This is a genomic window from Luteibacter aegosomaticola, from assembly GCF_023078475.1.
Lineage (GTDB): Bacteria > Pseudomonadota > Gammaproteobacteria > Xanthomonadales > Rhodanobacteraceae > Luteibacter > Luteibacter aegosomaticola.
This window is the reverse complement of record NZ_CP095741.1, coordinates 1,432,801-1,548,143: the sequence shown is the minus strand read 5'-3', so window position 1 is coordinate 1,548,143 and position 115,343 is coordinate 1,432,801. Positions and strand designations below refer to the sequence as shown.

Annotated in this window: 94 protein-coding genes (2 of these 94 only partly in view); 53 read left to right on the top strand and 41 right to left on the bottom strand. The window is 63.6% G+C overall.

The window, feature by feature from the left end; all coding sequences use genetic code 11:
• The 4 genes from olsF to grxD form a co-directional block, all read right to left on the bottom strand.
• A protein-coding gene (olsF, locus tag L2Y96_RS06835; RefSeq protein WP_247334449.1) for a bifunctional ornithine lipid synthase OlsF crosses the window boundary here: on the bottom strand, positions 1 to 1,531 show its 5' portion. 176 nt of this gene lie to the left of the window's left edge; the window shows 1,531 of its 1,707 coding nt (coding positions 1–1,531); it begins with the start codon at positions 1,529 to 1,531; its stop codon lies beyond the left edge, outside the window.
• A gap of 190 nt (positions 1,532 to 1,721) precedes the next feature.
• The gene (locus L2Y96_RS06830; RefSeq protein ID WP_283248873.1) at positions 1,722 to 2,330 is read right to left on the bottom strand and encodes a YhgN family NAAT transporter; all 609 of its coding nucleotides are present in this window, start codon (positions 2,328 to 2,330) and stop codon (positions 1,722 to 1,724) included.
• Between the two features lie 31 nt (positions 2,331 to 2,361).
• Positions 2,362 to 3,129 carry an SDR family NAD(P)-dependent oxidoreductase gene (locus tag L2Y96_RS06825; protein ID WP_247336951.1) on the bottom strand — a complete coding sequence of 256 codons (768 nt, stop codon included), beginning with the start codon at positions 3,127 to 3,129 and terminating at the stop codon, positions 2,362 to 2,364.
• A 2-nt stretch (positions 3,130 to 3,131) separates the two neighbouring features.
• Entirely contained in the window at positions 3,132 to 3,455 is a 324-nt protein-coding gene (gene grxD / locus L2Y96_RS06820) for a Grx4 family monothiol glutaredoxin (RefSeq protein ID WP_045830321.1), read from the bottom strand.
• 107 nt (positions 3,456 to 3,562) lie between these two features.
• Between grxD and L2Y96_RS06815 the strand changes: the two genes are divergently transcribed.
• Positions 3,563 to 4,144 (top strand): Fe-Mn family superoxide dismutase, encoded by a 582-nt coding sequence (locus L2Y96_RS06815; protein WP_247334447.1) that lies wholly within the window; start codon positions 3,563 to 3,565, stop codon positions 4,142 to 4,144.
• A 149-nt stretch (positions 4,145 to 4,293) separates the two neighbouring features.
• On the opposite strand, the gene L2Y96_RS06810 is transcribed toward L2Y96_RS06815, so the two are convergent.
• Both L2Y96_RS06810 and purE read right to left on the bottom strand, forming a co-directional pair.
• Complete coding sequence (locus tag L2Y96_RS06810; RefSeq protein WP_247336948.1) at positions 4,294 to 5,394, bottom strand: 5-(carboxyamino)imidazole ribonucleotide synthase; 1,101 nt, start codon at positions 5,392 to 5,394, stop codon at positions 4,294 to 4,296.
• Positions 5,395 to 5,444: 50 nt separating this feature from the next.
• Positions 5,445 to 5,960 carry a 5-(carboxyamino)imidazole ribonucleotide mutase gene (gene purE / locus L2Y96_RS06805; RefSeq protein ID WP_247334445.1) on the bottom strand — a complete coding sequence of 172 codons (516 nt, stop codon included), beginning with the start codon at positions 5,958 to 5,960 and terminating at the stop codon, positions 5,445 to 5,447.
• 72 nt (positions 5,961 to 6,032) lie between these two features.
• Between purE and L2Y96_RS06800 the strand changes: the two genes are divergently transcribed.
• From L2Y96_RS06800 to L2Y96_RS06785, 4 genes are all read left to right on the top strand, one after another.
• Positions 6,033 to 6,299, top strand: a complete 267-nt coding sequence (locus L2Y96_RS06800) for a Trm112 family protein (RefSeq protein ID WP_247334443.1) — start codon at positions 6,033 to 6,035, stop codon at positions 6,297 to 6,299.
• Positions 6,300 to 6,401: 102 nt separating this feature from the next.
• Positions 6,402 to 8,693 carry a DUF1631 domain-containing protein gene (locus L2Y96_RS06795; protein WP_247334441.1) on the top strand — a complete coding sequence of 764 codons (2,292 nt, stop codon included), beginning with the start codon at positions 6,402 to 6,404 and terminating at the stop codon, positions 8,691 to 8,693.
• Positions 8,694 to 8,754: 61 nt separating this feature from the next.
• Positions 8,755 to 9,621: a carboxylating nicotinate-nucleotide diphosphorylase gene (gene nadC, locus L2Y96_RS06790; protein WP_247334439.1), complete on the top strand. Its 867-nt coding sequence runs from the start codon at positions 8,755 to 8,757 to the stop codon at positions 9,619 to 9,621.
• A gap of 243 nt (positions 9,622 to 9,864) precedes the next feature.
• The gene (locus tag L2Y96_RS06785; protein WP_247334437.1) at positions 9,865 to 10,257 is read left to right on the top strand and encodes a DUF3301 domain-containing protein; all 393 of its coding nucleotides are present in this window, start codon (positions 9,865 to 9,867) and stop codon (positions 10,255 to 10,257) included.
• A 161-nt stretch (positions 10,258 to 10,418) separates the two neighbouring features.
• On the opposite strand, the gene L2Y96_RS06780 is transcribed toward L2Y96_RS06785, so the two are convergent.
• From L2Y96_RS06780 to petA, 5 genes are all read right to left on the bottom strand, one after another.
• Positions 10,419 to 10,844 carry a ClpXP protease specificity-enhancing factor gene (locus L2Y96_RS06780; RefSeq protein WP_247336945.1) on the bottom strand — a complete coding sequence of 142 codons (426 nt, stop codon included), beginning with the start codon at positions 10,842 to 10,844 and terminating at the stop codon, positions 10,419 to 10,421.
• Positions 10,845 to 10,966: 122 nt separating this feature from the next.
• Positions 10,967 to 11,614, bottom strand: a complete 648-nt coding sequence (locus L2Y96_RS06775; protein WP_247334435.1) for a glutathione S-transferase N-terminal domain-containing protein — start codon at positions 11,612 to 11,614, stop codon at positions 10,967 to 10,969.
• Between the two features lie 71 nt (positions 11,615 to 11,685).
• The gene (locus L2Y96_RS06770) at positions 11,686 to 12,438 is read right to left on the bottom strand and encodes a cytochrome c1 (RefSeq protein ID WP_247334433.1); all 753 of its coding nucleotides are present in this window, start codon (positions 12,436 to 12,438) and stop codon (positions 11,686 to 11,688) included.
• Entirely contained in the window at positions 12,431 to 13,732 is a 1,302-nt protein-coding gene (locus L2Y96_RS06765) for a cytochrome b (RefSeq protein WP_247334432.1), read from the bottom strand. The genes L2Y96_RS06770 and L2Y96_RS06765 overlap by 8 nt, the downstream gene beginning before the upstream one ends.
• A complete protein-coding gene (gene petA, locus L2Y96_RS06760) occupies positions 13,732 to 14,334 on the bottom strand; it encodes a ubiquinol-cytochrome c reductase iron-sulfur subunit (RefSeq protein WP_247334430.1) in 603 nt (200 codons plus the stop codon). Before petA ends, L2Y96_RS06765 begins: the two co-directional genes overlap by 1 nt.
• A 188-nt stretch (positions 14,335 to 14,522) precedes the next feature.
• Here petA and L2Y96_RS06755 point away from each other — a divergent pair, with 188 nt between their 5' ends.
• On the top strand, positions 14,523 to 15,683 hold the full coding sequence (locus L2Y96_RS06755) for a S1C family serine protease (protein ID WP_247334429.1): 1,161 nt from the start codon (positions 14,523 to 14,525) through the stop codon (positions 15,681 to 15,683).
• 97 nt (positions 15,684 to 15,780) lie between these two features.
• Here the strand turns inward: L2Y96_RS06755 and L2Y96_RS06750 are convergent, their stop codons facing one another.
• On the bottom strand, positions 15,781 to 17,052 hold the full coding sequence (locus L2Y96_RS06750) for a lytic transglycosylase domain-containing protein (RefSeq protein ID WP_247334428.1): 1,272 nt from the start codon (positions 17,050 to 17,052) through the stop codon (positions 15,781 to 15,783).
• Between the two features lie 160 nt (positions 17,053 to 17,212).
• Between L2Y96_RS06750 and miaB the strand changes: the two genes are divergently transcribed.
• The 5 genes from miaB (at position 17,213) to L2Y96_RS06725 (ending at position 22,489) form a co-directional block, all read left to right on the top strand.
• Positions 17,213 to 18,562 carry a tRNA (N6-isopentenyl adenosine(37)-C2)-methylthiotransferase MiaB gene (gene miaB, locus L2Y96_RS06745; protein WP_247334426.1) on the top strand — a complete coding sequence of 450 codons (1,350 nt, stop codon included), beginning with the start codon at positions 17,213 to 17,215 and terminating at the stop codon, positions 18,560 to 18,562.
• A 139-nt stretch (positions 18,563 to 18,701) separates the two neighbouring features.
• Positions 18,702 to 19,685 carry a PhoH family protein gene (locus L2Y96_RS06740; protein WP_247334424.1) on the top strand — a complete coding sequence of 328 codons (984 nt, stop codon included), beginning with the start codon at positions 18,702 to 18,704 and terminating at the stop codon, positions 19,683 to 19,685.
• Complete coding sequence (gene ybeY, locus L2Y96_RS06735) at positions 19,682 to 20,149, top strand: rRNA maturation RNase YbeY (RefSeq protein ID WP_247334422.1); 468 nt, start codon at positions 19,682 to 19,684, stop codon at positions 20,147 to 20,149. Before L2Y96_RS06740 ends, ybeY begins: the two co-directional genes overlap by 4 nt.
• Before the next feature lie 162 nt (positions 20,150 to 20,311).
• On the top strand, positions 20,312 to 21,163 hold the full coding sequence (locus L2Y96_RS06730) for a CorC family transporter (protein ID WP_247334413.1): 852 nt from the start codon (positions 20,312 to 20,314) through the stop codon (positions 21,161 to 21,163).
• A gap of 126 nt (positions 21,164 to 21,289) precedes the next feature.
• Positions 21,290 to 22,489 (top strand): lipoprotein N-acyltransferase Lnb domain-containing protein, encoded by a 1,200-nt coding sequence (locus L2Y96_RS06725; RefSeq protein ID WP_247334411.1) that lies wholly within the window; start codon positions 21,290 to 21,292, stop codon positions 22,487 to 22,489.
• On the opposite strand, the gene L2Y96_RS06720 is transcribed toward L2Y96_RS06725, so the two are convergent.
• Positions 22,490 to 23,881, bottom strand: a complete 1,392-nt coding sequence (locus L2Y96_RS06720; RefSeq protein ID WP_247334409.1) for a hypothetical protein — start codon at positions 23,879 to 23,881, stop codon at positions 22,490 to 22,492.
• A gap of 214 nt (positions 23,882 to 24,095) precedes the next feature.
• On the opposite strand from L2Y96_RS06720, the gene L2Y96_RS06715 reads away from it, so the two are divergent.
• Positions 24,096 to 25,118, top strand: coding sequence for a magnesium and cobalt transport protein CorA (locus tag L2Y96_RS06715; protein WP_247334407.1), 1,023 nt, complete (start codon positions 24,096 to 24,098; stop codon positions 25,116 to 25,118).
• 114 nt (positions 25,119 to 25,232) lie between these two features.
• On the opposite strand, the gene L2Y96_RS06710 is transcribed toward L2Y96_RS06715, so the two are convergent.
• Positions 25,233 to 25,643 (bottom strand): DUF6869 domain-containing protein, encoded by a 411-nt coding sequence (locus L2Y96_RS06710; RefSeq protein WP_247334405.1) that lies wholly within the window; start codon positions 25,641 to 25,643, stop codon positions 25,233 to 25,235.
• Between the two features lie 126 nt (positions 25,644 to 25,769).
• Between L2Y96_RS06710 and L2Y96_RS06705 the strand changes: the two genes are divergently transcribed.
• Positions 25,770 to 27,446, top strand: coding sequence for a dihydroxyacetone kinase family protein (locus L2Y96_RS06705; protein ID WP_247334403.1), 1,677 nt, complete (start codon positions 25,770 to 25,772; stop codon positions 27,444 to 27,446).
• Positions 27,447 to 27,715: 269 nt separating this feature from the next.
• Here L2Y96_RS06705 and L2Y96_RS06700 read toward each other — a convergent pair whose 3' ends face one another.
• Genes L2Y96_RS06700 through L2Y96_RS06690 form a run of 3 tightly spaced genes read right to left on the bottom strand, consistent with a single transcriptional unit; the run spans position 27,716 to position 41,308 of the window.
• A complete protein-coding gene (locus L2Y96_RS06700; protein WP_247334401.1) occupies positions 27,716 to 28,093 on the bottom strand; it encodes a hypothetical protein in 378 nt (125 codons plus the stop codon).
• Position 28,094: 1 nt separating this feature from the next.
• Entirely contained in the window at positions 28,095 to 33,278 is a 5,184-nt protein-coding gene (locus L2Y96_RS06695; RefSeq protein ID WP_247334393.1) for an RHS repeat domain-containing protein, read from the bottom strand.
• Positions 33,275 to 41,308, bottom strand: a complete 8,034-nt coding sequence (locus L2Y96_RS06690) for an IPT/TIG domain-containing protein (protein WP_247334391.1) — start codon at positions 41,306 to 41,308, stop codon at positions 33,275 to 33,277. The genes L2Y96_RS06695 and L2Y96_RS06690 overlap by 4 nt, the downstream gene beginning before the upstream one ends.
• Before the next feature lie 281 nt (positions 41,309 to 41,589).
• On the opposite strand from L2Y96_RS06690, the gene L2Y96_RS06685 reads away from it, so the two are divergent.
• Complete coding sequence (locus L2Y96_RS06685; RefSeq protein WP_247334389.1) at positions 41,590 to 42,105, top strand: hypothetical protein; 516 nt, start codon at positions 41,590 to 41,592, stop codon at positions 42,103 to 42,105.
• 27 nt (positions 42,106 to 42,132) lie between these two features.
• On the top strand, positions 42,133 to 43,158 hold the full coding sequence (locus L2Y96_RS06680; RefSeq protein WP_247334387.1) for a cytochrome-c peroxidase: 1,026 nt from the start codon (positions 42,133 to 42,135) through the stop codon (positions 43,156 to 43,158).
• Between the two features lie 123 nt (positions 43,159 to 43,281).
• On the opposite strand, the gene L2Y96_RS06675 is transcribed toward L2Y96_RS06680, so the two are convergent.
• The 5 genes from L2Y96_RS06675 to L2Y96_RS06655 all read right to left on the bottom strand — a co-directional run bounded on the left by L2Y96_RS06675 (position 43,282) and on the right by L2Y96_RS06655 (position 58,957).
• Positions 43,282 to 43,689: a hypothetical protein gene (locus tag L2Y96_RS06675; protein ID WP_247334385.1), complete on the bottom strand. Its 408-nt coding sequence runs from the start codon at positions 43,687 to 43,689 to the stop codon at positions 43,282 to 43,284.
• Between the two features lie 203 nt (positions 43,690 to 43,892).
• A complete protein-coding gene (locus L2Y96_RS06670; RefSeq protein WP_247334383.1) occupies positions 43,893 to 49,112 on the bottom strand; it encodes an RHS repeat domain-containing protein in 5,220 nt (1,739 codons plus the stop codon).
• Positions 49,109 to 55,807, bottom strand: a complete 6,699-nt coding sequence (locus tag L2Y96_RS06665) for an IPT/TIG domain-containing protein (RefSeq protein ID WP_247334381.1) — start codon at positions 55,805 to 55,807, stop codon at positions 49,109 to 49,111. Before L2Y96_RS06665 ends, L2Y96_RS06670 begins: the two co-directional genes overlap by 4 nt.
• Before the next feature lie 340 nt (positions 55,808 to 56,147).
• Complete coding sequence (locus L2Y96_RS06660) at positions 56,148 to 56,621, bottom strand: hypothetical protein (protein WP_247334379.1); 474 nt, start codon at positions 56,619 to 56,621, stop codon at positions 56,148 to 56,150.
• Positions 56,622 to 56,860: 239 nt separating this feature from the next.
• The gene (locus L2Y96_RS06655; protein WP_247334377.1) at positions 56,861 to 58,957 is read right to left on the bottom strand and encodes a S9 family peptidase; all 2,097 of its coding nucleotides are present in this window, start codon (positions 58,955 to 58,957) and stop codon (positions 56,861 to 56,863) included.
• A gap of 216 nt (positions 58,958 to 59,173) precedes the next feature.
• Between L2Y96_RS06655 and L2Y96_RS06650 the strand changes: the two genes are divergently transcribed.
• The 10 genes from L2Y96_RS06650 to L2Y96_RS06605 all read left to right on the top strand — a co-directional run bounded on the left by L2Y96_RS06650 (position 59,174) and on the right by L2Y96_RS06605 (position 70,819).
• The gene (locus L2Y96_RS06650) at positions 59,174 to 59,620 is read left to right on the top strand and encodes a pilin (protein WP_247334366.1); all 447 of its coding nucleotides are present in this window, start codon (positions 59,174 to 59,176) and stop codon (positions 59,618 to 59,620) included.
• Between the two features lie 309 nt (positions 59,621 to 59,929).
• A complete protein-coding gene (locus tag L2Y96_RS06645; protein WP_247334364.1) occupies positions 59,930 to 60,382 on the top strand; it encodes a pilin in 453 nt (150 codons plus the stop codon).
• 63 nt (positions 60,383 to 60,445) lie between these two features.
• Complete coding sequence (locus L2Y96_RS06640) at positions 60,446 to 62,404, top strand: tetratricopeptide repeat protein (RefSeq protein ID WP_247334362.1); 1,959 nt, start codon at positions 60,446 to 60,448, stop codon at positions 62,402 to 62,404.
• A gap of 63 nt (positions 62,405 to 62,467) precedes the next feature.
• On the top strand, positions 62,468 to 64,438 hold the full coding sequence (locus L2Y96_RS06635; protein ID WP_247334360.1) for a tetratricopeptide repeat protein: 1,971 nt from the start codon (positions 62,468 to 62,470) through the stop codon (positions 64,436 to 64,438).
• Complete coding sequence (locus L2Y96_RS06630; protein ID WP_247334358.1) at positions 64,435 to 65,652, top strand: DegT/DnrJ/EryC1/StrS family aminotransferase; 1,218 nt, start codon at positions 64,435 to 64,437, stop codon at positions 65,650 to 65,652. Before L2Y96_RS06635 ends, L2Y96_RS06630 begins: the two co-directional genes overlap by 4 nt.
• On the top strand, positions 65,642 to 66,295 hold the full coding sequence (locus L2Y96_RS06625; protein WP_247334356.1) for a NeuD/PglB/VioB family sugar acetyltransferase: 654 nt from the start codon (positions 65,642 to 65,644) through the stop codon (positions 66,293 to 66,295). The genes L2Y96_RS06630 and L2Y96_RS06625 overlap by 11 nt, the downstream gene beginning before the upstream one ends.
• A 20-nt stretch (positions 66,296 to 66,315) precedes the next feature.
• The gene (locus L2Y96_RS06620; RefSeq protein ID WP_247334354.1) at positions 66,316 to 67,788 is read left to right on the top strand and encodes a lipopolysaccharide biosynthesis protein; all 1,473 of its coding nucleotides are present in this window, start codon (positions 66,316 to 66,318) and stop codon (positions 67,786 to 67,788) included.
• Positions 67,775 to 68,914, top strand: coding sequence for a glycosyltransferase family 4 protein (locus L2Y96_RS06615; RefSeq protein WP_247334336.1), 1,140 nt, complete (start codon positions 67,775 to 67,777; stop codon positions 68,912 to 68,914). The genes L2Y96_RS06620 and L2Y96_RS06615 overlap by 14 nt, the downstream gene beginning before the upstream one ends.
• Positions 68,907 to 69,812: an NAD-dependent epimerase/dehydratase family protein gene (locus L2Y96_RS06610; RefSeq protein WP_247334312.1), complete on the top strand. Its 906-nt coding sequence runs from the start codon at positions 68,907 to 68,909 to the stop codon at positions 69,810 to 69,812. The genes L2Y96_RS06615 and L2Y96_RS06610 overlap by 8 nt, the downstream gene beginning before the upstream one ends.
• A complete protein-coding gene (locus L2Y96_RS06605; protein WP_247334310.1) occupies positions 69,809 to 70,819 on the top strand; it encodes a glycosyltransferase family 2 protein in 1,011 nt (336 codons plus the stop codon). Before L2Y96_RS06610 ends, L2Y96_RS06605 begins: the two co-directional genes overlap by 4 nt.
• Here the strand turns inward: L2Y96_RS06605 and L2Y96_RS06600 are convergent.
• The 3 genes from L2Y96_RS06600 to L2Y96_RS06590 all read right to left on the bottom strand — a co-directional run bounded on the left by L2Y96_RS06600 (position 70,812) and on the right by L2Y96_RS06590 (position 73,411).
• Positions 70,812 to 71,435, bottom strand: coding sequence for a class I SAM-dependent methyltransferase (locus tag L2Y96_RS06600; protein ID WP_247334308.1), 624 nt, complete (start codon positions 71,433 to 71,435; stop codon positions 70,812 to 70,814). The two genes, L2Y96_RS06605 and L2Y96_RS06600, sit on opposite strands and share 8 nt — an antisense overlap.
• A gap of 159 nt (positions 71,436 to 71,594) precedes the next feature.
• Complete coding sequence (locus L2Y96_RS06595) at positions 71,595 to 72,560, bottom strand: glycosyltransferase family 2 protein (protein WP_247334306.1); 966 nt, start codon at positions 72,558 to 72,560, stop codon at positions 71,595 to 71,597.
• A complete protein-coding gene (locus tag L2Y96_RS06590; protein WP_247334304.1) occupies positions 72,557 to 73,411 on the bottom strand; it encodes a glycosyltransferase family 2 protein in 855 nt (284 codons plus the stop codon). Before L2Y96_RS06590 ends, L2Y96_RS06595 begins: the two co-directional genes overlap by 4 nt.
• Before the next feature lie 149 nt (positions 73,412 to 73,560).
• Here L2Y96_RS06590 and pilB point away from each other — a divergent pair, with 149 nt between their 5' ends.
• The 4 genes from pilB to coaE all read left to right on the top strand — a co-directional run bounded on the left by pilB (position 73,561) and on the right by coaE (position 78,245).
• On the top strand, positions 73,561 to 75,288 hold the full coding sequence (gene pilB, locus L2Y96_RS06585) for a type IV-A pilus assembly ATPase PilB (protein WP_247334303.1): 1,728 nt from the start codon (positions 73,561 to 73,563) through the stop codon (positions 75,286 to 75,288).
• A 143-nt stretch (positions 75,289 to 75,431) separates the two neighbouring features.
• Positions 75,432 to 76,697, top strand: a complete 1,266-nt coding sequence (locus tag L2Y96_RS06580) for a type II secretion system F family protein (RefSeq protein ID WP_247334293.1) — start codon at positions 75,432 to 75,434, stop codon at positions 76,695 to 76,697.
• 79 nt (positions 76,698 to 76,776) lie between these two features.
• A complete protein-coding gene (locus L2Y96_RS06575) occupies positions 76,777 to 77,646 on the top strand; it encodes a prepilin peptidase (protein ID WP_247334291.1) in 870 nt (289 codons plus the stop codon).
• A complete protein-coding gene (coaE, locus tag L2Y96_RS06570) occupies positions 77,643 to 78,245 on the top strand; it encodes a dephospho-CoA kinase (protein WP_247334289.1) in 603 nt (200 codons plus the stop codon). Before L2Y96_RS06575 ends, coaE begins: the two co-directional genes overlap by 4 nt.
• 33 nt (positions 78,246 to 78,278) lie before the next feature.
• Here the strand turns inward: coaE and L2Y96_RS06565 are convergent, their stop codons facing one another.
• Positions 78,279 to 79,526, bottom strand: a complete 1,248-nt coding sequence (locus tag L2Y96_RS06565) for a putative bifunctional diguanylate cyclase/phosphodiesterase (protein WP_247334287.1) — start codon at positions 79,524 to 79,526, stop codon at positions 78,279 to 78,281.
• Complete coding sequence (locus tag L2Y96_RS06560; RefSeq protein WP_247334285.1) at positions 79,523 to 80,770, bottom strand: HD-GYP domain-containing protein; 1,248 nt, start codon at positions 80,768 to 80,770, stop codon at positions 79,523 to 79,525. The genes L2Y96_RS06565 and L2Y96_RS06560 overlap by 4 nt, the downstream gene beginning before the upstream one ends.
• A gap of 140 nt (positions 80,771 to 80,910) precedes the next feature.
• Between L2Y96_RS06560 and msrA the strand changes: the two genes are divergently transcribed.
• Entirely contained in the window at positions 80,911 to 81,585 is a 675-nt protein-coding gene (gene msrA, locus L2Y96_RS06555) for a peptide-methionine (S)-S-oxide reductase MsrA (protein WP_247334283.1), read from the top strand.
• 124 nt (positions 81,586 to 81,709) lie between these two features.
• On the opposite strand, the gene hutU is transcribed toward msrA, so the two are convergent.
• Together hutU and L2Y96_RS06545 are read right to left on the bottom strand one after the other, a co-directional pair.
• Entirely contained in the window at positions 81,710 to 83,383 is a 1,674-nt protein-coding gene (gene hutU / locus L2Y96_RS06550) for a urocanate hydratase (protein ID WP_247334273.1), read from the bottom strand.
• Between the two features lie 149 nt (positions 83,384 to 83,532).
• Complete coding sequence (locus L2Y96_RS06545) at positions 83,533 to 83,931, bottom strand: hypothetical protein (protein ID WP_247334271.1); 399 nt, start codon at positions 83,929 to 83,931, stop codon at positions 83,533 to 83,535.
• Positions 83,932 to 83,986: 55 nt separating this feature from the next.
• Here L2Y96_RS06545 and L2Y96_RS06540 point away from each other — a divergent pair, with 55 nt between their 5' ends.
• From L2Y96_RS06540 to L2Y96_RS06500, 9 genes are all read left to right on the top strand, one after another.
• Positions 83,987 to 85,240 carry an alkaline phosphatase family protein gene (locus L2Y96_RS06540; protein WP_247334269.1) on the top strand — a complete coding sequence of 418 codons (1,254 nt, stop codon included), beginning with the start codon at positions 83,987 to 83,989 and terminating at the stop codon, positions 85,238 to 85,240.
• A 36-nt stretch (positions 85,241 to 85,276) separates the two neighbouring features.
• A complete protein-coding gene (locus tag L2Y96_RS06535; protein WP_247334268.1) occupies positions 85,277 to 85,669 on the top strand; it encodes a hypothetical protein in 393 nt (130 codons plus the stop codon).
• Positions 85,670 to 86,299: a biliverdin-producing heme oxygenase gene (locus L2Y96_RS06530; protein WP_247334267.1), complete on the top strand. Its 630-nt coding sequence runs from the start codon at positions 85,670 to 85,672 to the stop codon at positions 86,297 to 86,299.
• Complete coding sequence (locus L2Y96_RS06525) at positions 86,292 to 87,869, top strand: GAF domain-containing protein (RefSeq protein WP_247334265.1); 1,578 nt, start codon at positions 86,292 to 86,294, stop codon at positions 87,867 to 87,869. The genes L2Y96_RS06530 and L2Y96_RS06525 overlap by 8 nt, the downstream gene beginning before the upstream one ends.
• Before the next feature lie 41 nt (positions 87,870 to 87,910).
• The gene (locus L2Y96_RS06520; RefSeq protein ID WP_247334241.1) at positions 87,911 to 88,612 is read left to right on the top strand and encodes an arginyltransferase; all 702 of its coding nucleotides are present in this window, start codon (positions 87,911 to 87,913) and stop codon (positions 88,610 to 88,612) included.
• 41 nt (positions 88,613 to 88,653) lie between these two features.
• A complete protein-coding gene (locus L2Y96_RS06515; protein ID WP_247334239.1) occupies positions 88,654 to 89,448 on the top strand; it encodes a cobalamin-binding protein in 795 nt (264 codons plus the stop codon).
• 133 nt (positions 89,449 to 89,581) lie between these two features.
• Positions 89,582 to 90,436 carry a tetratricopeptide repeat protein gene (locus L2Y96_RS06510; protein WP_247334237.1) on the top strand — a complete coding sequence of 285 codons (855 nt, stop codon included), beginning with the start codon at positions 89,582 to 89,584 and terminating at the stop codon, positions 90,434 to 90,436.
• A gap of 250 nt (positions 90,437 to 90,686) precedes the next feature.
• Positions 90,687 to 92,261, top strand: a complete 1,575-nt coding sequence (locus L2Y96_RS06505) for a sensor histidine kinase (protein WP_247334235.1) — start codon at positions 90,687 to 90,689, stop codon at positions 92,259 to 92,261.
• Positions 92,258 to 92,884: a response regulator gene (locus L2Y96_RS06500; protein ID WP_247334233.1), complete on the top strand. Its 627-nt coding sequence runs from the start codon at positions 92,258 to 92,260 to the stop codon at positions 92,882 to 92,884. The genes L2Y96_RS06505 and L2Y96_RS06500 overlap by 4 nt, the downstream gene beginning before the upstream one ends.
• 137 nt (positions 92,885 to 93,021) lie before the next feature.
• Here L2Y96_RS06500 and L2Y96_RS06495 read toward each other — a convergent pair whose 3' ends face one another.
• Positions 93,022 to 93,462, bottom strand: coding sequence for a secondary thiamine-phosphate synthase enzyme YjbQ (locus tag L2Y96_RS06495; RefSeq protein WP_247334226.1), 441 nt, complete (start codon positions 93,460 to 93,462; stop codon positions 93,022 to 93,024).
• A gap of 7 nt (positions 93,463 to 93,469) precedes the next feature.
• The gene (pdxH, locus tag L2Y96_RS06490; protein ID WP_247334224.1) at positions 93,470 to 94,057 is read right to left on the bottom strand and encodes a pyridoxamine 5'-phosphate oxidase; all 588 of its coding nucleotides are present in this window, start codon (positions 94,055 to 94,057) and stop codon (positions 93,470 to 93,472) included.
• Positions 94,058 to 94,081: 24 nt separating this feature from the next.
• On the opposite strand from pdxH, the gene L2Y96_RS06485 reads away from it, so the two are divergent.
• Complete coding sequence (locus L2Y96_RS06485; RefSeq protein WP_247334223.1) at positions 94,082 to 94,897, top strand: kinase; 816 nt, start codon at positions 94,082 to 94,084, stop codon at positions 94,895 to 94,897.
• Between the two features lie 168 nt (positions 94,898 to 95,065).
• Here the strand turns inward: L2Y96_RS06485 and L2Y96_RS06480 are convergent, their stop codons facing one another.
• Positions 95,066 to 95,914, bottom strand: a complete 849-nt coding sequence (locus L2Y96_RS06480) for an NAD-dependent epimerase/dehydratase family protein (protein WP_343218440.1) — start codon at positions 95,912 to 95,914, stop codon at positions 95,066 to 95,068.
• A gap of 7 nt (positions 95,915 to 95,921) precedes the next feature.
• On the opposite strand from L2Y96_RS06480, the gene L2Y96_RS06475 reads away from it, so the two are divergent.
• The 4 genes from L2Y96_RS06475 to hemE all read left to right on the top strand — a co-directional run bounded on the left by L2Y96_RS06475 (position 95,922) and on the right by hemE (position 98,916).
• Positions 95,922 to 96,452 carry a shikimate kinase gene (locus L2Y96_RS06475; RefSeq protein ID WP_247334221.1) on the top strand — a complete coding sequence of 177 codons (531 nt, stop codon included), beginning with the start codon at positions 95,922 to 95,924 and terminating at the stop codon, positions 96,450 to 96,452.
• Positions 96,452 to 97,525 carry a 3-dehydroquinate synthase gene (gene aroB, locus L2Y96_RS06470; protein ID WP_247334219.1) on the top strand — a complete coding sequence of 358 codons (1,074 nt, stop codon included), beginning with the start codon at positions 96,452 to 96,454 and terminating at the stop codon, positions 97,523 to 97,525. Before L2Y96_RS06475 ends, aroB begins: the two co-directional genes overlap by 1 nt.
• Before the next feature lie 64 nt (positions 97,526 to 97,589).
• Complete coding sequence (locus L2Y96_RS06465; protein ID WP_247334218.1) at positions 97,590 to 97,853, top strand: WGR domain-containing protein; 264 nt, start codon at positions 97,590 to 97,592, stop codon at positions 97,851 to 97,853.
• Positions 97,843 to 98,916 carry a uroporphyrinogen decarboxylase gene (hemE, locus tag L2Y96_RS06460; protein WP_247334216.1) on the top strand — a complete coding sequence of 358 codons (1,074 nt, stop codon included), beginning with the start codon at positions 97,843 to 97,845 and terminating at the stop codon, positions 98,914 to 98,916. The genes L2Y96_RS06465 and hemE overlap by 11 nt, the downstream gene beginning before the upstream one ends.
• A gap of 49 nt (positions 98,917 to 98,965) precedes the next feature.
• Here the strand turns inward: hemE and L2Y96_RS06455 are convergent, their stop codons facing one another.
• The 5 genes from L2Y96_RS06455 to purT form a co-directional block, all read right to left on the bottom strand.
• Positions 98,966 to 99,478: a tetratricopeptide repeat protein gene (locus L2Y96_RS06455; protein WP_247334214.1), complete on the bottom strand. Its 513-nt coding sequence runs from the start codon at positions 99,476 to 99,478 to the stop codon at positions 98,966 to 98,968.
• 2 nt (positions 99,479 to 99,480) lie between these two features.
• A complete protein-coding gene (mrcB, locus tag L2Y96_RS06450; RefSeq protein ID WP_247334212.1) occupies positions 99,481 to 101,817 on the bottom strand; it encodes a penicillin-binding protein 1B in 2,337 nt (778 codons plus the stop codon).
• Between the two features lie 88 nt (positions 101,818 to 101,905).
• A complete protein-coding gene (locus L2Y96_RS06445) occupies positions 101,906 to 102,739 on the bottom strand; it encodes an NAD-dependent epimerase/dehydratase family protein (RefSeq protein WP_247334210.1) in 834 nt (277 codons plus the stop codon).
• Between the two features lie 6 nt (positions 102,740 to 102,745).
• On the bottom strand, positions 102,746 to 104,455 hold the full coding sequence (locus L2Y96_RS06440) for a hypothetical protein (RefSeq protein WP_247334208.1): 1,710 nt from the start codon (positions 104,453 to 104,455) through the stop codon (positions 102,746 to 102,748).
• Between the two features lie 65 nt (positions 104,456 to 104,520).
• The gene (gene purT / locus L2Y96_RS06435; protein WP_247334206.1) at positions 104,521 to 105,702 is read right to left on the bottom strand and encodes a formate-dependent phosphoribosylglycinamide formyltransferase; all 1,182 of its coding nucleotides are present in this window, start codon (positions 105,700 to 105,702) and stop codon (positions 104,521 to 104,523) included.
• Positions 105,703 to 105,827: 125 nt separating this feature from the next.
• On the opposite strand from purT, the gene L2Y96_RS06430 reads away from it, so the two are divergent.
• From L2Y96_RS06430 to L2Y96_RS06420, 3 genes are read left to right on the top strand one after another with little or no spacing between them, the layout of a single operon-like run.
• Complete coding sequence (locus L2Y96_RS06430; protein ID WP_247334204.1) at positions 105,828 to 107,333, top strand: transglutaminase-like domain-containing protein; 1,506 nt, start codon at positions 105,828 to 105,830, stop codon at positions 107,331 to 107,333.
• Between the two features lie 54 nt (positions 107,334 to 107,387).
• The gene (locus L2Y96_RS06425; protein ID WP_247334203.1) at positions 107,388 to 108,257 is read left to right on the top strand and encodes an SPFH domain-containing protein; all 870 of its coding nucleotides are present in this window, start codon (positions 107,388 to 107,390) and stop codon (positions 108,255 to 108,257) included.
• Between the two features lie 3 nt (positions 108,258 to 108,260).
• Entirely contained in the window at positions 108,261 to 108,449 is a 189-nt protein-coding gene (locus tag L2Y96_RS06420) for a type II toxin-antitoxin system antitoxin (protein ID WP_247334202.1), read from the top strand.
• A gap of 212 nt (positions 108,450 to 108,661) precedes the next feature.
• Here L2Y96_RS06420 and L2Y96_RS06415 read toward each other — a convergent pair whose 3' ends face one another.
• Positions 108,662 to 109,039: a DUF423 domain-containing protein gene (locus L2Y96_RS06415; protein WP_247334200.1), complete on the bottom strand. Its 378-nt coding sequence runs from the start codon at positions 109,037 to 109,039 to the stop codon at positions 108,662 to 108,664.
• 82 nt (positions 109,040 to 109,121) lie between these two features.
• Here L2Y96_RS06415 and L2Y96_RS06410 point away from each other — a divergent pair, with 82 nt between their 5' ends.
• The gene (locus tag L2Y96_RS06410; protein ID WP_247334198.1) at positions 109,122 to 109,733 is read left to right on the top strand and encodes an SCO family protein; all 612 of its coding nucleotides are present in this window, start codon (positions 109,122 to 109,124) and stop codon (positions 109,731 to 109,733) included.
• Positions 109,734 to 109,736: 3 nt separating this feature from the next.
• Positions 109,737 to 110,177, top strand: a complete 441-nt coding sequence (locus L2Y96_RS06405; RefSeq protein ID WP_247334196.1) for a copper chaperone PCu(A)C — start codon at positions 109,737 to 109,739, stop codon at positions 110,175 to 110,177.
• Between the two features lie 175 nt (positions 110,178 to 110,352).
• Here the strand turns inward: L2Y96_RS06405 and L2Y96_RS06400 are convergent, their stop codons facing one another.
• The 3 genes from L2Y96_RS06400 to L2Y96_RS06390 are packed head-to-tail and all read right to left on the bottom strand — an operon-like array spanning position 110,353 to position 112,347.
• Positions 110,353 to 110,622: an acylphosphatase gene (locus tag L2Y96_RS06400; protein ID WP_247334195.1), complete on the bottom strand. Its 270-nt coding sequence runs from the start codon at positions 110,620 to 110,622 to the stop codon at positions 110,353 to 110,355.
• A gap of 1 nt (position 110,623) precedes the next feature.
• Positions 110,624 to 111,088, bottom strand: a complete 465-nt coding sequence (locus L2Y96_RS06395; protein WP_425492559.1) for a TlpA family protein disulfide reductase — start codon at positions 111,086 to 111,088, stop codon at positions 110,624 to 110,626.
• On the bottom strand, positions 111,085 to 112,347 hold the full coding sequence (locus L2Y96_RS06390; RefSeq protein ID WP_247334193.1) for a YihY family inner membrane protein: 1,263 nt from the start codon (positions 112,345 to 112,347) through the stop codon (positions 111,085 to 111,087). Before L2Y96_RS06390 ends, L2Y96_RS06395 begins: the two co-directional genes overlap by 4 nt.
• Positions 112,348 to 112,428: 81 nt before the next feature.
• On the opposite strand from L2Y96_RS06390, the gene wrbA reads away from it, so the two are divergent.
• The 4 genes from wrbA to L2Y96_RS06370 form a co-directional block, all read left to right on the top strand.
• Positions 112,429 to 113,031: an NAD(P)H:quinone oxidoreductase gene (wrbA, locus tag L2Y96_RS06385; protein WP_247334190.1), complete on the top strand. Its 603-nt coding sequence runs from the start codon at positions 112,429 to 112,431 to the stop codon at positions 113,029 to 113,031.
• Entirely contained in the window at positions 113,028 to 113,363 is a 336-nt protein-coding gene (locus tag L2Y96_RS06380; RefSeq protein ID WP_247334188.1) for a DUF2069 domain-containing protein, read from the top strand. The genes wrbA and L2Y96_RS06380 overlap by 4 nt, the downstream gene beginning before the upstream one ends.
• A gap of 89 nt (positions 113,364 to 113,452) precedes the next feature.
• On the top strand, positions 113,453 to 115,102 hold the full coding sequence (locus tag L2Y96_RS06375) for an acyl-CoA dehydrogenase family protein (protein WP_247334186.1): 1,650 nt from the start codon (positions 113,453 to 113,455) through the stop codon (positions 115,100 to 115,102).
• Between the two features lie 56 nt (positions 115,103 to 115,158).
• Positions 115,159 to 115,343: the beginning of an asparaginase domain-containing protein gene (locus tag L2Y96_RS06370; RefSeq protein ID WP_247334184.1), read on the top strand. The gene runs 301 nt beyond the window's last position; 185 of the gene's 486 nt are visible here — the first part of the coding sequence; it begins with the start codon at positions 115,159 to 115,161; its stop codon lies beyond the right edge, outside the window.

The following is a 115,343-nucleotide window of genomic DNA, read 5'->3' as shown; positions in this document are numbered from 1 at the left end:
ACGCATCCAGGCGATTCTTCAGCTTACCCAGGCCACCCGCCGCATCCAGGCCTTCCAGCTCCGCACGCACCTGCGCCAGCGTCTCCTGAGGAATCACGAACGGCTGGCGAGCCGCTGCCAGACCCTGCACGCCAAAGAAATGCTGATGCGCCGCCGCGATCCACTCGCGACCCTCACGCGGAATCGCCGCCGACATGCTCACCGGGCCAAACAGATAACGCACATCCGGATGGCGCTGCAGATACAGGCCAATGCCCTGCCACAGCTGATCCAGCGCACGCGACCAACGCCAGTACGCCGGCGCGATAAAGCTACGCCCCAGCTCCAGCCCCTGCGCCAGGCGCGACTCCAGCGCCGGCGAATAGTCGAACAGGCTGGAGGTATAGAGCGACGACATGCCGCGCTCGTTGATCAGCTTGCCGCCATGGCCAAAGCGGTACGCACCCACGATGCGCAGCGCCTTCTCATCCCACAGCACCAGGTGTTCGTAATACGGATCGTACGCATCGAGGTCGCGGCGCTTGCCCGTACCCTCGCCCACGCGACGGAACGTCAGCTCGCGCAAGCGGCCAATCTCACGCAGTACGGCGCTATCGCTCGAACCCTGCACGAGCAACGCCTTCTTGCCGCCACCGAGCTCGGCCAGCACCTCAGCCTTGTCCAGCTCAGCCACCACGCGTTCGATCGGTTCGGGATGCGCCAGCGGCGTCTGCCCGCCAAAGATCAGGCCACGCTGCTGGCCCACGCGATACACATGGCGGCGCATCAGTTTGGCCGCGCGTTCGGACGAACCGCCGCTGACCTGCTTCAGCTCATCGGCATCGACAAGCTTGCCGATGCGGATGCCCAGGCGCTGCTTGCCCGACGTCGCTTCGCGAGGAAGCATCGCGGTGCTCAGCGGCTTGGCCAACATGGACAAACCGTAGAAAGCGACGGAGTTGCGCGCATTGATATGCACCGGCAACACGGGGATGCCCGCCTTGGCCGCGATGCGAGCGAAACCATCGGACCACTTGCCGTCGCGCACGCCGCCGGCGCCCAGGCGGGACACTTCGCCGGCCGGGAACATGATGAGGACTTCGCCCGCCTCGATGCTGCGGAAGATCGCGCGCATGCGTGACGAGGCGCCCTTTCCGAAGACATCAACGCGCAGCAGGATCGGCTCCATCTGCGGGACCGCCGCCAGGACCTCGTTGCCGAGGATGCGGATATCGCGGCGCACGGACCCGATGAGCTGGACCAGGGCCATGGCATCGACCATGCCCAGCGGATGGTTGGCGACGACGACCAGCGGGCCTTCGACGGGAATATTTTCGCGCTCGCGTTCGGTGACGCGGCAGCTTACGCCCAGGTGCTCAAGCACGCGCTCGGCGAACTCGATGCCCTGGGTATCGCGCAGCGCCTCGAGCACGCCGTTGAAGCGTTGCTCGTGGGCGAGCGTACCGAGCAACCCGGTCAGCGGCTTACGCAGCTTAGGGTGCTGGGCCAGCCATGGCATGCGTTCCTGGAGGGTGCGATCGATGCTCAGCATGATGTGGCTCCCTTAGACGTCAGACGGGCGGTACCGGCCGGGCGTGGTGCGGAGTCTGGGTTTGTCATAGCGCCTTTGAACATCCTTCAGGGCCCCTGCCTGGGGCTTGGACCATGCCCGGCGCCGGGTCAGTCCCGGCTCCGCACATGCTCGCGGGCAATTATGACAGTTACCCTACCGCTACGTATGTTCATACGGCAATGTGCATGTAGGACGCCAGGCCGCCCAGTGCCATCTGTACCGAAAGCGCGATGAGCAGCATGCCCATCAGGCGCTCCATGGCGGTCAGCACGCTTTCACCCAACCATTTGAACAGGAAGGTGGAACTGAGCAGGATCACCGAGGTGGAGAGCCATGCCAGGAACAGGGCGATACCCCACTCCGCCGTGCGACCCGGCTGCGAATTGGTGAGCAGCAGCAGCGCGGCCATGGCCGAAGGGCCGGCCACGCCAGGGATCGCCATGGGTACGATGAACGGCTCGCCCTCGCCGGGCTTGCCGAACACACCGCCTTCCACCGGCGGGAACACCATGCGGATGCCGATCAGGAACAGCACGATGCCGCCGCCGATGCTCACGGATTCCTGGCGCAGCTGGAGCAGCTTCAGGATGAACTGGCCGCCCAGCAGGAAGGCCACCAGCACGGCGAGCGCGATCAGCAGCTCGCGGATCATCACCTTGCGGCGGCGCTGGGGCGGCACATCCTTCAACAGGGCAAGGAACAACGGGATGTTGCCCAGCGGGTCCATGATCAGGAACAGCAGGATGCCCGCGGATAACGTCGTCATCTGCGTTTCCATGGGGAGGTACTCCTAAAAAAAGTGCGGTGAATCAGTGGGCGGGGCGGACATCCAGCACGGTGCCGCGCGCATCCGCGCCAGCGCCCGACAGCAGGTACACGATGGCTTCGGCCGATGCCGTGGGCAGCGGCCGGTCGAGGGTGTTTTCGCCGTAATAAGCCGCCCTGCGCAGCGCCGTGCGCATCGGCGGCGGCAACAGGGCATGCACACGCATGGCACCGCCCAGGTGCTCGGCGTGCAGCACGGCAGCCATGCGCTCGACGGCCGCCTTGGAGACGCCGTAGCCGCCCCAATGGGCACGCGAGACGCGCTCCGGGTCGTCGAAGACGAAGACCACGGCGCTGTCCTCGCCCTGGGCGAGCAACGGCATGCAGGCCTGGGTGAGCGCGAACGGGGCCGAAACATTCACCTGCATGGCACGCAGCCAGTCATCAGGCTTGTGCATGGCCATGGGCGTGAGTTCGTTGAAATGCGCGGCCGCGTGGACCACGCCATCGAGCCGGCCGAACTCCTTCTCCAGTCCATCGGCCAGCGCGATGAAATCGTTCGGGGTGGCGCTTTCCAGATCCAGCGGGTGGATGACCGGCTCGGCGCCGCCCATGGCGACCAGCTCGTCGAAGAGCTTTTCGAGCGGACGCACCTTGCGCCCGGTGATCACCACCGTGCCGCCGGCCCGGACAATAGCCCGTGCCGTCTCGCCACCCAGGCCACCCGTGGCGCCCGTGACGAGGAATACGCGGCCAGCCAGCGCACCGGGCGCCGGGGCCCAGCCCTCGGGCAGGCGCGCGGAGGGCAGCATGCTCACGATTCGGCCCCGGCCACGTCGGCGGCCATGCGTTTCAGTTCACCCGCCGCATGCAGGTCCTCGACGATGTCGCAACCGCCAATGAATTCCCCTAGCAGGAACAACTGTGGGAACGTGGGCCAGTTCGAATAGTGCGGCAGGCCGGCGCGGATGCGCGCATCGGCCAGCACGTTCACCGCATGGAACGTCGCACCCGCGGCTTCGAGCGCTTTTACCGCGCGATCGGAGAAGCCACAGGTGGGGTATTCGGGCGTACCTTTCATGAAAAGCACGATCGGATGTGCCGCCACGATGGCCTTGATCTCGTCTACGACGTCCATAGGTCGGGTTTCATCATTAGAATGCTGAATGTTTCATAGTGTAGCAGCCGCGCGGGCCGCGCCCTGCTTCAACCTTTTCCCCCAGCCACCGCTAAGGAGCCCAGACAATGGCGTTCGAACTTCCCCCGCTTCCCTATGAGAAGAATGCCCTGGAGCCGCACATCTCGGCCGAGACCCTCGAGTTCCATTACGGCAAGCACCACCAGACCTACGTCACCAACCTCAACAATCTGGTGAAGGGCACCCCGGACGAGAGCAAGAGCCTCGAAGAGATCGTCAAGACCTCGTCGGGCGGCATCTTCAACAATGCCGCGCAGATCTGGAACCACACGTTCTACTGGCACTCGATGCGCCCGGCTTCGCAGCAGTCCGAGCCGCCGGCCAAGCTGGCCGATGCCCTGACCAAGGCCTTCGGCTCGGTCGACAAGTTCAAGGAAGAGTTCAGCAAGAGCGCCGCCGGTAACTTCGGTTCGGGCTGGACCTGGCTCGTGCAGCGCCCGGATGGCTCGCTGGCCATCGTGAACACCTCCAACGCCGCCACCCCGATCACCGGCAGCGACAAGCCGCTGTTCACGGCTGACGTGTGGGAACACGCTTACTACATCGATTACCGCAATGCCCGCCCGAAGTACCTTGAGAACTTCTGGGCCATCGTGAACTGGGAGTTTGCGGCCAAGAACATGGCCTGATCCCCAGGTGTAAAACGAAAAGGCCGGGCTTCGCAGCCCGGCCTTTTTCTGTAGGAGCCCACCCTGTGGGCGACATCTTTCGCGATAACGCGGCAAGCCCTGTGGAGCTCCCGCGAACGGCGTCGCCCACAGGGTGGGCTCCTACGGTGTTATGCCAACGCCGCGATAGCCGGGGCCACCTGGTCTTCGCGACCTAACCCCTTCCCTACCTCGGCCAGCTTGCCGCGCAGGCTACCGGCATCCGGGGCGCACACCGTGGCGTGGCCCACCTTCCGGCCTGGGCGGGCTTCTTTCCCGTAATCGTGCCAGTGGCCGTCAGCCACGTTGAGCACCGGCGCCGGGTCCGGCATCTCGCCGATCCAGTTGAGCATGGCGCTGGGCCCACGCACGCCGGTATCGCCCAGCGGCAGGCCGAGCACGGCGCGCACGTGGTTCTCGAACTGGCTGGTGTGGGCGCCTTCGATGGTCCAGTGGCCCGAATTGTGGACGCGCGGGGCCATCTCGTTGCCGAGCAGGCGGCCGTTGCAGACGAACAGCTCGAGGGCGAACACGCCGACGTAGTCCAGCGCCTCGGCCACCTTGCGGGCGTGGGCGTTCGCCGCCCGCTCCAACTCATCGGTGGAGCCGGGAGCCGGCGCCAGGCTGAGCGACAGCACGCCATCGACATGCCAGTTGCGGGTCAGCGGGTAGCTGCGGAAGGCGCCATCGCGGCCGCGCACGGCCACCACCGACACCTCACGCTCGAACGGGACGAACGCCTCGAGGATCAGGCCCACCTGGCCCGCGGCCTCACCCAACGCCGCCCAGGCGGCATCGATATCGGCGACGGTCTTCAGGCGGAACTGGCCCTTGCCGTCATAGCCGAGGCGACGGGTCTTGAGCACGGCCGGAGCGCCAATGCGCTCGACGGCACGGACCAGGTCCTCGCGCGTGTCCACCGGTTCAAAATCCGGGGTGCCCAGGCCGCATTCGCGGAACAGGGTCTTTTCGCTCAGGCGGTCCTGGGCCACGGCCAGGGCGCGCGGGTTCGGGAACACCGCGACCTTGCTGGCCAGGCGTTCGGCCACCGCGGCCGGTACGTTCTCGAAATCGAAGGTGATGACATCGACCTGGCCGGCAAACGTGTCCAGCGCGGCATCATCGAACCAATCGGCGACGACCAGATCGGTGACCTGGCCGGCACAGGCATCGGCACTGCCATCGACCACGAGGGTTCGGATGCCCAGGGGCGACGCCGCCAGGGCGAGCATGCGGGCCAGCTGCCCGCCACCGAGGATGCCGACGGTGGGGAGCTTGCGGGTCACGAGCGGGGATCCGGGTTATCGAGGACGGTCTGGGTCTGCTCGGCGCGGAACGCGTCCAGGGCCTGGGCCACGTCGGCATCGTGCAGCGCCAGCACGGATGCCGCCAGGAGCGCCGCGTTGGTGGCACCGGCCCGGCCAATCGCCAGCGTGCCAACCGGGATACCGGCCGGCATCTGGGCGATCGACAGCAGGGAATCCATGCCATTCAAGGCCTTGGACTGCACCGGCACCCCGAAAACGGGAAGCGCGGTCTTGGCGGCGAGCATGCCCGGGAGATGGGCCGCGCCACCGGCGCCGGCGATGATCACCTGGATGCCGCGGGCGCGGGCGCCGTCGGCGTAATCGAACAGGAGGTCGGGCGTGCGGTGGGCCGAAACCACCCGGACTTCATGGACAATGCCCATGCGGGTCAGCATCGAGGAGGCGTGCTCCATCGTTTCCCAGTCCGAACGCGACCCCATGACCACGCCGACGCGCGGTGCGGAAGCTTCGATACCCTTGGTGGAAGTCATGGCCGGAGCACCCAAAAGTCGTTATTGTACGGACATTCGATTTAATAAGGTTGGCCCACCGGGGCCGCATCCATGGACAAGCGTCTCATCGATATCCTCTGCTGCCCTGTCAGCAAGCGCCCGCTGCGCCCCCTCACCGCCTCCGAACGCGACCAGCTGAACACCGCCGTGAAGGCGGGGTCGGTCGACACGGTGGCCGGTGAAAAGGTCACCGAGCTCCTCACCGAAGGCCTGATCACGACCGATGGCCAGCTGGTCTACCGGGTCGACGACGGCATCCCCGTGATGCTGCCCGAATCCGGCATCGGTACCACGCAGCTGGCAGGGTTTGCGGCTTAAGCGGCTCGCGCGCACAATCCGTGACGGACGTCACACTTTGCTAACCGGGTTCCCGCACAATGATTCCCTCAGGCGGGGGCCTCAGTTTTTCCAGGATGCGCGATGAGTAACGCGAGCGAACCGTCGAACGTGGTCGATCTTAGCCAGCGCCTGGATCCGCGCAGCGATCGCGTGGGCGCTCTTCTGGCAACGGTTCGTGGCCTGGCCACCAAGCGCCTGCACGCGCTGGCCAGCAATATGTTCGAGAACATCGACGACGCCTTGTTCGACCTGGCCGAGAAGGCCGAGAACAACGCGGCCCAGACCCAGTTCTTCGATGGCATGCGCGAAGTGCGCAAGAAGCGCGCGATCGTCGAACGCACCTTCCTCGGCCAGGTCGCGCGCGATCTGGCCGATTTTTCGGCGGGCCGCATGCGCGCGCCGGATGCCGAAACGCATACCCGCCCGCTCGCCAACATCGAGCTGAGCCTCGTCGGCGAAAACGAGCTGGAAGAATCCCTGGCCGTCACCTCCATGGTGGGCAAGAACGAGCAGCGTCTCGCGCGCGCCCTGTTCGCCGTGAACCAGCGGCTGTCGGTCATCTGCGGCGGCAACAAGATGGATGACGCCAGCAACCCGGTCGGTCCGGCGTCGCTGGCCAATGCGTTCCGCCAGGCACTGCGCGAGCTGCTGGTGGAAGTGCGCGTCAAGCTCATCATCTACAAGCTGTTCGATCGCTACGTCCTGGCGGGCATCGACGAGCTCTACGACGACATTAATAACGAACTGGCGGCGGCCGGTGTCCTGCCGCAGCTGCGCCACGAGATCGCCACGCGCCGCAGCGACGCGCCCGCGCCGATGGGCCCGGATTCCACGGCCACCCCGGTGGCACATGGCCCGGCTGCGCCGGTGACGGATGCAGCAGCGGCTGAATTCATGCAGTCGCTGCACGCGCTGTTCTCCGCACGCCGCGGCGTGATGCCCGAGGGCGCCCAAGGCGTCGCGGCAGGCGTTTCGAGCGCCGGTGTGCCGCTGCCGACGGGCCCGCTACCGAGCCCGGCCGAGCTGCTCGGCGCGCTCACCCTCCTGCAGAGCCAGATGACCGTGCTGCCAGCCAGTGCGGCGCAGCTTGCTTCGCAGGGCGAAATCGCACGCGACGTGGCCCAGCTGAAGGAGCAACTGCTCGTCCAGATCGGCCAGCTTCGCGGCCAGCAGACCGCGCATGTCTCGGGCGTCGATGAAGACACCATCGACCTCGTCGGCATGCTCTTCGAGTTCATCCTTGAAGATCGCAACCTGCCGGCTGAAATGCAGGTGATGCTCGCACGCCTGCAGATCCCGTATCTCAAGGTGGCCCTGCTCGATCGCCGCATGTTCGCGCACAAGTCGCATCCTGCGCGCCAGCTGCTCGACGCGCTGGCCGATGCGGCCAAGGGTTGGTCGCCCGAGGGCGATCGCGATGGCCGCCTGTTCGACAAGGTGAAGTCCATTGTCGAGCGCCTGCTGCACGACTTCGATGACGACGTCGCCATCTTTGATCGCCTCGCTGCCGAACTGCAGGAATTCCTCGATGTGGCTCGCAAGCGTGCCGAGCTGGCCGAGCAACGCGTCGCGGAATCGACCCGCGGCCGCGAGAAGCTCGAGCAGGCCCGCCGCCGCGCCGCGCAGGAAATCGTCAGCCGTACTGCTGGGGCGAACCTGCCCCCGCTGATCTACGGCGTGCTGACCCGCGCTTGGGCTAACTACATCGTCCTCACCCTGCTCCGCCAGGGCGAAGAATCCGCCGAGTTCAACGACTCGCTGCGCTTCATCGATCATTTCGTCGCCAGCGCGCGGCCGGCCCACGATACCAACAGCCGCCGCGATCTTCGCGCGCTGCTGCCGGGTATCGAGCGTTCGCTGCGTCGCGGGCTTGCATCGGTCGCGTTCCAGGAAGCCGATACGGAGCAGTTGCTCGGCCAGTTGCACGCGTTCTACCGGCAGCAGTTGGGCGAAGCTACCCCCGAATCCGATAGTGACACGCTGGCCGCCAGCGTCATGCCGCTGCCGGAAGCGATCCAGGCCATCGAAGAGCCCGTGGTCGAGCCCGAGCCGGAGGACGAGGCCGAGATCCTCGCCGACGAGGCCTTCGACGAGCGCTACCTGTCGCAGGCACGCGAGTTGAAGGTGGGCCAGTGGCTGGAATTCACCGCGGAAGATGGCACGACTGATCGCGCCAAGCTTTCGTGGGTGAGCCCGATCAGCGGCCGCTTCCTGTTCGTGAACCGCCGTGGCCTCAAGGTGGCGGACCACAGCCTCGCCGGCCTTGCCCAGGCGTTCGCGCAGGGCACGGCACGCGTACTGGATTCCACCCTGCTGTTCGATCGTGCGATGGATGCGATCGTCGAGCGCTTGCGCACACCGGAAACGGCGTAAGCCTGTTCGGCGCCCGTTCGCCGCGTTAAGGTAGCGGCATTTCCCAGCGTGCGCCGCCTCCATGATCGCTCCTGATTCCACGCACCTCGTCGATGCCCTGCCCTCGGCCATCGACATCCTCGCGGATGTCGAACGCGCCTTCGCCGAAGATGTTGGCCCGGGTGATGCCACCGCCGACCTGCTCGATCCCGATGCAACCGCCACGGCGGTGCTCACTTGCCGCGAGGATGCCGTGTTGTGCGGCACGGCCTGGTTCGAGACCGCCTTCCGCAAGCTTGACGCCAACGTGCAGATCGAATGGCTGGCGAAGGATGGCGCCCGCGTTGCCGCAGGCGCAGCTATCTGCCGACTGGCCGGCAAGGCACGCGCGCTGGTGACTGCCGAACGTACGGCATTGAACTTCCTCCAGCTACTTTCCGCGACGGCCACGGTGACCTCGCACTACGCCGACGCCATCGCTGGCACGAAGACGCGTGTACTGGATACTCGCAAGACCATCCCCGGGCTGCGCCGCGCGCAGAAATACGCTGTGCTCTGCGGCGGCGGTACCAACCACCGCATGGGCTTGTTCGACGCGATGATGCTGAAGGAAAACCACATCATCGCCGCGGGGGGCATACCGGCGGCCGTGCGCGCCGCTCGCGCTATCCACCCGTCCCTGCCCCTTATCGTCGAGGTGGAGACGCTGGAAGAGCTGGCCCAGGTGATCGAAGCCGGTGGCGATCGCGCGCTGCTCGATAACTTCACCCCAGCGATGCTGGAAGAAGCCGTAAGGCTCACCGCGGGCCGTATCCCGCTCGAGGTCTCCGGCAACGTCGAAATCGATACGATTCGTGCCATCGCCGAGACGGGCGTCGATTTCATCTCCAGCGGCGCCCTCACCAAGCACATCCGCGCGATCGACCTCTCGCTGCGCCTGAACCTGTAGGAGCCCACCCTGTGGGCTGTAGGAGCCCACCCTGTGGGCTGTAGGAGCCCACCCTGTGGGCGACAGCTTTCGCCTCACGGCTGGGGCTCTGTGGCGTTATCGCGAACGGCGTCGCCCACAGGGTGGGCTCCTACACCTGCGGCGTTATCGCGAACGGCGTCGCCCACAGGGTGGGCTCCTACAAAACCGTAAATCCGTAGGGTGCCACTTGTGGCGGCGCGTCATCGGCCACACACTGGGGCCATGTATTCGGTCTCCGATCTTTTCTGGCTTCTGGGTCTGGCCGCGGTCATCGCGAGCTGGTACCGGCTGACGCGTGCGCGCGAGGTCGCCGTACGGGCCGCCACTGCACTGTGCCGCCGTCACGGGCTGCAGCTCCTCGACCAGTCGGTGGGCCTGCGCGCCATCCGCCTGCAGGGCGTCGATGGCGGGCGCCGGCTCGAGCGCTGCTACGCCTTCGAAGTGAGCGAAGACGGCCAGAGCCGCCAGGCTGCAAAGATCTGGATGGCCGGTGACGAAGTCGCCAGCTACGCCCTGCCCCACGCGGATAATCCAGAGCTCGAGACCGTGGTCGCTACGGAAACCGGCCTGCCGGGCAACGTCATCTCCCTGGCCGATCGCCGCCGGGCGCACTAAACCTACGCCAGTAGGAGCGCGCTTTCGCGCGATGTACTTGCCTCACTCTGCCGTCTGCCGTCTGCGCCTGCCGTCTCCTGCGTGCCGCCTGCCGGAAGATCGCGCGCAAGCGCGCTCCTACAAGAGCTATAAAAAAACCCGCCGTTAGGCGGGTTTTTTGTTTACTTCACCACGCGGAGGTGCGGTGCGCCGCGCTTGGGGCGGTCGTCGTCGCCGCCTGTCGGCGGGACATCCTGGGAATCATCGGCTGCTTCCACCGGGTTGGCGGCATCGTCATTTTCATCGGCCGGAAACATCATGCCCTGGCCGTTTTCCTGCGCGTACAGCGCCAGCACAGCGGCAACGGGGATGACGATGTTCTGGCTGACGCCCGAGAAGCGCGCCTGGAAGGCGATCTTGTCATTGCCGAGATCGAGGTTGGCGACCGCGCGCATCGCGAGGTTCAGCACGACCTGGCCGTTTTTCACTACATGCGCGGGCACTTTCACGCCCGGCTGGCCGGCGTCCACCAGCACGTACGGGGTGAGCCCGTTGTCGCTGATCCAGTCGTAGATGGCGCGCAGCAGGTAGGGCCGATTGGAAGTCATGCCCTGCGTTTCGTTCGTATCCATAAAAACGTCCTCGTCGTACCCGCCGGTGGGTCGGGAATCACCCATGCCCCGGCAGGGCAAGGCCAAGGCATCAGTTTACGGGATACGGGCGCGTAGGGCTAACCGACCGGGCTGAAATCGAAATCCGGCCGCATCGCGCGCTCTTCCTGGGTGAGGCTGCGGGCAAAGCCCTGGCTGTGGAACAGCCGCTCGCCGTAATCGACGATGGGCTTGCCAGACGGCCCCAGATCGACGCCCAGCCACGGCAGGCGCCAGACGACCGGGGCCACGAGGCAATCGATCAGGCTCATTTCCGGGTTGAGAAAGAACCGCGACGCCTTGAACAACTCGACCGACACCAGTAAATGCTCACGGAGCCGCTTGCGTGCCGCCGCGGCCTCCTTCCCGCCCTCCTGGATGAGCTCAATCTCAGGCAGCCAGTCATTCTCGATACGCCACGTGGCGAGCCGCAGGCGGGCACGCGAGAGCGGGTCGATCGGCATGAGCGGGGGGTGCGGGTAACGCTCGTCGAGAAATTCCACGACGATGAGCGTGTCGTACACCGTAAGGTCGCGATCGACCAGGGTGGGCAGCGTGCCGTAGGGGTTCAGCTCGAGCAGATCGGGCGTGGGCTCATCCGGCCTGAGGATGATCCGATCGTATGCCACGCCCTTCGCCGCCAGCACCAGGCGCGTACGGTGGCTCTGGATATCGTCGGCGCTCGTGTAGAGCGTAAGCGCCGTGCGCGAACGTGCATTCTGGACCATGCTTCAGATCTCCCTCCCTGCTGCGCCGAAACGGAACGGGGCGACCCTGAGGCCGCCCCGGGGGACATCAATCAGTGACTCTCGTGGACGTCCTTCCAGTATTCATGCTTCAGAAGGTACAGCAGGAAGGTCAGGCCGGCCAAGAAGAGCAACACCCACACGCCGATCGACTGTCGTTCCAGGGCCGCCGGCTCAGCGGTGTATTCGAGGAACGCCGTGAGATCACGGGTGGCTGACTGGAATTCTTCCGGGGTCATCGTGCCCTTGGTGTGAAGCTCCAGCTTCTCCACCGCGGCATCCGCGCCCGCCTTGCCCTCGGCGTGCACCGCCACCTGCAGGCCCTGAAGCTCCCACAGGGGGTTGGGCATGGAGGCGTTCGGGAACACCGTGTTGTTCCAGCCCACCGGCCGGCTCGGGTCCAGGTAGAACGAGTTCAGGTAGTTGTAGATGAAATCCGAGCCCTTGGCCCGGGCTTCCAGGGTGAGATCCGGCGGCTCTTTGCCGAACCAGCCCTTGGCGTCGTCCGGCGGCATATGCGACACCACCGTCTCGCCGAACTTGGCACCCGTGAAGTTGAGGTTCTTCATCACCTCGTCTTCAGTGAGGCCCAGGTCGGTGGCCAGGCGCGAGTAACGCACGTACTTCAGCGAGTGGCAGCCAACGCAATAGTTGAAGAACAGCTTGGCGCCGCGCTGGAGCGAAGCCTGGTCGTGCACGTTGGCGCCCGACGGCGGAAGGTCTTCACCTTCGGCGGCGAGTGCGGGAACAGCGACAACGGCAAGGCCCAGCGCAAGGGCGAGGGAGGAGAGATAGCGCTTAATCATGCATCGTCACCCGTTCCGGAACCGGCTTGGTCTTCTCGAACCCAAAGTGCGTGTAGATCCCCACGAACACGAAGAAGCCGAAGTAGCCTGCCACCATGAGCCGGCCAAAGGCATTCTCCACCGTCGTGACGTCCGCGCCAGGGAACCACGCAGGGATGAGCTCGGCGGTGACGCCGGCACCCACGAGGCCCAGGGCAAGGAACGAAATGACCAGCACGGCGAGCGCAATGCGGAAGCCAAGGCCACGGTAGCGCACCGAGCGCACCTGGCCCTTGTCGATCCAGGGCAGCAGGCCCAGCAGCAGGATCGCGCCGAACATGCCGAGCACGCCCCAGATGGCCGTACCGAAGAACGACGGGATCATGCGCAGGATCGCGTAGAACGGCGTGAAGTACCACGACGGTTTGATGTGGCTCGGCGTCACCAGGTTGTTGGCCGGGGTGAAGTTATCGTGCTCGAGGAACCAGCCGCCAAACGTCGGTGCGAAGAAGATGATGAACGCCGCGATCATCAGGAAGAAGCCGACGCCAAACGAGTCCTTCACCGTGTAGTACGGATGGAACGGGATGGCATCCTTTGGCTTGTCCGCCGACCAGCGGTTGCCCTTCGGCCCGTGCTTCACATCGACGCCATCGGGGTTGTTCGAACCCACTTCGTGCAACGCGGCCAGGTGCAACACCACCAGCAGCAAGAGCACGAGCGGCAGCGCAATCACGTGCAGGGCAAAGAAGCGGTTGAGCGTGGAATCGGCCGGCAGGTAGTCGCCCATGATCCACTGGACCAGCGTGTCGCCCACCACCGGGATGGTGCCGAACAACGAAATGATGACCTTCGCGCCCCAGAACGACATGTTGCCCCAGGGCAGCACGTAACCCATGAAGGCCTCGGCCATGAGCACGAGGAAGATCAGCATGCCCAGGATCCACACGAGCTCACGGGGCTTCTTGAACGAGCCGTACATGATGCCGCGGAACATGTGCAGGAACACCACCACGAAGAACAGCGAGGCACCCGTGGAGTGCATGTAGCGGATGAGCCAGCCCCACTCCACGTCGCGCATGATGTACTCGACCGAGTTGAAGGCTTCCGCCGCACTCGTCTTGTAGTTCATGGTGAGGAAGATGCCGGTGACGATCTGGTTAACCAGCACCAGCAGGGCGAGTGAACCGAAGTAGTACCAAAGATTGAAGTTCTTCGGCGCGTAATACTCGGTCATGTGCTTCCGGTACATCGGCATGAAGCCCGGGGCACGCTCGTTGAACCAGTTTCCAAGACGCGACAGTGTGCTGGCCATCAGCTCTTCCCCTCCGGATCCACGCCGATCTGGATATGCGTGTCGTCAATGAAGTGGTATTTCGGCACCGCCAGGTTCTTCGGTGCCGGTACGCCACTGAACACGCGTCCGGAGAGGTCGTAGCGCGATTTGTGGCAGGGGCAGTAGAAGCCGCCTTTCCAGTTCGCGTCGAAGGGTTCTGGCTTGATATCCGGCACGAAGTCCGGCACGCAGCCCAGGTGGGTGCAAAGGCCAATGATGACCAGCCACTCGGGTTTGATGGAGCGGGTTTCGTTCTTGGCGAAATCCGGCTGCTGGCCGGTATCGGAAGAATCGGGATCGAGCAGGCGGGGCGCGAGGCCCTTGAGCTGCGCCAGCTGGTCCGGGGTGCGATTGACGACGAAGACAGGAAGGCTACGCCAGGCGAAGGTAACTTTTTGCCCTGCCTCGATCGCACTGATGTCGACCGTAACAGGGGCACCCGCCGCCTTGGCTCTTGCAGAGGGTTCCCACGACTTGATGAAGGGCACGATCGCCGCAACCACCCCCACGCCACCGACAACGGCCGTCGTCGTGGTAAGGAAGCGACGGCGCCCGTGATCGACGACTTCTTCGTTCGCCATCAGGCTCTCCGGAACTTATGCCATTGAGGTTTGCGGGCCCCATCGCCGGTTCTCAGGAAATCGGCTTCCGCAAAATTACGTCAGTGTAACGTCAGCACTAGCCACGTACAATAAAGTGAACAAACCCCTGCCACTTGTAAAGACAGGGCAGCTAACTCCCCGCCAGGACGCGGAAAATTCGGCCAACCATGAACCAAGCCGCCCGCACGTTTGCCTTCGTCGCCCGCTTTGTCGTGCTTGGCCTCGCCATCGCGTTCGTCATCGGCCTGGTCTTTCCAGGCAGCGGTGCACTATTGCGGCAGCGCATCGTGGGGCATGCCGAAACGGCCTCTCCGGTGGTGCCCGAAGGGCCGGTGTCGTATGCCGATGCAGTAGCCCTCGCGGCCCCGTCTGTCGTCAATATCTACGCGAACAAGCTCGTCACCGAACAGCCTCGCCAGCTCTATTCCGATCCCGTGTTGCAGCGCATCTTCAGCGTGCCTACCGGGCCGGTTCGCACGCGCCGCCAGCAGAACCTCGGCTCGGGCGTGATCGTCAGTGATGATGGTTATGTTTTGACCAACAACCATGTGATCGCCAACGCCGACGACATCCAGCTGCTGCTCTACGACGGCCGGGTGGCCAGCGCCAAGGTGGTGGGCTCCGATGACGAGACCGACCTGGCCGTCCTGAAGGTGGACGCGGGCAACCTGCCGGCCATCAAGATGACCGACGCCGAGAGCCGCCCCCGCGTGGGCGATGTGGTCCTGGCCATCGGCAACCCCTTTGGCATCGGCCAGACGGTGACCATGGGCATAGTCAGCGCCATCGGCCGGCAGCTGAACCTCTCGAGCCTGGAAAGCCTCATCCAGACCGATGCCGCCATCAACTTCGGTAACTCGGGCGGCGCGCTGGTCAACGCGCACGGTGAGCTGGTGGGCATCAATACCTCGCTCATCGGCCAGGCCGTGGGTGCCGAGGGCATCGGCTTCGCGATCCCGGTGCAGAGTGCGCGGGATGTCCTCGACCAGATCATCAAGACGGGCCATGTGGTGCGCGGCTGGATCGGCGCCGACTACGGCCCCGTGCCGGTTTCGGCCGAAAGCGGCCTGCCCTCGGCCGCCCGTGGCGTCGTGGTCAACGAAGTTTCACCGGGCGGCCCTGCCGCCCTCTCCGGCATCCAGCAGCGCGATGTGCTGTTGAAGATTGGCGATGAGGACATCCTCGACGCCTCCGACCTGCGTAAGCACGAGGCATCACTGAAGCCGGGCACCGCGGTGACCGTCTCCGGCCTGCGCAACGGCCAGCCATTCGCACTCTCAATCGTGCCGACCCAGCGCCCACCCACCTCACCCGTGCAAACCCAGTAGGAGCCCACCCTGTGGGCGACATCTGTCGCCTCAGCGCCACAGGTCCTGTTGCCTTGTCGCGAAAGATGTCGCCCACAGGGTGGGCTCCTACCGGGGGTTACGGGCCGCGGGCGGCTAGCGGGACGCCTGTGGCCGCTCGCTTCAGGATCTCGGTGTAGCGCTGGCGGAGGATGCCCACGCGCTCCACGTAAACCTGCGTTTCATCGTAGGGCGGTACGCCGTTATAGCGCTGCACGGCACCCGGGCCGGCGTTGTACGCCGCGGCGGCGAGGCGCTCATTGCCGTTGAAGGTCTGCAGCAGCAAGGCAAGGTAACGCGCGCCACCACGGATGTTCTGTTCCGGGTTGAACACATCCTGCACGCCCATGTCGCGGGCCGTACCCGGGATGAGCTGCATCAGGCCCTGCGCGCCGGCAATCGATAGCGCACGAGGATTGAAGCCGCTTTCGGCGTGGATCACCGCGCGCAAGAGCGCCTCATCGACGTGGTAATCGATGCTGGCCGTGCGGATCGCATCGCCAAAGGCCGCGATGTTCAGCGCGACGTTGCGGAAGTCGATCTTCGAATGGACGTCGCAAGCCACGCAGGTGGCGATATAGGTGAAGAGCATCTTCACGCTCTCGCCGTGCCCTGCCGCTGCCTGCGGAATATTCGTGTACTCCACGCCACCGTCGGCGCGGGTGATCCGGTACACCGCACCACGCAGCACGCGCGAACCCTTCGGCGCCTCCGGAGCTGGGGCCAGCGCAAGGTCGGACGAGGCCGATTCCTTGTAGTCCCAGCTGCCACGTTTGCCGACCACCGGCGGCAGCGCCGCCTTGGCCGCTTCCGCCCGAGCTTCCTCATCAGTCACCACGCCGCCGGTCACGCCGGCCAGCGAGGTCACGGGTTCGTCCGGACCCACCACCCCACCGGTCACGCCCTTGAAAGAAGCCGCCGGCACCACGGGCGGCAAAGCGCGCGCCTGTGCGGTGGCGGCGGTGGCAACGGACGTGGAGCCGGATGCGGGAGCGGGCGCGACGGCGGTAGCGGTGGCCGAGCCGGTGGCGGCGGGAGCTTCCGGCCGCGGAGCCGCGGCCAGCGGCAGATCGGCGCCGTTGCCCAGCGCAGGCCCAGCCCGGTGCGCCGGTCGTGCTGCCGGGGTACTGCCGATCCGCTTGCAGTCCTTGTAGCCCGCCGTGCTGCCGGAGAAGACCGTCTCGCCCGTGCTGCCGGTGCAGCGATACAGGCTTCCGGCCGCCGCCGGCCCGGACACCAGGCCCAGGGCCAGCGCGCAGAACACCGCGGCCCTTTGCAGGACCGGCCGGAAGGCAAGGAAACGGCGGGCGTGATGGCCGGCGCTTTCCCCTGGCGTCGCGTCGTCAACCATGGACGGGATTGTCCGCCACGGCCGCCCCGCCAGCAAGGGCGAACAACGTGACGTTCTTCACGCAAGTCATTGATCCATGGCGGCCATCTGGCGTCGACGCCGCCCCCGGCGTAAACTGCGCGGTTCGGTAATAGGCCATGCAACACGGTACCCAAGCCCCATGAGCGGCAAGCTTTTCATCAAGACCCACGGCTGCCAGATGAACGAGTACGACTCGACCAAGATGGCCGACGTGCTCCTCGCCTCCCATGGGCTGGAACTTACCCAGGACGAATCGGAAGCCGACGTCATCCTGGTCAACACCTGCTCCATCCGCGAGAAGGCGCAGGAAAAGGTCTTCAGCCAGCTCGGCAAGTGGAAGGCGCACAAGAACAACGGCAAGCCCGTGCTTATCGGCGTGGGTGGTTGTGTCGCGTCGCAGGAAGGCGATGCCATCCTGAAGCGCGCGCCCTACGTCGATCTGGTGTTCGGCCCGCAGACCCTGCATCGCCTGCCGGAAATGATCGAAGCGCAGCGCAGCAGCGGCAAGGCGCAGGTCGATATCAGCTTCCCGGAAATCGAGAAGTTCGACCGCCTGCCGGAACCGCGCGCCGAAGGCCCCACCGCCTTCGTCTCGATCATGGAAGGTTGCTCGAAGTACTGCTCGTACTGCGTCGTGCCCTACACCCGCGGCGAAGAGATCAGCCGCCCGTTCGACGACGTCATCGTCGAGGTGGCGCAGCTCGCCGAACAGGGCGTGCGCGAAGTGAACCTGCTCGGCCAGAACGTCAACGCTTACCGTGGCCCGATGCACGATGGCAGCGTGGCCGACCTGGCCGTGCTGATCCACGCCATCGCGCAGATCGAAGGCATCGGCCGCATCCGCTTCACCACCTCGCACCCGCTCGAGTTCTCCGATTCGCTGATCGAGGCCTATGCCAACGTGCCGCAGTTGTGCAATTACCTGCACCTGCCCGTCCAGGCCGGCTCCGATCGCATCCTGTCGGCCATGAAGCGCGGTTACACGGCGCTCGAATTCAAGCAGAAGATCCGCAAGCTCCGTGCGGTGCGCCCGGATATCTGCATCTCCTCCGACTTCATCGTGGGCTTCCCCGGCGAAACGGAAGACGACTTCCAGAAGACCATGAAGCTGATCGACGACATCGGCTTCGACCAGAGCTTCTCCTTCATCTTCTCCTCGCGCCCCGGCACCCCGGCCGCGAATCTCGCGGACGATACGCCCGCCGAGGAAAAGCACGCCCGCCTCACCCGCCTGCAGGCCGCGATCAACGAGAACGCGCGCAAGATCAACGAGGCCATGGTGGGTACGGTGCAGCGCGTGCTGGTGGAAAAGGTCAGCCGCAAAAACGCCAGCGAGATGACCGGCCGCACCGAGAACATGCGCTTCGTGAACTTCCCCGGCCACGTGCGGATGATCGGCCAGTTCGTCGACGTGGTGATCACCGAAGCCATGACCAACTCGCTGCGCGGCCGCGTGCGCCTCGATGACGAGGTCGCCCTCGCGTCGTAACGCCCCCGTAGGAGCCCACCCTGTGGGCGACGCCGTTCGCGATAACGCCCCAGGGCCTGTAGCGGTGAGGCCAAAGACGTCGCCCACAGGGTGGGCTCCTACAGAATGCAGCCAGCTAACCATCGTTTATCAGGGCACTATGAACTCAGGTCTTTCCCAGCGTGATTTCGCCCTCGATCCCGAGGACAACGCCCGCCTTGCCAACCTCTGCGGCCCGCTCGACGAGCATGTCCGCCAGATCGAGCTGCGCCTGGGCATCGAGATCGACCACCGCGGCAACATCTTCCGCGTGATCGGCGACGAAGCCTCCGCGAAAGCAGGCGAACAGGTGCTGCGCTCGCTCTACGAAGCTACCGCCAGCGAAACCCTCAACGGCCAGTCGATCAACACGCGTCTGGCCGAATCGGGCATCGATGCGCTGAACGCGGAAGCCGCCGAGTCCGCGCAGGAAGTGGTCATCAAGGTGAAGCGCGGCGTGATCAAGGGCCGCGGCCCCAACCAGGCCCGCTACCTGCACGCCATCAACACCCATGACATCAACTTCGGCGTCGGCCCTGCCGGCACCGGCAAGACCTACCTGGCCGTGGCCAGCGCGGTCGAAGCGCTCGAGGCCAGTCGCGTACAGCGCATCCTGCTGGTGCGCCCGGCGGTGGAAGCCGGCGAGAAGCTCGGCTTCCTGCCCGGCGACCTCAGCCAGAAGATCGACCCCTACCTGCGCCCGCTGTACGACGCGCTGTACGAGATGGTCGGCTTTGAAAAGGTCGCCAAGCTCATCGAACGCAACGTCATCGAGATCGCCCCGCTGGCGTATATGCGCGGCCGCACGCTCAACGATTCGTACGTGATCCTCGACGAAGCGCAGAACACCACCGTTGAGCAGATGAAGATGTTCCTGACCCGCATCGGCTTTGGCTCGGTCGCGGTCATCACCGGCGACGTCTCGCAGGTGGACCTGCCCCGGCACATCCGCTCGGGCCTGCGCCACGCCATCGAGGTGTTGCGCGGCGTGGACGGCATCAGCTTCACCTTCTTCACCTCCCGCGACGTGGTCCGCCACCCGCTGGTCGCCAAGATCGTGCGCGCGTACGAGGCGTTCGAACAGAAAGCGGACGAGACGCCGTGAGCCAGGTCGATGTCGCCGTCGGCTACGCCACCGCCTCGCGCAAGGGCATCCCCTCGGCCGCGAGCTTCCGCCGCTGGGTCGAGGTGGCGCTGAAGGGCGCCCGCCGGCGCAAGGCCACCGAGGTCGCCATCCGGATTGTCGATGCCGAGGAAGGCCAGGCCCTGAACCTGCAGTACCGGGGCCGCGATTACGCGACCAACGTGCTTTCGTTCGAGGCCGACCTGCCCCCGGGCGTGGACCTGCCGCTGATCGGCGACCTGGTCATCTGCGCCCCCGTCGTGGCCCGTGAGGCCGCCGAGCAGGGCAAGAAGCCCAACGACCACTGGGCCCACCTCACCATCCACGGCACCCTGCACCTGCTGGGCTTCGACCACATCGAGGACGCCGAGGCCGAGGAAATGGAGGCTCTGGAGACCAAGGTGCTGGCCGGCCTGGGCATCGCGGACCCGTACGTAGCCCCCTGACCCCGGTGCGCCATGCCGCCTCCCGGCGGATCGCGCGCAAGCGCGCTCCTACAGCGGCGGCGAGGGCAGGCATGCGGGGCATCGGGCCGCATCCCCTGAACCGTCATGGAAATTCCAGTAGACTGACCCTTCCGCCCGGTTTGGGCCGAACATCAAAGAGTAATGAACGAGGACCCTGGTAGTACCAACGGCCCGGCTCACCGATCGTGGTGGGACCGACTGGGCCATCTGTTTTCGAGCGAGCCGCGCAACCGCGGTGAGCTGATCGAGGAGCTGCGCACCGCACAGGTCAATGGCCTCCTCTCCAACGACACCCTGACCATGGTCGAGGGTGCGATCAAGGTGACCGAACTCAGCGTCGACGATGTCATGGTGCCCCGGGCCCAGATCGTCAGCCTCCCGGTCGAAGCTCCCCTCCCCGATATCCTGGCGGCGGTCGTCGAGTCTGGCCATTCGCGCTTCCCCGTGCACGGCGAAGACAAGGATGAGGTGCTTGGCATCCTCCTCGCGAAGGATTTGCTGAAGTACTTCGGCAAGGCTGAGTGCAACGATATCCGCGGCCTGCTGCGCCCTGCGGTGCTCATCCCCGAATCCATGCGCCTGAACGTGCTGCTGGCGGAGTTCCGCCTTACGCGCAACCACATGGCGCTGGTGGTGGATGAATACGGTGGTGTCGCCGGCCTCATCACGATCGAAGACGTGCTGGAACAGATCGTCGGCGAGATCGACGACGAGCACGATGACGAAGAAGATCCGATCCTGGTGCAGCCGCTCGATAATGGCGCGCTCACGGTGAGCGCGCTCACGCCCATCGCGGACTTCAACGAAGAAACCGGCGCGCATTACTCCGATGAAGAGTTCGACACCATCGGCGGCATGGTCACGTCCGAGTTCGGCCACCTGCCAAGCGTCGGCGAAGAAATCACCATCGGCGATTTCCAGTTCCGCGTCACGGAAGCCGATGACCGCCGCGTGCAACAGTTTCATGTAACCCGCGTGTCCGGCGAAAGCTGAACACCCCGTAGGAGCCCACCCTGTGGGCGACGCCTTTCGCCGAATCGCCACCGGCCCTGCGGCTGCGTCGCGAAAAATGTCGCCCACAGGGTGGGCTCCTACAAGATCAATGGAAACCGACGCGCCATGCGCCACGCTTTGCTTCTACTCCTCGCTCTTTGCCTCATGCCCTCGCTGGCCCGCGCCGGCATCGTCGATGCGCCGGCGTCGAACCTCGAGATCTCGCTGATGACCTACGGTCCCGGCGATATCTATTGGGAGCGCTTTGGCCACGACGCACTGGAAGTAAAAGACACCGTCAGCGGCGAAGCCATCGCGTTCAATTACGGCGTGTTCGATTTCGACCAGGATGGCTTCATCCTGAATTTCGCGCGCGGCATCATGGCGTACCGCATGGATGGGGAAACCACGGCATCGGACGTGGCGTTCTACAAGAGCGAAGGCCGTTATGTGCACCGCCAGGTGCTCGCTCTCACTGATGAGCAGAAGGCCAGCGTGCGCCAGTTCCTGCTTTGGAACATCCGCCCCGAGAACGCGGGCTACAACTACGACTACTACGTCGACAACTGCACCACCCGCGTACGCGACGTGCTCGATGCCGCACTGGGCGGCGCCCTCGATCGTCAGTGGCGCAGCCAGCCCGGCCGCATGACCTATCGCGAGCAGACGGCGCGCCTGATGAGCAACCAGGCGTGGCTTATGCTCGCCATGGATCTCGGCCTCGGCCCCTTCGCCGACCAGCCGATGAACGCGTGGCGCGAGGCCTTCCTGCCCATGGAACTGGAGGCACTCGTCCGCACTACCCAGATCGACGGCAAGCCGCTCGTAAGCCACGAGGACGACCTGGCCGATACCACCCTGGTGCCGCCGCCGGAAAAGGCACCCGACCTGCGTTGGCCGCTGCTGGCGGCCGGCATCGTGCTGGCCATCCCGCTCGCGCTGCCCGCGCTTACCCGCCGCCGCGTGGCCCGCGGCATTTTTGTCGCCGCCGGCACGCTCTTCGCTGTCTTCGCGGGGTTGGCAGGGCTGTTCATGCTCGGGCTGTGGACGCTGACCCTGCACCGTTCGGCGTGGGGCAACTTCAACCTGCTTGCCTACCAGCCGTTCGCGCTGCTGATCATCCCGGGCATCTGGCGCCTGCGCCGTGCCGGCCGCCCGCTGAGCCGGCTCGCTTCGCGAGTCACCGGCATCAGCTTTGCCGCCTGCGTTATCGGCCTGCTGTTGCACCTGTGGCCGGATTTCCCGCAACGGAACATGCCGTGGCTGCTGTTTGCCCTGCCCTGCTGGGCCGCGCTATTCGCAAGCCTCTGCCGCCGGCACGATTGATCACACCTTCGCTGGCTTGATCAGCTCGGCGACGAGTTTGTCTCCGCTCGTGAACGCATAAGGGCTATCCGCAAGATAGGCTGAGCCCCAGCCCTTGACCTTGTCGATATAGTCCACGCCCTTGTCGAAGTTCTGCTGGGTGATCACTTCACCTTCCTGCGTGAACATGCACAGCAGGCGCATCTTGTCGCCGCAGACGCCACTGTTGAGCGTAAGCACCGGGATCACCGGCACACGCATGGCCGCCTTCCGGTACCAACGGTTGAAGGCATACGGCTGGCGGTGGAGCGACGTGGGGCGATCGCGCTGTACCCACAGCGCCTTCGCATCATTCAGGAACAGGCGGATGCGGTAGAAATCGTGCGCCTTGCGGGCGAAGGCCACCAGCGTCTCGACCGCGGAGCACGCAATACCGGTGATTTCGCCTGCGATGCCCGCCGTCAAGCCATCGAGCGCCAGGTTGCCCCCACCCTTTAGCACCTCGTATACGTCCGTAAGAACGGCGTGATCCATCGCCCGCTTGATGCCGTCGAGCGTCGTGGTGGGCACGCCCGGCACCAGCGCCACCTTTCGCCCCTGCACGAACACGACGAAGCGATCGGAACCATCGTGCAAGGCCTTAAGCAGCCCGGTCGTCGCGGCGATACCGTTGGAGAGGAACGGCACCATCTCGTCCATCACCTTCTCGGCGATCAGCTCGCAAACCATCTCGAGACCACCCGGGATCGTCTCCCAGATATCGTTGAGTTTCGCATCCGCGTCATCCGGCTCATCGGCGGCGACCTGCGCGAACACCGCCTGGGTCACCGAGCTCGCGATACCCTGCAATGTCCTGGACACACGGGCACGCAAAGCCATCCGTTCGGCCGAACCCTTCGGTGGCGGCACGACGCAATCGTCAGCTTCGATGGAACGCCTTACGGCTTTGCTGACCGCGCCATCTCCCTTGCTGTTCAGATCAAGCAGGCCGTTGGTGATGATGCGGTACTTACCCTCGTCACACGACAGGTTTCCGAACAGGTAGAGGATGCCGAGACGAGCGTTGAGCATGCCCTCGCTCATGAAGTCGGGGATGCCAAAGCCGGCGTCGTTATCGCCCGTACCGATGATGGCGTTGTACAGCGCGGTGATCGTGAGCTTCTTGTTGCGATCGCTCTTCTTCCATGCGTCCTGCCCGCCGCTCTTGTCCTTGTACGTGGTCCAGTCGAGGAGTGCGTCGCGTACCGACGTCAACGCCGCTGGCGAGGGCACCTCCGCATAGGCCTCGACGGCTTTATCGAGCACGCCGAACTTCGCCTTGCCCGTCGGGTCGGTGAGCGACACCTTGAGGTCGGTGTCTTTTTTCCACTGTGCGTAGGTAAACGGGAGCGTCGGCAGGTCCGGGGTTGCCATGGGGTCTGTCCTTGAGTGGAGGTGTCTGGCGTGGTAGTTCATGGCATCGCAAGTTCTTGCCCGTCACAAAACCACCGCGTAGCCACGGTATATAAAGGCCGGTGCAAGCACATCGGGTGGCTCCCTAGCCGCCAGGTCAGCCCGTGCCGACGCCCATCAGGCCCTGCCTGAGCCGGCGTTGCCGCCCGCCCCTCGCCCACGGCATCATTCCCCCATGGCTACCGTCCCCCTGATTCCCGAACCCGCGCCCATCGACCATGCCGGCGGCATGATCGTTAACTGCGTGGCGTACCGCACCAATGGCAAACGCATTGGCGATATCTCCATCGATGCCATCAGCGATGTGCTGAAAGAGCCCGACACCTTTGTGTGGGTGGGCTTGCACGAGCCGGATGAAGCGCTCCTGCTGAAATTGCAGGAAGAGTTCGACCTGCACGACCTGGCCATCGAAGATGCCCAGCTGGCGCACCAGCGCACCAAGATCGAAACCTACGGGGATTCCCTGTTCATCGTGGCGCAGACCGCCCAGCTCGTCGGCGGCAATATCGCCTTTGGTGAAACCCAGATCTTCCTCGGCCGACGCTATTTCATGACCGTGCGTCACGGCGCATCGCTGTCGTATGCGCCCGCGCGCCGCAGTTGCGAGCAGACGCCCGAGTTGCTGGCGATGGGCCCGAGCTACGCGCTCTATGCGGTGCTCGATTTCATCGTGGATAACTTCCTGCCGATCGTGCGTGATTTCCGGGAAGAATTGCACGAGCTGGAAACCGACATCTTCGCGGAAACCTACAACCGCCAGACCATCAAGCGGCTGTACGACATGCAGCGTGAACTGATGACGCTGCGCCTGGCGGTCGTGCCGCTGCAGGATATCGTGGCCCAGCTCACCCGCCTTCACCCGCACCTCATCCACGACGAGCTGCGTGCCTATTTCCGCGATATCTACGATCACGTTTTCCGCGTCAATGAATCCATTTCCGCCATGCGCGAAATGCTCGGCGCCGCGATCGGGGTGAACCTGGCACTGGTCACCTTCGGCCAGAACGAGGTCATGAAAAAGCTGGCAGGCTGGGCCGCCATGCTCGCCGCGCCCACGCTCATCACCAGCTGGTACGGCATGAACTTCGCGCACATGCCCGAGCTGGATAAGCCGTGGGCTTACCCAGCCATCACCTGCCTGGTCGCGTGCATCGTAGGCGGCATCTTCATCGCCCTAAAACGCAACCGCTGGTTCTAACCCCTGTCGTAGGAGCCCACCCTGTGGGCGACATCTTTCGACTCACCGCTGCAGGCCCTGCGGCGGTGTCGCGAACGGCGTCGCCCACAGGGTGGGCTCCTACCGTCCACAGGGTTACCAGCGGCTGGCGCGGCGCTTCTTCGGTTCCTCTTCACGCGGTTGCACGATAACGCGCAGCCGCTCCCAGATCCCCTTATCCATGCTCGATGACGGCCAGATGCACGAGGCCGCTTCGCGAAAGCGCCGGTCCCGCCGCGCCTGCACGATAAAGCGCTCGATGAAGGCCGGCCCGAACCGGTGCAGCAGGTCTTCAAGCGGTCCCGCGCCGACATTGGCCAGCAACAGGCCATCGTCCTCGTTAATCCGCTCGAGGATGGCCAGGGTAATGGCCCAACACCGTTCAGGGTCGTGATACGACAGGTCGATGACGGCGAAAATGGCGCCGCGCGGCGCCTTCTTGTCCTGCGATTCGATAAGCCACTGTTCCGCGATGACCTCGTCGGACAGCCCATCCCAGTCACCCAAAACCCCCATACCCGCTCCTCGTCTCCTCGCCCCGGACCGGCCACGGACTCCCCCCTCGCAGCCCAACGGGCTTATGCTCGGGGAAGCCCTCCCAACGCGCCCCCCGCGCAAAGGCCTCGGTCCACCATGAAGAAGATCATTAACGATCCACGCCATGTCGTCCGTGAAATGCTTCAGGGTTCTGTAGCACGCTCGCCCGGGCAAGCCCTGCTATCGAACCAGAATGTCGTCGTGCGGAAGGCCCAGGATGGGAACGCCACGGTCGCCATTCTTTCCGGCGGCGGGAGCGGCCATGAGCCGGCCCATGCCGGGTATGTCGGCGAGGGGTTGCTCGCTGCGGCCATCGCGGGCGATGTGTTTACCTCGCCCAGTGTCGATGCCGTGCTGGCCGCGATTCGCACCGTCGGCGGCAGCGCCGGGGCCGTTCTGGTTGTGAAGAACTACACCGGCGACCGGCTGAATTTTGGGCTGGCTGCCGAGATCGCCCGTAGTGAAGGTATTCCGGTTGAGATCGTTACCGTGGCCGATGATGTGGCGCTGCGCGATACCGTCACGCCCGACCGTCGCCGCGGTATTGCTGGCACCGTGCTGATTCACAAGGTGGTTGGCGCGGCTGCGGCCGCGGGCAAGTCGGTCGGCGAGGTTGCCGAGCTCGGCCGCAGGGCAGCTACCGGCCTTGGCTCCATGGGCGTGGCGCTGGGTTCGTGCACCGTCCCCGCCGCTGGCCACCCCGGTTTTGAACTGGGGGAGGACGAGATTGAATACGGGCTGGGTATCCATGGCGAGCCTGGCGTGCGTAAGGGGTCGATCGCCCCGGCCGATGGGCTGGCGGCCACCGTGCTTTCCACCATCATCGAGGACCTCGCCCTGACTAGCGGGCAGCGTGTGGCCCTGCTGGTGAACGGCCTGGGTGCTACGCCACCCATGGAGCTCGACATCCTGCTACGCGGCGCGCTGGCGGTGCTGCGCGAACGTGGCATCGAGGTGGTGCGGGCGTGGTGTGGCAACTTCCTCACGGCTTTGGATATGCCCGGCGCTTCGCTCTCTGTGCTGAAGGTAGATGACGAGTTGCTCCGGTTGCTCGATGCCCCGGCCAGCGCTCCCGCGTGGCATGGCAGCGGTCTGTTGAACGATGCACCGATTCTTGAGGTGGCGGCGGCACCGGGTGAAGCGACCGTCACGGGGTCACCGACACCTGCTGGTGATGCGGTGCGTCGTGCGGCCCATGCTGCTGCTGAAGCCTTGATCAAAGCCGAACATGAGCTCACCGATCTCGATGCGAAGGCCGGTGATGGCGATCTTGGTGCCAGTCTGCGGCGCGGCGCCGAAGCGGTGCTCACCCTGCCCGATCATGCGTGGTATTCGCCGAAGAGTGCGCTGCGCTATATGGCCGATGCGATGCGCCAGGCGATTGGTGGTAGTTCGGGGCCGTTCTATGCGACGGGGTTAATGCGTGCAGCTCGCGAACTGAGTGGCGTGGCCGAGCCGACACCGTTGCAGTGGCATGCCGCCCTCGTCGCGGCCACCGATGCCATCGCGCATCTCGGCGGCGCAAAAGCCGGCGACCGCACGATGCTCGATGCGCTTTACCCCGCCGCCGATGCTTATAAGGCCGCGCTCGACGCCGGGATGAGCCCGTTCGAAGCGCTTGAGGCACTGCACCTCGCCGCCAGTCGCGGCGCCGAAGAAACCGCCACGCTCAAAGCCCGCGCCGGCCGAGCCGCCTATCTCGGCGACCGTGCCATCGGCATTCCCGATGGTGGTGCCGTGGCTGTCGCCCTCTGGATGGCAGCCCTCCGTTAGTGGGAGCGCGCAAGCGCGCGATCGCGCGCAAGCGCGCTCCTACAAGAGCGTCTCTGTGATCGTGGCTGTGGCGAAGCCGAATGCGAGGCGGCCTGCAGGCACGAAGGAAACGACTAGCTCGACCTCGCCTACATTAGCGCTCCTTGCTTTGATGTCTCACGGCATCACGACAGGCGATAGGCGCCGCAAGAACCTAAGTTATCGCGGCTAGCCCGTTCAACGGATCACACCATCCGCTGGCAGTCTCCCTGCCAGCCAAGGCCATTGATTTAGCGCGATTTCTGGTCCGTGAGCCTCTTATCTTCCGCAGATCGAGCCGCCTCATAGTCACGAATGAGCGAAAGCCCCGCCGTCGGTACAAGGACATCCGCGAGTGACAGATTTTCGCTGCCTGGAACGCTCGCTTGCTCCTTCAAAATGCCGGAAAGAGTCTGGAGGTGCGCACGGACTTCTTCGTTCTTTCCGGAATCGAGTTTTGCAGCCAGCACCTCAAACTCCTTCGCCCGTGAGAGCTCCTGCCCTCGATTGATGAATTGGCCAATTTGCAGCGCCTTGGTGAATCCGGCCCAGTATGCGCCCCAAGCAATGAGGGCGCAGGCGGCCAAGAGGAGCAAGCCGCCGCCCCACCGAAACAGCCTTCCTTTCATGTTATTCCCCCGCATGGTCCGCTACGCAGGCCGGCTCGCGAATGCGCCATTCTTCAATGCACGCAGTACGATCCAATACACCCGGACACTTCTTGCTGCATTTCACGATTTTTTCGAGCATCGCTGCATGGCAACCCATCATGCCACCTCCCGGGACTGGGATCGGCTTTAGCGGATCGTTCGGCATCGGCAAAGGACACTTTGGACCCTTCGTCGGATCAATTTCCCCGGTTGGCTCACTCTTCTTCTTTCCGAACGGCCACCAGTCACCACCTTCAGGACATAGTCCCGTCGGGTCAGAATACATGGTTGGTGCATTGCCAACATAACTAAAGAAATTAGGGCCACCACCATCGAAACGCATGGGGTCCTCGCTTATGAACCGCCCCATCTCTGCCGAATAGTAACGAGCCCGGAAGTAATAAAGTCCCTCCCCCTCCCATTCCCGACCGGTAAACTGAAAGCGATTCTGTTCGTCGGAGGTTGCGGGCAGCCCGAAAGCATCGTAGGCGTACCGACTTACGAGAGACTGACTTTCGTCAGTTGTGGCAACGACAGTGCCTAGTTCGTCTACCAAAAAATCCAACTCGCCGGTCGCCGCAAGCGCGGCGTAGCGATGATCAAGCCTATCGCCATTTAGGAACGTTTTTTCCTGCCCGTCCGTGGATTCGACCACAGGATTTTGTCCATCGTAAAGGTATGACGTAACAGAAGCAGCGCGTCGTTCCGTACGCCGGCCAAGGGCGTCGTATCTGTAGTCAATCCGTTCGCCGGTCGGGAGGCTTATAGAAGTAAGCTGGCCTCGGGCATTCCATTCGTACTTCGATTTACCATCATCAGTGAGCGAGCCATTCTCGTCACTTTTGACACCAAAACCACCAAACTCAACAGGGCGGTTAGCCTTGTCGAAAATGGAGCTTGCGTCATATGGCTTCGAGAGAAGGACTGATGGGACATCGTCCGTCTGCACGATCTTTCGGCCAGCCATATCGAAGCTATAACTCCTGGACTGAATAACCGTCCCATCTGTCTTCTTATAGACAATACCGACGGCATTTCCGTCTTGGTCATAGGTCGTAGATCCAGTAACTCCATTGGGAAACACCGTTTCGACTTTCCGCCCTGATGAGTCGTAGGAAAGTTTTACCACTCGCCCTTTTTGGGCTACACGCTGCAATCGATCGACTTCATCATAGCCAAACTCGATAGGCGCCTGCGAATTAACGGAGAGGGAAATACGTCGTCCACTGGCGTCGTACGAATAAGAAAGGTGCCCACGTACCGAATCTTCGCTGATAGGACGATCGAGTTCATCATACGCCCAAGATATCGAGCCCGATTCGCTATCCAAAAGCTCCGTCAAACGGCTGGCACCGTCATACGAGGCCTGGATTCCAGAGCCGTCAGAAAAGCCTTTCAGGCGCAACCGGCCGAGCTCATCGTAGGAGAAGGTGGTCTCACTGCCATCACGCAAACGATGAGATGCGACTCTGCCCATCTTATCGTATGCCCACTCCTCAACCTTCCCGACAGGATCAGTCATCGACGTCAGGCGATTCATCGGGTCGTACGCGTAGGTGATCTTCCCACCGTTTGGCAACGTAACTTCGGTCACATTACCGTTCCCGTCGTACGCGTAAGCAGTGGCTTCATTTTGCCGATCCACTGCACGAATGACCAAGTCATCACCACTGTACTCAAGCTGGGTGACGGAACCGTCCGGCAATGTTCGCGAGGTAACTCGACCGGCGTAGTCGTAGGTCATGGCGGTCACCCCTCCTTTAGCGGCGATCTCAGCAACGAGATCGCCGCCACGAAATTGGCGTTCACGCATATTACCCAACGGGTCGGTAACCGTGACGACGCGACCGCTTGTATCGCACTCTGATTTCCAGACTGCACCCTGCGCGTCCTCTTTTTTTACCTGGCAACCATCCGCGTAGGTGAATTTCGTTTGATGACCCATTGGGTCGCGCGTCAGCACAAGATCGTTGTCACCGTTGTATTCGAATTCTGTTACGTTCGGCGAGGCCGAACCAGAGAGTTTAATCTCACTGATCTTATTACCATTTCCGTCGTACTTGTAAGACGTCTTCCGACCGAGCGAATCGATCACTTCATTGACAAGTCCACTTCGGTCGCGCTGGTAGTTCGTGGTCTCCTCAGAACTACTACCGTAGCCAGTAATGACCTTCGATGTGTACCGGCTCGTCGGGTCGAATTCGTATCTGACACGCGACCCATCCCGTCGCTCAACGACCACCGAAGAGATGTGCCCGGTTGCGTCGTTCTCATACGCAAACGTCATCGTTGAGTCGTCAGCATACGTCTGCTTCGTCACCCGGTTTGACGACGGATCGTACGTGTTCCGCACCTTTAGATTTCCGCGGCGATCTCGGATGGATTCCACAAGCCAGGTTTCGGCCAGTGCGCCGCTCGAAGCATTCTTGACGTACGTGTAGTCTTCATGAGAGCCGTCCCAATACGTCACACGATCCAGGACCCAGCCGGCTGTCGTCCCGGAGGGAACATCAAGGGCATGATAGGCGTACTGAACTGACCGGCCAGTCTCATCCGCTGCATGTGAAATTAGGTTTTGACTGTTGTAGCCAATTTCGAGAGCTTTCCCGTTTGTCGAAATTATCCTAGTCAACAGGCCGCTTGTGTACTCGTATCGAGTCGTATTTCCGTTTCGATCTTTCTGGAGGTAGAGCTTGTTCGGTGCGTGACGATCAAACCAGTACTGATGGCCATCGGTCGTCGAAAGAACCCAATGTGCGCCTTCGGGCGTACTGTCATTAAGGAACTGCAGCGTTGCTCCGTAGAAGCTAGAGTCTGAACTGGTGTGCCGCCAGACAGTGCCGACCAGTGGCCATACCGCCGATCCAGCCGCGAGGTCAAACTTGATCGGTTCGCCACAGGAAAGGACCACCTTAGGATTACTGAGGTTGTCGCTCGAGATGGTCATTGTGAGCGAACTACCAGTTCCCAGACCAAATGGGGAGCTTGGGGAATAGAGTCCGTTAATGGATCGATCGACGCCAATAGGAACCGTGTCCTTCAAGGACAGGTCTAAGTTGTTCTCGTAGAAAATGCCCGTCTGCAGATCGACGGGATCGCCGTCCTTGGCGCCACATGTCGGCTTGTCATTGTCGGGTTGATCCGAGTTAGTCGAAGCACCCGCACCCAACGCCCAAACCAGCCGCGTGTCCTTATCCGCCACCAGCTGGCTGGCATCGCTGGACACATGCCCCGCCCCGTACATCTCCCAGCCCTTCTCGGCCGAGTACACCCAAAAATCCGCCTTGTCCGCCGGCTTCTGCTTGCCGTAGTTCGGATAGACGACCTGGATACCCTTCGCCGCCTCCGGTGTCATGCCCTGCACCACCGCATCGCCGGGCTGGATGGTGAAGTACATCGGGAAGTTGTCGGGTAGCGGGAACGGTGCGTGGTCCACCGGCGTGGGCACGATCGCGATCTCGTTGAGCACCTTGCCGTTGCGGTCCTTGAACACCGCGCCGGCCGGGATGCGCAGCTCCAGGCCCGGCATGTCCGGGTGGGTGAGCACCGTTTCGCGCGTGGTCGGCGACGGCAGCGGGATCTTGTCGCGCTCGAGCACGCGCGGCAGGTACATCACGAACGGCATGTGATTCACGGTCGCCGCAGTGACGTCGGCGCCCACGATGAAGCGGCCGTACTCGGTACCCGGCTTGCCGGCCGGACCACCGTCGACGAACAGCTCACGGCGGCCCGACTGGAGGTTCTGCAGCACGAACACACCATGGGCATCGGTCTGGACGGTCTGCTCACCGATGGTGATGGCGACGTTCGCGACGGGCGTCTCGTCGATCCGGCGCACCTGGCCGATCAGCGCCGTGGCGCCCTTGGGAAGGTTCGCTTCCAACTGCTTCGTATCAGGCAGGCTCTGGCGATCCTTGTACAAACGCCAGTGGCCGCCCGAGGCCGTCGCCACGTTGTCCTGGCCCGGGTAGAACGCACCGTCCTTCACCTCGCCCTTGTCACGGCACAGGTGAAACGCATCGCCCGGTTTGCAGGGCTTGGCTTTGCCTTCACCGGCCATGACATAGACGGCCGGCTCGGTGGGCTTCGCTGCGTCGGTGCCGGGGCGCTTGCCTTCACCGGCCAGCACCACGCCATTGCGTGCAGCGCGGGTCGTGAAGCCGATCGCTTCGTACGGGACCGGCTTGCCGCCCGCGGTATGCAGGCCCTGGACGAAGATGGTGTAACGCGCCGACGGGTACAGCTCGTCGGGCAGCTGGATGAAGGCAAGGCGGCCGTTCTCGGCACCCACCACGCGGGTCTTCACCACGCCATTGGGGCCAAGCAGGGAGACCGTACCGTTAAGCTGGGCGGCATCGATTGGCTCGTCGAACCGCAAGGCAAGCGGACCGATGGGCGAGGCGCTACGCGCATCCTTGAGCGGATAGGACGCGGCGATACCGGGCGTACCCGCATCATGGCGCTCGGGCGTACCGAACTGCCACGCGTCGTGGACCGGCCGGCCCACGTCGTCGATACCACCCGTGACCTTCAACGTGCCGTCGGCCAGCAACACCGCTTCACCACCAAGGCGCGCATGGGCCGTGTCGCCCGGCTCAACCGAAAGGCTGCGATCCAGCGGACGCCACACGGCCACTTCATGCGCCGGCACGTTACCCGGACCCCAGCCGCCAGTCATCGCGAGCGAGCCGTCCGACAACACGCTCAAGGTATGCGCGGCACGCACCGGCAGGCCTAGCCGGCCCGTCGTCACCAGCGCACCAGTCGATGGCTCGAACCACTCGCCCGTCTCGACCAGGCGACCCTCATTATCCACACCACCCCAGATCAGCACCTGACCCGTGGGCATGGCGGTAAGCGACGCAAAGTGACGAGGAGTCGTCAGCGCGATGTGCTTGTCGCCGAGCGTAAGCACGCCGCCACCCAAAGTGAGCGTCCGGCCATCCCCCAATGCGACCTGCGCCTCATCCGACAACCGGTCGGTGGCGAAGGGCCCGGGCACCGCCACGCGGACCGCGATGGGGTGGTGGTAGGCGACCGCCGCCGCCAGTGCACTCAGGGCGATGAGCGCACCCGAACCCGTAAGCTTCCATTTGTCCATGACCTTCCCCTGCGTCCTGTCGGTCGTGCTTTGCTGTTCGTTGGTGCCGGAACCACGCGTCATGGCGAGGTCCCCGTGGTGAGGGTGAGCGAGCCCTGGCCGCCCGACAATGCGTCGCTATTGACGATCACGGTGTATGTGCCATCCACCGGGAGGTTCGGCAGGTTCAGCGTGTCGTTGCCGTAGCTGCCGAGGATCGCGTAGCGGTTGTCCGGCGTGATCAGACCGCCATCGGGCCTGTAGACGCGCACATACGTTGCGCGACCTGCCGGGATCGTCGATGCCGCAGCGAGACGCAGTGCGAGGTTATCCTTGCGATGCGCAGTGAACGTGTAGCGGAGATCCTCGCCAAGGGCATGGGCGATATCCACCGGAACGTCCTTCGTTAGCGGACCACCTTCAACATTCCTGATGAAGCGGGCGTCGAAGCCGATCTGGTCGGTGGAATAACCCGGCGTCGCAACCACGCGGTAGTGCCCCGAAGCCAGGTTCCAATAATCCCTCGCGCAGTTGCTCGCCGTGTCGCAGTAATAGGCGTCGACTTGTGCACCAGCAGCATTCAGCAGCGCGACTGAGATGTAGTTGACTGACGGGTCCTGTGCAGTCGCCGAAAGCGTCAACTCGAAGTGACCTCCCGTCGCGACATCCAGATCCATGTAGATCGCCTGGCCTGGCGCATTGCCACGCGCATGCACGGCAGCACCGTCGCTGAGATCGATACCGGTAACTCCAGGAACCAGCGTGAGCTTGCCACCGCCGCCGACGCCATAGTCGGTGTGCACGATGACCGTATAGACACCGCTCTCTGGCAGGTCTGGCAGGTTCGCCAGCAGGTAGTCACGTGCACCTACCTGGCTATAGAAGCCATTCGGAAGGATACGACCGCCATTGGGCCGGTACACCCTGATGTAGGTACCCAGGCCAGGCGGTGACGTGGTGATGTCCGACAGCTTAAGCGCCAGTGTTTCACCGGCATTCGCGGTGAACGTGTAGCGCAGGAAGCCGCCATTCTCGTGGGCAACGTCGGCGGGCACGCCGCGGACGAGATCGCCCTTCACGGTATTGGCCCTCACCACGGCATCGAAGGTCATGCGCGACGATGCATAACCCGGTTGAATCAAGACGTGGTAGACGCCGCGCGGCATGTCCCACATATCACGAACACAACCAGGCGACGACGGGTAGCAATAGTAGTTATCGACCTGCACGCCGGCCGGGCTGAAAATGAACACTTGGTAGTAGTTGTCGCCGCCGTCATTCGACGATGCGCCGTAGAACATCAGCTCAGCATTGGTTACCGACGAAAGATCCAGGTCGAAATACACGTTTTGCCCTGCCGCATTCGCCTCGAGGTGCGTAACAACGCCATCGGTGAGCGTATGCCCGGTCGCGCCATCCACGAGCGTGAGCGTGCCTGTAGCGGCTATCAGGTAGTCCGTGTTGACGATCACGGTGTAAGTACCCGTGGACGGGAGGTTCGGCAGGTTTAGCGTCTGCGCGCCCGTACCGGACATCCAGCTGTACTTCGTGCCGTCAGTGATGACACCGCCATCGGGCCGGTACACGCGCACCACCGTGTTGAACCCACTCGGCGTCGAGGCGGGACTATCCACGCGTAGCGCCACGGTTTCACCCGTCGTACCCTGGAACGTATAGCGCAGCTCCTGGCCAAAAATACGGGTGATATCGGCCGGACTGTTCCGGGTGAGTACGCCCTTGCTGGCATGGGCACGGAGCGTCGCGTCGAAGGACATCGTCGATGACGAATAGCCCGGCTGGACGATCACGTGATACCTGCCCGCAGCCAGGTTCCACATATCGCGCGAGCAACTCGGATTGGATGGATAGCAATAGTAGCTATCGAGCTGCACGCCAACCGGGTTGTAGAGGAAGACCTGGTAGTAGTTGTCGGCGCCATCGCCGGTCGATGCGTTGGACAGGGCCAGCTCATAGGCACCACCGGACCCCACGTCGACGTCGAAATAGACGTTCTGTCCAGCCGATTTGGCCGCGGCATGAAGGGGAGATGCCTCGGTAAGCACAGCACCGGATGCGGCACCCACAAGGGTCAACTGTCCACTGCCCGGAAGGAGGTAGTCGCTGTGGACCAGGACCGTGTACGTACCCGTCGCCGGGAGATCCGTAAGGTTGAGGGTGGCCACATTTGACGTATACCCGGACGAATAGGCACCGTTGGGCACGATGATTCCGCCATCGGGGCGATAGACCCGGATCGCGGTATTGCGGCCGCCCGGGTTGGTGGTGATCGACGAGAGCGCCAGACCGATGGTTTCGCCCTGAGTCGCATCAAACGTGTAGCGCAGGATGTCGCCGCCACCGTGAGTGATATCGGCCGCCACACCACGCTGGAGCTTTCCTTTCTCCTTGTTGCGAACGAACGCCGCGTCGAAAGCCGGCTTCGAGGTGTTGTACTGCGGAATCACGGCCACCCGGTACATCCCTGGCGCCAGGTTCCACATGTCACGGGAGCACGACGGATCCGACGAGTAGCAGACGAAGTTGTCGAGCTGCACGCCGGCCGAGTTGAACAGGGAGACGGTGTAGTAGCTATTACCGTCCTGAAGATTCATGTTGTTGAGGAAAAGTTCGAAGTTGCCGCCCTGGCCGCCATCCACATCGAACCACGCCGTTTCGGCCGGTGCATTGGACTCGATATGTGTCGTTGTAGCGTCCGGCGTCAAAACCGAACCTGTCACGCCAGGCACAAGCAGAAGTTTCGCTGTAAACGGCATCAGCCAATCGGAGTTGACGACGACGGTATACGTGCCTGAAACGGGGATGCTGTTGATATTGATCGTTGAACGATCGCTCGTGACGACATTGGTCATGTACGAGCTCGGCTGAATCAAACCGCCGTCCGGGCGATACACGCGAACACCCACGTTACGTCCTTGCGGAGTGGTCAGGAGATCGGAAACGTACAGCGCTACCGTCTCGCCCTTGGACGCATCGAACGTATAGCGAATGAGATCTCCAAACTCGCCCGACACGACCTTGGCCGTACCGCGCTGCAAGGTCCCGCCATTCGGATTACTGCGTACGACCGCATCGAACGCCATGCCTGTCCCGTTCGAAGGCGACATGGAGATCGTGTAGCTACCCGGCTTGGTGTTCCAGAAATCGATGGTGCACGCAGGTTGGTCGGTCGAGCAGTAGCTACTTCCGATGCCCGCACCCGACGGGTCGTAGGCGTTGAGATAGAACCCGGTCGTACCGGTAACGTTATTGATGGCGAAATCGACGTTCTGGCCGACTGAGGCGGTGAAGACGAGCGATACCGCCGGATCGGGAGATTCCCACGCAAAATGCTTCGATGCCGCATCGATAACGATATTCGCGGGCTTCGGCGCGGGCGTATCGCCGGAACGGACGAAGTCTTCGGTCAGCTTGAGCGACCCGGCAACACCATAATCTCCGAGCACCATCACGGTGTAGGTACCGGTGACCGGCAGGTTCGAGAGCGTGAACAGGCGGTTGCCGCTCGCGGTATCTTCCAGGATCCGGCCCGTGCCGTTCGTGATGGCACCGGACGATGGAGAGAACACCATCACACGCACATTCCGACCCACCGGCGAGGTGAGCACATCCTGCACGAGCAAGGTACGCGTATCACCCGCATTGGCGTCGAACGTCAGGCGTTGAGCCTGGCCTAGCCCAAGGATGATGGCCTGATCGTCGCCATTCGACAGATGCACGCCCTTCTTGTGCGAAGTAAGCACCGCATCGAACTGTCCGACGGCACCGTTGTTAAGCGTGACCACGGCGCGGTAGTTACCTTCGGCCAGGTACCACAGATGCGTCTGGCAACCGGGATCACCGTAGTAACAGGTCGCGCTCGCGACCTGACGGTTCGTGGCATCGTAAACCTCCACGCGATACCAGCCGGCAGTGCTCCCATTGGCCGGCACGTTCGCAAGCGTAAGCTCGAGGTCGTCGAAGGCATCCGCGTGGAAATTCAGGTAAGCCGTCTGGCCAGGCGTCGGTACCGTAAAGGTCTGCGGCAACGCATCCTTCACCAGAGTGCCGGTCGTACCCGGTATGAGATCGAGACGGACGTGCGCCGGCACACCATAGCCAGGCATGACCATGACGGTGTAGTCGCCCGTCACCGGCAACGTCGGCAGGTCGGCTACCTGATTACCCGAGCGGGTGAAATCGAGGTACGCCGGCGTGCTCGTCGTGATCACACCCACATCGGGGCGATAGACGAGGAAGCGAACGTCGCGGCCCACAGGGGCCGTAACGATACCGGTTTCCTGCAAAGCGACGGTATCCCCGGCGTTCGCATGGAACGTCAGACGCTCCACCTGACCCGTGCCGAGATCGAACGACGCAGGCGCGTCGAACGCAAGCACGCGGCCGGTACGATTGGGCGTCACCGTGGCGTCGAACTTAAGGCTACCACCCCAGTTGAGCGAGACAGTGGCGCGGTACTTGCCACCTGCCAGCGCCCACAGATGGAATTCGCAGCCAGGGTCAGATGTGTAGCAAGTGGTCCCGCCGATACTACGACCCACTTCATCGCGGATATCCACGCTGTAGGCGCCGTAGCTCGCCCCCGTCTGCACCACGTTCGAGAACACCAGCTCGAGATTTGCCCCACGGGCAGCCGTGAAGTCCAGATAAGCCGTTTGTGTGGCCGCATTGCTTTCGAACGTATGCGGCGCGCCATCGGCGGGCACCGAACCGGTGAGGCCACCTACGATAGCCAGCTTCACGTCCGCAGGCACACCGTAGTCCGGAAGGATCACGACCGTGTAATCACCCGTGACAGGGAGATTGGGCAGGTCCAGCAACTGGTCGCCTGCACGGCTGAAGTCCGTGTAGGAAGGTGTGGAAGTCGTGATCGTTCCGGCGTCCGGGCGATAGACCAGGAAACGGACGTTACGTCCGACGGGATCGGTCTTGATACCGGACTCCACGAGTGCAAGCGTGTCACCCGCATTGGCATGGAACGTCAGGCGACCGGCCTCGCCACGGACGAACGACGCCGAAACCGGCTGGTCGCCCGTGAGCTGCGGAAGCACCTTGTGCGGCCGCGCGGCGGCATCGAACGAAAGCGTACCGCCCCAATCCGTGGTGATCGTGGCACGGTAGCTACCGGCAGGAAGGTTCCAAAGATGGAATTCGCATCCCGGATCGCCCGTATAGCACGTGGTGCCGCTGATGTTCCGACCCGCCGAGTCGCGGATGTTCACGCTATAGGCGCCGTAGCTTGCGCCGGCCTGCACGATATTCCAGAACGAAAGTTCCAGGTTTTCACCCTGGTAGGCCGAGAAATCAACATAGGTCGACTGGCCCGAGCCACGCGTATCGAAGTGCCCCGCGGTGCCGTCCGCCGGCAAGCTGCCAACTTCGCCACTAATCAGCTGTACCGTGGTATCGATGCCGACACCCGTGTCGGAGAGGATCGCGATCGTGTAGTCACCCGTGACCGGCAGGTTCGGCAGGTCAATCAGGCGTGGCCCGTATGTGCTGAACTCGGTATAGGCGGGTGTCGCCGTGGCAATCGCCCCGGCGTCGGCGCGATAGATGATGTAGCGGGCGCTCTGCCCGGCCGGCGTGGTCGTCAGGCTGTTTACGGCGAACGCGAGGGTATCGCCCGCATTGGCGTGGAATGTCACGTGCTCGGCATTGCCGCTGTCGAGCGAGATGTGCGCAGGTGTATCCACCGCGAGCTGACGGCCGGTGATGACATCACGGATGCCGGCCTGAACATGGAACGTGCCACCCCAATCCATGGTTATGGTCGCGCGGTAATGCCCTGCGGGCAGATACCACAGGTGGAACTGGCAACCGACGTCGCCCATATAGCACGTGCGTCCCTGGACAAAGCGGCCCGCGGCGTCCTGAATATTGACCTGGTACGCACCGTAGCTAGCGTTAGTGAGCACAGCTCCCGTGAAGGTGAGCTCCATGCGCTCGCCCGCCGTGGCATCGAAGTCTACGTACATCGACTGGCCAGGAGCGTGCGTGTCCAGTGTGATGGGCGCCGCGTTCGTCGCGAGCGTCGCCGTGGTCCCTGTCAACAGGCTGATCTGTGCCGCCACCGGCAGCCCGTAGTCTGGCAACACAATGACCGTATACCGTCCGGTGACCGGCAGGTTAGGCAGATCGATAACGCGGGAGCCAGTGGTGGAAAAATCGGTGTAAGCGCGGGTCTGCGTCGTGATGTAGCCCGCGTCCGGACGGTAGACGAGGAACCGCAGGTTCTGCCCTTGCGGCGTCGTGCGGGTGTTGCTGATGAACATGGCCAGCGTGTCGCCCGCCTTGGCATCGAAGGTCAGGCGCTCGGCCTGGCCCAGAGCAAGATCGATACCCATGGTCTCATCATGGGCTAGCGTACGACCAGTGAGTTGCTTCTGGAGCGTAGCATCCAGATGCAGCGTACCGCCGTAGTACGGCACCACCACGACCTGGTAGTCACCCTCGTTCATGTACCAGAGGTGCAGATTGCAGTTACCGCCGGGGTACGTGGTGTAGCAGGACGTATAGGCGACTTCGTTGCCCGCCGCCGCGTACACATGCACTTCGTAATACGTCTGCGTCGTATCGGTAAGCGTTGCGTTCGCCACCGTCACATCCACGTCGTCAAACGGATTGGCGTGGAAATTCATGTACACGTTCTGGCCGGGGGACTTCGCCTCCAGCGAGACTGGGGCAGCACCAGGAATGAGGACGCCGGTCGTACCTTTGATCACCGAGACGCGCATGCTGCCCTTCACACCGACACCCGGCGCGGCCACGACCTGCCAGGTACCGCCCATGGGCAGATTGGGCAGGTTGATGGAACCGGCGCCCGACGCAACGCCGCTCGTGTAGAACGCGCCCGAAGGCGTGTACACCGAGTACGTCACGGCCACGTTGCCCGGCTCCGTGGTCGCACCGGCGATCTTCACCACCAGCGTGTCCTTGGCCTGGGCGTTGAAGATGGCGCGCACGCTCTGCGACGGCACCTGGGTGACGAGGGTGAGTTCGTCGTCACCGAAGGCCACGTTAGAAACGGCAGAAAGATCGAACGACGACGAACCGCCATCATTCGGGCGGAACAGCACCATATAGGTGCCCGCACCCTGCAGGCGGCCCAGGTGGATCGACGGCGCATTGGCCGACACGGTGCCCTGCAGCACCGCAACGTTACCCGGCGCGTAGACGGTGTAGCCGATGTTGCCCGAGCTTCCCGAGAAGTTCGCCAGTTGCAGGCTGATCCACGAGCGGCCTTCGCTGTCGAACATCACGGCGCCGTAGCTGTTGCCGTCGGTCAGGTCGACATGGCCCGAGCTGGTATCGAGTGTGGCGACGCTACGTGAGTGCACGTTGGCCGGGTCGATACCCGCTGGCACCACAAGCACACTCTGCACGCTTTCCGCGGTGCCGTAGGGCGTCTGCACGCTAACGCGGCCGCTGCTTGCCGAAGGTGGAAGTACCGCTGCCAGATGTTGGTTGGTCGTCCCCTGCCCGATATCGAGTGAACGGCCACCGATGCGCAACGACGTCTTGCCAGGGATGGGATAGAGATGCGAACCATCGATACCGATGGATGTGCCGACGACGGCGATATCGGGCGACACCTGGCCGATGACCGGCGGCAGGCCTGTTTCGTCAACGGTAAAGGGCGTGTCGCTGGCCGCCGTGCGAGAACCGACGCTGACCGTGACCGGGCCCGTCGTCGCGGCATAGGGCACGGTGACCTTCAGTTCGTTAGCGGTCGCCGAAGACACCGTGGCCGGAACCCCGTTGAACTGCACGGTGTTGTTGGCCGCAACGCTTTCGAAGCCCTGGCCCCGGATGGATACCGGTGTGTCGACCGTGCCATGGGAAGGCGTCATCGCGAAGATGCGTAGCTCGGAAGCCTGCACGCGCTCGATGCGCAAAATGTTGCCCATGGCGTCGTAGACGTAGCGGGCACTCTCACCACTGTCGTCGGTTACGACCACCAGGCGGCCATTCGCGTCATAGACGTATTGCGTGGCGGCGGCGGGTCCGGTGGCGAACAACGCCAGCACGGCCACGGCAAACCACGAAGCGAGCATCCCGCGCGCGTGCTTAGCACGCGTCCACTGCGAAAGCATAAGCACATCCCCTGTGGCCGGCGCCCTGCCAGCCTTCCCTTCATGTATGCCGTCGGTCCGCCCGGCACCCCTGTTAGCGCGCTCGTAATGTACGGAGCGGCCACATCGCAAAATGATACGTGTATCACAATTTCTCGCGATACCTGATGCGTTTTCGGCCATGATCCTGCGATGCGTGCGTTTGTAATTGCGATCTGGTATGAATGCCCGCATGCCGGGGCGGAGCTGCCTCGCGCCTCGCCGGTCCGAGGGGGATCGGGCCCATGTCCGGAATGACATCGATGAATAAATGGACCGCCTGCGCCTTCGCGCTGGCCACCGCCCTGGCTCTCGGCGCCTGCAGCAAGTCGAACGACCAGGCCGCCACCACGCCCGCCAGCGAAAGCGCCACTGCCAAGAAAGCGTCCGTGCCCCGTCCGGCAGCAAACGCCGACGAGAACAGCTGGGGCCTGTACCTGGCCGACCAGGGCAAGGTGCACGCCGACGATATCGGCATGAAGCCATACATCTATGTGATCCCTGCAGGCGAAGGCGCCATGGCAGAAGATCGCCGCAAGAACGAGACGGACTCGATCGTGCACGGCGCCAGTTCGATCCTCATTCCCGGTGCCCTGCTGATCCTGGGCGGCCCGGATGCAGCGACCACGAATGCCTTCACCACGGCCCTCGGCAAGGAAGTGAAGCCCGATACGCTGAAGGGCGTGACCGTGCTCGTAGTCAGTGACGGTGTCAGGAAGGATGAGCTGTCGAAGACGCTGGCCGCCACGGGTGCACGCGTCCGCGTCGCCGCGATGTAACAGGTGACATCGCCTTCGGAGCGTGGGATGCGCCCGGTCCTCGTCATCACGTGTCTAGCACTTGCCCTTACGGGGGCAGGCGCGTTTGCGTTCATGCATGCGCGAGCGTCATCAGCCAGAGCGGCGGACGCCAGCCAGGTGGCACTCGGTCAAAAGCTATTCGCCGACCCACGCCTTAGTGCGGATGGGCGAACCAGCTGCGCCACCTGCCATATCCCTGGATTGGCCTTCAGCGACGGCAAGATGATCGCTACGGGTATCCACGGCCTTCCGGGAACCCGCAACACGCCGTCCCTCACCACCACGATCGCATCACAGCGCACTTCGTTTTTCTGGGATGGACGACGTGACCGACTGGAAGATGCGGTGATGGATCCGTTTAGCAATCCGGTGGAAATGGGGCTTCACGGGCGGGCGGCGATCGCCACTGCGGCCACCGCCCTGCCCGACTACGCCACGTGGTTTCCCTCAGGCAAGGAAACGCCGCTCGCAGAGGCCGACCAGGCCATTGCCGCAGCTCTCGCCAGCTACCTGCGGCAACTACCCCTCCCTCCCACTCGCTTCGAGCGCTTCACGAGGGGCGAAACCACTGCGCTCGACGAGCGTGAAAAACTAGGCATGCGCCTCTTCGCGGGCAAAGGGCAATGCGCGACCTGCCACGTCCTTGAAGGCGCGCACCTCACCGATCACGACTTCCACCGCTCGGGTGTGAGCATGGATGACATCGCCGCGCGCCTGCCCGAACTGACGCAAGGCGTGCTATCGAGGAACCTCGGCGGTGCTGCTCTCGGTGATCGTATCGCCACGCATGCGGATGAAGCCCAGCTCGGCCACTTTGCCGCGAGCCATAAGGTTTCGGATATCGAGACGTTTGCTACGCCGTCACTACGCGAGGTGCGGCTGACCGCCCCCTATATGCATGACGGGAGCGTGCCGAGCCTCGAGGCGGCCGTTGACCGCGAGGTGTACTACCGTGGGTTGGATACGGGATATCCGATTGGGCTTACGGCGCAGGAGCGCGGGGATTTGATGGTGTTTTTGAAGGCGCTTTAGACCTCTCGGAGACGATCAACGGGGCAGGACACACCAAACTCTTACTGAAAAATGGTTTACGCGGAGGAGACCCCCTTTAGTCCCAACACCAACATCCTCTAAATGTGAATGGACGAAGCCGGCTCACAAGCCACTTTCAACTCGAACGTCCCCAGACACCCGATCTTTACTTACGATCCAATGAGATCCGGGGCCGCTGTATGAACCAGCTCCTTCGACCACCATCACAATCTGAGTGGCGCATTCGCGAGGTCGCTGCGCCAGCAGATGATCGACAGGAACGCCCGCCACCGCGCTTACCCGCGCAATGAGCTCATTGCCGAGATTAGTGTCTTTCGTATCCGCGAGCTCACGGCAACCATCAGCGTCGAGATGGGCGCGCGCATCGATGGAACCGAGCCCGACTTTCGTCACGCTCCTCGACAACTGGACAGGATTAGATTGAAACACCTGACGGCCATCGCACGTCACATTAACAATGACAGCGTCATCGCCGTTCACTTTCAATGTAAGCGAGAAGGCCCCGGTCACGGGCCTATCCTCGGTTACGACTCGCCAAACAGGACGCCGAACCTGCACTACGCAACTAGTCTCGGGAGCGCGGTATTGAAGGCGGCCCTCGATGTTAAGGATGCGCGCGGGTCCTTCGGATGCGGCCACGGGAGGCGATGCATTGAACCACACGAACGCAACGATCATCAGTGTCCGTAAAAGCATGCCCTCACCTCCCGCAATTACCAATGCCATGCATCGCATTTGTAGTATGCAAGCCACTTAAGATCCCGCGCCACTTCCTTTTCGGATCCTGGACATTGGGAGTCACACTTGTAGCTCACCCGATAGGCATGGCACTCGCTTTCTTGCATCGGATATTGCGGCGTATTCTTGGGCGGATTTTTCGCCTGTTCAGTGACGTATGGACCCACCATCTCACCGTATTCCATGTTCTTGCACAGCCTCGGATACCAGCTATGGTAGTCGTCGATATGCCGCTGCTCGTGCAGACGAATGCATTCTCCCTTAGGACCTCTCAAATCCCCGATGATCATGAAGCCGCCGTTTCCGTCACATGCGATGGTTCCGTCAGCCGACTCACCAAGTGGATCGATTAGGGAAATTGGATTCCCAAGAACATAGGCGTACGGATTAGAACCTCCCGAAAGACCAATCGGATCCTCACTGAGGAAGCGAGACGACGAGGTATCATAGTATCGCGCCCGATAGAAATAGAGTCCTGGCATATCAAGCTCGCGGCCGGCGTAAAGAAAACGATTTCCCGTATCCATGCCTGTGCTTACGGTAGTCCCGTATGCCCCGTAGGTGTGCTTCGAAACTGAAGCGCCGGATTCATTTACTTCTTCGAGAACACTACCTTGGAGATCAGTGAGAAAATAGTCGAAGGCACCTTGATCCAGTAGGCCCAAGCGCTCATCGATATCCACTCCATTGAGTAACTGCGTGGAATCACCATCATGCTTTTGGACGACCTCCATATAGCCGTCATAGAGGTAGGTCGTAGTCCGGCCGTTTACTGTTTTTGAATGCCTTCTACCTACTGGGTCATAGGTAAAGGTAGCGCTCTGGTCTCCGTCGCTAACCGCCACGAGCTGATCTCTACTATTCCAATCGTAGTGGGCCGATCCTATACCAACGGTATTCCCGTTGGCGTCGTACGCCCTCTTTCGACCCTTGGCTTCGTCGAGACGGCCGCCTTGCTGGTAAGCGAAATCCTGTGGATCGTCCGCCAGGCTTGAAGCATCACTATCGGTTCGAGATGACCGCAACCCAGCTTCATCGTACGTATATGCGATCGAACGAATTAACGCTTCATCCCTACCAAGGTAACGGACTAGCGTGACATTACCCAGCGCGTCTCGATCTAAGTGTTTAGTAATACCGTTAGAATAACGAATGTCGCTACGTCGACCCGCTGCATCGTAGTCGAACGCGAACGCGGTCGCTCCCATGGATATCCGAGTGACTTGCCCAACACCGTCGTAGCTATATTCCGTCCTCATACCGGCATCTGGCGTCATCGCCACGCGCTTTCCGGACGAATCATATTCGTAAGATACCGACCCATCGGACGTCCTCTCAACCATCAATTCGTCAAAATCGTCGTACTCGCGGATGATGCTTTGCCCATCGGTCGACGTGAACTCGATCGCGCGATTTGCGCTGTCATAGCTGGTTCCGACTCCTGAGCCGTCTGCAAACGTCTGCATCGTTGGGCGGTCCAACTCGTCATAGTCATAGGTTGTCACCTGTCCATTTCGGTCCACCCAGGTCTTCAAGGTTCCGCCTGGGTAGTAGCTCCAGGTCTCGTGACCACCTATCGCATCGTCTCGGGCTATCACCCGGTTCATACCATCCCATGTGTAGCGAATCTTGTTTCCGCCCGGCAGCGTCACTGAATCAAGGTTTCCATTTCCATCGTAGACGTAGCTATATAGCCCACCAAGACCGTCCGTCCTCGAAACGGGACGGGAATTGGAATCGTAAGACACCGTCGCAACCGCGCCTTTTGCGTCTGTCGTCGAAACCCGGCGGCCAATGCTGTCATATACATACTCTGTCGACCTACCGTTTGGATCGATGGTCCGGACCAGTTCGCCAGCGTTGTAGACAAACGAATACGACGAGCCATCTGCATCCGTCATGGACGTCATATTGCCCTCGCCATCACATGTCGCAATGACGTGCCTCTCCATGGCATCCGTGGCACCCGTACGACAACCATTCTCGTACATGTACTTGGTCGTGTGACCGAGGGGATCCGTGACCGACGCTAACAGGCCAAAGTCGTCTGTGTATACAAATCTGAATTTCCGCGGACTATCGCCGTTTGCCATGATCGTCATCGTAGTGACGTTCCCGCTGGCATCACGATCCAGATTCGTGACCCTTCCGGCAGGGTCGGTCCTTGAAAGCGCCATTCCGTTCCCGGCGCGCACGAATGACACCGTTTGCTCATGCGGGGTTCCATAAGCTCGCGTCACCTTCCTCGTGTACCTGCTTTCCGGGTCGAACTCAAATCTCTCCTTGTGGCCGGCGGGATCAGTTACTGTCGTTGTCCGCACTCCACCCGTATCGATCGCGTATAGGAATGAGTAGCTGGTACCGTCGGCGAGCACCTGTTTGATGACACGATTTTCGCCATCGTACTCGTTAGTGACCCATGTGATGCCCCGTCGGTCCGTCATCGTTTCCATAAGCCAACCATCAGAGGCCACGCCCTGATACAGTGACTTCTTGTAGGTATAGGATTCGCTCGTTCCGTCAGGATAATTAACCCGACTCAGAACGGATCCATTCCATCCCGTCACGCCGTCTCGGATGTACCGGTATTCGTATGTAACCTTTCTGGACGTATCGTCGGTTACCGATTCAACCACGTTGTGCTCATTGAACGCGTACTTTAAGGAGCGTCCGTGAGGCGAGATAACGCGGTCCAACAGGCCAGCGTTGTACAGATAACGGATAGTGTTGCCATAACGATCCGATATCCCAACTATCCGATTCGGAGCGTGTCTATCAAACAGATATCGCGTTCCGTTCAGCAGTGTCATAACCCAGTGCGCCCCCTCAGGGGTTGAGTCATTTACGAACTCAAGTCGCGCTTTGTAGAAAATGGAATCTGTATCTTCATGCGTCCAAATGGTTCCTACAAGCGGCCACACTGCCTGCCCACTGGTAAGACGAAACCGAATCGGTTGCGAGCATGGCATTACGATCGTCGGCGTATCGAAGCCGTTTGCGCTTGATAACGTCATGTCGGAGGAAGTGCCACTCCCCCACCCGAACATGGCGTATGAATCCTGCAACCCACTATGGGTACGATGCACACTGATTGGCGCCGAGTCGTTGACAGAGAGATCTTCCCACTCGTGATAGAAAAGACCCGATTCGACGTCAATTGGCTGGGACCGATTTTGGTTGCATAGTTTTCCATCGTTGTGCGGACGCTCGGGATTTACCGAAGCTCCTGCGCCGAGCGCCCAAACCAATCTCGTATTGGAGTCCGCCACCAGCTGGCTAGCGTCGCTGGAGACATGCCCCGCCCCATACATCTCCCAACCCTTTTCGGCCGAGTACACCCAAAAATCCGCCTTGTCCGCCGGCTTCTGCTTGCCGTAGTTCGGATAGACAACCTGGATACCCTTCGCCGCCTCCGGTGTCATGCCCTGCACCACCGCATCGCCTGGCTGGATGGTGAAGTACATCGGGAAGTTGTCGGGTAGCGGGAACGGTGCGTGATCCACTGGCGTGGGCACGATCGCGATCTCGTTGAGCACCTTGCCGTTGCGGTCCTTGAACACCGCGCCGGCCGGGATGCGAAGCTCCAGGCCCGGCATGTCCGGGTGGGTGAGCACCGTTTCGCGCGTGGTCGGCGACGGCAGCGGGATCTTGTCGCGCTCAAGCACGCGCGGCAGGTACATCACGAACGGCATGTGATTCACGGTCGCCGCAGCGATGTCCGCGCCCACGATGAAGCGGCCGTACTCGGTACCGGGCTTGCCGGCCGGGCCGCCGTCGACGAACAGCTCGCGGCGGCCGGACTGCAGGTTCTGCAACACGAATACGCCGCGGGCGTCGGTCTGGACGGTCTGCTCACCGATGGTGATGGCGACGTTCGCAACAGGCGTGTCGTCGATCCGGCGTACCTGGCCGATCAGCGCCGTGGCGCCCTTGGGCAGGTTCGCTTCCAGCTGCTTCGTATCGGGCAGGCTCTGACGATCCTTGTACAAACGCCAATGGCCACCCGAGGCCGTCGCCACGTTGTCCTGGCCCGGGTAGAACGCACCGTCCTTCACCTCGCCCTTGTCACGGCACAGGTGGAACGCATCGCCCGGCTTGCAGGGCTTGGCTTTGCCTTCACCGGCCATGACGTAAACCGCCGGCTCGGTGGGCTTCGCTACGTCGGTGCCGGGGCGCTTGCCTTCACCGGCCAGTACCACGCCATTGCGTGCAGCGCGGGTCGTGAAGCCAATCGCCTCATAGGGCACAGGCTTGCCGCCCGCGGTGTGCAGGCCCTGGACGAAGATGGTGTAGCGGGCCGACGGGTACAGCTCGTCGGGCAACTGGATGAAGGCAAGGCGGCCGTTCTCGGCACCGACTACGCGGGTCTTCACCACGCCGTTGGGACCGAGCAGGGAGACTGTACCGTTGAGCTGGGCGGCATCGATCGGCTCGTCGAAACGCAAGGCGAGCGGACCGATGGGCGAGGCGCTACGCGCGTCCTTGAGCGGATAGGACGCGGCGATACCGGGCGTACCCGCATCATGGCGCTCGGGCGTACCGAACTGCCACGCGTCGTGGACCGGGCGGCCCACTTCGTCGATACCACCCGTGACCTTCAACGTACCGTCGGCCAGCAACACCGCTTCACCACCGAGGCGCGCATGGGCCGTGTCGCCCGGCTTCACCTCAAGGCTGCGGTCCAGCGGGCGCCACACGGCGACCTCGTGCGCAGGCACGTTACCCGGACCCCAACCGCCCGTCATCGCGAGTGAGCCATCCGACAACACGCTCAACGTATGCGCGGCACGCACCGGCAGGCCTAGCCGGCCACTGGTCACCAGCGCACCAGTCGATGGCTCGAACCACTCGCCCGTCTCAACCAGACGACCCTCGCCATCCACACCGCCCCAGATCAGCACCTGGCCCGTGGGCATGGCGGTAAGCGACGCAAAGTGGCGAGGAGTCGTCAGCGCGATGTGCTTGTCACCGAGCGTAAGCACGCCGCCACCCAGAGTGAGCGTCCGGCCATCCCCCAAGGCGACCTGCGCCTCATCCGACAACCGGTCGGTGGCGAACGGCCCGGCAAGCACGGTCCGGATAGCCACGGGATGCCGTGCGGCAATGGCTATCGCCAGCGCTGACAGGCCGACAACAGTACCTACCGCCGCCACATGCAATGATTTCATCAGACGTTCCTTATCGTTCGCACTCATGGCGTCGCCGCCTTTGAAACCGTAATGTTTCCCGAGCCAGCAAGGCCGACATCGCTTGAAACCACTATCGTGTAGTTACCGGAAACCGGCAGGGACGGCAGCGCGAGCGTGCCATCCTTGGATACGGCTAGCGTCTTGTAAGGCGCGGCAGTGCGGGGCGTACCGGTATCCGGCCTGAATACGTTCACCGTCGTCGCGCGCGAGGTAGGCGACGTCGAAGCCCCCGATACCTGCAACTGCACAGAGTCGCCGATCGTTGCCGGGAACGTCATACGCAACACGCCGCCCATGCCCCGAGTCAAGTCAACGGGTGTGCCATACGCCATGGCACCACGCTCGGTATTCCGTCGCGCCACGGCATCAAACGACAGCTTGCTGCTTCTGGGCGTCCCCACGATGACCCGATACGTCCCGCTCGGCATGTTCCAGAAATCGTATGTGCAGGCCGCGTACGAGTTGTAGCAGGTGAACGTGGCGTAGGTCGCACCCGACGGAGCCTGAACGGTGACGAGGTACGAGGTATCGGTTCCAATGAACTTCACATTGCCCATCGAAAGCGAGATGTTGTCACCAGCACTCGCATCGAACGACGTATAAATCGCTTGCTGCGTCACCTGGGTGTCGAAGTGCTGGATAACCCCATCGAGCAACTTGGGATCAGTAATTCCTGCGTATAGGCCGAGCGTTCCTGTAGACGGAACCCCGAAGTCGGACGAAATCAGCATCCGATAGCGCCCGCTCGTCGGTAACTTCGGCAGATTGAGTGTGAGAACGCCGTTCGTAACCAGTGAGCTATAGAGGCTAGCCGAAGCAAGGCGGCCGTTATCCGGGTTGTAGACACGTACCGTCGTATTCTGCCCGGCAGGCGTCGATGTAACGCCTCCCAGCTGTAGGGCAACCGTATCCCCGATCTGCGCGTCGAAGGATAGGCCGAGCATCTCGCCTGCAGCGCGCGTCAAGTCAACGGACTCACCGACCGACAATGCTCCAAGATCACGCACATGGCGCATGACCCCATCGAAGCTTAGTGCGTCCATACCCTGCGGGCTGATAACCATGTCATACCTGCCAGGCGCCGCGCCGAGCATTTCGAGCACACAGCCTGGGAATTGCTTGTAGCATGTGTAGCTCGTTACCTGGACACCATTGGCATCGAAGACGGTCACATAGAACAACGTCGCCGAACCGACGATCGAGACGTTATTGAGCGTCACCAGCAGGTTGCCGCCCTGGCCAGCGTCGAAACTCAAGTAGACGTTCTGCCCGGCGGATTTCGATGCTGCGTGAGTCACCACGCCTTCGGGTAGGGAACCTGCAACCGCGCCTGGCACCAGCGTTACCGTTGCAGCGCCGGGCAAGCCAAATTCGCCAGCGAGCACAACGGTGTACTCACCATCGTCGGGAAGGCCAGCGAGGTTGAGCGTACCGGCACCCGTAACGGCCATGCTGGTCCATGGCGTACCAGCCACCAGGTAACCGCCGCCCGGACGGTATACACGCAGCGTCGTTGTACGCCCTGCGGGCACGGTCGCTGCTCCGTCGACACGAACAGCGACCGTGTCGCCCTTGTGTCCAGTGAAGTGGCCTATTAGCGTCTCGCCCTGGCTGTGCGAGTAGTCGGTACTCCCCTCCGACGTCAGCTGCCCCATGTCGCGAAGGTGGCGCACGACCATGTCAAAGCTGAGGGTCTGACCATCGCCCGGGGTTACCAGCACATCATAGATGCCGGGCGCCATAGCCCAGAGCTCTCTGAAACAACCCGGATATTGGATATAGCAGGTGAAGCTATCGACTTGGCGGCCACTCGCGTCAAAGACCTTCCCTGTGTAAGCGCCCGAGGGCCCACCGCCAGCGGAGATCGTGCTGAAACTCAGGTTGAGGTCGCCCCCTTGCCCCGCGTCGAACGAGGCAACCAGCTGTTGCGACGGCCCGTATGCCGCGATGTGGTGCGTCTCCCCTTCCGCTGCCGTGGTGCTCACGGCGCCGGGAAGCAATGTCAGCGTACCCTTTGTAGGCAGCGCCATCTGCGCGGCCACTTGAACGAAGTAACGTCCGCTGGCAGGAAGATCGACAAGATTTAGCGTGTCAGGAACCGAGATGGTCATGCTGCTGAAGGGCGACGCGATCTCCTGCCGTCCGGTATCGGGGCGGAACACACGAACGACAACATTCTTCCCCGTCGGCGTCGTGGCGACCCCATCGAGGCGAAGCGCAACCGTATCGCCTCGGTTAGCGTTGAACGCGAGCCAGACCTGCTCTCCCGAGCCAAAGCCAATGTCCGTCGGAACATTTGGCTGCAGCACGCCACGGTCAAAGCCACGGTGTACACGCGCATCCAGCGCTATCAGTGCTGCCGTCGGGCCCTTGATGACAACTTTGTAAGTGCCTTCGATGAGATTCCATTCATCGTGGCCGCACTGTGTATCCGTGCGATTGCAGCTATACGATTCGAGTAGCGTCCCGTCCGGCGAGTACACCGAAACACTTAGCGTGGTCGAGTTGTCACCCGTGAATATCATCCCGCTGAAAGAAAGAAGCAAACGATCCCCAGGGACAGCATCGAAGGCAAGGGTAATCGGCTGCCCTGCCGCCGCGCCGACAAAGTGCTTCACAGGATCGTTCACCACAAGGTTGGTCGCCGAGTGAATCGGGGGGAGCGATCCGGTGCTCCCGGTCATACCGATCCGTCCCGATGCCGAGAGCCCGAAGTCGGGCATGACGACGAGCCGGTACCTACCGGTCTGCGGGAGCGTGCCAAGGCTAAGCGTCTTGGCCCCGGAGAACGATGAGTCTACAAGGGTACGGATACCCGCCCGGAAGATTCCGGCGTCAGGAGGGATCAGGATGTAGCGAATGTTTTTTCCTGTTGCCACCGTCCCGCCTGTGATCTGCAGCGCAAGGGCGTCGCCTGCCGAGGCATCGATGGTGAAGTACTGGGCACCACCTAGCGGCAACGACCAGTCTGCCGACTGACCGGGAGCGATCGACCGTCCCTGTACGTGCGGCACGATGGCCGCGGTAAAGGAAAGCGTGCCACCCATCGGCGCGGAGACGATGACGCGATATATGCCGGCTCGGAGATTCCACAGGTGATAAGAGCAGGAGCCGCCCTGGTTGTACGTCGTACAATAGCTACTTTGGACCACCGTGCCATTGCCATCCTGCACCGAGACCCACATGTAGTAGTAGGAACTCGTTGCTCCGGTGGGGACGACATTCGAGAACACCAACTCGGCACTCTCACCTTCCGCAGCCGTGAACGTCAGGTACGTAGCCTCACCCGAAAGCGGTGTCTGGATATCAGATGGCGCGCCGTCAGTGAGCGCGCCGGTCACGCCTGAGTAAACAAACAAGCTGCCTGTCGCTGGGAGGCCAGCGTCAGGAATAACCAGTACCGAATAGCGACCGGTGACCGGGAGATTCGGCAGATTAATAGTGGTTCCGGTCGTTTCCACATCGCTATACGTAGGCATTCCGGCACGGAACACCCCCGCATCCGGCCTCAACACGATGAAACGGACATTCCGTCCTGCGGGACTGGTAGCAGCTACAAATCGTAGTGCGACCGTCTCACCCGCTTGCGCATCGAAGTAGTAGTGAGTTGCCTGTCCAATGCCTTGCGAGAAATCGACCGATGAGTTGCGGGCGACAACGGGGCCATCGTTGTGGGTAACAATGCGGGCACGATACGAGAAGGTGTGGCCATACGGTGCCGTGACGACGATCCGATAGTTGCCTTCCGCGAGGTTCCAGAGGTGATACGAACACGTGCTGTACGTCGGCGCCTGGCAAGTCTCTGCTGCAACGTTGGTGCCCTTCGAGTCGAACACCTGGACGTACATGAAGTATGTAATCGCGCTTCCAGTCAAACGCTGTACCTGGTCGAAGACCAACTCGGCGCTTGTCCCCGCGCTAGCGTGGAACGTGATGTACGAGTTCTGTCCACCTGCCGTGGTTCCCTGGCTGATCTCGCCTCCCTGCGGGATCACTGCGGTCACCCCGGAAACGAGGGTTACCGAGCCGCTCGCAGCAAAGCCATTCTCAGGAAAAACCAGCACCTCATACCTCCCATCCACGGGAAGGTTAGGCAAGTTCAGCGTGGCTGGAGTCGACACGTCGATCGATGAATACTGAGCGACGCCCAAGCGGAGGATCCCCGCATCAGGGCGAAGAACGATATACCTGACCAGCCTTCCGGAAGGTGTTGTCTGGTTAGTAAAATTAAGCGCAACCGTATCACCCGACCGAGCATCAAATCCGAAGTGTTCGACTTGACCGACGGAGAGCGAGTAGGCGCTTGCCTGACCAGGCATGAGGTCGCCGCCTTGCATATGCCCGCGAAGCACGGCATCAAAAGTCACGGTGCCACCGTATGGCACCGTGACGACAACACGATAGTTCCCTGCGGGAAGGTTCCACAGGTGATACGTGCACACGCCGCCGTTGGTGGCCGCGTAGCAATACCCGCTATCCAGTACGGTTCCGGCGGACGTATAGATGTAGATGTACGGCTGCGGGTACTGCCCACCCTTGGACGAAAAATTGGTTATCGATAGTTCGGCCGGCTGATGGTCACCCAGAGTGAAGTTCAGATACGCGGACTGGCCAGAAACGGTCGTCGCGACGGTCGCAGGAGGACCATCAAGCTGAAGGGTCGTTTCCTCCCCTGGAACAAGAGACAATTGCAGCGATGCGGGGACGCCAAACGCCGGGATCATCAACACGGTGTACTCGCCCGATAGCGGCAAGTTGGGCAGCTGGATGAGCTGCACTCCGGTCGTCGACGTCACATCCGAATAGGACGGCGTTGCCGATGTGATTTCGCCCGAATCCGGACGGTATATGATGAAACGAACACCTTGGTTGGCTGGAGCACTGGCGATTGCGGATGCCTGGAGAACCACGTTGTCGCCAGCATTCGCCGTGAACGTAATCCGTTCGGCCTGCGCCATCATCAGGTTCACCGACAAGGTCTCGCCAACATGAATGGCACGCCCTCTGATGTGCCGTTTCACCGCGACCGCGAAATGAATGGTGGACCGGCTCGACGGGACGACCGTCACCGAATATGTTCCGGCGGCCAAATACAGAAGATGGAGCTCACACCCCGCATTCGATGTGTAGCAAAACGAAGTGGCCACCTGGTTTCCCGCTGGCCCAAATACACTGACGGTGTAAGTCGTGCTTGAGGCGCTATCTTGCTTCACCCCTGCAAATGCGAGTTCAACACTTTCGAATGCACGCGCCTGGAAGGTAAGGTAGGCGTTCTGCCCGGGAGCGGCGGCATCGAAACCGACCGGATCGGCATCGATGGGAAGCACTCCCGTCAAGCCGGAAATCACTTGCCACTGCACGCTGCCCTTGGCCGATGCCCCAGGCCAGGCAACCACCTGATACTCACCCGTATCGGGAAGCGATGGCAAATTGATGAGCCCACCCGCCGTGGCGGAACCGGACGTATAACTGGCACCGTTCGGTCGATAAATCGTGTAGGTGACCGTCGCATTGGCCGGCGTTGTCGTGGCACTCGCCACATTGAACGAAAGCGTGTCACCCGCCGAGGCCCTGAAAATGCCTCGCCGGCTTTGCGAAACAGCCTGTGTCGAAGCCGTTGAAAGCGCACTTGTGATATTAGCCGGTGATTCCACCGCGACCGTATATGTAGCGGTCGATGAGCTCGGCTGCACCAATAAGAGGTAGGTTGCGGAAGCCTTCAGGCGCGACAGGTGGATCGACGACTGGTTCGCCGCCACGCTTCCTTGCTGAAGCAGCGAATTACCGGGTCCGTAGAGCTTATAAGTTGCGGTGACTGTCACACCCGTGAGTTGGACACTCACCCACGGTTGCCCTTTGTTCTCAAAAAGAACGGCCGCCATCGTGCCGCTCGTGGGTACCGACACGGCGACGGGTGCGGCATCCAGGGTCGCTACGACACGCGCAGAAATCTTGGCCCGATCAATGCCTGGCGGTACGACGAGGACCGTCTGTAGGCTCTCGGCCGTTCCGTACGGCGTCTGCACGAGCACGCGTCCACTACTGGTCTGCGGCGCCGGGACGGCGGACAGCGAGGTATTCGTCATTTGCGACATGGTGAGCGACTCACCGTTCAGCCGAAACGACGTCTTACCTGGGATCGGGTAAAGGTGGGCACCAGCGACCGTCAGCGTATCGCCCGCAGCGACGGTATCCGGCGCGACGCTGGCGATCGTTGGCGCCACGCCTGTTTCGTCGATGACAAAGGGCTCGTCGCTTTTCGCCGTGCGCCCTCCCACTGTCACGGACACCGCTCCAGAAGTGGCCCCGTACGGTACAGAGACCTTCAATTGGTCGGCGGTCGCCGAATGGACGATCGCAGGGGTTCCGTTGAAGCTGACCTGGTTGTCCGAAAGGGCGCTGGAGAATCCATGCCCGGCGATCACGACCTCGGTCTCATAAGTCCCGTGCGCGGGGATCATGGCGAAGATCTTCAGGGCGTCCGCGTCAACATGCTCGATGCGGATAATGTTGCCCATGACGTCATAGATGTACCGGGAACTGTCCCCGGTATCAGCCGTGACCGCGACAAGGCGACCATTCGCGTCATAGGCATACTGGGTAGCCCGGGCGGGCGCCACAGCAAGGAAATACGACGCCAGTACGACCAGCGCCCAAAGCATCCTGCACGCGCGCACAGCACGCGTCCCCTGCGAGTTCATGCGCATAACCCCTGCGGCCAGCAACGCCGGCCCGTCCTTGTATCCCTGGTTCGCTGATCCCGGACTGCCCCCGGGCCCCTACGACAAATCGTAAGTTAAAGCGATATCGGGCGCAAATCAGCCGTTCAAATCACATTTTTTTACGTTCCGGCGACCTATTCGGACAATATGACGGCCTATCCGCAGTGATTGGCTGTAGTGACGCGCGATTCACCCGACCTATCGCCGCCCTCAGAGTGGTCCTGCACGACGCGGGCTTCGTGCTACCGAGCAGGTGGCGCTCCGTCGCATAGAGCCCTTCACTGAGGGCGCCTGCACGCGATACAACACCCGCGAATCTTCAACGGCTCAGGGCAAATACCCTACGCAATGCTATGACGCCCAGGCCAGTCAAACACCCGGCGAGAGCGAAATGGACCCATCCGAATATCAGGAGGTTGGCCAACCGTGTACCGATCGGTAAACCCATCATCTCTACGCCATCCATCGCCCAGAGAGAACCCGGGCCAAGGACCAGCATGACAACGCCGCCAAAGCCCGCCTTGAGCTCGAAGCCGGGGGCGATGTGCTCGTTAGAATCCTGTGTCCAATAGCGCGTGACAAAGGCACCAAGCGCCGCCGGAAAAACGGGCCAAGCCAGGAAAAAGTAAATCGCTGCCAGATCGGGGAAGCTCGATCCTTGCGACCAATGATGCGCCGGGACGAGGGATGCCGACTCCTTCAACGCGTTCAAAGCGGACCATACCGCATCGTTGCCCGCAGCTGCGCGCGTCGCTACGGCGGCGAAAGCGGCGACCACAACGCCGAGACCCATGCAACACCGGCGCGCAAAACACTCCGTGTCCGTCATAAATATCCTGCTGCGATATAAACCACCCGGTACGCGGCCACCATCAAGCGGAATACGCGCCTTCCCTGTGTCATGTCATTCAACGCTAATACCACTCATCCTCATAATTGCGTCGGCGATCCGGGGCTTGTTGGCATCGACGCGCTGCAGGCTCGCTACACACAAGAACGGCGACCCTGAGGTCGCCGTTCCTGATGCATGGTTTACTTCGCGCTTGCCTCAGGAGCCGTCCACTCCTTCAACCAAGCATTCACCGTCTCATGCCACTGCACGCTGTTCTGCGGCTTCAGCACCCAGTGGTTTTCATCCGGGAAGTGCAGCAGCTTGCTGGGAATGCCACGTCGCTGCAGGGCCGTGAAGGCGCCCAGGCCCTGGGTATCCGGGATGCGGAAATCGTGGCCGCTGTGCACGATGAGCATCGGCACGCGCCAGTCCTTCACGTGGTTAATCGGGTTGAAGCGCTCGTAGTTTTCCGGGTGGTCGAACTGCGTGCCACCGTTCTCCTTCTCTTCGAACCAGAGCTCTTCGGTGTCGTAGTACATGGCGCGGGCATCGAAGACGCCATCGTGGTCGACGAAGCACTTCCACGGCTGGTTCCAGTTGCCGGCCATCCAGTAGACCATGTAGCCGCCGTAGCTGGCGCCGAGCGCGCAGGCGCGGTTGCCATCGAGGAAGCTGTACTTCTGCAGCGCGGCAGCCCAGCCATCCTTCAGGTCTTCGAGCGGCTTGCCGCCCCAGTCAGCCGAGATCGCGTTGGTGAACGCCTGGCCGTAACCGGTGGAACCATGGAAGTTCACCGTGACCACGGCGAAGCCCTGGCCAGCGTAGGTCTGGGCGTTCCAGCGATAGCTCCAGCTGTTGGTCATGGCGCCCTGCGGGCCACCGTGGATGATGAAGGCGACCGGATAGGTCTTGCCCTTCTTGTAGCCCACGGGCTTCACGACATAGCCCTGCACCGTTTCGTTGTTCCAGCCCTTGAAGGTGAAGAACTCGGGTTCACCCACCTGTGCGGCCTTGAGGCGCTTGGCGTTGTAGTGGGTGATCTGCTTGAGGCTCTTGCCCTTCAGGTCGGCCGTGTACAGATCGGCGGGGCGCTTCAGGTCGTCGCGCGAAAGCAGGATCTTCTTCTGGCCGACCGAGAAGGCGCTGACGCTGCCATCAGTGACCAGCGTGGTGACCTTACCGGTAGCCGAGTCGATCGCGAACAGCGGGTGCTGGCCGTTGTCGTCGGTGGTCGTGTAGAGGGTCTTGCCGTCGGCGGAGATCTGCAGGGTACCGGCGGAGCGATCCCAGGAGGGGTCGACTTCGTGCTTATTGCCCGTGGCGATATCCAGCGCCCAGATGCCGAAACGGTCGGCTTCGGAACCCGGTTCCTTCATGGCGGTGTAGTACAGGGTCTTGCCGTCGGGCGAAACCAGCGGGTTCGCATCCCAGGCCTGGTTGTCGGCGGTGAGGTTGGTCGGGTTGGCCGAGCCGTCCGCCGGGACGCTATAGATGTCGAAATTGGTGGACCAGGGCTCACTGTTGCCTGCAATGCGAACATCGAAGTACACGGTCTTGCCGTCCGGCGAGAAGGTGAACTCGTCTTCGCTGCCGTACGGCTTGCTCGGCACGTCGCCGTCGATGCCCTTGCTGATGAGCACGGGCTGCGAAGGCGCATTGGCATCGGCGACGTAGAGCTGGGCACGGCGGCCATCGGCCCATGCATCCCAGTGACGGACAAACAGCTTGTCGTAGACGGTGCCGCTCGCCTTGTCCTTCTCGCGGCCGTCCAGGCGCTCCTTGGTGCAGCTGAGGTCGGCGCAATCGGTGAAGACCTCGTAGCTCAGGAGGAGCTTCGAGCCGTCCGGGGAAAGCTTATAGGCACCCACGTCGAGCGGGGCGTCGGTAACGGCCTGGCCAGGGTTGACCGTGAGGGCAAGACCCTTGCCGCCCTGCCCGGCCTCGAACGAACGATGGAAGACCTGGGCGGTGCCGTCCTTCGGGGCGACGTAGTAGATGGACTTGCCATCCGGAGCCCAGCGAGCCGACGAGCCCTTTTCAACGACCTTGACCGCCTGCGGCGGCTTGTCGAGATCCATCACGTAGATCGAGGTGACACCCTTGTTCGCGACGTAATCCGTTGCCCGCACGGAGAAAAGTGCGAAGCGGCCATCCGGGGAAAGCTGGGGGTCGCCGACGCGGTCCATCATGACCAGGTCGCGGATGGAGAAGGGATGCGGCGCGACTGTGTCGGCGTCGGCGGCCAGTACGGGGCTGGTGGCCAGCGCGAGGGCTAGCGCGGCGAGTAGTGGTTTCATGTGATCTCTTGGCTGTGCTGATCGGCCGACGGTATGACGACGCCCCCTTTCACGCAAGGCGTGACGCTAAAAGCGCTTGCGACGCCGCCGGAGCAGGTCACTTCGCGAGGAACGGTGACCGTCCTCACAGATCCATCGCGGCTCTGCCCTAGCCTCCCCTCGGCTGGCACGAACCGTGCCTGACTGCGCCTCGTGATCTAACAGGGGTTCATTCATATGCGTCCGATTTCGCGGCGAGATGTCGCTGGCTTCACCCTCATCGAATTGATGATCGTAGTAGCGATTATCGCGATCCTGGCGGCTATTGCGATTCCGCAATATCGCGGGTACCTGGTTCGAACGCAGGTGTCCGAGGGGCTCACGCTCGCCACCGGTGCCAAGGCCGCCGTGTGGGAATTCAGGACGAACACGGGATATTTCCCGACCAACAACGCATCCGCCGGCCTTCCAACAGGCGCGTCCATTAATGGCAAGTACGTCGACACTGTCAGCCTGCAGGACGGCGGCATCATCAAAGTAACTTATGCCACGCCGGACGCGAACGCCGTACTGACGGGTGAAAACCTCATTCTTTCCCCGCTCGACACGGGCGGTGCGATTTCATGGCGCTGCAGAGGCACCATCAGCCCTCAATATTTGCCTACGGCATGCCGGGGAGAATGACGCTCTACGTCAGCATGTGACCTTGTACGTCACTTGCACGCGCTTCGCCAAGCTACTGAATACGTGAAATTTTCCAGTTGATCCGCTAGCGTGATCCTGTGCACAATCTCGGCACCGGCAAATATGAGGGAATATGCCGGTCGCGAAAGCATGGCACGCTAGATGCAGGCTTTCCGGCGAGCTTCCTGGTCGTTCCTGACCAAAGCAAGTGAGGGAGCATTCCTTTCCTTTGCTCGGCAAGGGGGAGGTGCTAGGGCTCAGGGGGCATCACTTTTTTCGGTTAGTTTTACCCATAAACGAGGAATTTCCATGAAGAACGTCCAGAAGGGCTTCACGCTCATCGAACTGATGATCGTGGTCGCCATCATCGCGATCCTGGCTGCTATCGCCATCCCGCAGTACCAGAACTACTTGATCCGTACGCAGGTCTCGGAAGGTGTGAACCTGGCTGATGGCGCGAAGACTGCTCTCGCCGAGTTCCGCAACAACACCGGTCGCTGGCCGTCGACCCAGGCCTCGGCTGGCCTGCCGCCGGTAGGCTCGATCAAGGGCAAGTACGTGACCCAGCTCGACGTCGAAACGACTCCGGGCAAGATCGCTGTGACCTTCGGTAACGAAGCGAACGCCAAGCTCACCGACGGTACCGCCAAGATCCTCGTCCTGTCGGGCACCGACGAAGCCGGCTCGATTACGTGGAGCTGCAAGTCGGGCGCTGGCACCACGGTGCCGGACCAGTACCTGCCGACTGTTTGCCGCAACTAATCGCGACATTCGCTCACCAAAGAGGGGCCGTTCAACGGCCCCTCTTTTTTTTGGACGTGTTTAGTGCGCCTAGATCGCCCCATTGTCCTGTTTATCCTGGCAAGCGCCCTTGTCTTCCTATTTACGGGGGCAATCTATGCTGCGGGGGCGACCGGCGGATTTGTCTTCGATGACTGGGGAAATCTTCCCGCATTGGGTGCGCAAGGCCCCATCTCGAATTCAGCATCGTTCTTGAGGTACATCACCGCCGGCACCGCCGACCCGACGGGACGCCCTCTTTCGCTGCTCTCGTTCCTCATTGATGGACATGACTGGCCCACCGCGCCGCTTCCGTTCAAACGAACGAACATCCTGCTGCACCTTTTCAACGGAGCCCTCCTCGCCGCGCTCCTCTGGCGCCTTGGCGACGCCATGGGCATACACCGCCCACGGCGCGCGTTTGCGGCGTGGTTTGGAAGTGCCACCTGGCTCCTGCATCCGCTGTTTGTTTCCACGACGCTCTACGTAGTGCAACGCGAAGCCATGCTCACGGGCACATTCATGCTCCTTGGCATGCATGCGTGGCTGAGCACTCGTCGCCAGGCATGCAACGGAAGCGGAGGCATTGCCAGCATCGCGTGCACACTTTTCGCATTTACTATCCTCGCCTTCCTTTCCAAGGCGAATGGAATCCTGCTTCCTTTCCTCGTTTGCATAACCGAGGCGTGTTTGCCCACGGTTGAACAACACGCGGACCGGTATCGTCGCAGGTTATTCATCGCTTGCGCCCCGTGGGTAGCGGCGGTTGTGCTCGGCCTGGCTTGGTATGCCGTCCACGGTATAGAAAACGCATCGGCGGAGTTCAGGGGCTGGACCATCGGGCAACGCCTGATGACAGAGCCCACCGTGTTGTGGATCTATCTCGGGCAGCTCTTCCTCTTCGTACCGGTAACAGGTAGCGTTTTCCACGACCAGTATACGGCTGCGACCGACTGGCTCCATCCGTGGTGGACGCTCCCTGCGGCCATGTCGATGGTGGTCATGATCATGCTGGCCTGGCGGTGTCGCAGGCGCTACGCCGCGCCCGCCCTTGCCGTCCTGTTTTTCGTCGTCGGGCACCTCGTCGAGTCAACATCTCTGCCGCTTGAGTTGTACTTCGAGCACAGGAACTACGTACCAGCCTTCCTGCTGTTCTGGCCTATTGGGTTGGCTTTGGGCGCCGTGGGCCGCCGAAACCTCATTGCGGCAGCAAGCATCCTGGTACTCGCGGGAGCCGGTTCCATTACCTGGAGCCTGACCCGACTCTGGAGCGCTCCCGTGCTCCAAGCCATCACCTGGGCCAATCAGGCCCCCGATTCCGCGCGCGCGCAGGCCTATGCCGCCCAGATGGATGCGGCTGGCGGCCATACGCAGCGAGCAATCGACAGGTTGGCGCCCCGAATACACGACTTTCAAGCCGAACCCCAGGTCATGCTGACCATGCTCAGCCTGAAGTGCAGCAATGCGACAATCAGACCTGAAGATGTTGACCGCGCGCGCTACTCGCTGGAGCACACGCCGCGCGACCCAGGAAAGCTACTGCTCAACTGGGTCACCGCTTCTCTGCAAGAAACCAGGCTACGCCCCTGTCAAGGTCTCGACCATGCCGCACTGGCATCCATTCTGGACGCGGCGTCAACAAACCCTCGGATTAATGCCCTGCCAGGTCGCCAACAAGACATCGAGCACGCTCGCGGCGCGCTCGCACTGGCCGATGGCAATGCCACCGTGGCCCGGATGCACTTCGATAAGGCCCTCACCCTGGATCCACGTCCCGAGCCGGCCCTGGAACAAGCGGCGATGTTAGGGCAAGCCGGTGCGCCACATCTTGCCGTCGGCCACCTTGACTACTACGACACGCTACCCCAACCCCAGCCCCGGGGAATATCGGCAGGGATGGCTTGGATCCACGACAAGGTCCTAGCCCATCAACACTACTGGGAGAAGGAGTTCTCACACCTGCGCAGCGTCTTAGTTCATGACGAAAAACGTCATAATGAGTAAAAGCATGCCATTACGCCCGCACGCCAGTACTGATCGCTGACACCAAGGCCCCAAGGTTTCTTCATGTCATTTCTTGCCACGCTCGACCGCCGCCTCCCCTCGTGGCTTTGCCTGCTCCTAACCTTGGTGGTCGCTGGTGCCGTGTACCTGCCAGGCGTGCAGGGGCCGTACGTTTTCGACGACTACCCGAACATCGTCGATAACGATGGCGTTCACCCCGGGGATTGGTCGCCACCGTCATTGATTACGGCCGCGCTATCTTCGCCATCAAGCGAGTTCAAGCGGCCGCTCGCATCGCTGAGTTTCGCTGTGAACTACCTGCTAGGCGGCGCCAATCCTGCGGGCATGAAAGCGACCAACATAGGAATTCACCTCCTCAATGGCGTCGCTCTTTTCTTCTTGATGCGCTTGTTGTTCGCCGGCGCGGTGCGCCCCCCCACGCGCACTGATTCACGAAATGCAGTGATCGTCACCCTAGCCTGGCTGATCCTGCCGATAAACCTGACCGCAGTCCTGTACATCGTTCAGCGCATGGAGAGCATGGCCAACTTGTGCGTGCTGCTGGGGCTCCTCGGTTACGTTGCTGGCCGCCGCTCGATGATTGCGAACCGCCGCGGTTTCACCGCCGCTGTGGCCAGCATCCTTTTTGCTACCGCCATCGGCGTACTCGCCAAGGAGACCGCGATACTCACCCCTCTCTATGCAGGACTGGTAGAGTGGATCGTATTCCGCGGACAGGGGGCCGCGAATTCCGTGGACGCCGCGCGGACGCGCCGCGTCATCATTGGGTTATATATCGTTATTCTGGCGCTGCCACTCGTCGCCGGCCTCTTGTTCATCGGGCCATCGCTGCTCGCCCAGAGCACCTGGGCCCCCCGAAACTTTACGATGACCGAGCGCCTCCTGAGCGAGTGCCGTATCGTCGCCGACTATATCGAATGGACGTTGCTACCCACGCCGACGAGCCTTTCGTTCTACCACGACGACTTCACCATCTCGCGAGGCTGGCTGGCACCGTGGACGACATTCGCCAGCGCACTTTTCCTCGCAGGTTTATTGACTCTCGCGCTGTGGCAGCGCCGCCGCCGGCCTTTGGTATCGCTTGGTATCTGCGTGTTCTTCGCATGCCATCTGCTGACCGCGACGATCATCCCACTTGAACTAATCTATGAGCACCGCAACTACCCAGCCAGCATGGGCCTGGCACTGGCGTTCGTCGCATACTTGCGCGGCACTTCACAGGATACTGCGCGTCCGCCAGTAGCAGCACCGGTCGCGATACTGGTGATCACCATCGCACTCGCTTACTGGACCGGGCTAACTGCCTACACTGCATGGCGATGGCGTGATCCAGCAAGCCTCAACATCGAACTGGCAAATCGCGCGCCAGAGTCCCCGCGCGCGCAGTATGAACTCGGTCGCACCATGGTGATCCTGTCACACTATGATGCTTCGTCGCCCTATGCAGCCCTCGTAGATCCGCCGCTCAAGCGTGCCGCCGCGCTACCTGGGGCATCCATCCTTCCAGAGCAGGCCCTGATCTTCTTCGAAGCGCGCATGCATCGTCCTATCGACGACACGCTCTGGACCTCAATGACGCAGAAGCTGCGCACGCATCCAGTCGGCATCGAGGATGAAAGTGCCCTGATCTCTCTGACCACCTGTAAGCTCCAGGGCCTGTGCGACCTGCCCAACGATCGTATGGTCACGGCATATCTTGCTGCGCTGAGCCATCCCAACCCGCGTGCGCGCTTGCTTGCCGCTTACGCTGATCTCGCATGGCATAGCCTGGGAGACCGGGAACTGGCCTTTAAGATGCTACAGAACGCCGTTAGCGCTGAGCCTTCGGAACCGGCATATCGCCTCACCCTGGCGCGTCGCGCCCTCTCTTTAGGGCGGCCGGATGAGGCCAGGCGCCAACTGGCCGGCCTACAGCGCCTGGACATTGGAGGCCGCCTTGCCGAGGACATCCGTTCGCTTCACCATGCGATCGATGCTACCCCAGCCCGACCGTCAACGAGTGCCACGCCATGAACACCTCCCAGCCGATTCCGGAACATGCCGAATCCAGCTCAATAAAAGTCGCGCAACGGCGGGCCGACCTGGCCGTGGAGGGGGCCCCACCGGCGTTCGACACAGCCCTGCACGTGGGAGGGCCGAACGTCGGCGATCGCGACCTGTTCATGCGCCACGTAGGCGAGATGTTCGACCGCCGCTGGTTCAGCAACAACGGTCCACTGGTTCAGGAATTTGAGCAGCGCCTTTGTAAAGAGCTAGGCGTTCGGCATTGCGTTGCCATGTGCAATGGCACAATCGCGCTCGAGATCGCTATACGCGCGCTCGGCATGGAAGGTGAAGTCATCGTTCCGTCGTACACGTTCGTTGCTACGGCACACGCTCTGCATTGGCAGGGCATCACACCTGTTTTCGCGGACATCGATCCGCATACCCACGCTTTAGATCCCGATGCTGTGCGGCGCATGATTACGCCGCGCACCAGCGGCATTATTGGCGTGCACCTATGGGGCCGCCCCGCACCTGCAAACGAGCTTCAAGCCGTTGCGGATGAACACGGCCTGCATCTCATGTTTGACGCTGCGCACGCGTTCGCCTGCACTTATCAGGGGAAGAAGATCGGCTCGCTTGGGCGCTGCGAAGTATTCAGCTTCCACGCAACGAAGTTCTTCAACACATTCGAGGGCGGGGCCGTTACCACGAACGATGACGAACTTGCCGAAGCGATGCGGTTGATGCGCAACTTCGGCTTCGCCGGCTACGACAACGTTGTTCACCCAGGAACAAACGGGAAAATGGTGGAAATCTGTGCTGCCATGGGACTGGCGAATCTGGATGCCGTTCATGACATTGTGAACGTGAACCGCCGAAACCATGAACTCTACACCTCTCATCTCCGAGGGGTAGCGGGTGTGTCCATTCTCCCGATGGCAGAAGGCGAGGAAAGCAATTACCAGTATGTCGTCCTGCAGGTTGGCGAAGACGCTACCACCACGCGCGACCAACTGGTCGAAATACTCCAAGCCGAGAACATTCTCGCGCGCAAGTACTTCTGGCCAGGTTGTCATCGCATGAAACCCTATCGCGATCTTTTCCCAAATGCCGCATTGATGCTTCCGGAAACCACACGGATTGCCGAGCGCGTCATCGTTCTTCCTACAGGCACGCATGTTAGCGAAAAGGCTGTTGCCAGCATCTGCTCAATTATTCGCGTGGCCGTAAATGGTCACTGAGACTCGCCGTCAAGAGCGCCTCGCCATCGTTGGCACGGGGGGGCATGCCCGGGAAATCGCCTGGCTAGCCGAATCATGTGGCTACGCACGCGATGCACTCGTCTTCCTTGTTGATGAGACTTACTTCACTCATCGCCGCATCAACGGCATTCTTGTCGAAACCTTTGAAAGTGGCGCCTGTGACGGATTTCCGTGCGTGGTCGCCATTGGCGATCCGACGGCGCGCGCTGCTGTCCGTGCGCGCTGCACTGCGCGTGATATGCGCATCGCGTCCCTTGTTGCCCCAGACACGATCTTGCACGATACCGTCCACCTTGCCCCAGGCGTCGTCATCGCGCCAGGGGCTGTCATTACCGTGAACGTCTCGCTTGGTGAAGATGTGCACGTGAACGTATGCGCATCGATTTCCCACGATGTGAGCATAGGTCGCTTCAGCACACTTTCACCCGGAGCACGCATCGCCGGTCACGTACACATTGGCGAGTCCGTCTTCATTGGCGCAAACGCCACCATAATCAACGGTACACCGGATAAGCCGCTCCTGATCGGCGATCGCGCGATCATCGCCGCGGGCGCGTGCGTGATCGGCCCTGTTGCACAGGGCGAGACGGTTGTGGGCGTTCCCGCTCGCTCACGCGGTTAGCGTTTTCGGATGTCGAACCCATGATGTCAACCGAAGGATTCAGAATACAGCGCGCAGCCCGCTGGAGCGGTGCGGAGATTGGGCTGCGCTATGTCTTCCAGCTTAGCGTAATGATCGGCCTTGCCCGCCTCGTCGATCCGTCGGCATTTGGCGCCATCGCCATGGTCACCGTATTCACAGCGCTGGGCACTGTGTTCGTCGATTCGGGCACGGGCATGGCCCTCGTGCAGAAGCAGCACACCACAATCGAAGAAGAAACGTCGACATTCTTCCTGAATCTCACAATCTCCCTTGTAATGTGCGCGCTGCTCATCGCTTGCTCACCAGAGATCGCGCGATTCTATGGACGTCCCGAACTGCAGCCATTCTGCATCGCAATGGCGTTCATATTTCCACTAAATGGCCTTGCTGTTGTCCCGGACGCCATTCTCACGCAACAGCTCCGATTCGACCTTCGCACGCGGGTCGAGGTGGTCAGCTCGATCATCTCTGGCTTGGCGGCGCTGATTGCGGCAATGGCTCACCTGAGCGCATGGGCGCTCGTATGGCAAGCACTCACCTCTATCGGTTCACGCGCCGCCCTGCTGTATGTGGTGTCGGGCTGGCGGCCTCGAGGGCGACCGTCGGCCGTTGCCATCCGGGCAGTGACTTCGTTTGGTGGGTACATGCTATTGGCCGGCTTGATTGATACGGCCTATACGCGTGTACAGGCGCTCTTGATTGGCCGGCGCTTCTCAGCCGGGGACGTTGGCCAGTACTCGCTGGCGCAGAACACACAGCAGGCGCCCACCTCATTTGTTGCCGCGTTACTTAATCGTCTCGGCCTTCCGCTGCTTTCGTCAATACGGCATGACCTGTCGGGCGCGCGTGCCCTGCTTGATGCGGGCATGAAGCTCGGTCTGTTCGCATTCATGCCTGCCATGGGAGCGCTTGCAGTGCTGGCCGAGCCTACGGTCGCTGTGGTTTACGGCCCGCGGTGGAGCCAGGCAGGCGCCGTATTGTCGGTCCTCGCATTGGGGTCAATGCCCTGGCCCGCTCATGTACTAAACCTGGTCGCCATGAATTCACAAGGACGGCCACGCCTTGTCCTCCACGTTGAGATCGCAAAGAAGGCGATAGCGGTAGCGCTGTTGGTGTTGGCGGCCCCTTACGGCCTTATCGCTATAGCATGGTCGACTGTAGCCGCCAGTACCGTGTCGTTCTTTCTGAACGCATGGTTTGTCGGCCGCCTGATGCAGTACGGAATCGTGCCGCAGGCTCGTGCCATTCTGTGGTCCTTGCTTCCGACCGGAGCTGCCGCGACGCTCGCGTGGTGGTGTGAGGGCCACCTGCCGTCGGGACTGACCTCGGTGATCGCCGCCTGGCTTGCCGCCGCTGGCGGCGCTCTCGTCGTCGCCGCCTTGATCAAGCACCCTGCGCTAACCTCTGTGCGTCGCCTCATGCCGTCGCTTAGGCGCACGCAACATGCAAGTAATGACCATGTCGAATCCTGAACTCGCCCCACTGCGCGTCCTGCTAACCAGCACCTCCTACCCCTCCAGCGAGGGCGACTGGCGCGGTGTATTTATGCGCCACCTGGTCTCGGCGCTGGCGCGACGGAACGACGTCGCCTTGTCGATCTGGGCGCCACCAGGCCCACTGCCGGCAGAAATTACGTCCATTGCCACGGCCGGGGAAACGGCCATGCTCACTCAGCTCATGACTGAGGGAGGAGTCTCGCATTTACTGCGAAATCACCGCGTGCGTGGGGCATTGGCGGCATTACGTCTGCTTGCAGCGCTACGGCGGGCTTATCGCGCCGGCTCTCCTGAGGTTTACCACGTGAACTGGCTGCAGTGCCTCTTGCCACTGCCTACTAATGGCGTTCCGCTATTGGTGACGGTGCTCGGCAATGACATGAGGCTGTTGCGGATACCCGGCATGGTCAAAATCGTGCGCCGCGCAATGCGTGGGCGCCGCGTCACTATCAGTCCGAACTCCGAATGGATGCAACCTCATCTGCAAACGTTGTTCGGTGACATAGCGGCTGTACATCCCGTGCCATTCGGTATTGAGCCTCACTGGTATGCCTTGGCACGGAAGCCTTCCAGCAATGCGTCATGGCTTCTCGTTACGCGACTCACCAAGCGCAAGCTAGGCCCCATCTTTACCTGGGGACATTCCTTATTCGGACCGGGAACCGGACGAGTGCTGCATGTACTTGGCCCCATGCAAGAGCCAATCGATCTTCCAGAATGGATCCAGTATCACGGGCCGGCCACACCGACGGATCTTCGCGAGCACTGGTTTCCGATGGCAACAGGCTTGCTATCCCTAAGCGAACACGATGAAGGAAGGCCACAGGTCATGCTCGAAGCAATGGCCTCCGGACTACCGGTCGTGGCGTCGAGACTTAGCGCGCACGTCGATCTGATTCGCGATGGGATCGATGGCATGATCGTGGATACGCCAGACGCTTTCGCTCATGCGATTATTCGCACTGAAGACCCCGCCCTGAACTCTGCACTCAGCGCCGCGGCGCGCGAGAGGATGCGAGAACTTTTTGGTACATGGGACGATTGCGCAGCTCGATATGCATCACATTATCGCCGGATGATCGAGGAGCAGACGGGTGACTGAGTGCATCGCTGTAGTCGGTGCCAACGGCTTCATAGGTTCACGCCTGCTTGCGGCCTTCCACGCCGCTGGGCACCGAACGCACGCGCTAAGCCGTCGGCCACCAGAAATTGCCACTGAGTGGACCTCGATGGGAGACATTACCCCAGGTCCGGAACTGGCAACTGCACTCGAAAGCGCAACGTGTGTTGTATGGGCTGCTGGTGCAAGCACCCCGGCCTCGAGCGCGCTCCGCCCAGGCAGTGAGCTGGAACTTAACCTGCTACCGATCATACGGTTCCTCGAACAGGCACCGATGAAGCATCCGCTGCGCGTCGTGTACTTCTCCACCGGCGGGGCCATCTATGGCGATGTAAGTGGCTTGGCCAGCGAGTCAACAGTGCTTGAGCCCAAGTCCTACTACAGTGCAGGCAAGGCGGCAGCGGAATCATTCCTTTCCGCATGGTCCCACCTTGGTCAGCACGAGGTGACAATTTTACGACCATCCAACGTATACGGCCCCGGCCAGGCGTATCGCCCAGGATTCGGTATTGTCCCCACGGCATTCCACGCCATTCGCACGTCGGAACCGGTTTCCGTGCGAGGGGATGGCGAGGCGGTCCGCGACTATCTCTACATCGATGACCTGGCGGACCTTTGCCTACGCGTCCTTGCAAAGCCAGCGCAACCCGGGTGCCGTACCTTCAATGCATCCAGTGCCGTGGGCACTTCGCTTAACAGCCTTCTAAGCATCATTACCGAAACGACGGGAAGCATCGTGCCACGTACATGGCAACCCGCCACGCCCTTCGACGTGAGACGCATCGTGCCAGATAACGCTGCAGCCCGCGCAGCATTCGGCTGGCAGCCACGGATTCATTTGCACGAGGGTATCCTTCGGGCCTGGAGAGAGTTCCAGTGACGCCTCCTGCAATCATGTGCAGTGTGTGCATTGCCAATTACAACGGCGAGCATCTGCTCGACGCCTGTCTCGAATCCATCTTTTCGCAGGATACTGATGGGACCGTTGAGATCATCGTTCACGACGATGCGTCCACGGATGCATCGCTAGCCGTCCTGGCGCGCTATCCATCCGTAATAGTGATAAGAAGTCTTTCTAACGTGGGTTTCTGTGAGTCAAACAACCGCATGGTCGCGGCAAGTCACGGACGTTATGTGCTACTGCTCAATAACGATGCTGCGCTGATGCCCGGCGCCCTTGCCGCCCTGGAAGTCGCCGCAAACACATCCGACGGGCAAATCCTCACGCTCCCACAGTTCGATTGGGAAACCAACTCGCTCGTTGATATGGGCTGCCTGCTGGACCCATTCATGAACCCTGTTCCCGTCACACGGAATGCGGGTGAAGTCGCCATGGTGATCGGTGCATGCCTTTGGATTCCCCGAAAGGTCTGGGATGAGATCGGCGGATTCCCGCGCTGGATCGAATCCATTGCCGAAGACATGTATCTATGCTGTGCCGCGAGATACCTCGGGTATGTAGTTCGCTGCATCGACTCGACTGGCTACCGACACATGCAGGGGAAGAGCTTTGGCGGCAATCGCGCCAGTGACGCTGGGCTGGTTACCACCTACCGCCGACGAGCTCTTAGTGAACGCAATAAGACGGCCCTCCTTCTTATCTTCACCCCGTCGGCATGGCTGCCCCCCGTACTAGCATTGCATGTGGCTACCTTACTTTTCGAAAGCGCAATCTTGAGCATTGCACGCGCGAGCTTTAGACCGCTACGTGAAATCTATTGGCCCGCACTACGTTCAACCTGGCGGCGAAGGGAGTTATTGTTGAAAGAGCGCGAGCAAATTCAACGCCGCCGCATCATTGGTACCCGATCTTACTATCGCGTATTCACCTGGCTTCCACGAAAAGTGATGATGCTCGCCAAACACGGCATGCCGTCGATTAACTGACCTTTTCGAACAGAAAGAACGGCTCATCGCGATTTACCCCCACGCGCCATGGGTCGACGCCGGGCAATGCCTCATCATGGCGCAGAACTCGTGAGTTCATGCCTGAGAGTCTGGCAAGGTCCTCGGCAATATCAGCACCAAATAGGCGCACATGGTCCTCCTGGCCGTACATGACGAGGCGGGCTTCGTCAGTACGAATCCCGTCATCCTCGAAACGCTGCGTAAGGCTTGCACTGAACGGAGTTTGCAGAATCGCGACGCCACCAGGCGCGAGCACACGCGCCACCTCCCGCATTGCTGCAGGCAAGTCGTCGACATGCTCGAGGACGTGATTTGCGATTACGACGTCGAAGCTGGCGTCAGGAAAAGTCATTGCTGTCATGTCCACCGCTTCAATCTCGGATGAAGCGGGCGCAATGTCGGCACGCACGTAACGCCCAGGCTCGTGAGCGGTAATGCATCGAACGAGCGGGCGCTCGGGGGCAAAGTGGAGTATGCGCGCGCCGCGAAAACGCTCCGGGAACCCTATGGTTTCCAGATACAGGAAAAGATGTCGCATTCGATCAGATGCCCCACAGCGTGGGCATTCGAAATGATCGAGATCACTTCCCGTCATGCGCAGTACTCGCATAGCATCCGAAAGAGATCGCGAACCATTACGGTAGGGCAGAAACCCTCCCACACCATGCCCACACGCCGCGCAGCGGCGGCGACGCGGCATCAGATACGCGAGCACCCCCGCCTTCATTAGTCTACCGGCGCGCATAGAACCAGCCTATCGAAAATAGAGAACGCGCGGCGACGCGCGAAGAAGTCTGATCGACATAATCTGAACGAATTGGCGATAGCTTTCACCGCACACATTCAGGATGGTTTTCCGTAGCATGGTCAGCGAACCGACCTGCGCAGCCGCACACAACCTGGCCCACCAAGCGCGCACCAAGGCCGGATTGCGCGAACGCGTTGCGCGGAAAATTATCCGTCGCATCATATCGGCACAAGCAGCCACACGCACACCTGACGCCACATCCGGAATTGCCGAAAGCAATGCTTCGTAGTAGCGCTCCCGCACGGCATCGTTAGCTGTAGCGAGCATGGAACCCGTTGATCCACACCGATATCCGACGAAGGCCTTATCCGTGTAGACCAGCGGCCCGAGAAGCGCGAGACCAAGGTGAATCCGATAGTCAATAAACGGGGTAGGAAGCTCGAGCACAGTAGCCCGATGCGCCACACGATACACAAGCGAGCTATGGTTTAGAAAGTTACCACGGAGCAGCAGCGCCGCTAAATCGTATGTGCCAGATTTTGCATTTGTGAAGACGCCTACCGGGTGCCGGGTGTCATCGAACACGAAGGCGTTGGTGAAACACGCCGGGCTTTCGGGGTGATTTTCGAGCAGCATCAGCTGTTCGCGCAATTTGCCCGGCAACCAGAAGTCATCGCCATCCAGATGAGCAACGAAATCGCCCCCGGCCTGGCCAACCACGAAACGCAGGTTACCAATCGCGCCCAGGCGCTCCTGATGCACACTATGTTCAATCCGCCCCGGCCATTGAGCTGCGATCGCCGCGACGATCTCGGTCGTGCCGTCCGTCGAGCTGTCGTCCCCCACCACGATGCGTACGTTTGCGTCTACATCTTGCGAGAGAATACTTAACAAGCAATCCGCAATATAGCGCGCATGGTTATAGGTGACGACGCAAACGGTGACGTTCGGTCGGCCGGGCATGCTCATCATTCATCGCGCCGATAAGTGAGTGCGGTGATCTGCTCGGAAACCAGCCCGATGAGGAACACAATGACAGCTGCACTCCACATCAAGGCGCTTCCATTGGTCAATCGCCCCTCAGCGAAGAACGTACGTGCGTAGTTCGCACAGCCCAGGAAGAAAAACGCTGCACTCGCGGGGAAGAATAACTTCAAGGGCGAATAGAGCGTAGCGATCTTGAAGATGATCAGCAGGAATCGCACACCATCTTTCAACGGCTTGATGTGACTCCTACCAACCCTTTGCGCCGCCTTGATCGGCTCGTATGCCACGCCATAAGCGCTGCGAAAGAACGCCATCGTGCTGGTCGTCGGATAGGAGAACCCGTTCGGAAGCAGATGTAAAAACTCTCGGAACCGAGACGCGCGCGCTATCCGGAATCCAGATGTGAGATCGGCAACCACCTGCCCTGTCATCTTGCTGGCCAGCCAGTTGTAGACCGTATTCGCCACGCCGCGCCCCATCCCCGCCTGACTTTCCCAGTCGCGCGCACCCACGACCATGTCAAATCCTTGATCGAGGCGAGCAAGCAGGCGAGAAATATCCGCCGGATCATGCTGCCCATCCCCATCCATGAACACCAGGATCTCACCACTGGCTGCGCGGGCCCCGCGCTTGATCGCGGCCCCGTTGCCCATGGAATACGGCGAGGAAAGGCAAATCACCCCGGCAGCCGCGCAAACGGCCCGGGTGTCATCGGTGGAACCGTCATCCACCACGATGATCTCGGCACCCGGCTGGGCGGCGGTCAGGCGTGGCAGGAGGTCTTTAAGGGCGGCCGCCTCGTTCTTGGCGGGCAGGATAATGCTGATACGACTCAAGGTTTGTCCCCGTTGGCCGCTGCATCATAAGGCATGGGCCATGGCGCGGGGAGCGAACACGTGCACGATGCGCAGTTTTCACGATTCCGACGTGACCAAGGCCACATTCTGGAGTAGATTCAGGGCCATACTCGGGGATCGGATCGACCATGGCGACACAAATGCACCAGCCTACGCTTGCGGGCCTGACTGGCATGGCCAGGCGCCTCGTCACGGAAGGCGTCCTTGGTGAGGCCGATGTCCGCAAGGCCGTCCAGGACGCCGCCGATAAGCGAACCTCGCTGTCCGCATGGCTGGTGGACCACCACCTGGTCGACAGCGCCAAGCTCTCCCAGGTGGCCTCGGCCGAGTTCGGCATGCCGCTTATGGATATCGGCAACATGGTCCCCGGCAACATGCCGCTGGACCTGGTCACCGAAGCCCTGATCACGAAGCACCAGGCCCTGCCCCTGTTCAAGCGCGGCAAGCGCCTGTTCGTGGGCATCGCCGACCCGATGCAGTCGCACGCGCTGGACGAGATCAAGTTCCACTCCAACCACATGGTGGAGCCGGTGCTGGTCGAACGTGGCCAGTTGCGCCGGATCATCGATAGCGCCCTGTCGGCCGCCAATGCCGGCGTCCCGGCCTTCGACGACTCCGCCCTCGACGAACTGGCGCTCGACGCCGGCCCGGATGACGGCGACGGCACCACCGGCATCGACGCCAATGCGAACGATGACGCTCCGATCGTCAAGTTCGTGAACAAGATCCTGGTGGATGCCATCAAGCGCGGCGCCTCGGATATCCACTTCGAGCCGTTTGAAACGGTTTACCGGGTCCGCCTGCGCATGGACGGCATCCTGCGAATCGTGGCCTCGGCCCCGATCAAACTGGGCACCCGTATCGCCTCGCGCCTGAAGGTCATGAGCGGCCTGGACATCGCCGAACGCCGTGTCCCGCAGGACGGCCGTATCAAGCTCAACCTCACCAAGACCCGCGCCATCGACTTCCGCGTCAGCACCCTGCCCACCCTGTTCGGTGAAAAGATCGTGCTCCGCGTGCTCGATGGCTCCTCGGCCAAGCTGGGCATCGACAAGCTCGGCTACGAGGAGGTCCAGAAGAACCTCTACCTCGACGCCATCGAGAAGCCGTACGGCATGGTGCTGGTCACCGGTCCCACCGGTTCGGGTAAGACGGTGTCGTTGTACACGGCGCTGAACATCCTCAACACCGAGGGCAGAAACATCTCCACGGTGGAAGACCCGGTCGAAATCCGCGTCGAAGGCATCAACCAGGTCCAGCAGAACGTGAAGCGCGGCATGACCTTCGCCGCCGCCCTGCGCTCCTTCCTGCGCCAGGATCCGGACGTGATCATGGTCGGCGAAATCCGCGACCTCGAGACCGCCGAAATCGCCGTGAAGGCCGCCCAGACCGGCCACATGGTGCTCTCCACCCTGCATACCAACGATGCGCCGCAAACCATTGCGCGCCTGATGAATATGGGCATCGCGCCCTACAACATCATTTCGTCGGTCACCCTGATCATCGCCCAGCGCCTGGCCCGCCGCCTGCACGACTGCAAGCGCGAGATCCACCTGCCCCCCGCGGCCCTGCTGGCCGAGGGGTACACCCAGGAGGAGATCGACGCCGGTATCACGATTTACGAGGCGGTAGGTTGCGATGGCTGCAACGAGGGCTACAAGGGGCGCGTCGGCCTCTACCAGGTCATGCCCATGCTGGAGCCGATCCAGAAGATCGTCCTGGAGGGTGGCAACGCCATGCAGATCGCCGAGGTGTCACGGAAAGCCGGTATCAACGACCTGCGAGCCTCGGCCCTGCTGAAGGTCAGGAACGGCGTGACCAGCCTGGCCGAAATCAACCGCGTCACCAAGGACTGACGCCTCCTGTCGGCCTTCGGCGCAGCGATCTTGTGCGCCAGACGGCAGAAAGGCGTAAACCAAAGCTTCACACTAGAATAAGAGACAGGGGGAGCCAGCCGAGGCTGGTCCCTTAGAAAATTACCCGGGGGGAACACCGCGTCATGGCTATCGCCACCGCTACGAAAAACGCGCGCGCCGCTGGTGCTGCGCGTGCCGCAGTCAATCAGCTGACGACGTACGACTGGACCGCTCTCGACAAGCGCGGCAAGCGCATGAAGGGCGAGATGCAGGCGAAGAACGCCTCGCTCGTAAAGGCAGAACTGCGCCGTCAGGGCATGAACCCGCAGCAGGTGCGTGAGCGCGCCAAGCCGCTGTTTGGCTCGAGCGGCAAGTCCGTCAAGCCTCGCGATGTCGCCATCTTCAGCCGCCAGATCGCCACCATGATGGCCTCGGGCGTACCGATGGTGCAGGCCTTCGACATCATCGCGAACGGCCAGAAGAACCCCAAATTCAAGGACATGCTGGTCAATGTGAAGACCAGCATCGAAGGCGGCGCCGCGCTCCACGAAGCTCTGGGCCAGTACCCCGTGGAGTTCGATGAGCTGTACCGCAACCTGGTCCATGCGGGCGAATCGGCCGGTGTGCTCGATACCGTGCTCGATACCGTCGCGACCTATAAGGAGCGCATGGAGAGCATCAAGGCCAAGATCAAGAAGGCCTTGTTCTATCCGATCATGGTTCTCGTGGTCGCCCTGCTTGTCTCAATGATCTTGCTGCTCTTCGTGGTCCCGGTGTTCCAGCAGACCTTCGCGGAAGCCAAGGCCGAGCTCCCGGCGCCCACGCAGTTCGTCGTGGCGGCATCGAAGTTCATGCAGTCGTACTGGTGGGTGGTCGTCGGCTCCATCGTCGGCTCGGTGGTCGCGCTGATCTACTTCAAGAAACGCTCGCAAAAGTTCGCCCACTTCCTCGATCGCTTCTCGCTGAAAATCCCGGTCATCGGCGACCTGCTGCACAAGTCGGCCATCGCCCGCTTCGCGCGTACCCTCGGCGTTACGTTCCACGCCGGTGTGCCGCTGGTGGAAGCACTGGATGCCGTGTCGGGTGCCACTGGTAGCGTAGTGTACGGCGAGGCGGTGAAGCAGATGCGCGACGATATCTCCGTCGGTCACCAGCTCCAGCTGTCCATGCGCCAGGTGAACCTGTTCCCGAACATGGTGGTGCAGATGACCGCCATCGGCGAAGAATCCGGCTCGCTCGACCACATGCTGTTCAAGGTCGCTGAGTTCTACGAGGAAGAGGTGAACACCGCCGTGGACACGCTGAGCAGCCTGCTCGAGCCGTTCATCATGGTGATCCTTGGCGTCCTCGTCGGCGGCATGGTCATCTCGCTGTACCTGCCGATCTTCAAGCTGGCCGGCACGGTCTAAGCACCCTGCCGCCCCGCAAGGCACAATAAGAACCCTTCGCCCCTGGCGAAGGGTTTTTTCTTGGGACCACGGACTCTCCATGCCTGATTTGCCCCTCGCCCTCTGGGTCGCCTTTGCGGCCGCCCTCGGCCTCCTCGTCGGCAGCTTCCTCAACGTCGTGATCCTGCGCGTACCGGCACGCATGCAGGCCGACTGGCGCCGCCAGGCGCGCGAAGTGCTCGAACTGCCCGAGGTGGATGAGCCGCGTCCGCCGGGCGTGGTCGTGGAAGGTTCGCATTGCCCTAAGTGCAAGCATCCGCTCGCGGCCCACGACAACATCCCGGTCATCGGCTGGCTGCTCCTCAAGGGGCGCTGCCGTTACTGTCGGGAACCGATTTCGAAGCAGTACCCGCTGGTGGAGTTCCTCTCCGGTGTGGCCAGCGCGGCGGTGGTCTGGCACTTCGGCCCCACGCCCGGCGCGCTTGCAGGGCTGGTGTTCACCTGGTTCCTCATCGCACTCTCCGGCATCGACGCGCGCACGCAACTGCTGCCCGATGAACTGAACTATCCGCTGCTGTGGATCGGCCTGGGCCTCACCCTGATCCCGGGCTGGCAGCCGCTGCCTGTCACACCCTCCTCCGCCATCCTGGCTGCGCTGATCGGCTACCTGAGCCTGTGGAGTGTCTACCAGGCGTTCCGCCTGCTCACCGGCAAGGAAGGCATGGGCCATGGCGATTTCAAACTGCTGGCCGCGCTGGGTGCCTGGATGGGCCCGATCGCACTGCTCCCGATCATCATGCTTTCCTCGCTGATCGGTGCGCTCGTGGGCGGTTCGCTGATGCTGTTCTTCAAGCACCAACGTGACGTGCCCATCCCGTTCGGTCCCTACATCGCCGCGGCGGGCTGGGTGTGGTTCCTGTGGGGCGACGGCATCCTCGGCGCCTACCTGCACCTGACCGGGCTGCGATGAGCCGCTTCGTCGTCGCGCTGACCGGAGGCGTCGCCGCGGGCAAGAGCGCGGTGGAGCGCTGTTTCGAGGCGCTGGGCGTGCACGCGTATGACGCCGATGTGGCGGCACGCGCCGTGGTCGAGCCCGGTTCCGAAGCGCTGGTTGAGGTCGCCCGTGTGTTCGGTGCCGATGCGCTGGATGCAGAAGGCCGGCTCGATCGCGCGACGATGCGCCAGCGGGTGTTCGCGGATCCGTCGGCGCGCACGACGCTGGAAGGCATCCTGCACCCGCGCATTCGTAGCTGGCTGCGCGATGCCGCCGCCGCGGATACCGGGCCCTATTGCATCCTTTCCATTCCGCTGCTGGTCGAGAACCAGGCGCACTATGCGTGGGTAAACCGGATCCTGGTGGTGGATGCGCCGGAAGACGTGCGCATCGCGCGGCTGATCCAGCGCGACCGTATCGACGAAGCACTCGCGCGGAAGATGATCGCCGTGCAGGCCACGCGCGAGGCGCGGCTGGCCATCGCGAATGATGTCATCGAGAACCATGGGGACCAGGCCGAACTGGCGGCCGCGGTCGATCTGCTGCACGCGCGGTACCTCGAACTCAGCCGCTAGGCCGGACCGCGCGCAAGCGCGCTCCGGGCAACCTCAAGGCTGGGCGGCCAGCCGCTCGGCCACGAAGGTCTCGGCCAGCGTCGGGTGGCCGATGTGGTAGCCCTGGACCATGTCGCAGTTCATGTTGTCGAGCAGGCGCATGGTTTCCGCGTTTTCCACGCCCTCGGCCACGGCGTCGAGGCCCAGGCGGTGGGCCACCTCGATCATGGCGCGCACCACCTGCTCCGTGCGGGCATCGGTGAGCATGGCATCGACAAAGCTCCGGTCGATCTTCAGCTCGGTCGCAGGGAAGTGCCGCAGGTAGGCAAACGACGCGTAGCCCGTGCCGAAATCATCGATGGCCACGCGCACGCCACAGTCGCGCAGGCGGCGCAGGACGCGCACGCTCATGTCCAGGTCGGTGAGCAACGCCGTCTCGGTGATCTCGACGATCACCGAATCCGCCGGCACGGCCCATATATCCAGAGCGCCAAGCAGCTGTTCGGCAAAGCCCTGTTCCGCAAACACACGCGGTGAAAGATTGATCGCCACGTCCAGCGGCGCGCCGCCCCGATGCAAGGCAGCGGCGTGGCGTAGCGAGGCGTTGAGGCTCCAGCGCGTGAGCGGAACGATGAGGTCGCTGCGCTCGGCGAACGGGACGAAATCCGAGGGTGGCACGACGCCGTAGGCCGCCGTGGTCCAGCGCGCCAGCGATTCCACGCTGACGATCTTGCCGCTGCGCAGGTCGAAGAGCGGCTGGAACATCACATCGAGCTTATTGGCCGCGATGTCGTCGCGCAGTTCCCCGTAAAGGATTTCCACCGGCGTCGAATCCGGCTGGTAGATCGAGAACGGCTCACCAATGCGCAAGGCTTCATCGTGGGCCAGCTCCGCACGGCGGAAGAGCAATTCCGCGTCGGTGCCATGGTCAGGACACAGCGCCACGCCAACGACCACGCGGCCGTGCCAGTTGCGATCGCCATGCATCAACGGCGTATCGTCGAACGCGCCTACGAGGCGTGTCGCGGCAAGCAGCGCGTGGGTGTGGTTGCGGATGGTGGGCAACACCACGACGAAGCTATCGTCACCCGCGAGGTAGACGGTATCGACATGGCGCAGCACCGCCACGATCCGCTCGCGCGCGGCAAGCATGATCGCGTCACCGAATTCATAACCGTGGCGCAATTGCGACTCGCGCATGCCACGCAGGCGGACCACCAGCAATGCACACAAACCCGGCTCCTGCCGGGCCCGGTCGAGGCGGCCCTGGAGGGCCGGCAGCAGGTGGGCGCGTTCGCTCATGCGAGGAAGAACTCCGCGGGATCGATACCGTACGAACCGGCCGGGAGCGTGCGCTGGATTTCGCGGTGGACACCCTCAGCCTGGCGCATCAGGTCGACGATGCGGAAGTCATCGAGCTGGGCTTTATCCGCGCCGGCCAGGATGGCCACACGTGGTTGCAGGCGCCGCGACTGGTTCTGGACCATCACGACGGCGACCTCGCCGGTGTTCAGCTCCACCAGCGACCCGGTGGGATACACCCCCATGCAGGCCTGGAACTGTTCGACCAGCTCACCCTGGTACTCACGATCTCTACCCTGATAGAGCTGGCGCAGCGCGAGGTGCTGGGACACCGCGGGCCGGTAGGGACGTGGGGTGCACATGGCGTGGTACGTATCGATGATGGCGGCCATGCGGCCCGCCAGCGGAATCTCGGTACCTGCCAGGCCTCCTGGGTAACCCGTGCCATCGAAGCGCTCGTGGTGGGTCAGCACCATGTCGCGCACTTCCTGGTCGTTCACCCCGGCAGCATCGAGGATCGCGCCGCCCTCTTCCACGTGGTGACGGGCGATGTCCCATTCCATGTCGTTAAGCGGCCCCTGGCGCTCCAGGAGCTCCTTCGGCAACTGGGCCTTGCCCACGTCCATCAACAGGCCACCGGCGGCCAGGCTGACGATCGCGTCGCCGTTGAAGCCCATGTGCCTGCCGAAGGTCGCGGCGAGGGTGCTGCAACCCACGGCGTGGCGGAAGGTATAGCTATCGTGGCGGCGCAGGCTCTCCACCCAGAAAAAGGCATCGCCGCTGCGAAGCACGCTGGCCACCATGGGCCGCACGGCGGCGTCGAGCGATTGCGGATCGATGGCCTTGCCGGCGTGGATATCGGCGACCAGCTGCTCAGCGAATGCGGAGACGGTGTCGAAAGCTTCACGAGCCCGCGGCATCTCGTCGTCGAACGAGGCGGTATCGGTATAGGCGTGTTGCGTGACGAGGCGCGTATTCAGGGCAGCGCGGACGGGCTGCGGTTTGACCGCGGCGGGCCGGGCGACCGAGGCCGGGGCGAGCCGTGAAACCGCTACCTGGCGCTGCGTATCCACGAAGACATACTTGCAGAACTTCGCGAGGGTCTCGATATCCTCACGGCAGGTAATCGGAACGCCCTGCAACGGGAACGGGGTATCCGACCACTCACAATCCAGACGACTGACGAACATGCCGATCTCAAGATCGGACACGAACACTCGCCGCTCCACCAGGTCGTACGCCACCTTCCCGTGCCTCCTTCTCGCTGGGAATCCCCACGCCGTTCGGTATGTATCGGCCAGGGGGCGTCGTACTGTAGGGGCTGTGGCGTAATAAAACCACGCCGCCCCCGGTCTATTGGCTTGTCCCCTGACGGAGAACCGCCATGCGCCGCCCGCTCCTGCTCCCGCTTATGCTCGCCGCCCTGACCGCCTGTTCTGCGGCCGCCGCCCGTGACGAGGGCCTCAAGCTCCCTGCGCCCGCCATGGATGCAGCCCGCGCGCCGGGCGAGGCCACCGCCGTGTTCGCCGGGGGCTGCTTCTGGGGTGTCGAAGGCGTGTTCCAGCACGTCAAGGGCGTGAAGGCCGTGCGCACCGGGTACACGGGCGGCGATGCGGCCCATGCCAACTATGACGACGTGAGCGATGGCGATACCGGCCATGCGGAATCCGTGCGCGTGGTCTACGACCCCGCCCAGGTGAGTTACGGCCAGCTGCTACAGGTGTTTTTCTCGGTCGCGATGGATCCGACGACGCTGAACCGCCAGGGACCCGACATGGGGACGCAGTATCGGTCTGCGGTGTTTTACGCCACGCCCGAGCAGGAGAAGCTCGCAAAAGCTTACGTGGCCCAGTTGAGCGCAGCGCACGCGTTCACCAGCCCGATCGTGACCCAGGTGGTGCCGCTGAAGGGTTTCTGGCTCGCCGAGGATGAGCACCAGGACTACATGCGTCTGAACCCGGACACCATGTACATCGCCATCAACGACCGGCCGAAGGTACTGGCGCTGCAACGCATCTACCCGGAGATGTACACCGCAGGCTGGGCCAACGGCCGCTAAAACCCGTAGGAGCCCACCCTGTGGGCGACGCCGTTCGCGGAAGAGCCCGGGACCCTGTGGCGACATGGCGAAAGATGTCGCCCACAGGGTGGGCTCCTACGGGGAGCGGTTGCGCGGTGGGTGGTCAGCCGATCATCGGCAGGTCGAGACCTTGCTCTTTCGCGCAGGCAATGGCGTCTTCGTATCCGGCGTCGGCATGGCGCATCACGCCGGTACCAGGGTCGTTCCACAGCACGCGGGCGATGCGCTTGTCGGCTTCTTCGCTACCGTCGCACACGATGACGACACCACTGTGCTGGCTGTAACCCATGCCCACGCCACCGCCGTGGTGCAGGCTGACCCAGGTGGCGCCGCCTGCCACGTTGAGCATGGCGTTGAGCAGCGGCCAATCGCTGACGGCATCGCTGCCATCACGCATGGCCTCGGTTTCGCGGTTGGGGCTGGCCACCGAACCGGAATCCAGGTGGTCGCGGCCAATCACCACCGGCGCTTTCAGCTCGCCGTTGCGGACCATCTCGTTGAACGCCAGGCCCAGCTTGTGGCGCAGGCCAAGGCCCACCCAGCAGATACGCGCCGGCAGGCCCTGGAAGCTGATGCGCTCGCGAGCCATGTCGAGCCAGCGATGCAGGTGCGGATCATCGGCGATGATTTCCTTCACCTTCGCGTCGGTCTTGTAGATGTCCTCGGGGTCGCCCGAGAGCGCCACCCAGCGGAACGGGCCCACGCCACGACAGAACAGCGGGCGGACGAACGCGGGGACGAAACCGGGGAACGCGAAGGCGTTGGCCAGGCCCTCGTCCTTGGCCATCTGGCGAATGTTGTTGCCGTAGTCGAACGTGGGCACGCCCTGTTCGTGGAAGGCAAGCATGGCCGCGACGTGCTCGCGCATGGAGGCCTTGGCGGCCCTCGCCGTGCCAGCGGGGTCGCTCTTGCGGCACTCGAACCACTCATCCACCGTCCAGCCCGCCGGCAGGTAGCCGTTCACCGGATCGTGGGCGCTGGTCTGGTCGGTGACGGCATCCGGGCGGACACCACGGCGGACCAGTTCCGGCAGCACGTCGGCGGCGTTGCCTAGCAGGGCGACGGAGACCGCACGGCCTTCCTTCGTGTAACGGGCGATGCGCGCCAGCGCGTCGTCGAGGTCGGCCGCCTGTTCGTCGACGTAGCGGGTCTTCAGGCGGAAATCGATGCGGCTCTGCTGGCATTCGATGGTGAGCGAACTGGCGCCTGCCAGGCTCGCTGCCAGCGGCTGCGCGCCGCCCATGCCGCCAAGGCCTGCGGTGAGGATCCAGCGGCCCGCCAGCGAGCCACCGTAATGCTGGCGGCCCATCTCGACGAAGGTTTCGTAGGTGCCCTGCACGATGCCCTGCGAGCCGATATAGATCCAGGAGCCGGCCGTCATCTGGCCGTACATCATCAGGCCCTTGCGATCGAGCTCGTTGAAGTGCTCCCAGTTCGCCCACGCCGGTACCAGGTTCGAGTTAGCGATGAGCACGCGCGGTGCGTCCGGGTGCGAGGGAAAGATGCCGACGGGCTTGCCGGACTGCACGAGCAAGGTCTGGTCATCGCGCAATTCACGCAGGCTACGCAGGATCGCGTCGAAGCACTCCCAGTTGCGGGCAGCGCGGCCAATGCCGCCATACACCACCAGCTCGGCCGGGTTCTCGGCCACTTCGGGATCGAGGTTGTTCTGCAGCATGCGGAACGGCGCTTCCGTCAGCCAGCTCTTGCAGGAGAGTTCGGTACCGCGCGGCGCGCGGACGGTGCGGGTGGTGTCGATGCGCGTGGCGGCGGTCATCGGGGGCTCCGTAGGGGTGTGGAAACGAATCCCCGATTATGGGCCCGCGCCCCGACGCGAGCCATGTGCGACGCAGCATGAAGTGCCTGTAGGAGCGTGCTTGCGCGCAATGGGGGCTTGCGGCACCGCAATCGCTTGCAAGCGCGCTCCTACAAGGGGCGGCTGGCGGCGTTGGCGGGCTGGGTGGCCTGCTTGTCCTGATACTGGCGGACAGCGTTGTCCTGGCGCGCACAGTACTGCTGCTGTTGCTGCTGGTCGGCGTTATCCAGCTGGTTGCGCAGGTTGGGGTCGGTGGCCGCGTTGCGCTGCTGGTTCAGGTTGTTCTGGCGCAGCTGCTCCTGCACGGCATGCTGGTTCTGCCGGTTGATGAGTTGCTGCTGATCGGCCTGGCGCTGCCACTGCTGGGCCGGGCTGGCGACGGGCGTGTAAACATGTGGCCGCGGCGCCGGCTTGGGGGCGGGGGCGGGCTTGGTCGTGGCTTGCGCGAAGGCAGCGAGCGGCAGCGCCGCGAGCACGGCCAGCATGAACTTGCGTGATGCGTTGGTCATCTGACTCGTCCATCATGGAAAGATTGTCTTTAGAACCGAGCCTATTCCCCTCCCCATGAATGCCACGTTTTCCCGCTTGCCACGCCTCTTCACGGCGTTGATGCTGGTGGCCCTGGCCGGCTGCGCGACCCGCCCGGCCACGCTCGCCACACCTCCTGCGCACCCTGTCCTGCTGGTCTCGATCGATGCGTTCCGCGCCGATTACCTCGACCGCCACCTGACCCCGACCCTGCAATCGCTGGCCGACGACGGCGCCCGTGCCCAGTACATGTGGCCCTCGTTTCCGTCGCTGACCTTTCCCAACCACTACACCCTGGTGACCGGCCGCGTGCCGGACCGCAACGGCATCGTGAACAACACCATGCGCGATCCGGCGCTCGGCAAGTTCAGCCTGGGCAACCGGGCAGCCACCAGCGACGGCCGCTGGTGGGCCGAAGCCGAGCCCATCTGGGTCACCGCACAGAAGCGCGGCCTGCGCACTGCCACCATGTTCTGGCCCGGTACCGAGGCTGAAATCCACGGCGTCCGCCCGGATCACTGGATCCCCTTCGACGATTCGCTCAGCTCCAGGGCCCGCGTCGACAAGCTGCTTTCCTGGATCGACGAGCCGGGCCCGAAGCCGTCGTTCGAGACGCTGTACTTCGATGCGGTGGACCATGCCGGCCATGAGTTCGGCCCGGATTCGCCGGAGGTCAACGCGTCCCTGCGCGAAGTCGACGACGCGCTTGGATACCTCGTGGCGCAACTGCGCCAGCGCGGCTTGTATGACGGCATGAACATCGTGATCGTCTCCGACCACGGCATGGCCGACGTACCGAAGGGCAATATCATTTTCTCGGACGAGGAAACGAAGCTCGACGACCTCGACACCGTCTCGTATGGCGTGATGGCCACCTTCGCGCCGCGCGACGGCCACGACGCCACCCAGGCCGTGGCCCGCCTGCTTGGCCCGCACGCGCACATGCATTGCTACCGCAAGGAAGACCTGCCGGCCCGCCTCGATTACGGCAAGAATCCCCGCGTCCCGCCGTACCTGTGCCTGGCTGATACCGGCTGGTCGATCATCAGCCACGCCGACCTGGCGAAGCGAAAGGACCCGATGTCGCGCGGCGAGCACGGTTACGACAACCTCGACCCCGCCATGCGTGCCCTGTTCGTCGCCCACGGCCCGGATATCGCCCGCGGGGTCACCGTCGCACCGTTCCAGAACATCGACGTGTACCCGCTGCTGGCCCACCTGCTCGGCCTGCAGCCGCTGCCGAACGATGGGCGTCTGCAAGATGTGAAGGCGGCCCTGGCCCACCCCTAGCGGCAAGCCGGTGGGGGGATGACGTAGAATCGGGCCATGCGCCAGATCTATACCTCCCCCCGCCAGGACAATGTCGACCGGGTCGTCGCCCTGCTCACCGAGCATGCGATCGAAACCACGGTGACGAACCGGTCGTCGTTCAACCGCCCCACGTACCAGCGTTTCAGCTATTCGGAGCGGAATACCGACCGCTCCGCCTGGCCGCAGGTATGGGTCAAGCATGCGGATGATTTCACCAAGGCCCGTGGCCTGCTGAAGGACATCGGCATCGACCCGGTCGTGCGCTTCCAGGAAGAACTGCGCGTGCACCGCACGCCAGACCGCCGGCCACCCCAACAGCGCACGGCGGCGCGCTACCGGCTGATGGCGCTGGCCATCGTCGCCGGCGTCATGCTCATGGTGGTGCTGAAGGCGACCCAGGTCCTCTGAATGGACGGCACCGCCGCCCAGCCCCTCGCCCACTCCCTTCTCCGCGAGCGCACCCGCGCCGCGCACGATGCCGCCGAAGCGACGGCAGGCATGCGCGCGCTGATGTCCGGCGCGATGGATGAAGCAGGTTACGTCGAGTTGCTGGCGGCCCAGCTCCGTCTGTTCCACGCCTGGGAAGCCGAACGCGCGGCCGATATCGAAGCCGTAGCCGCGGTGTGGCCCTACGCCTCGCGCATCCCTCCCCTAGCGGCCGATATCGTAGGAGCCCACCCTGTGGGCGACATCTTTCGCGATAACGCCGCAGGGCCTGTGATGTCTCCGCGAAAGATGTCGCCCACAGGGTGGGCTCCTACGGCCGTCGACGCTGCCTTCTGGGGCGAGCTTTACGTTATCGAGGGTTCGACGCTTGGCGGCCAGGTGATCGTGCGCCACCTGCGCGAGCGCTTCCCCCATCTTCCCCACGCTTTCTACGCCCTTGGCGAACACGCCCCGGGTCGCTGGCGGCGCTTCCAGCAGGTGCTCGATGAAGCACTCGCGACGGATGCCCACCAGCAGCTAGCCATCGCCGGCGCGCAGCGGATGTTCGCGCGCTTCCAACGGACGCTCCAGGATCCTGGCCACCATGTCTGACCTGCCCGACCTTACCGCCTGCGACCGCGAACCCATCCATATTCCCGGCTCTGTGCAGCCCCACGGCGTGTTGATCGTCGTGGATGCCATGAACGAACGCGTGCTGCAGGTCAGTGAGAACGCGGTCGACCTGCTCGGCGTCCCGCTCGATGAATTGCTCGGCGCGCCGCTCCAGCATGTGGTGACCTTGCCCGCCCACCTCTTCGATGACGACGAACGGCCGGCGCATAGCGCCTGGACTCCGGTAACGTTTCCGCTTGGCCAGCGCGGAGGCACGTGGCACGCGTCCGTGCACGCCTACGGCACCCGCTGGATGATCGAGATCGAGCCGCGCGAAGCCTACTTCGAAGACGATCCGATCCGCGTGGCCTACGACCTCACGCACAAGCTCGAGAACGACGTGTCGGTGGAACGCGCCGCGCAGCGCGTGGCGCGCGCCGTGCGCAACCTGCTCGGCTACGACCGGGTCATGGTGTACCGCTTCGACCGGGACTGGCACGGCGAGGTGGTGGCCGAGGCACGCGTGGAAGAGCTCGAGGCTTACCTCGGCCTGCATTACCCGGCGACCGATATCCCCGTGCAGGCGCGCGCGCTGTACCTGCGCAACCGCGTTCGACAGATCAGCGATTGCAAGTACGTGCCCGCACGGATCGTGCCCGCGCTTGATCCACAGACCCAGGCGGCGACCGATCTCTCCGACGTCTCGCTGCGCAGCGTGTCACCCGTGCATCTCGAATACCTCGGCTACATGGGCGTCACGGGCACGCTCGTGGCATCCATCGTCACGAATGGCCGCCTGTGGGGCCTGATCTCGTGCCACCACTACAGCCCGTTCTTCGCCGACCACCAGATGCGCGAAGTGGCCGACGCGATCGCGCGGGCCTTTGCCTCGCGCGTCTCGGCCATCGAAGAGCTTGCCAAGATCGAGGTGGAGAGCACGCTGCTCACGGTGCGTGAGAAGCTGATCACCGCGTTCAACGAGAGCGAGCACATCGATGCGGAACTGCTCGCTTCGCTTGCGCCCGAGCTGCTGGAAGTAGTCGATGCCGACGGCGTGGCGGTGTTCGCCGGCGACCGCGTCATACGCCACGGCAACCTGCCCGATGCGCAGGCGTTGCTGCGCATCCGCGATGTTGTCGGTGCGCACGATGCGAGCATAGGGCCGGACGGCATTGCCGGCGTGGTGCATACCGATGAACTGGGCACGACCTTCCCCGCGCTGGATGAGCCGGACGCCACCGCGCTCGCCGCGGGGGTCATCTTCATGCCGCTGCAGGCGGATGCCCATAATGCCGTGGTGTGGACGCGCGCCGAACAGGTGCGCAACGTACGCTGGGCCGGCAACCCCGCCCTCGCCAAACTCGAGAACATCCCCGGCGCCCGTCTTTCGCCCCGGCAGAGCTTCGCCGCCTGGCAGGAGACCGTGCGTGGCCGGTCGCGGCCCTGGTCGCGCCAGCACCTGGATTCCGCCCGTGGCCTGCGCGTGCTCATCGAGATGATGGAGCGCAAGCATTACCAGCAGCAGCTCGAACTGCTGCGCGCCAGGCTGGATACCCCGCGCGGCGCATGACAGGCGGCGCGGGAACACAGGTCGAGCTATAACATGGGGCCATGACCGACCGCGTCCGCCTCTTCCAGACCCTGCCGCATACCTGCGGCTACTTCGCCGAGCGGACGGCGCAGAACCTCGTGGTCGATCCGGGCGCGCCCAACCTCGACAAGCTTTACGGCCCCGCGCTGGCCAAGGGTTTCCGCCGCGCGGGTGGCCATCTCTACCTGCCCCAGTGCGCCGCCTGCCAGGCTTGCGTGCCCTGCCGGATCGATGCTGAGCGCTTCGTACCGGATCGCAGCCAGCGCCGCTGCCTGGCCCGCAACGCCGACCTCCACGTGGTCGAAGCCACACCAGGCTTCACCCACGAGCGCCACGCCCTGTACGAGCGCTACCTGCGCGCGCGGCACAGCGGTGGTGGCATGGATGCCGCGGACGCCGACGATTTCCAGCGTTTTCTCGCCGCCCCGTGGAGCCCCACGCTGTTCCTGGAGTTCCGCCAGGGCGAACGCCTGCTAGGCGTCGCCGTCACCGATATGGCGCTTGCGGGCGCCTCCGCTGTGTACACGTTCTACGACCCGGATGAGATGGCCCGCGGACTGGGCACCTGGGGCATCCTGCAGCAGGTAGAGCTTGCCCGCCGCCGCGGCATTCCCTACGTGTACCTGGGTTTCTGGATCGCCGGGCACCCCAAGATGGATTACAAGCGCCGTTTCCATCCGCTGGAAGTACGCCGGCATGGGCGTTGGATCGAAATGCCCTGAGCGGCGACAATCGGGGGCTCCCCCCGCCCGCCTGGATATCCATGGGTCCGCAACGCATCGTCTGCCTTACCGAAGAGCCCACGGAAACCCTGTACCTGCTGGGCGAGCAGGATCGCATCGTCGGCATCAGCGGCTTCACCGTGCGCCCGCCTGCGGCGCGCAAGGAGAAACCGAAGGTCAGCGCGTTCACCAGCGCCAAGGTCGACCGCATCCTTGCGTTGAAACCCGACATCGCCATTGGCTTCTCGGATATCCAGGCCGATATCGCGCAGGCGCTCATCAAGGCTGGTGTGGAAGTGTGGATTTCGAACCACCGCAGCGTGGAGCAGATCCTCGATTACATCCGCCGTCTCGGCGCGCTGGTGGGCGTGCCTGCGAAAGCGAACGCGTTGGCCGACGAGCTGGCGCGAGGTCTCGACGAGGTGCGCGACGCATCGGCAAAGCTCACCCGCCGACCGACTGTCTATTTCGAAGAATGGGATGAACCGCTGATCTCCGGGATCCGCTGGGTATCCGAACTGATCGGCATCGCGGGCGGCAACGAAGCGCTGCCGCATCGTGCCGGTGAATCGCTGGCGAAGAACCGCATCATCGCGGATGCCGCCGAGGTGATCGCCACGGCGCCGGACATCATCATCGGATCGTGGTGCGGTAAGCGCTTCCGCCCCGAACTCGTCGCCGCACGCGCGGGCTGGGAGAACGTACCCGCGGTGCGTGATGGCGAGCTGCACGAAGTGAAATCACCGCTCATCCTGCAACCCGGCCCGGCGGCGCTCACCGATGGTCTCGGAGAACTCACCCGCATCATCCACGGTTGGGCTGCGCGCCACGCCTAAATCGCAGGTTAACTCGCAAGTTCCTGCTGCGCTGAGGTGACAGATGTCCCTTGAAGCGCCAGCGCGCGCGCCCCAGAGTTTGCAGCGACGGCAGTTGATGCTGCCCGCCCATGAACCTGGAGCCTGAACACCCATGCAGAAGCTGCTGCTTTCCCTGATCCTGCTGGTCGCCACCGCGGCCGCCAGCGCCGCCGATTCGCCGAAGGATGTGCAGGCGCTGATCGCGCGCGGCGATTACCCGGGCGCTGAGGCCGCGCTCCGCGAGGCCATCACGGACCATCCGCAGAGCGCCAAGGCCCACTACGTGCTCGCGGAAGTGCTTGCGCACGAAGGCAACATCGGTGAGGCAAAGACCGAAGCAAACAAGGCCGCATCGCTCGATCCAGCCACGCACTTCACCGACCCGGCAAAATTCCAGGCATTCCAGCAGAAGCTCAACGAAGCACTCGCGCCCGTGTCGGCCAACCGCAGCCCGGCCGCGAGCCCGGTGCGCTACGCCGATACCCGCCCCGCCGGCGGGCGTGAAGGCGGTGGCTTTGGCTTCGGTAGCCTGGTCGTGGTCGGCCTCGTCATCGCGGTGATCGCCTTCCTGTGGTCGCGCCGCCGCCGTGCACCGGACGCCTCGTTCCCGGGCTACGGCCCGGTCCCGCCGCCGGCCCCGGGCGGTCCTTACGGTGGTGCCCCGGGTGGCTACCCCGGCTATGCGCCTCCGCCGTCCTCGGGCGTGGGCTCCACGATCGCCGCAGGCGTGGGCGGCCTTGCGGCTGGCATGCTGCTCGACGAAGCCCTGCGCTCGCATGGCGGGAACGACAGCAACCGCGAGAGCGGCCTGTTTGGCGGAAACGGCGGTACGGTGCAGAACGATCCCTCGGCGGACGCCTACAACGACCTGCGCAGCGACCCCATCGACATGGGCAACGATGACACTTCGTGGGATAACGGCTCATCCTCGGACGATGGCGGCTCGTTCGACGACAATCAGTGGTAAACGTTTTCATGCCGCCCGGCCGTGCGCCACGGTCGGGCGGTTAACTCACCAGAATCATCCAAGGATCGCGCCAACGCGACGCATAAACGGCAATTAAGACCTTCACATTTGTGAAAATGTGATATGCGTCACGCTTATCGGCCATTTTGCATGGGCGCCGCACCGTATAGTCGTCGCGGGACGTCGAGGGGACTTCCCCGGCTTCACCGCAGGCCGCCCCAGAGGCATGCATGGCGACGCGGGAGGAACCGTGGCGGACAACCCGGCGTTCTCGTCACGGAGCCTTACCGTGTGGTGCGGTGGCGTCTTCGCGGGCGTCAGCATGGCCCAGATACTCTCGGCCGCCGTGTGGAACCACCAATACGGCACACATATCTTCTGGTTCCCCGGTGCCGTCCTGCTGGGCGCCCTGCTCACGAACGACCTGGACCGCTGGGCAGCCCTTTCCGGCGCGGCGTACCTGGGCCTGTTTGCGACCGGCATGGCGTTCGGACTGCCCGCCGGCGATACCGCGCTGGTCCTGGCCGCCGCCCTGCTACTCGTACCGCTGGCCGCCTGGCTCCTTCGGCAGATGCCCTACGCGCTGCTCAAACTCGATGATTTCACCCGCCTGGCCGCGCTGGTGATCGTCGCCGTGGCTGCACTGCCCGCGCTTTCCGCGATGCTGGTGGAGTACGCCGCGCGTTTCACGACCTTTCGCGGCAGCATCCTCAGCGACTGGCCGAACATCGCGATGGCCCACTCGCTTGGTTACGTGCTGTATCTCCCGGTCTGGTTCAGCTTGCGCAATCCCGACGCCGCCGTGCGCCAGCCGGGCACGCTCACCGTGCTGTTCGTCGTCCTTATGATTCTGGGCCTCTGCGCTCTCGGCGTGCTCTGGTACACGCTGGGCGACCGGCCGGGCCTGGTCCCGGTGATGTGCCTTGCGCCTGCGCCGGTCGTCATCTTCGCCATCGTGCGCACGCAGATGTCGGGTAGCTCGGTCACCATCTTCCTGATCGCCCTGCTGGCCGCGCACATGAGCGTGCATGGCTACGGCCCCTATATCGCCGACACACCGCCCAACAGCACGCTTGCCGTGCAGTTGTGGAGCCTCTTGGCTGCGCTCTGCGCGCTGATCCTGTCGGTGGTGGTAGAGCAGCGTTACTCGAGCCGGCGTGCGCTTGGCCGCGCGCATGAAGACCTGCGTGAGTTGGCGGGCCGGCTCATCGCGACACAGGAACAGGAACGCGCACGGCTGGCGCGCGACCTGCACGACGACATCAACCAGCGCCTGGCTGCCTCGTCGATCGGGCTTTCCGCATTGCGCCGTCAGGTCGTGCCCGCACTGCATGGCGAGGTAAATCACCTGCGCGAGCTGCTGGTCTCCATTTCCGAAGACGTGCGCCAGCTCTCCCGGCAGTTGCACCCCAGCGTGCTGGAGCATGCTGGCCTGCGCGATGCGCTGGAGGCGCTCTGCCACATTCCCCATCGCGTCAACGGGCCGGAGATCGTCCTCATCGCCGATCGCGGCCTGGATCGCCTTTCCCACGACATCGCCCTTTGCTTCTACCGCGTCACCCAGGAAGCGATCGCCAACGCGCTCCGCCACGCCGCCGCGACCCGCCTCACCATCAAGGCATCGATCGATGTGGAGGGCGCATCGTTGTGGATCTTCGACAACGGACGCGGCTTCGATCCGGCCGAAGACGAACACGCACGGCCGGGGCTCGGCTTGATCAGCATGAACGAACGCGCCAAGCTGCTGGGCGGCCGGTTTGAGCTGAGAAGCGCACCCGGCAAGGGCGTGGACCTCTGGATGCATATACCGCTGGATCCGCCATGACGACCGAACCGCTGCCCCGTGTCGTATATGCCGACGACCACCGCATGGTCGCCGAAGGCATCGAGCGCCTGCTCGCCGGCACCTGCGAACTGATCGGCATATCGCAGGACGGCCCGGGGTTGCTCGACCTGGTGCACAACGAACGCCCCGACCTGATCCTGTCCGACGTGAACATGCCGGGAGGGAGCGGTCTCGATGTGCTTAAGACGCTGCGCGGCGAAGGCAACCGCACGCCGTTCGTCTTCCTCACCATGCATGCCGAACCGGCTCTGGCAGCAACGGCGATGCGCGCGGGCGCGAACGGCTACGTCCTGAAAGAGTCGGCGGGCGAGGAGTTGCTGACGGCACTACGCCACGTGTTTGCCGGATCCACATACGTGACGCCCTCGCTCGGTACGCGCTACCTGTACGCGGATACGCTGGGCATGCAGGAACTCACGCCGAAGCAGCTGGAAGTGCTGCGCCTGGTTGGCGCCGGCCTGCGCTCGCGGCAGATCGCCGAACGGCTGGGCCTTTCCGTACGCACGGTAGAGGCGCACAAATACACGATCATGCAAATCCTGGACGTGCACAGCACGCTTGAACTCGTGCGCCGCGCGGAAGACCTGGGTTTGTTGTTTTAATCCCGTAGATGTACTGATGCGGCGGCCCTGGCGGCGCGCCATGATGTTTGCGAGCGTTTACCCCGCCCGCCGCGCTACGGACATGAATGGCCCACCACCACCCCCGGTGGCCTCCACGGCGGGCGGGCTTCTTTTGCTTAGTGGCCCGTCACCGTCACGGTGATCTTGCGCTGGTGCGCTTCGTGCCGGTGTTCGTAGAGAAACACGCCCTGCCACGTACCGAGCAACGGCTTGCCGCCGTGCACGGGAATCGAAAGCGACACCCCAGTCAGCACGGAGCGCACATGCGCCGGCATGTCGTCCGGGCCTTCATCCTGATGCCGGAACAGCGGGTCGCCATCAGGGACCAGGCGCGCGAAAAAGCGTTCCAGGTCAGCCACCACGGTGGGGTCGGCGTTCTCGCCGATCAGCAACGATGCACTGGTGTGCTGCACGAACACGTTAACCAGCCCGGTTTCCACACCACTCACCGCCACCGCGTCGGCGATGCGCGACGTCACCTCGCTCAGCGAACGTCCGCGCGTGTGCACGGTGAAGGTGGACTGCGCGATGTGCTGCACGGGCTGGGCACGGCTCATGGCGACCTCAGGGATAAAGCAGGCGGGTGGTCCAGCTTGTACCGTGGTCGCTGTGCACGATGCGTTCGTGCAGGCGGAACGTGGCGCCGTACCAGAATTCGATGCGATCGGGCGAGACGACGTAACCACCCCAGTGCGCCGGACGCGGTACGTCACGGCCCTCGAACTCCTTTTCGAAATGGGCGACGCGATCTTCGAAGGTCTGCCGATTGGGCAGTTCCTGGCTCTGCTTCGAGGCCCATGCGCCGATCTGGCTGCCACGGGGACGGCTTGCGAAATACGCGTCCGAGATTTCCGCCGAGGTCTTCGTGGCACGGCCTTCGAAGCGCACCTGGATACCGTCGCGGATACCCTTCCAGTGGAAACACAACGCCACCTGGTCGTGCGCGGCGATCTGCGTGGCCTTATCGCTTTCGTAGTTCGTGAAAAACTGCAGGCCATGTTCGTCGATGGCCTTCAGCAGGACGATGCGCGAATGCACGCGTCCGGTGCCGTCCGCCGTGGCGAGGTTCATGGCCGTGGGCTCACGGTCGCCGCTGGCTTTCGCCTCATCGAGCAGGCCGCGGAAGGTAGCGAGGATGTCTTGGGTAAGCATGAGGGTGGGGTATGCTCGTGCACCATGGAATCCAACGATGCTAGCACGCTGGCCGGGGCGGTCCTCGGGCGTTTCGCCGCAGCGATCGAGCGTGCCACGGGGCCGTTTATCCTGGGCATTTCCGCCCTCCAGGGCAGCGGTAAGAGCACGCTGGGCGCGGGGCTGATCCAGGCGGCCCGCGCACGCGGCTGGGGGGCTGTCACGCTCTCGCTCGATGATGCCTACCTGTCGCATGACGAGCGCCAGGCCCTTGCGCGCAAGATTCATCCCCTCCTGGCGACGCGCGGTGTGCCGGGCACGCACGACCTCGCCCTGCTGGTTTCGACGCTCGACGCGCTGGCGAAGGCGTCGCCCGAGCGCCCCGTGCCCGTGCCGCGTTTCGACAAGGGCAACGATGACCGTTACCCCGAGGCCCTCTGGCCCACCGAGGCCGAGGTGCCGCGGCTCGTGATCCTGGAGGGATGGTGCCTGGGCCTGGAGCCGCAGGACGACGCGGCACTGGAAGCCCCGGTCAATGCGCTCGAACGCAACGAGGATGCGGATGGCACGTGGCGACGCTGGGTGAACACGCAGCTACAGGCTTACCTGCCACTGTGGCGGACGCTCGATGCCCTGGTGGTGCTCGAAGCGCCCTCCTGGGACGTCGTGGCACGTTGGCGCGATGAAGCCGAACAGCCGCTACGTGCGCGCGGCGAACCACGCGCCATGGATCCCGCGACGCTCACGCGTTTCCTCCAGCACTACGAGCGCCTGAGCCGCCACGCCCTGGTCACCCTCCCCGCCCGCGCCGACCTGCGCATCCGCCTGGACCCCCACCGCACCCCCACCCGGCCGCTGTAGGAGCCCACCCTGTGGGCGACGCCGTTCGCGAATGAGCAACAGGACCTGTGGCGTTTTCGCGAAAGATGTCGCCCACAGGGTGGGCTCCTACAACAGCGCCAGACGACCCGGGCGGCGTAGCCGCCCCGTGGCGCCAGGCGATCAGGGCGGCGTAGCCGCCCGGTGGCGTCAGGTGATCAGGGCGGCGTAGCCGTCGCGTGCATCGGGCCACGCGCAGCGGAAGCCGCTGGCGCGTAGCCGGGCGTTGCTGAGGCGCTTGTTGCCGACGCCTGCGGGGGCCGGGCCATCCGCGGGCCGCGGGCCGCCGACGAGCGCCGCCAGATGGTCGTAGAGCACGTCGATTTCCAGCGGCGTGTCGTCGACGCCGAGGTACACCGCGGCGGGGTCGTCGAGCCGCGCGACGTGAACCAACACCGCAGCAGCGTCGTCCACATGGATACGGTTGGCGAACACGCCCTTGCCCCGCGGCGCGACCGCCTTGCCCTCGCGCAGGCGCTCAAGCAACTGCGTGCGGCCGGGCCCGTAGAGACCGGCGAGCCGCACGGCCACCCCGCCCTCAACCGCACCGGCCAGCCATCGCTCGGCCTCCAGCAGGATCCGCCCGTTGAATCCCGGAGGATCGGGCGGCGTCTCTTCATCCACCCAGGCACCGCCGTGTTCGCCATGCACGGCCGAGGATGACGCGAACACGGTACGGCGGGGCGCGGCGGGCAGCGCGTCGAGCAGGTGCCGTAGCCCATCGACGAAGACCGCACGATAGGCATCTTCATCGCGCGCACCCGGCGTCGGCGCGTAAATGACTGTATCCACCCGAGGTAACCCGCGCAGGCTGGCCGGGTCGGTCAGGTCGCCCTGCCGCCACGCGACGCCCTCGGGAGCCTCGCCCGGCGGCCGCCGGCGCAGGGCCAGCACGGGATGGCCGAGCGCGGCGAAACGCCGCGCGGCGCGCATGCCGACATCGCCGGCGCCGGCAATGAGCACCGTGGCATGCATGGGTGTGTGGCTTGTTGCTAGCATGGGAGCGATGAATCCTTCGCCCAACCTGTTCCTGGTCGGCCCCACGGGTGCCGGCAAGACCACGATCGGCCAGCGCCTTGCGGCGCATTACGGCCTGCCCTTCGTCGACCTGGATGTCGAGATCGAAAAACGCTACGGCGTCACGATCGCGCACATGTTCGAAACGCAGGGCGAGGCTACCTTTCGCGCGCGGGAGACCGCGCACCTCGATGAGTTTAGCCTCCGCCAGGGCATCGTGCTCGCCACCGGTGCCGGTGCGGTGATGGCCGGGGTGAACCGCGAAACCCTGATGACGCGCGGCACCGTGCTGATGCTCTCGGTGGAAGTGGACGAACAGCTCGACCGCCTTCAGCACGATACGGCGCGGCCCATGATCGCCGGTGGCGATCGCCGCGGCCGCCTCGAAACCCTCGCCGATACGCGCAACCACGTGTACGAGGAAGTGGCCGATCTCATCTTCCGCGGCCGCCACGAAAGCGTGGACGATGCGGTGCCCCGCGCGCTGACCCTGCTCGATCGCCACTGGAGGCGTGCCTGATGCAAACCGTGGATGTCGAACTGGCCGGCCGCGAATACCCGGTATGGATTGGCCCCGGGCTGTTAAGCGATAGCGCGCGCTGGCGCGCACGTATCCGTGGCCGGCATGTCCTCGTGGTGAGCAACACGACCGTCGCACCGCTCTACCTCAAGGCACTGGAGAAAGGCCTCGAAGGGCTGAAGCACGCCACCTGGCTGCTCGACGACGGCGAGACCCACAAGACCTTCGCCAACGTGGGGAAGGTGCTCGATGCCCTTGCCGCGCTCGGCGCGACGCGCGATGCCTGCGTCATCGCGCTCGGCGGTGGCGTGGTCGGTGACCTCGCCGGGTTCGCCGCCGCCTGCTGGATGCGCGGCATCGATTTCATCCAGGTGCCGACCACCCTGCTCTCGATGGTGGATTCGTCGGTGGGCGGCAAGACGGGCGTGAACCTGCCGGCGGGCAAGAACCTCGTCGGCGCGTTCCACCAGCCGCGCGCCGTCGTGGCGGATATCGATGTACTGCGCACGCTGCCGCAGCGCGAATACCTGGCGGGCGTGGCGGAGATCGTGAAAGGCGCAGCGATCGGCGACGAACCGTTCTTCGCCTGGCTGGAGGCCAACGCCGATGCGCTGGCCGCGCGCGAGCCCGCTGTGCTCATCGAAGCGATCGCCCGCAAATGCCGCTACAAGGCCGGCGTGGTGGCACGCGATGAAACCGAGCAAGGCGAGCGTGCGCTGCTCAACCTCGGGCACACCTTTGGCCATGCGCTGGAAACCGCGGGGAACTACAGCGAGATCCTGCACGGTGAGGGCGTGGCCATCGGCATGGTGCTGGCGGCGAGGCTCTCGGCACGGCTGGGCATGGCGAGCGATGCGGACACCGATCGCCTGCTCGCGCTGCTTACCCGGTTGGGGTTGCCGACGGAGCCGTCGCGGGCCCACGAGGCCAGCCGCATCCTCGACCTGATGCGCCTGGACAAGAAGAACACGGCCGGCACGCTTCGCCTGATCCTGTGGCGTGGCGTCGGCCGGGCCGAGATCGTTCCGGGCGTCGCCGACGAAGACGTCCTCGGCACCCTCGCAGCCGGCTGACCGCGTGGACAGCCGGGGAATCGCTTAGAATGACGGGTTCAGGCGTTTTTCCCAGGTTGGTGCGATGCGGATCTACATGCAAACCATGCCCGCGGCGGGCGGCGAAGCACCCCGCTACGTCCAGATCACGCTGGAGCAGGATCTGCTCGGCGGCTGGACCCTTTACCGCGAGAGCGGTACGCAGGGTGGCAAGGCCTCGCTGAAGCGCGATGTCTACCTGGAACGCGATGCCGCCCTGGCCGCGTTTGAAAAAGCGCGCGACGCCCAGATCAAAAAAGGTTTCAAAGTCATGTTCAGCCAGGGACAGGAGTCAGCGCATGGCCGCTGAAGAGCTCCGCAACGACCGCTTCCTGCGCGCCCTGCGCCGCCAGCACACCGACACCACGCCCATCTGGGTCATGCGCCAGGCCGGCCGCTACCTGCCGGAGTACCGCGAGACCCGCGGCCGTGCCGGTAGCTTCATGGGCCTGGCCACCAACCCGGAATACGCCTGCGAAGTCACCTTGCAGCCGCTCGAACGGTTTGAGCTGGATGCCGCCATCCTCTTCTCCGACATCCTTACCATCCCCGACGCGATGGGCCTGGGCCTGTCGTTCGAAGCTGGCGAAGGCCCCCGCTTTGCACGCCCTCTGCGCGACGCCGCAGCGATCCATGCGCTGGCCGTGCCGGACATGGATGGCGAACTGCGTTATGTGATGGATGCGGTGCGCCTTATCCGCCAGGAACTCCACGGGCGCGTGCCGCTCATCGGCTTCTCCGGCAGCCCGTGGACGCTGGCCTGCTACATGGTCGAAGGCGAAGGCTCGCGCGATTTCGCACGGGTGAAGGCGCTGGCGTGGAACGAGCCTGCGCTCGCCCACAAGCTGCTCGACACCGTAGCGCGCTCGGTCGCCGCCTACCTCATCGCCCAGGCCCGCGCCGGTGCGCAGGCGCTAATGGTGTTCGATACCTGGGGTGGCCTGCTCGGCCCGGCTCCGTTCCGCGAGTTCTCCCTGCACTACATGGCGCAGGTGGTCGATGCGCTGAAGGCCGACCCGGCCTGCGGCGGTATCCCGGTCATCCTGTTTTCGAAGGGTGCGAACGGCCAGCTCGAACGGCTCGCCGATACGGGCTGCGATGGCCTTGGCGTCGACTGGACCATCGATATCGGCGAAGCGCGCAAGCGCGTCGGCGACCAGGTGGCCCTGCAGGGCAACCTCGATCCGGCGGTGCTTCGTGCATCACCGGAGATCGTGGCACGCGAAGCGCGCGCGGTGCTCGATGCCTTCGGTGACCACCCCGGTCATATCTTCAACCTGGGCCACGGCATCACGCCGGAAGTCGATCCGGCGAACGTGAAGGTGCTGGTCGATACCGTGCATGCGCACGGCCGCAAGATCCGCGGCGGGTAATCACGCTGTTGCGGGAGCGCGCTCGCGCGCTCCCGCAAAACCGGGTCGCTTAGAAGCGGTTCGGGCCCGCGATGTGGCACTTGCCGAGTTCAGTGCGCGCCGCCATGGCGCCCGGCTGGTCACCCGCCTGCATGCGCATTTCATAGACGGTCTGCTGGTTGCGGGCGCAGAGGCTGCCCGACTTCGGGCCCATCTCGAACGACTGCTTCGCCAGCTTCTCGGCTGCGGCGTAATCCTGCTTGCGCACGGCGATCTCCGCGCGGTCCTGGATGAGCTCCGGCGCTTCCGGCGCCAGCTTCAACGCCGAAACCAGCTTCGCATCGGCGTCATCGTACTTGCCTGCGCGTTCGTCGGCCTGGGCGGCCTGCTCCAGGCCCTTCACGCCCGGGTCGCGTAACGGCGCCACTTCGATCGCAGACTTCTCACGCTCACCCGCGGCGCGGATCTGCGCCACGATGTCGTAGGTGGGGGCGGAGGGACGCGTGGCCTGCGGCGGGGCGGGCTGGCTGCAGGCAGCGACAAGGGCGGCGGCGGTAAGGGCGCAATAACGAAGACGAAGCATGGTCAATCCGTAGGATTACTGGGGACGGGCGGCTGGGCCGGAGGCTGGCTGTTGTCGCCGCCGCCGAACATACCCTTGAATTGCTGCCAGAAACAGCCCTGCTCTTCTTCCGGCACGTAGCCGTCGATGAACGGGAACTGCCGCGCGCCTTCGCAGGTCGGCTCCGTGCGCTTGCCGGTCTGGGTGTTCACCCAGGTCATGTCGAGGCCCTCTCCCGGCTGTGCCGCCAGCGGTTGCGTAGGCAGCTTGCGGAACAGTTCCTGCCAGACGCGCATGCTGCCGGTCGCACCATAGAGGCCGGTGGGCTTGTTGTCGTCACGACCCATCCAGACCACGGCGAGGTGTTCGCCCGTGAAGCCGGCGAACCAGCTATCGCGCTGGCTATCGCTGGTACCGGTCTTGCCGGCCGCATGCAGTGAGCCCAGGCTGGAATTACCGATAGCCGCGGCCGTGCCGCTGTTCACCACCTGCTGCATGGCCCAGCGGATCAGACGCGTCGGCGCCTGGTACTCGCCCTCGCCCGGCTTCACGTCGTAGCGCTTGATCGCCTGCCCCTTGTTATCCATGACGCCACGCACGGAGACGAGCGGCAACGCATGGCCATCGGCGGCGATGTATTCGTACATCTGGGCCACCTGCAACGGCGAGAGATCGACCGCGCCCAGCAGCAACGACGGGCTCGGGTTCACATCCTGCAGGCCAAACGATTCAAGGAAACCCTTGATCCGCGGCAGGCCCACCTGCAAGCCAAGGTTCACCGTGGCGAGGTTCCACGAATGCACCAGCGCGTCGAGCATCGGCACCTGGCCATGGATTTCGTGGTCGTCGTTCTGCGGCGTCCACATGCTGCCATCCGGCTGGCGCATGTTGATCGGCTCATCCTGCAGCGTCGAGGCCAGCGACCACTTCGACGGCTGCGAAAGCGCTACGAGGTATACGAACGGCTTCACCAGCGAGCCGATGGAACGCCGCGCATCGAGTGCACGGTTGAAACCCTGCTCGCCCGGCTCCCGTGAACCCACCACGGCGAGTACGCTGCCATCGGTGGTATCGGTGACCACGGCCGCGGCCTGCGATGCGGCGCCGCGCTTGCCCAGCGCCTTGGTCGTCGTAAGGATCGCCTGCTCCGTGTAGAGCTGCGCGGCCGGGTCCAGCGTCGTGAAGATGCTGAGGCTGCCGTTGCGCAGGGCATCCTCATCGAAATCAGCCTGGACCTGCGAGCGCACGAGCTGCATGAAGGCGGGGAAGCGGTTGTGCGGCAACTGCGCGTTATCCGCGATACCCAGCGGCGTGGCCTGGACCGCCTTCGTCGCAGCGTCATCGAGCAACCCGGTCTGGTTGAACTGCTGCAGCACCAGGTTACGACGCTGCAACGCGCGATCGGGGTAGCGCCGCGGGTCGTAGTAGCTCGGGCCCTTCACCAGGCCGATCAGCAACGCGATCTCCTGCGGGCGCAGCTCTTCCATGCGTCGGCCGAAGAAGAACTCGGCGCCAGCGGCAAAACCATGCACGGCCTGGTTGCCCTGCTGGCCGAGGAATACCTCGTTGACGTACGCCTCCAGGATCCGGTGCTTCGAGTAATGCGCCTCCATCAGCAGCGAGAGCAAGGCCTCGTTGACCTTGCGCAGGTAGTTCTGGCTGCGGTCGAGGAACAGGTTGCGCACCAGCTGCTGGGTGAGCGTGGAGCCACCCTGCACGGTATGGCCCGCGCGCAGGTTCGCGAACATGGCGCGTGCGATCGCGGAGAAGTCGAGGCCGATATGGTGGTTGAAATCGCGGTCCTCGACGGCCTGCAAACCTTGCACGAGTAGCGGCGGAACGTTCTCGAGGCGCACGATGCGGCGCTCTTCCTGCTCCGCGCCGTAGAAGGTCGCGATGCGCGCGGGGTCCAGGTGGATCGCCTTGATCGGCTTGCCGCTCGCATCGTCCACCACCGAGGCCACCTGCCCGTTGGCGAGCGAGACGCGCAGGCGATGCGCAAGCTCACCGCCATCCGGGCCTGCATAGCCGCGCGAGTTGATGATGAAACGCGTGCCATTCTTCGAATAGCTGCCCTGGACCTTGCCGGCGCCATCCGCGGTATAGCCCGCGAAGGTCAGTTCGAGTTCCAGCGCGGCGGGGCTCATGGCCCGGCCCGGTTCCAGAAGCAACGGGCGTGCGTAGACGCGCGTGGGCACGGCGAAGACCAGATCGTTGAAACGATCCTGCAGGCGCGCGTTGAGGATAAGCGTGTACGGCAGCAGGAACCCGAACAGCAGGCCCATGACGAGCCAGAACGGGATGCGCAGCCACGGCCAGCTGGCGCGCAGTAGGGAACCTAGACGATGCAGGAATGCCAACGCGGGGGGATCCTGGATAAGGGGATGTCACCGGATGATAGGGGCATGATCCCGGCGGACATCTGAACGAAAACGGGCAACGGGATGGCTAGTGCCCACCGCGCCATGTGGAAGGGTCCGGGTGGAACGGCCGGGGATGGATGTCGAGAACCGACTCCAGGTCGGCATTGTCGGCGATCAGGTCGCTATCGAACCGGTCGAGCGACCCGCGGAGCGCCGGTCGAAACTGCGCGGCCAGCTGGAGTACGAACCGCGGTACGGGGGCAGGCAATGTCGCCACACCTACGCTGCGGCGGACCCGGCGGAACATCTCCGCCACCGTGAGACGCTCGCCACCGCCGATGGAGAACGTCTTGCCCCGGCCGCGCGCGGTCCCGAGCGCCGCCACGAACGCGGCGGCCACGTCATCGGCATGCACCGGTTGCCGCGCGCCGCGCCCGGCCGGCAAGGGAAACACATGGCGCCGGGCCGCCTGCCGGACGATCGGCGTCAGACTGTGATCCATCCCGGCACCGTAGACCAGGGTGGGACGGAACAGCGTCCACGGCATGCCGCGCGAGGCGCAGGTCGCGATGAGCCGGGTCTCGGCATCACGCAGGCGCTGCGATAGTTCGCGCTCATGCGGCACGTCGGATTCGCGCTTGGATTCCGCGCTCATCGATGAGGTCGCGATGATATGCGGCGTCCCTTCGAGCCGGGTATTCGTAAGCCACGTCGCGAACTGATCCAGCGGACCGGAGGAAAGGATGGCACTGACTGCGGGCACACGCGGCATTCCGGCGGGTAACTGGCCGCATAGCCAGTGGGGATCGCCGGCGGGAGGCCGCCGGCTCAATCCGATCCATTCGCAGCCGGCGGCATCGAGGCGCGGGAGCAGGAAATGCCCGACCTGGCTGCTGGCGCCGATGACCAGGACCGTCATGCGTCGTCAGTGCCCCGTCGCGATCCGCTCATACGTACTCTGCAGCCGCGGATCGTCGGGCGCGTAACGGCGCGCGCGGTCAAGCGACTGGAAAGCACCCTGGCGATCGCCCTGGGCGGCACGTTGCACGGCATTGTCGATCCACGCGCTGCCCAGCTTGTGGCGCAAATCGCCCTGCGCGGCATCACCAGGCGCCAAATCGGAAAGCGTGGCGTAGAGGTCTTCCGCGCGCCGGACGTTGCCATTGGCGACGGCCTGCTGCATGAGCGTCTCGACCTGGCCAGGCAAGCCCTGGAGGCCTGCGCGTGCGGTGGGGTCGTTACCGTCGATGGATAGCGCGTTGCGGTAGAGGTCGTACGCGCTCTCACCCGGCGGATCCATGATGTTGCCCTGGGCCGCCGCCTGCTGGGCGCGGCGCACGAGCGCGGTCACACGGGTTTTCTGCTCGGGGCTGACCGCCATCGACGCCTGGGCCGGCGTGTCATCGCCTGCGACGGGCAACGGCGCGTTGCGTCCTGCCGTCGCTGCGCCCTTGCTGCCGCCACCGGCGATACGGGCACGGGCGGCGGCGAGTTCGGCCGATTTCGGCGCGAGCTTGGCGGCCTGGTCGAGCAAGCGGTTGGCCTGGTCATCGTCTTCGCTATCGATAGCGGCGTTGGCCTGCACGATGAGCGCCTGCGCGACCTGGCCCAGGCCAGCCTTTGCATCGGCATTATCCGGATCGGCGGCGAGCGCGGCGCGGAAACGCGCCAGCGCGTTGTCGTCGCCGTCGCCCGTGAAGCGGCCAGCACGCATGGCGTCATTGCCCTGCTGGACGAGCGTGGCGACCGCCTGGTCATCCTGCTTGCGGTTCTCGGCGAGCGCGGCTCGCAGGGACGGCAAGTCACCGTAGCCCGGTACCAGGATGGCGATACGGTCGACGATCGCGTTTGCCTTCGCACGATCGTTATCGGCGATGGCCTGGCGCGCCTGCGCCGCGAGGCCGTCGCCCACCTTGTCGAGCCCACGCGCCGCGACCGCGTTGTTGCGGTCGGCATCGAGGACACGGCGGTAGAGAGGGCCGGCGCCATCATCGCCATCGAGCTTGCCGGCGGCGAATGCCTGCTGGGCCCGGTCGACGAGCGATTCGGTCTGTTGTTGCGGATTGCGCGCCTGCGACAGACGCTGCGCGAGCTGCTCCACATCGTTGCCACCACCGAGTAACTCGCGGGCGACATTGAGGGCGGCCTCGGCTTCGTCCAGGCGGCCCGCGGTAAGTGCGGCATCCGCCCGGCTCACTTCGGCCTGGCCCACCCGGCGCAACCCGTCACGCGCCTGGTCGCTATCCGGTTGCTGGTCGCGGGCTTTCTCGAAGAGTTCACGGGCGCTATCGCCCTGCGTGCCGTCGAGCTTGCCAGCGTCGAGGGCTGCGTTGGCCTGGGCCAGGGTGTCGTTGAGCTCGGTGCTGGGCACCAGGTTGCGCAGGCGATCCTGCTGCAGGTACAGCGCCGTGGCGACGCCGATCAGCGCCAGCACCAGCACGGGAATAAGCCAGCCGCGCTTGCGCGGGCGCTGTGGCCCACGCGAACGTGGCGGCGGTACGGCCCCGCCACGCCGGGGTTCGTCGATGACGATATGCGGCAAGCCGTCGTCAGCCGGCGGTGCCGGCTTGTCGAGGTCATCCAGGCGACCGAGCGTGGGCTCGGTACGTTCGTGGGGGTCGCGGCGTCCGCTCATGGCCAGCCATCATCCATAGGAGCGGGCCAGCTTAGCATTCGGGCGTGAACGGACGTTGTAGACCGTTAAAGCTCCACGCGGATGCGGCTGGCGGCCCGCTTCGCTTTTTCCAGCGCTTCGTCCACCGTGGCCGCGCGCGCCAGCGTCACCGCCATGCGCCGGCGGCCACGCACCTCGGGCTTGCCGAAGATCCGCAACATCGTGCCGGTCTCCACCAGCGCGTCCGCGATACCGTGGTACGTGGGCGCGTGGCCCTCGCCCTCCACCAGCACCGCACACGACGCGGCCGGGGCAAACAGGTGGATCTCCGGCACGGGGAGGCCAAGGATCGCGCGCGCGTGCAACGCGAACTCGGAAAGATCCTGCGAAATCAGGGTCACCAGGCCGGTGTCGTGCGGGCGCGGGCTGACTTCGGAGAAGATCACTTCATCGCCCCGCACGAAGAACTCCACGCCGAAGACGCCCCAGCCACCCAGCGCGGCGGTAATGGCATCGGCCTGCTTCTCCGCGGAAAGGCGTGCCGCGTCGCTCATCGGCTGCGGCTGCCACGATTCGCGGTAATCACCGTCTTCCTGGCGGTGGCCGATCGGCGCGCAGAACGAGACGCCATCGCGGTGGCGCACGGTGAGCAGGGTGATCTCGTAATCGAAATCGATGAAGCCTTCGACGATGACCCGGCCCTTGCCGGCACGGCCACCGGATTGCGCGTAATCCCACGCCTCGCCGGCATCGGCCGGCGTACGAACCACGCTCTGCCCCTTGCCCGACGAGCTCATCACCGGCTTGACGACGCACGGCGTACCGAGCGCAGCGATCGCTTCATCGAAGGCTTCGCGCGTATCGCAGAAGCGGTAAGGCGAGGTCGGCAGGCCGAGTTCTTCGGCCGCGAGGCGGCGAATGCCTTCGCGATCCATCGTAAGCCACGCGGCCTTCGCGGTCGGAATGACCTTCAGGCCCTCCTGCTCCATCGCAATGAGGGTCGGCGTGTGGATGGCCTCGATCTCGGGCACCACCAGGTTCGGCTTTTCTTCTTCGATCAGCGCGCGTAGCGCGGCGCCGTCGAGCATGTCGATCACGTGGCTGCGATGGGCGACCTGCATGGCGGGTGCGTTCGCGTAGCGATCGACGGCCACCACTTCGACCGCGAAACGCTGCAGCTCGATCGCCACCTCTTTGCCCAGCTCGCCAGAGCCGAGCAGGAGCACCTTCAGGGCGGTGTGGGTACGGGGGGTGCCGAAGGTATGCATGGGCGGTCGGGTCCTGTCTGGAAAAGCCCCATTCTACCGGGCCCGCCCCCCTACGAATGGGGGACTTGACTCGGGCGATGAACGTGGTGTGATGCAGGTGTCCCCGACAATCCGGAAGTACGCCCATGAGACGCTCACATGCTGTTCTCGCCGTACTGCTGTGCCTGGCCCCGGCGTGCGCGCTGGCCTCGGAAACCTGGATGACCGTCATGCTGGACGGCAGAAAGGTGGGCAAACTGAAAATCGACCGCGAGGCGGGCCCGGACAAGGTCACCACCTCGCAGGTGCTCGATTTCCGCCTCACCCGGATCAAGACCCCGCTGGCCATGCGCACCGAACTGCGCTCGGTGGAGTCCACCGGCGGCGATCCCCTCGCCTTCTATGCCAAATCGTCCATGTCCGCGCAGGAAAACCTGGTCCAGGGCGAGGTCCGCGACGATGGCGCCTTCCAGGTCGCCAACACCGTCGGCGGCGAGTCGCGGGTGAACCTGCTGATCTGGCCCACGGGCGCCGCGCTGGTCGAAGGCCAGCGGATCAACATGGTCCGCAAGGGGTTCCGCCCGGGTACCACCTACCAGACCCGCAACTTCGACCCGGCGAAGCAGCAGGTCGCCACCGTGGACGTCACGGTGGTCGGCGACGAGGTCGTGGATCTCCCCCTGGGCCAGGAGACCCTGCACCACCTGCACGAAACCCTGGCCGGCTCGAAGAATTCGCAGTACGTGGATGTCTGGGTCAACGACCACGGCGATGTCCGCCGCGGCATCGCGCCCCTGCTCGGCTTCCGCATGGAAATGGCGGCCTGCGATGCGGCCTGCGCGAATGCTCCCGACCAGGACGTCGATCTGCTGCGCGCGGCCATGGTCGAAGCGCCGCGGCCCATGGCCAACCTGCGCCCCGCGCCCGTGCGGTACCTGATCAGTGTCCGCGGCAACCTGCCGAACCCGTTCATCGAGACCGACGAACAGCAGGTCCATCCGATGGGCGACAACCTTTACCAGGTGGATGTCGGCTTCGCCGTGCCGCATAGCGACGAGCCCGGCCCCACGGCGGAAGATCTGGCACCTAATCCGTGGGTCCAGTCGGATTCGCCCGATGTCATCGCCATGGCCAAACGCATCGTCGGCGACGCCAACAGCGATATCCAGCGCATGCGCCGTTTGCGTTCCTACCTGTCCGATTACATCAATGAAAAAGGCCTCGACGTGGGTTACGCCTCCGCCCTGGAGACGATCAGGAACCGGCGCGGGGACTGCACCGAACATGCGGTGCTGCTGACCGCCCTCGCCCGTTCGCTCGGCATCCCGACGCGCGTCGTCACGGGCATCGTCTACGCCGACCGTTATGGCGGCGCCATGCGCGTCTTTGTCCCCCACGCCTGGACCCAGGCCTGGCTGGGTAACCGCTGGGTGAGCTTCGATTCCGCGGAACGCCGTTATGACTCCACGCACATCGCGCTCGGCACCGGCAGCGGCGATCCCTGGCGGTTCTTCCGCTCGATGAACGTCCTGAGCAGCATCCGGATCGAGCGGGCCACACCGGCCTCCTCCCTGATGGATATGCCCGCGGCGAGCGGCGATGGCGGCGTGATGGGTGGCACGGGCGGCAAGGGCGCGGCGGGGGCGAATTGAAAAACTGATATCATTTAGATATCATTCGCCCCACATCCCCAGGGGCCCATCGCCATGAACGAACGTCCTGCCGCGTCATTGCCCGGCATTCCGTCGCTTGTTGTCCTGTTCCTGATCGGCCTCGCCGCCGTCGCCTTCATCCTGAAAGGTGCCGACATGCGCGGGGCGCCGCTCATGCCCTTCGGCGGGGCGATCGTGCTGGGTGCCCTCGCCTTCCTTGCCAAGGGCTTTTTCCAGGTCCAGCCCAACCAGGGCCAGGTGATGCAGCTGTTCGGCCAGTACGCGGGCACCGAGCGCCGCGAGGGCCTGCGCTGGACCAACCCGTTCTACACGCGGCGCCCGGTGAGCCTGCGCGTACGCAACTTCGAAAGCAGCAAGCTCAAGGTGAACGATAGCGATGGCAACCCCATCGAGATCGCCGCGATCGTCGTCTGGCAGGTCGTGGATACCGCCGAGGCCGTGTTCTGCGTCAACGACTACGAGAACTTCGTGCAGATCCAGAGCGAATCGGCGCTGCGCCAGATGGCGCAGAGCTACGCCTACGATACCCACGATGATGGCCGCCCTTCCCTGCGCAGCCACGGCGATGAAGTGAACAACCACCTCGGCCGCGAAATCGAAGCACGCTTGCAGAAGGCCGGCGTGCAGGTGGTTGAAGCCCGCATCAGCCACCTCGCTTACGCGCAGGAGATCGCCCAGGCCATGTTGCAGCGCCAGCAGGCCAGCGCCATCGTCGCCGCACGCAATCGCATCGTCGAAGGTGCCGTGGGCATGGTCGCCATGGCGCTGGAACAGCTGCGCGCCCAGGGCGTCGTTGAGCTGGACGAAGAGCGCAAGGCTGCGATGGTCTCCAACCTGCTGGTCGTGCTCTGCGGCGATCGCTCCACACAGCCGGTGGTGAACACTGGCTCGCTGTACAGCTGACGCGTGGCGGCGGAAAAAAAAGCCTACCCGCTGCGCATCAGCGCGGCCGTCCTCGACGCCATGCAAAAGTGGTCCGAGGACGAGCTGCGCTCGGTGAACGCGCAGATCGAATACGTGCTGCGCGATGCCCTACGCCGCAGCGGCCGCATGAAACCCGGCAAACTCGATCCGATGGAAGACCCCGAAGCCTGACCCCGTAGGAGCCCACCCTGTGGGCGACATCTTTCGCCTCAACGCAGGAGCCCACCCTGTGGGCGACATCTTTCGCCTCAACGCAGGAACCCACCCTGTGGGCGACAATCTTCGCCTCAACGTAGGAGCCCACCCTGTGGGCGACGCCGTTCGCGACACCGCAACAGGGCCTGTTGGGATGAGGCGAAAGATGTCGCCCACAGGGTGGGCTCCTACACGATTTTTCTCAGGGACATCGCGGCGGCGATCCAGCCGGCGATGAACGCCACGCCCCCGATCGGCGTGATCGCGCCGAACCAGCGCGGCGCGCCCAGGGCCAGCGCATACAGGCTGCCCGAAAACACGACGATGCCAATGCCGAACAGCGCCAGCGCCACGTGGCGTGCACGGCCCGCCGGTAAGCCCAACACACCCGCGAACAACGCCAGCGCATGCCAGAAGTGGTACTCGACGCCCGTGTGCCAGATGGCGAGGGCGGCATCGTCAACCTTGCCGCGGAAAGCATGCGCACCGAAGGCGCCAAAAGCCACGGCACTGGCTCCGGCGAGGCCAACGAGGAAAGCCGTGGAGGTACTGACAGGTTGTCGCATGCGGGTCGTTCCCATGGTGTGGCCCTGCCGTGCATACAGCCCTGTGGCGTATGCTTCGGCGGATCGATCCCCGGAGTGTCGCATGAAGCCGTCCCCGTGCCGCCGGGCCTTCCTGGCCCTGCTAGCCCTCGCCGCCCTGCTCCCGCTGGCTGCCTGCCAGCGCGAACCGCAGCCGGACTGGCGGCTCAACGATGTCACCGGGCACCTGCCCGACCTGGATTTCCGCCTGACCGACGACAACGGCAAAGCGGTGACCGGCGCGGATTTCCGCGGCAAGGTGGCAATCATGTATTTCGGCTACACGCATTGCCCCGATGTGTGTCCGCTTACCCTGACGCAATTGCACGTGGTGCTCGACCGGCTGGGCGCACCGGCGGACAAGGTGCGCATCCTGTTCGTCAGCGTCGATCCCGCCCGCGATACGCCGGCCATCATGCATGCCTACGTGAACGCGTTCGACAAGCGTGCCGTAGGCCTGGTCGGTTCACAGGCCGATGTGGAAGCGCTGGCCAAGCGCTACCGCTCCGCCTTCACCCGCGAACCCGACCGCGCGGATGGCAACTACGAAGTGAGCCATAGCTCCGCCATCTACCTGTTCGACGCCAACGGCAAGGCCCGCTTGCTGGCCACGCCGTCCGCGTCGCAGGACGATATCGTCCACGACCTGCACCTGCTCACCGCGCTGGAGCCCTGAACCGTGAAGACGCTTTTTGTTGCCCTCACCACCCTTCTCGCGGCGGGCGCCGTGCACGCCACGGACTCCACGAGCGTCAAAGCCAGCGGCGCGTGGATCCGCGTACTCCCCGGCAGCCTGCCGGCGGGCGGCTATGTCACGCTCGAAAACACCTCGGCCACGGGCATCGCCGTGACAGGTGCGAAAAGCGCCGATTACGGCGACGCCATGATCCACAAGAGCAGCACCGAGACCGGCATGGGCCGCATGGAGATGGTGGACAAGGTTCCTTTGCCGGCGAACGGCAAGGTCGCGTTCGCACCCGGCGGTTACCACGTGATGCTGATGCAGCCGAAGCACCCGGTGAACCCGGGCGACAAGGTGGTGGTGACCTTTACGCTCTCGGACGGCAGCACGCTGCCGGTGACGTTCGAGGCGAAGCCCGCCAACGCCACGGGCCCGTAACGCCCGACGGGGACGACATTCCCGACGGGGTCGACACTCCTGACGGGTCGACATTCCCGATCGGGCCGACATTCCCGTAGGAGCCCACCCTGTGGGCGACGCCGTTCGCGAAAGAGCAACAGGACCTGTAGCGTGTTCGCGAAAGATGTCGCCCACAGGGTGGGCTCCTACCGTGCTATTTCGTCAGGAATCCGGAGGGCGCGTCGTGCGCACCGATGTCCTCGCGGAACAACTCCTGCACGTCCGCCGTTTCGGGCCCGTCGTGCAGCCACACTTCCAGCTGATCGATCGCCGCGGCGTCACCGTAGACCACCACCTCGACGCTACCGTCGATCAGGTTACGGGCATGCCCCGTCAGCTTCAGCTTCACGGCCTGCTCGCGGGCCGAGGCACGGAAGAACACGCCCTGCACCTTGCCTCTCACGATGAATCGCGCGGCGTTCATCTTATTTCCCCTTGGCGATAGCCTCATTGAGTTTCGCGGCATCGACCGGGCCGACGAAGCGCTTGGCCACGTGGCCGTCCGGTGCGATCAGGTAGGTGGTGGGCAAGCCCTTCGGGCTATCAAAGTCTTTCGGCGGTGCCATCACGTCGACCTGGGCGATGGGGTACACCACCGGGTGCTTGGCCACGAACGCCTGGATGTCCTTCGCGTCGGAATCCTCGAACGCCAGGCCGATGGCGGCGACGTCCTTGCGCGACTGCACGAAGGCCGAGATGTCAGGCATTTCCTTGATGCAAGGCACGCACCAGGTAGCCCAGTAATTGACGATGACCCACTTGCCACGCTGCGCGGCAAGGTCGAACGGCTTGCCATCGAGCGTCTTCACCTTCAGCTCGGGCGTGGTGGTGGAGGCCATGGCGGGCACGGCGAAGGCAAGCGCCAGGGCGGCGAAAAGGCGGGAAATCATGCGGCATCCTCGTTGGGGACGTTAGGAGGAGGGAACAACTGATCGAGCCGGGCACCCAGCGTGGCATCCAGCGCCACGGCGAGCTGGTCGAGCAGCACCAGCAGGCTGGCCGGCAGGCGGATGCCCAGCCGTTCCACCTGCTCGCGTGGGTGCAGCGGAAGGCGGTAATGGGTGCAACGGTATACGCGCAGCAGTTCGGTGGCGTCGAGGCTGCGGCTCAGCATCCAGCCGCCGGATTCACAGCGCTGGATCATGTCGGCCTTCTGCAGGTCCTCGAAATAACACGCGATGGCATGGCTGGGCAGGTAGGGCGCGCTAAGCCTCACCGTGGCGGGATCCACGTTTTCGCCCGTGCGCTGGGCGTCCACGAAGTGCTGCAACACCACCAGCAGGCCAATGAATTCGGCGCCTTCCGGCAGCACATCGTGCGGGCGCATGTATTCGAAGGCGGAGATGGATGCCGCGATGGATGCGCCCAGGATCACGATGATCCACGAGAGGTAGATCCACAGCAGGAAGATCGGTATGGCGGCGAGCGCTCCGTATATCTCTTCGTACGTGGGGGCATGGCGGATGAATTCGGTGAAGCCCCAGCGTGCGATTTCAAACAGCACCGCGCCGAGCAGCGCGCCGATCGCCGCGTGACGCCATGACACGCGGCGGTTCGGCACCATGGTGTACATGAGCACCAGGGTAATGAACGTGATGACGAAGGGCAGCAGGTTGAGCAAACCACCTTGCGTCGCGATCTGGTCGGCCGCGGCGTGCAGCATGGGCAACGCGGTGAGATACGACGACGCGACGAGGCCGCCCACCACCAGGATGGGCCCGAGCGTGAGCGCGGCCCAATAGAGCAACAGGCGTGAACCCCAGCCGCGCGGCTTGCGCACGCGCCAGATCCGGTTGAGCCGGTCCTCGATGCTCACCATCATCGACACGGCGCTGAACAGCATCACCAGGATGGATATACCGGTGAGCTGGCTGGCCTTATCGGCAAAGGCGAGCATGTATTCCTGGATCTTCATGCCGGTGGCGGGCACGAAGTTCTGGAACGCGTAGTTGGCCAGGCTGCCCCGCCATTCGGCGAACACGGGGAACGCGGAGAGGATCGCGAACACGGCCACGGTGAGCGGCACCAGAGACACCAGCGTGGTGTACGAGAGGGCGCCAGCCGTCTCGAAGCACTTGTCGTCGACGAAGCGCAGCCAGGTGAAGCGGGTGAAGCTCAGGGCGCGGTCGCGATCGAAGCGCAGCGGCATGGGCATCCTTCGTTGGTCCCGGAGCATTGGGAACGTCCTCGTAGTTCTGCGAGACTAGCGTCTTCCAACAGGCGCCCGTCCATGTCTCACGACATCCTCGTACTCTACTACAGCCGTTACGGCCACACGGCCCAGCTCGCCCGCCTCGTTGCCCGCGGTATCGAGGAAGTGCCGGGCATGCGCGCCCGCCTGCGCCAGGTGCCGCCGGTGGCACCCGTCACCGAAACGGCGATGCCGCCCGAGCCCGAGGAGGGCGCGCCCTACGTCACCCGCGAAGACCTCGTCGAATGCGTGGGCCTGGTCATGGGCAGCCCCACGCGCTTCGGCAACATGGCCGCGCCGCTGAAGTACTTCCTCGATACGACGGGTGCCGAGTGGGCCTCGGGTGCGCTTGCCGGGAAGCCAGCGGCGATGTTCACCTCGACCAGCACGATGCATGGCGGGCAGGAGACCACGCTGATGTCCATGGCGCTGCCCCTGCTGCACCATGGCATGTTGATCGTGGGTATCCCGTACACCGAGCCGCTTCTCTCGACCACCGTCTCCGGCGGTACGCCGTATGGCGCCAGCCATGTGGCGGGGCATCGCGGCGATAACCCCATCACCGCGGATGAACGTGAACTGGCCCGCGCGCTGGGCAAGCGCCTGGCCGATGTGGCCCGCCGGCTGGGCACGCCTGCATGACGGCTGGCGCCACGCGTCTCCAGCAAGCCGGCCTTGCCGCGTGGGCGGCACTGCTCGGTGTACAACTGCTCTGGTACACGGTGTATCCACCCGTTTCGATCCCCGTGTGGGTCGCGTTGCTGCTGACCGTGCCGCCGCTGCTGCTTCCGCTGCTGGCCTTACGCAACATCACGCGTGCCCTGCTCTGGGTGGGAATCCTTGCGCTGTTCTACTTCTGCCATGGTGTGTCCGAGGCGTGGAGTTCCACGGGTGATCGGTGGCTGGCGTTTATCGAGATCGCGCTTTGTTTGTTGTTGATCGGTACGCTGGGCGCTGGCGTCCGACGCAGGTAGGCTGATCGGCCACGCATGTTGCGGAGCGTATCGACGTACGCCGCCGCACGGTGCACCCTTACGGGGTCTGCCAATGGAGAGGTGCCACGATGGGTTTCCTGCAGGACGCGCCGCGGCTGGCGCACCCGTTCCGTGATGATCGTGTTCTGGATGCCTGGCTAGGGCACGTGCTGCCGGTGGACCGGCTGGCCGCCTGCGCGCCCGACCTCGACGCGCTCGGCGACTACGCCATCGACGCGTACGAGCGGCGCCAGCGCACCCCTCGCACCGAGCCCGTCCTCACCCAATGGGATGCCTGGGGCGCCCGCGTCGACCGGATCGCGCTTACGCCCGCGTGGGAAGAAGGCCCGCTGATGACGACCCGCCACGCCGTGCTGGCATCGGGGCATGGCGAATCACCCTGGTCTCGCGTCGAGGAATTCGCACGTGTGTACCTGTACCACCCAGCGAGCGAGTTCTACTGCTGCCCGCTGGCGATGACCGACGGAGCCGCTACGGCCTTGAAGGCCTCCGGCAACCAGGCGCTGATTGACCGCGCCCTGCCGCACTTCCTCAGCAACAACGCCTCTGATTTCTGGCTTTCCGGCCAGTGGATGACGGAAACCCCGGGTGGCTCCGATGTGGGCCGCACCGAAACCGTGGCACGCCAGGATGCCAGTGGTCAGTGGCGCCTGCATGGCCGCAAGTGGTTCAGTTCAGCAGTGGTGGGCGAAGCCGCACTGGCCCTGGCGCGCCCGGAAGGTGCGGGCACGGGCACCTCGGCGCTCGCCTTGTTCTATGTGGAAACGAAGGATGCCGAGGGTGCGTGGCAAGGCATCACCGTCGACCGCCTGAAGAAGAAGCTCGGCACGCACGAGCTGCCGACGGCGGAAATCCATCTCGATGGCCTGCCCGCCACGCCGGTAGGTGGGCTCGACCACGGCGTGCGCCAGGTCGCGCCCATGCTCAACGTGACACGCACGTGGAACGCCGTGTGCGCGGTGGCGAGCATGGCCCGCGCGGTGGCGCTCGCCCGTGATTACGCCACGCGGCGCAGCGCGTTCGGTGCCCGCCTGATCGACCAGCCTTTGCATGCGCGCACCCTCGCCGACATGCAGGCGACGTTCGAGGGCGCCTTCTCGCTGGCCTTCTACGTAGCCGAACTCCTTGGACGCACGGAGCGCGGCCTGGGTGCGGCGAATGAACCCGCCCTGCTCCGCCTGCTCACGCCGCTCGCCAAGTTGTGGACTGCCAAGGCGTCCATCAGCGTGGTATCCGAGGCGCTCGAATGTTTCGGTGGCGCCGGCTACATCGAAGACACCGGCCTGCCCCAGTTGCTGCGGGATACGCAGGTGTACGCGATATGGGAAGGCACGACCAATGTGCTCTCGCTCGATATGCTGCGTGCGCTGGGTAGCAGCGGCGTCGAGCCGATCCGCGCTGCCGTGCTGGAACTGCTGCCGCGCGACAGCGCCGACCGTACGGCTATCCTGGCGACGCTGGACAGTACGGAGGCGCTCCTTGGCGACGTCGTCGGCGATCGCGCCTCGCTGGAGGCATCGGCCCGCGGCATCGCCTTCACGCTGGCGCGCTGCATGGCCGCCGCCCTGCTGGCCCGCTCTGCCCAATGGGGCGAGGCCGATGGCGACCGCCGCCCGGGCGCGGCCTGCCGCCGGTTCATCGCCCAGGGGCTGGACCGCCTTGCGCTGCCCGCCAACGACGACGACATCCTCCTTGCGACGGGCACGGCCGCCACGTGATGCCCGCCAAGGCGGTAGAATGGTCGTCCGCTTCGTCCACGTTTCCAGGCCAGTCCATGCAGCATCTCACCATCGTCACCACCGGCGGCACCATCGATAAGGTCTACTTCGACGACAAGTCGGATTACCAGATCGGCTCGCCGCAGATCGGCGACATCCTGACCCAGCTGGGCGTCGCGTTCCGTTTCGACGTGATCCCCATCCTGCGCAAGGACAGCCTGCACGTGACGGACGAGGATCG

What these genes read in the sequence shown, in the direction of transcription:
- L2Y96_RS06830 (WP_283248873.1), bottom strand. Translation starts at nt 2,330, where the DNA reads ATGGAAACGCAGATGACGACGTTATCCGCGGGCATCCTGCTGTTCCTG.
- L2Y96_RS06825 (WP_247336951.1), bottom strand. Translation starts at nt 3,129, where the DNA reads ATGCTGCCCTCCGCGCGCCTGCCCGAGGGCTGGGCCCCGGCGCCCGGT.
- grxD (WP_045830321.1), bottom strand. Translation starts at nt 3,455, where the DNA reads ATGGACGTCGTAGACGAGATCAAGGCCATCGTGGCGGCACATCCGATC.
- L2Y96_RS06815 (WP_247334447.1), top strand. Translation starts at nt 3,563, where the DNA reads ATGGCGTTCGAACTTCCCCCGCTTCCCTATGAGAAGAATGCCCTGGAG.
- L2Y96_RS06810 (WP_247336948.1), bottom strand. Translation starts at nt 5,394, where the DNA reads ATGCTCGCCCTGGCGGCGTCGCCCCTGGGCATCCGAACCCTCGTGGTC.
- purE (WP_247334445.1), bottom strand. Translation starts at nt 5,960, where the DNA reads ATGACTTCCACCAAGGGTATCGAAGCTTCCGCACCGCGCGTCGGCGTG.
- L2Y96_RS06800 (WP_247334443.1), top strand. Translation starts at nt 6,033, where the DNA reads ATGGACAAGCGTCTCATCGATATCCTCTGCTGCCCTGTCAGCAAGCGC.
- L2Y96_RS06795 (WP_247334441.1), top strand. Translation starts at nt 6,402, where the DNA reads ATGAGTAACGCGAGCGAACCGTCGAACGTGGTCGATCTTAGCCAGCGC.
- nadC (WP_247334439.1), top strand. Translation starts at nt 8,755, where the DNA reads ATGATCGCTCCTGATTCCACGCACCTCGTCGATGCCCTGCCCTCGGCC.
- L2Y96_RS06785 (WP_247334437.1), top strand. Translation starts at nt 9,865, where the DNA reads ATGTATTCGGTCTCCGATCTTTTCTGGCTTCTGGGTCTGGCCGCGGTC.
- L2Y96_RS06780 (WP_247336945.1), bottom strand. Translation starts at nt 10,844, where the DNA reads ATGACTTCCAATCGGCCCTACCTGCTGCGCGCCATCTACGACTGGATC.
- L2Y96_RS06775 (WP_247334435.1), bottom strand. Translation starts at nt 11,614, where the DNA reads ATGGTCCAGAATGCACGTTCGCGCACGGCGCTTACGCTCTACACGAGC.
- L2Y96_RS06770 (WP_247334433.1), bottom strand. Translation starts at nt 12,438, where the DNA reads ATGATTAAGCGCTATCTCTCCTCCCTCGCCCTTGCGCTGGGCCTTGCC.
- L2Y96_RS06765 (WP_247334432.1), bottom strand. Translation starts at nt 13,732, where the DNA reads ATGGCCAGCACACTGTCGCGTCTTGGAAACTGGTTCAACGAGCGTGCC.
- petA (WP_247334430.1), bottom strand. Translation starts at nt 14,334, where the DNA reads ATGGCGAACGAAGAAGTCGTCGATCACGGGCGCCGTCGCTTCCTTACC.
- L2Y96_RS06755 (WP_247334429.1), top strand. Translation starts at nt 14,523, where the DNA reads ATGAACCAAGCCGCCCGCACGTTTGCCTTCGTCGCCCGCTTTGTCGTG.
- L2Y96_RS06750 (WP_247334428.1), bottom strand. Translation starts at nt 17,052, where the DNA reads ATGGTTGACGACGCGACGCCAGGGGAAAGCGCCGGCCATCACGCCCGC.
- miaB (WP_247334426.1), top strand. Translation starts at nt 17,213, where the DNA reads ATGAGCGGCAAGCTTTTCATCAAGACCCACGGCTGCCAGATGAACGAG.
- L2Y96_RS06740 (WP_247334424.1), top strand. Translation starts at nt 18,702, where the DNA reads ATGAACTCAGGTCTTTCCCAGCGTGATTTCGCCCTCGATCCCGAGGAC.
- L2Y96_RS06730 (WP_247334413.1), top strand. Translation starts at nt 20,312, where the DNA reads ATGAACGAGGACCCTGGTAGTACCAACGGCCCGGCTCACCGATCGTGG.
- L2Y96_RS06725 (WP_247334411.1), top strand. Translation starts at nt 21,290, where the DNA reads ATGCGCCACGCTTTGCTTCTACTCCTCGCTCTTTGCCTCATGCCCTCG.
- L2Y96_RS06720 (WP_247334409.1), bottom strand. Translation starts at nt 23,881, where the DNA reads ATGGCAACCCCGGACCTGCCGACGCTCCCGTTTACCTACGCACAGTGG.
- L2Y96_RS06715 (WP_247334407.1), top strand. Translation starts at nt 24,096, where the DNA reads ATGGCTACCGTCCCCCTGATTCCCGAACCCGCGCCCATCGACCATGCC.
- L2Y96_RS06705 (WP_247334403.1), top strand. Translation starts at nt 25,770, where the DNA reads ATGAAGAAGATCATTAACGATCCACGCCATGTCGTCCGTGAAATGCTT.
- L2Y96_RS06700 (WP_247334401.1), bottom strand. Translation starts at nt 28,093, where the DNA reads ATGAAAGGAAGGCTGTTTCGGTGGGGCGGCGGCTTGCTCCTCTTGGCC.
- L2Y96_RS06695 (WP_247334393.1), bottom strand. Translation starts at nt 33,278, where the DNA reads ATGACGCGTGGTTCCGGCACCAACGAACAGCAAAGCACGACCGACAGG.
- L2Y96_RS06690 (WP_247334391.1), bottom strand. Translation starts at nt 41,308, where the DNA reads ATGCTTTCGCAGTGGACGCGTGCTAAGCACGCGCGCGGGATGCTCGCT.
- L2Y96_RS06685 (WP_247334389.1), top strand. Translation starts at nt 41,590, where the DNA reads ATGAATAAATGGACCGCCTGCGCCTTCGCGCTGGCCACCGCCCTGGCT.
- L2Y96_RS06680 (WP_247334387.1), top strand. Translation starts at nt 42,133, where the DNA reads ATGCGCCCGGTCCTCGTCATCACGTGTCTAGCACTTGCCCTTACGGGG.
- L2Y96_RS06670 (WP_247334383.1), bottom strand. Translation starts at nt 49,112, where the DNA reads ATGAGTGCGAACGATAAGGAACGTCTGATGAAATCATTGCATGTGGCG.
- L2Y96_RS06665 (WP_247334381.1), bottom strand. Translation starts at nt 55,807, where the DNA reads ATGAACTCGCAGGGGACGCGTGCTGTGCGCGCGTGCAGGATGCTTTGG.
- L2Y96_RS06660 (WP_247334379.1), bottom strand. Translation starts at nt 56,621, where the DNA reads ATGGGTCTCGGCGTTGTGGTCGCCGCTTTCGCCGCCGTAGCGACGCGC.
- L2Y96_RS06655 (WP_247334377.1), bottom strand. Translation starts at nt 58,957, where the DNA reads ATGAAACCACTACTCGCCGCGCTAGCCCTCGCGCTGGCCACCAGCCCC.
- L2Y96_RS06650 (WP_247334366.1), top strand. Translation starts at nt 59,174, where the DNA reads ATGCGTCCGATTTCGCGGCGAGATGTCGCTGGCTTCACCCTCATCGAA.
- L2Y96_RS06645 (WP_247334364.1), top strand. Translation starts at nt 59,930, where the DNA reads ATGAAGAACGTCCAGAAGGGCTTCACGCTCATCGAACTGATGATCGTG.
- L2Y96_RS06635 (WP_247334360.1), top strand. Translation starts at nt 62,468, where the DNA reads ATGTCATTTCTTGCCACGCTCGACCGCCGCCTCCCCTCGTGGCTTTGC.
- L2Y96_RS06630 (WP_247334358.1), top strand. Translation starts at nt 64,435, where the DNA reads ATGAACACCTCCCAGCCGATTCCGGAACATGCCGAATCCAGCTCAATA.
- L2Y96_RS06625 (WP_247334356.1), top strand. Translation starts at nt 65,642, where the DNA reads ATGGTCACTGAGACTCGCCGTCAAGAGCGCCTCGCCATCGTTGGCACG.
- L2Y96_RS06620 (WP_247334354.1), top strand. Translation starts at nt 66,316, where the DNA reads ATGATGTCAACCGAAGGATTCAGAATACAGCGCGCAGCCCGCTGGAGC.
- L2Y96_RS06615 (WP_247334336.1), top strand. Translation starts at nt 67,775, where the DNA reads ATGTCGAATCCTGAACTCGCCCCACTGCGCGTCCTGCTAACCAGCACC.
- L2Y96_RS06600 (WP_247334308.1), bottom strand. Translation starts at nt 71,435, where the DNA reads ATGACGGGAAGTGATCTCGATCATTTCGAATGCCCACGCTGTGGGGCA.
- L2Y96_RS06595 (WP_247334306.1), bottom strand. Translation starts at nt 72,560, where the DNA reads ATGATGAGCATGCCCGGCCGACCGAACGTCACCGTTTGCGTCGTCACC.
- pilB (WP_247334303.1), top strand. Translation starts at nt 73,561, where the DNA reads ATGGCGACACAAATGCACCAGCCTACGCTTGCGGGCCTGACTGGCATG.
- L2Y96_RS06580 (WP_247334293.1), top strand. Translation starts at nt 75,432, where the DNA reads ATGGCTATCGCCACCGCTACGAAAAACGCGCGCGCCGCTGGTGCTGCG.
- L2Y96_RS06575 (WP_247334291.1), top strand. Translation starts at nt 76,777, where the DNA reads ATGCCTGATTTGCCCCTCGCCCTCTGGGTCGCCTTTGCGGCCGCCCTC.
- coaE (WP_247334289.1), top strand. Translation starts at nt 77,643, where the DNA reads ATGAGCCGCTTCGTCGTCGCGCTGACCGGAGGCGTCGCCGCGGGCAAG.
- L2Y96_RS06565 (WP_247334287.1), bottom strand. Translation starts at nt 79,526, where the DNA reads ATGAGCGAACGCGCCCACCTGCTGCCGGCCCTCCAGGGCCGCCTCGAC.
- msrA (WP_247334283.1), top strand. Translation starts at nt 80,911, where the DNA reads ATGCGCCGCCCGCTCCTGCTCCCGCTTATGCTCGCCGCCCTGACCGCC.
- hutU (WP_247334273.1), bottom strand. Translation starts at nt 83,383, where the DNA reads ATGACCGCCGCCACGCGCATCGACACCACCCGCACCGTCCGCGCGCCG.
- L2Y96_RS06545 (WP_247334271.1), bottom strand. Translation starts at nt 83,931, where the DNA reads ATGACCAACGCATCACGCAAGTTCATGCTGGCCGTGCTCGCGGCGCTG.
- L2Y96_RS06540 (WP_247334269.1), top strand. Translation starts at nt 83,987, where the DNA reads ATGAATGCCACGTTTTCCCGCTTGCCACGCCTCTTCACGGCGTTGATG.
- L2Y96_RS06535 (WP_247334268.1), top strand. Translation starts at nt 85,277, where the DNA reads ATGCGCCAGATCTATACCTCCCCCCGCCAGGACAATGTCGACCGGGTC.
- L2Y96_RS06530 (WP_247334267.1), top strand. Translation starts at nt 85,670, where the DNA reads ATGGACGGCACCGCCGCCCAGCCCCTCGCCCACTCCCTTCTCCGCGAG.
- L2Y96_RS06525 (WP_247334265.1), top strand. Translation starts at nt 86,292, where the DNA reads ATGTCTGACCTGCCCGACCTTACCGCCTGCGACCGCGAACCCATCCAT.
- L2Y96_RS06520 (WP_247334241.1), top strand. Translation starts at nt 87,911, where the DNA reads ATGACCGACCGCGTCCGCCTCTTCCAGACCCTGCCGCATACCTGCGGC.
- L2Y96_RS06515 (WP_247334239.1), top strand. Translation starts at nt 88,654, where the DNA reads ATGGGTCCGCAACGCATCGTCTGCCTTACCGAAGAGCCCACGGAAACC.
- L2Y96_RS06510 (WP_247334237.1), top strand. Translation starts at nt 89,582, where the DNA reads ATGCAGAAGCTGCTGCTTTCCCTGATCCTGCTGGTCGCCACCGCGGCC.
- L2Y96_RS06500 (WP_247334233.1), top strand. Translation starts at nt 92,258, where the DNA reads ATGACGACCGAACCGCTGCCCCGTGTCGTATATGCCGACGACCACCGC.
- L2Y96_RS06495 (WP_247334226.1), bottom strand. Translation starts at nt 93,462, where the DNA reads ATGAGCCGTGCCCAGCCCGTGCAGCACATCGCGCAGTCCACCTTCACC.
- pdxH (WP_247334224.1), bottom strand. Translation starts at nt 94,057, where the DNA reads ATGCTTACCCAAGACATCCTCGCTACCTTCCGCGGCCTGCTCGATGAG.
- L2Y96_RS06485 (WP_247334223.1), top strand. Translation starts at nt 94,082, where the DNA reads ATGGAATCCAACGATGCTAGCACGCTGGCCGGGGCGGTCCTCGGGCGT.
- L2Y96_RS06480 (WP_343218440.1), bottom strand. Translation starts at nt 95,914, where the DNA reads ATGCTAGCAACAAGCCACACACCCATGCATGCCACGGTGCTCATTGCC.
- L2Y96_RS06475 (WP_247334221.1), top strand. Translation starts at nt 95,922, where the DNA reads ATGAATCCTTCGCCCAACCTGTTCCTGGTCGGCCCCACGGGTGCCGGC.
- aroB (WP_247334219.1), top strand. Translation starts at nt 96,452, where the DNA reads ATGCAAACCGTGGATGTCGAACTGGCCGGCCGCGAATACCCGGTATGG.
- L2Y96_RS06465 (WP_247334218.1), top strand. Translation starts at nt 97,590, where the DNA reads ATGCGGATCTACATGCAAACCATGCCCGCGGCGGGCGGCGAAGCACCC.
- hemE (WP_247334216.1), top strand. Translation starts at nt 97,843, where the DNA reads ATGGCCGCTGAAGAGCTCCGCAACGACCGCTTCCTGCGCGCCCTGCGC.
- L2Y96_RS06455 (WP_247334214.1), bottom strand. Translation starts at nt 99,478, where the DNA reads ATGCTTCGTCTTCGTTATTGCGCCCTTACCGCCGCCGCCCTTGTCGCT.
- L2Y96_RS06445 (WP_247334210.1), bottom strand. Translation starts at nt 102,739, where the DNA reads ATGACGGTCCTGGTCATCGGCGCCAGCAGCCAGGTCGGGCATTTCCTG.
- L2Y96_RS06440 (WP_247334208.1), bottom strand. Translation starts at nt 104,455, where the DNA reads ATGAGCGGACGCCGCGACCCCCACGAACGTACCGAGCCCACGCTCGGT.
- purT (WP_247334206.1), bottom strand. Translation starts at nt 105,702, where the DNA reads ATGCATACCTTCGGCACCCCCCGTACCCACACCGCCCTGAAGGTGCTC.
- L2Y96_RS06430 (WP_247334204.1), top strand. Translation starts at nt 105,828, where the DNA reads ATGAGACGCTCACATGCTGTTCTCGCCGTACTGCTGTGCCTGGCCCCG.
- L2Y96_RS06425 (WP_247334203.1), top strand. Translation starts at nt 107,388, where the DNA reads ATGAACGAACGTCCTGCCGCGTCATTGCCCGGCATTCCGTCGCTTGTT.
- L2Y96_RS06415 (WP_247334200.1), bottom strand. Translation starts at nt 109,039, where the DNA reads ATGCGACAACCTGTCAGTACCTCCACGGCTTTCCTCGTTGGCCTCGCC.
- L2Y96_RS06410 (WP_247334198.1), top strand. Translation starts at nt 109,122, where the DNA reads ATGAAGCCGTCCCCGTGCCGCCGGGCCTTCCTGGCCCTGCTAGCCCTC.
- L2Y96_RS06400 (WP_247334195.1), bottom strand. Translation starts at nt 110,622, where the DNA reads ATGAACGCCGCGCGATTCATCGTGAGAGGCAAGGTGCAGGGCGTGTTC.
- L2Y96_RS06395 (WP_425492559.1), bottom strand. Translation starts at nt 111,088, where the DNA reads ATGATTTCCCGCCTTTTCGCCGCCCTGGCGCTTGCCTTCGCCGTGCCC.
- L2Y96_RS06390 (WP_247334193.1), bottom strand. Translation starts at nt 112,347, where the DNA reads ATGCCGCTGCGCTTCGATCGCGACCGCGCCCTGAGCTTCACCCGCTTC.
- wrbA (WP_247334190.1), top strand. Translation starts at nt 112,429, where the DNA reads ATGTCTCACGACATCCTCGTACTCTACTACAGCCGTTACGGCCACACG.
- L2Y96_RS06380 (WP_247334188.1), top strand. Translation starts at nt 113,028, where the DNA reads ATGACGGCTGGCGCCACGCGTCTCCAGCAAGCCGGCCTTGCCGCGTGG.
- L2Y96_RS06375 (WP_247334186.1), top strand. Translation starts at nt 113,453, where the DNA reads ATGGGTTTCCTGCAGGACGCGCCGCGGCTGGCGCACCCGTTCCGTGAT.